This is a genomic window from Pontibacter lucknowensis (genome assembly GCF_900156415.1).
Classification (GTDB): domain Bacteria; phylum Bacteroidota; class Bacteroidia; order Cytophagales; family Hymenobacteraceae; genus Pontibacter; species Pontibacter lucknowensis.
On record NZ_FTNM01000004.1, the window covers coordinates 288,358 to 403,700 of the forward strand.

Sequence of the window (115,343 nt, forward strand, 5' to 3'; positions counted from 1 at the left end):
TAGGTGGTCGTGCTGGTCAGTACGGGTGTGGTGAAGCTGCCGCCGACATGAATCGGATTGCCGCCTTTAGCCTGGTTAAACCACTCCAGTCTGCCGCCCTTGCCGGTGGCTGCCAGCGTAGTTTTGGTGCTGTGACAAATGGTCTGACCACTGGCTACCGGCATGTCCGGCAATGGTGTCACGGTTACTTTTATCACTTCGCTCACCAATCTCTCGCATGACTCGGACGTGACAACCCTTCTGAACCAGGTGGTCTGGGTAAGCACAGCCGACTGGAAGTCTTTGCCATTGTTTGAGCCTGCAGCGGTTGTGTAGCCATTGTCCGGGCCGCTGGTGCTGCTCTCCCAGCTATAGTTATAGTTGCCGCTGCCGCCTGTTGGCAGGGTACCCACCAGCAGAGATGGCGCAGTGCCGTAGCAGATGGTCTGGCTGGTGCTGATGCGGTTGTTGGCCATCGGCGGACGTACGCTGATGAACACAGCCGCACTGGTGTCTGGCGTTGGGCCGGATAATACCACACGACGGAACCAGGTAGACTGGGTAAGCGCAGCTGGGCTGTAATCTTTGCCCGTGCTCTGGCCGGTAGCAGTCATAAAGCCCGTTTTGGCGCCTTTCGTACTGGCCAGCCACAGGTATAGGAAGTCTCCGTCGCCACCTACAGGCACAGAGCCACTGAGTGTAGCCGGTTTGTTGCCCGCACAGATCACCTGGTCACTGTAGATGTTGTTGTTCGTGACGCCTTTGTGCACCTCGATCAGCACCGGATCAGAAGTGGTTTCGCAACCGACTGAGGAAACACGGCGGCGGAACCAGGTGGATTCGTGCAGTGTACCAGGCGTATAGTGACGACCGTTGTTTATACCTGCAGCTGGCTGGTAGCCGCCCTGTTGGCTATGGCTGCTTTCCCACAGGTAGGTATAGGTGCCTGCCCCTGCGCCACCACTCGGGTTAGTGCCCGAAAGTGGGGCCGGTGTCTGGCCACGGAAGATGCTTTGGTTCAGACCAATTGTATTGTTGCTGATGACAGGCGAAACCGTAATCGTCACCACATTCGACACCTGCTGGCACGGGCCAGATTCTACCACACGGCGGAAAGAGGTGGTCGATGTCAGGATGCCTACGGTCAGATCGGCTGATGCGCTGCTGTTCACCTTGCGGAATACCCCGTCAGTGCCTGCGGCTTCCCAGTAGAAGGTATAGCTGCCGGTGCCGCCTGTAGGCTGTGAGCCTGTCAGTTTAGCAGGGGCAGTGCCTGTACAGATCACCTGATCCGCAGAGATGGTGTTGTTTGCAATTACCGCATTCACCAGGATGCGTACCTCTGCTGAGGTGTTGAAGCACTCACCGGCCACTACTTTGCGGCGGAACCACGTGGTTTCCGTCAGCTGACCCGGCTGGTAGTTCATGCCGGTGTTGTTGCCGGCGGCTGGCGCAAACTCAGTGCCTTCCGTGCGGCTTTCCCACAGGTATACCGGCTGCTCGTTACCGCCCGTTGGCCTTGTGCCTTTCAGCTCGCCCGGTGTATCGCCTGCACACACAGCATGGGATTGTGTTGTGATAGTGTTATTGCTGATCACCGGCTGCACCACAATTTCCAGTACCGCACTTACCGACTGCTGGCAAGGAGCCGAGTAGACCACTCTTCTGTACCACATGCGCTCAGTCAGTGGGGCGGGGGCCTGGTAGTTTGGCTGGTTGTTGGTACCAGCTGCGGCGGCAAAGTACTGGCCATCGCGGCTGCTTTCCCACAGGTAGGTATAGCTGCCGTTGCCACCAGTCGGTACTGTGCCTTTTAGCTGCTGCAGTACATCGCCAGCGCAGATGGTGCGCTTCTCCACTGTAATAATGTTGTTGCTGATTGCCGGCAGTACGTCCACTTTCACTGCTGAGCTGGTATGTGCCTCGCACGGGCCTGACAGTACTACTCTTCTGAACCAGGTCGTCTTCTCCAGTGCCTCTGGCTGGAAGGAAGCGCCCGTGGCACCCGCTATCGGGCTGAAGCCTGCTTCAGCACCAGTCACGCTGGCTTCCCACTGGTAGGTATAGTTGCCGTTGCCGCCAGTCGGTGTCGTGCCTGTCAGTGTATTCGGACGCTGGCCGGCGCAGATAGGAGCGCTCGAAGCCGTCAGGCTGTTATTGTCAATCCGCTTGTTAACCGTCACCGTTACAGGGCGACGCTCGCTGCTGCCGCAGCCGTTCACGTTCACGGCCTCCACAAAGAAGGTGGTGGTCTCCTGCAGTACTCCCGTCTCAAAGCTGTAGCCTTCGGACAGGTGGTTTTGTGCAGAAGCGCTGGCATACCAACGGAAAGTGTTGGTGGTGTGGCTGTTCACGGTGAGTGTGGCGGTGCTGCCCTCGCAAACCGTAACAGGAGCCACTGCCGGCGCTGCAGGCAGGCCTACAACGGTCACTTCGACCACATCCGAATTGCTGATACACTCGCCTGACACCACTTCGCGGATGTACCAGGTAGTTTGGGTAAGAGTCGCTGGGCTTGTATAGTGCTGGCCGGTGTTGTTGCCGGGAGCCGGACTGAAGGTCGTGTTCGGACCAGTTGTGTTCTGTAACCACCGATAGGTATAGCTGCCGTTGCCGCCGGTAGGCTGCGCACCTGTGAGGGTGGCTGCGGAAGTACCCTCGCAAATAACTGGCTGACCAGCAATCTGGATGGTGTTCTTCTCAATGGCCGGCTGCACCAGTATTTGAATCTCGTTACTCACGCTCTCGCCGCAAGGGCCACCCGCTACCACACGGCGGTACCACATGGTTTTGTCTTTGATCTGCGGGGTATAGTTCAGACCCGTGTTGGTGCCAAGTGCCGGCTCAAAGCTGCCGTTCTCGCTGCGCATCTCCCAGCGATAGGTTTTCTGGTCGGTGCCACCCTGCGGCATGCTGCCGATGATAACAGATGGTGTGCTGCCGCTGCAGATGGTGCTTTGCTGCACCGACACAAAGTTCATCGTGATCGGTTTCACCACCGTCACTTTCACTGCTGCACTCACATGCACCTGGCAGGTGCCGGAGCTTACTTTGCGGCGGAACCAGGTGGTGGTGTTGAGTGCACCCGGGTTGTATTGCTGCTCACGGTTATTGCCGCTGGCTGCTTTAAAGCTGTTGCTGGCACCAGTCGTGCTGAACTCCCAGGTATAGGTATAGCTGCCCGTACCACCAGTCGGCTCGCTGCCCATCAGGACTGGAGCTTCCGTGTCTTCGCAGATCGGGGCAATGGCGGTAACCGAATTTTGGTCGATGACTGGAGTTACCGTAACAGCAACAGGAGCGGAGGTATGGGAGCAACCAGCCGATAACACCGTTCTTCTGAACCAGGTCGTGCGGTTGAGCGTGCCTGCCTGGTAAGTAGCAGCAGTCGCACCGTTAATGATTTCAAATCCTGTATCAGCGCCTGTCACGCTGGCCTCCCAGCGGTAGGTATAGATGCCGTTGCCGCCGATAGGAGCAGAGCCGGTTAGCAGGGCAGGGGACTGGCCTGCGCAAATTACCGCCACTTCGGTGAGGGTGTTACGGTCGAGTGCTGGCAGAATGGTAACAGTCGCAGCTACTACAGGGCTGTAGCAGCCGTTGGTCACGCCGCGTACATAAAACGTAGTGGTGCCCTCCGGCAGGTTCTGTGCCGTAAAGCTTCTACTTGCCTCCAAAGGCTGCGTAGCTGCTGCATCAGCAAACCACTCATAGGCGCCGGCATTGCCTTCTGCCACCAGTGTCGCGCTGCTGCCAGCGCCACAAAGGGTAACAGGGGCTACCACAGGAACTGGTGTGGCCGGGTATACATCTACTTTAATAGGAGTGCGCACACTGGAACAGCCGCCTTCCACTGTGGTCTGGGCATAAAATGTCGTTGTCTTGTCGAGGGCAGTTGTCTGGTACGTGTTTCCTTCATGCAGCAGGTTACCGCCAGTTGGTTGGTCGTACCACTGCACGCTGCCTTCGGCCTGCAGCACTTGCAGCAGTGCCGGGCTGCCCGGGCAAAGTGTTGCCACCGATTGTATACTCGGCGCAGCTGGCAGATCATTTACAGTTACTGTGATGTTCTCCGCTACCTCACACACACCGGCGCGGTAGGTATAGATCAGGGTGTAGGCGCCAACCGCGGCTGGATTGAACTGTCCGTCAGCCGACACATAGTCGGAGCCACTCCATTTGCCACCTTGGTGCGAGGCCTGCAACTGCATGATGCCGCTGTTAAGGCAGACAAACTCTTTCGGTGCGCTCAGCTCAAGCACAGGTATAGCGTCGATGGTAATTTGCTGTTTGGCTGTTTCTGAGTCGCCGCATTCGTTCGAGGCCGTTACTTTTACTTCGTAAGTACCCGGCTCAGTGAAACGCATGGTTGGGTAGGCTGACCCGGCGTGGGTGTCACCTTCATAAGCCACTTGGCCCGGACCGCTCACCTCCCAACGGTAGGCGCTGATGGTGCCGGACTGGGCATCGTAAACTGGTTGGTGGGCAGCATTGTTTTCTGTGAAGGCGATGGTCTGCGGACCACAGTAGGTTTGTGCCTCCGGTAAGGAGACTAGCGGTTTGTGAATAACGGTGATATTTGTCTCCTGTGTGCTTACAGCAGAGCAAAAGCTACTGGCCAGCAGGGATACGGTATAGGTACCAGACTTGTCGAAGCTGAAAACCGGATTTACAGAGTTGGCATTGGTGCCTTCAGCAAAGCTCCAGCCTTCCTGAGCCGACACGGTCCAGGTATATTTCAGATCTGCACCGGTAGAGTTGTTCTGTGCTCTGAAAATAGAAGGAGCGCACACGCCTCCATCCGGTTTCAGATCAAAAGCTGCTTTTGGAACATCGTTCACCACGATCATCTGCTCCATCACGGTTGGCAAGCAGGTCGAGTTCGGATCAAGCGGATAGGCGGTCAGGCGGACCATGTACTCGCCCAGTTCGTTGAAAACCACATTCGGAGATAGCGTTGTGCCATTGCCTGATGAGAATTTCCAGCCGGTTTCCGGGAAGATCTCCCATTTAACACGGTAGCGATCGTTTCTGGCCGAAGCATCGTAACCGTTTTTGGTCTTATCCTGAAAGCGGACAGGCTCGTTCAAACACACATTGCCAATGGCAAAATCAGCGATAGGCCCCTTGGAAATACGGATACCGGTAAAGGTGGCGATTGATTTGTTACACTGATTGATGGCAGTACCTGTCAGTGTGAAGCCATTCGGCTTGTCCTTGGATGACTCCAGGAACTCGTGACGTAAAATGCGGTCGGCGGGCAGCTCGTTGTGTTTGAACACATAAGGTGCCGTGCCATCGTCGAACTGGAAGGTATAGACGGTGTGCGGTGAGTTGCCTTCCACTCCTGTGATCCTGAAACCATAGGATACAGGAGCACAGTCGATGTTATTGCCATCACTGGTGATGCCCAGGCCTGGATTGCTTCCAATGAAAAGCTTTTCGGTAAAGGTGCCCTCGCAGCCGCTGGCGTCGGTGGCAGTTACGGTAATGGTGTACAGGCCAGGAGCTGTGTAGGTATGGCTGGTTCTCTCAAAGTCAGCGCCAAGGGTACTGCTCTTGCCATCGCCCCAACTGATGGTATAGCCCGTGTTAGATGCAGCCGTGGTAGAGGCATTCTCCACCTCCAGCTTGAATGAGTTCGCGCTGCCGGTGTAGCTGCAATAAGTGAAGTCATAAAGCGGGTCTTTGATTGTGGCATCCGGACGGTCGCTTACCCGGGTAGGGGCAGAGGTGGCTGTGCAGCCCTCCTCGTTGGTGGTGGTAACGGTATAGGTGCCTGCCGTTGTAACGGTAATGCTCTGAGTGGTAGCGCCGTTTGACCATTTGTAACTAGCTGCCTGTGTGGCAGTAAGAGTCGTTTCGCCTTCAGCACATAGTGAGGGAGAGCCCGAAATAGTTATAATAGGAGTGCAACTTTGTGCTACGGTTTTTGTACCAAAACACAGCACATAAAGCAGGGTGAGCACAACAAACGTGAGGCTCTTTTGTACCGGTTGCATAAAGGGTTCAGTATAAGTTTGCTATAGATAAATGCTTTTTTATAAAAATGGCTATGGCCGGAAAATTCAATTCAGCTACGCATTGTGTTTTGAGAGAAAAAGAGAGGTATTGTTAACCCTTCCCTATGTCTGTCAACTAGTTAATGAGGTATCAGAAAAATGAATTCTGAGCTCAATAAATATTTATCACCTTAGGCTGAACATTTTCATGGTCTGTCCGTATTGTGCAAAATGTTTTTTGAAGAGACTTGGTTCAAATAATTGTAAATTTTTTATGAATCAAGATTTAAGGCACATCCAGATAAATAGCATTCTATAAAATGCTCCTATCCTGAATTAACGCAAGCTTTAGTTGTTTTCCCATTTCAAGGCATCTGGCGTGAGTGTTGGCGAGATGGTAATGCGTGGTGTTGTATTATTCTTATATGGTATTAAACAGCGAGTGAGGGTGGATAAATAATATAATCTAGTAAGCGCTTGAGTAAAAGTTTTTGTTTTTGGTAGAGAAGTTTAAAAAATGATCCTTTTTAGAGTAAGCGAATAAATGTTAATTATTTTTTTAATAAAAAATTCAAGCTCCTAAGTGAAACCTTTTAAGGAATAGCAGTCTTAAAACGGGTGATTTATTGAAATAATTATATAATAAAGATTAAAGGTATAATTTTAACTTATGCTTATTCAATAATATAAATATGCTAATATTAGCGATTTAAATTTTGTTGATGTTTTAGCGATAAATTAATAAACCTTAATATAAATGCAGTCGTATTTCAGTCTAAATTCTGGTTGTTAATTGTGAGCCTTTAAAAAGTGGGCAAGCAAGTATCTCATAAGCAGAATATAAATTATAAGCTAAAGTGAATACAGGCATTAAGGTTGTCATGGGTCCCGGAGCAACGAGGGGATTGACAAAGTGATTGAAGACGAGAGGCGTGGGAAAGTCAATTAAGGTAAAAAGGGAATTATGATTCAATAAGTACAATTTCAGGTTATGCACAAATACAGACACTATAATAGTTTTAATAGAATACTCTTATTAATACTAGACATTACATTGATAGCTTTCGCGTTTAAGCTGTCAAACCTTTTCAGATACGGTGATTTAGAACTCACACACCAGTACAGTATCTTCTTTGTACTGTTTGCGCTCGTGTGGTGGATCGTTTCCGGGTTCAAGAATTTTGTTTTCCGGGTCGATGGTTTCATTCCGGTAGGCAGAAGGACTGGTGACATGCTGAATGCATTTGCGATACACGCCGTCATATTGGCCAGCTGTATCGTAATATTCAACCTAGAGCATCTGTCCCGCCTGTTGCTCTTGTATACTTACCTGTTCACTGCGTTGCTGATCGGTCTGAGCCGTGTGGTGCTTTTCCTGGCACAGCGCTATTTCTCTAAATCGGATATGGCCTATAGCCGCTACGTGATTGTAGGTATGGGGCCAGCGGCGATCAACCTGCACCAGACTTTCAGCAGTGACGAGGCACCGGGTCGTAAGTTCATGGGCTTCTTCACTGATAAGGCCGACGAACTGAGCAAGCATAGCAGCATGGTGAAGGGCAATGTGTCTGACCTTCAGGAATTTTGCCTTCAGAACAACATTGACGAGGTGTACTATACCTTGCCAGTAAACGATAAGGAACACATCGACGAGCTGACTGAGTTTGCTGACGAGAACTTCATCTACTTCCGCATCGTGCCTGATTTCAGCGCCATTGTGCAGCGTGAAGTGAATATGTACTTCTACCAGAACATCCCGATGATCAGTGTGCGCAAAGAGCCGCTCGAGCAGGTAACTAACCGAGTGATCAAGCGTGCTTTTGATATCGCCTTCTCTCTGGGTGTGATCCTGTTCCTGTTCCCGATCGTGATGCCGATCATCGCATTGGCCATCAAGATCAGTTCTCCTGGTCCGATCTTCTTTAAGCAGCTGCGTCCGGGTAAAAAGAACCGCCTGTTTGTGTGCTACAAGTTCAGAACGATGCGTGTAAACAACAGCACGGAGCTACAGGCTACTAAGAATGACCCACGTATCACAAGAGTAGGTGCCTTCCTGCGCAAAACTAACCTGGACGAACTGCCACAGTTTTTCAATGTGCTGCTCGGCGACATGTCGGTAGTAGGACCACGCCCGAACCTGGTGTCGCAGCTGGACCACTACTCTAAAGTGATCAACAAGTACAAAATGCGCCACTTCGTAACACCAGGCATTACAGGCTATGCTCAGGTGAGTGGTTACAGAGGCGAGACCAAGGAAGTGCACCTGATGGAGAAGCGTGTGGAGTACGATGTGAAGTACATGGAAAACTGGAGCTTCATGATGGACATGAAAATCATCTTCCTGACTGTGTGGAATATGGTGAAAGGCGAGAAAAATGCATACTAACGAAATGACTGAGACAAACACCCTGCACAAAGCAGCTGCACCCTTACAGCAAAAGCGCCGCCTCCTGAACTCCTATATCACCACGGGTCGCTTCGACGAGTTTGTGGAGCAGGTTTTCTGGATGACCGAGAACAGAGAGTCGTCTTATGTATGCTTCGCCAATGTGCACATGCTCGTTGAAGCATACCAGGACCCGAACTTCAATAAAATACTAAATGAAGCAGACGTTGCCTCACCTGATGGCGGCCCGCTCTCAAAACTGATGAAACTGAAGTACGGCTACAAGCAGGACCGCGTGCCAGGCATGGACCTGATGCCGCGCCTGATCGAGGAAGCCGCTGCCAGAGGCAAGTCGGTCTTCTTCTACGGCTCCACTGACGATGTACTCGAAGCTGTGGTGGCTACTGCAAAATCAAAACATCCGAACGTCAGGATAGTAGGCTATTACTCACCACCCTTCCGTCAGCTTACTAAAGAGGAAGATCAGTCGATTGTGGACATGATCAACGACTCTGGTGCTGACCTGGTGTTTGTAGCACTGGGTTGCCCGAAGCAGGAGCGTTGGATGGCCGAGCACAAGGGCCGCGTGAAGGCCTGTATGCTGGGTGTTGGACAAGCTTATATGACGTACGCGGGACTGGAGAAGCGCCTGCCAAAATGGGCGCGAGACCTGTCCCTGGAGTGGACGTACCGGCTGTACCAGGAGCCCAAGCGGCTTTGGAAACGCTACCTAGTTACCAACAGCACCTTCGTATACCTGACGCTAAAAGACATGCTCTGGCCCAGGGATAGACATAATAAAGCTACTGCCGTAACGGTGGGTTAGCAAGACCAAAAATGCGCTGCGTAGGTATAGCACCACCTCAGCGCATTTTTTTCATCAGTTCCCTAAAAGCTTTTTGCAAGCGTTTCTAAAAAGCTACTTAATAGGCTCAACTTATCAGCCAAATGCAGGTATAAGGACTAGTAATTGCAGTGCCGTTATGTTATAACACGCGAAGTTCTGATACTTAAGAACATAGCTGCCTGCGATCATAAATTCCGCAATATCATAATCAAAATATAGTAATTGTCGTATAGAAGACAGATTTGAAAAGAAGTTCACCCCAAACCCTTAGAAATTAATGAAAGCTGTAATACTGGCAGGCGGATATGGAACCCGCATCAGTGAGGAGAGTGGTATCAGGCCGAAACCAATGGTGGAAATCGGCGGAAAACCTATCCTCTGGCATATCATGAAAATATACTCTGCCCATGGAATCAATGATTTTGTGATTTGCTGCGGCTACAAAGGTCACATGATCAAAGAGTATTTCGCCAACTACTTTTTACATAACTCAGACGTAACCTTCGATATGAGCACCAACAGCATGAAGGTGCACCAGAACAACACGGAATCATGGAAAGTGACGTTGGTTGACACAGGCGAAGGTACGCTGACAGGCGGACGATTGAAGCGTGTGCGCGACTACATCGGTGATGAAACGTTCTGCCTGACCTATGGCGACGGTGTGAGCGATATCGACATTAGCGCTGCGATTGAGTTTCATAAGCAGCAGGGCACCAAGGCCACGCTTACCGCTGTGCAGCAGCCAGGCCGATTTGGCGTTTTCACGCTTTCCGGAGAGGATACCCATGTGCGTCATTTCCAGGAAAAACCGGAAGGGGGCGAACAGCCCTGGATCAATGGAGGTTTCTTTGTGCTGGAACCATCCGTGATTGACTACATTGACGGTGACCACACCACCTGGGAGCGCGAACCAATGGAACGACTGGCCCGAGAAGGGGAGATGGCTGCTTTTAAACACACAGGCTTCTGGCAGCCAATGGATACGCTTCGTGACAAGAACTATCTGGAAGAGCTGATCCAGCAAGGCAAAGCTCCCTGGTACAAAGTGATTCAAAACCAACCTGTAAATGCCTAAAGGGCGAAGGGTATAGCATATTGTTTGGCAACTGCGTATAACATATCCTATACCTGACCTTTTAGCGAAATATAAGCTGATGAAGAGAGAATTTCTGCAGCAGACCTATCAAAACAAAAAAGTATTTCTGACTGGCCATACCGGCTTCAAAGGTTCCTGGATGTTGCAAATGCTGCACTCCCTGGGAGCTGAGGTAATGGGCTACGCCCTTGCACCCGAAACTGAAGAGGACCTGTATCACCTCATCGACGGCGACAGTCTGTGTGAATCCATTATCGATGATATTCGCAACAAGGAAGCCGTGGAGGAAGCAGTACTGCGTTTCCAGCCTGACTTTATCTTCCACCTGGCAGCGCAGCCTTTGGTGCGTTTATCGTACGAGTTACCGTCCGAGACCTTCGCTGTGAATGCCGTGGGTACAGCCCATGTGCTGGATGCGGTACGCAGGCTCGAGAAGCCTTGCTCGGTGGTGCTGATCACGACGGATAAGGTATACGAGAACAAGGAATGGGTATACCCATACCGTGAAACGGACCAACTGGGCGGCTACGATCCTTACAGTGCCAGCAAGGCCTGTGCGGAGCTGGTGATCTCGTCCTATACCCGTTCGTTCTTTCATCCGGAGGCTCTTGACCAACATCAGAAAGCAATCGCCAGCACCCGTGCCGGTAACGTGATCGGGGGCGGTGACTGGGCCAAGGACCGTATTATACCGGACATTGTGCGTGCTCTGCGAGTAGGGGAACCGGTAACGGTGCGCAACCCGAATGCGGTGCGTCCGTGGCAGCACGTGCTGGAGCCACTGGGTGGTTACCTCTTGCTGGGCGCAAAAATGGCGCAAGACCCTAAAGCCTTTGGCGGTGCCTGGAACTTTGGTCCGCAGGCCGGCGACAACAGCCCGGTGGAGGACCTGGTGCAGAAAGCCCTGCAGGTATGGGGTTCGGGCAGCTACGACAAGCCGGAACTCAAGAACCAGCCGCACGAAGCCGGTTTGCTCAAGCTCGACATCAGCAAGGCGTTGGTAGAACTGGGTTGGACGCCAAAGTACAACTCGGCGCAGGCCATTGAGCGTACCATCGGCTGGTATAAGACGTATCACGAAGGTATAAGCAACATTAGAGAATTTACGATGGGGCAGATCGCGGAATATCTGGGAGAAGAACAGCCTGCATACCTGCCATCTTAATCTGAACGAAAAGCACCTGCAAGGCAACCCTTGCAGGTGTTTTCCAATACATCAAACACATGATCTTTACAGAGACCAAACTAAAAGGCGCTTACATCATCGATATCAAGAAGCTGGAAGACGAGCGTGGCTTCTTTGGCCGGGCTTACTGCCAGAAGGAGTTTGAGCAGTACGGGCTGAACACCAACCTGGTGCAGGCCAATGTGAGTTACAACTACAAAAAAGGCACCCTGCGCGGCATGCACATGCAACTGGCCCCGCACGCCGAAACCAAGCTCGTGCGCTGCACCCGTGGTGCCATTTATGATGTGATCGTGGACCTGCGTCCTGACTCTGAGACGTATAAGCAATGGATCGGCGTGGAACTGACTGCGGATAACTACCGCATGCTCTACGTACCGGAAGGCTTCGCACATGGCTACCTGACACTCGAGGACAACTCCGACGTAATGTACCAGGTGACGGCCTTTTATGCGGCCGGCGCAGAGCGTGGCCACCGCTGGAACGACTCGGCTTTCAGCATTCAGTGGCCGATGGAGCCCCGGATCATCTCGGAGAAGGACCAGAATCATCCTCTGCTGGAAGCCATACCGGAGCAGTCTGCTTTGTAAGTGAATTTGACAACAGGTAAAGGGTAGTGGACATTAGATTTCAGAATTATACCTGTAGCTTGTCTGAAACCGAATAAAGTCGTTTTGCAAAAGCGCATTTCAAAAGAAGAATTATGATCATTATAGATACCGCATTAGCCAAACGAGAAGCCGAAGGCCGACCTGTCCGTGTAGGGATGGTGGGAGCCGGATTTATGGCCAAAGGTGTGGCCCTGCAAATTAAGAACCACGTGCCGGGAATGGAACTGGTGGCGATCTCAAACCGAACCATCGAGCGTGCCCGTGAGACCTACAACGAGGCAGGTATAACCGATGTGGAGGAAATTAGCTCAGTTGAAGCCCTGCAGGAAAACATCCGCAACGGCAGGTATAGCATCACCAACGACCCGATGCTGTTATGCCGTGCAGAAGGTATTGATGCTATTCTGGAGGTAACCGGTGCCGTGGAATTCGGGGCGCAGGTGGCACTGGAGGCGATCCAAAACGGCAAGCATACCATCATGATGGATGCGGAGGTCGACGGCACGGTTGGCCCGATCCTGAAGGTATACGCTGACAAGGCGGGCGTCGTATTCACCAACGTAGACGGCGACCAGCCGGGCGTGATCATGAACCTTTACCGCTACGTGAAGTCCATCGGTATGAAGCCAGTGCTCTGCGGCAACATCAAAGGCCTGCACGACCCCTACCGCAACCCGACCACGCAGGAAGGCTTCGCCAAGCGCTGGGGCCAGAACCCTGCCATGGTGACTTCTTTTGCTGATGGCACCAAAATCTCCTTCGAACAGGCTATTGTGGCAAATGGAACAGGTATGCGCGTAGCTAAAAGAGGTATGCTGGGCCCCTATGCGCCACAGGGAGCCAACATTAGAGAGTCTGTCAATCTGTTTCCGCTGGAAGAACTTACCAACGGACCGGGCATTGTAGACTATGTGGTAGGTATAGCCGAGCCGGCGGGCGGCGTGTTTGTGCTGGCCACACAGGATAACCCAAGGCAGCAGCATTATCTCAACTACTATAAAATGGGAGAGGGGCCGCTGTATTGTTTCTATACCCCGTACCATCTTTGCCACCTCGAAGTGCCGCTCACCATTGCCAGAGCCGTCCTTTTCAACGATGCCGCACTTACGCCGCTGGACCGTCCTTACGTAGAAGTAGTAACTGCCGCTAAAAAGGATTTGAAAGCCGGGGAGACTATCGACGGCATAGGTCATTACATGACCTATGGTCTGTGCGAAAACGCTGATGTGACCGAGCGCGAGAACCTGCTGCCAATTGGTGTGGCCGAAGGCTGCGTGCTGAAGCGTGACATCCCGAAAGACCAGGTGCTGACTTACGATGACGTAATCTTGCCGGAAGGCCGGACAATCGATAAGTTGCGGGAGGAACAACGGAAATACTTTGCCTCCGCTCTCTCTGAAACAAAGGAGCAGGAACCGAATAAAACCGCAATGGCCTAATCTGGCGCCGTGGCGATATAGAATAAACTCAAAGGCAAAATCCCGTCTCGGCCAGGTATGGCCCGGGCGGGATTTCGTATGCCTGACAACTTACTTGCACAATGCGCATTCTGATCATCCATAATTACTACAAACAGGCAGGTGGGGAAGACACCGTCTTTCATGCGGAAGCGGCTCTGTTGGAGCAGCACGGACATCAGGTAGAGAAGCTGACCTTTTCAAATAAAGAGGTTAACAGTCTGTCTGAGAAGCTGAAAGCAGCTTTGGGCGTTGTGTATAATCCGGGTAGCGCGAAGCTGGTAGAAGAGCGGATAAAGGCATTTCAGCCGGATGTGATCCATGTGCACAATTTCTTTCCACTGCTTTCGCCAGCCGTATTTTATGTGGCGCAGCGCATGCAGGTGCCGATCGTGATGACACTGCACAATTACCGCTTGGTTTGCCCGAGCGCCCTGCTTTACTATAATGGGAAGGTGCAGCTGGAGAATCTGCGCAAAACATTCCCCATGGGTGCCATCCGCCAGAAGGTATACCGCGATTCGGCTGTGCAAACGGCATCGGTGGTGCTTACCACCGGCATGCATAAACTGCTCGGCACCTGGCAGCAGAAGGTGGATAAATTCATCGCCCTGACGCCCGCCGCCGCTGAGCTGTTCCGAAACTCCTCCCTCAAACTCAAGACAAAGCAGCTGGCCGTGAAACCCAACTTCACCCAGGACTTGGGCAGGGGCTACCCTGAGCGGGAAAATTTTTTCCTGTATGTCGGTCGCCTGACGCCTGAGAAAGGTATAGAAACGCTGCTTAGAGCCCACAGGCTGCAAAACTTTCCGCTCAAAATCGTGGGCGACGGTCCGCTCCGGGGCCGTGTGGAACAGTATGCGGCCGCAAACCAGGGTATAGAGTACCTGGGTTTTCAAAACCGGGACCAGGTGCTGGAGCTGCTGAAAAGTGCGCGTGGGCTGATATTTTCTTCTGAGTGGCTGGAAACCTTCGGGATGACCATCATAGAAGCTTTTTCGACGGGAACACCGGTTATTGCCGCCAAAATGGGTGGGGCTGCGCAACTCGTTGAAGATGGTGTGAACGGTCTGCACTATAGTCCTGGGAAGGCAGAGGAGCTAGCCGAGCGCGTGCATCATCTGCAGCAGTACCCTCGCCTGATCCGCCAACTAGGCACTGCCGCCCGCCAGAGTTACGAGGTCAAGTACACCCCCGAAGTCAACTACCGCCTGCTGCTTTCCATTTACGAAGACGTCATCCGGTCTAAAAAGAAAAATGCCCCTGCAACCCAGGTCGCAGAGGCAAATCTTTCATAGCAGGCAGACTTTACACCGTCTGCACATTACTTTTCTTCCCAGAGCTTTTTCGCATTTTTTCCAGTATCCCCACCACCTTGTCGGTGTCTACATGGAGGTGCTGGCGCTGCCCTTCGGCGGCATCGTGTACCTTTTTGTCGCCTTTGCAGATGATGTAGTCATAGTCCAGGTCGATCTTGGTGGCTATGTCGTAGAATGGCTCTATCACAAAACCCTCATGGAAGATCTCAATGATTTTGGTGCCTGGCTTGCAGAAGAACATGCTGATCAGGCCGGCACCTGTGGCCGATATTACCACTTTAGCCTGTGAGAACATCCTGATCTTTTCCAGGATGCTATACTTACTCGAGACGATTGATTTGAACTTGTAAGCTTCCAGGGCTTCCAGCAGCTCTTTTTCGTTCAACACATTGCGTATGGCTGAGTCACTTCGGCTGATGTACAGGTATGGTACCCGCTCCGATGCAGGCAATTCTTCATCTTGCACCAATGGAAGGAAAGAGTCCCGGATATACTGGCCCAGCCAGCGTGGTACCAGAGTGTGATTGCCTCGCGGCGCCGTGGAAGCGATGATGCGGTCGGCGGTAAGGTGGTGGTATTCTATACCTGTGATGATCTTCTCAGCAGGTATGCCCAGCAGTTCCAGCGTTTCGGTCTGGTAGCTGTAGCGTGTGTTAGGCACCAGGAACCAGTCCACTTCGTCGTAGAGGCCGCTTTCGCGGAGCAGGTGCAGCCGTGGCAGCACGTCCAGAAACCAGTGCCCAATATTGTTGAGGCCGGCACCACCGGTCAGCATACTGAACACAGTACCTTTGAAACGGGTAGGTGCCTGAAAATAGCTTTGAGTAAAGATGTTGTTCGTCTCTGCACCCTTTGCCTTGCCTTCTACCAGGCTTAGCGACACGTTCTCGATAATGCGGTTCTGCTGCGAAACGATCGCCACACTGCTCTCATTGTCTGTATAAATGCGGCCGTCGGGTACTTCCACCACTACGTAGTCAGTGATGACACTGCGTTTAGGTTTCCAATAATCAGAACAAGCCTCGTAGAGATCCTCAGAAATCTCAAGAGGGGTGGTGAGGTTGGGGTATATACGATGCACCTTCACTTCGGAATTGGTGCATGTGGTTTCACTTTCTGTATTGATCTGGCATACGCCATTAGGTCTGAAACGGGTGTTGTGGGGAATGATACGGCCAAGTATCTTCTTCAGACGATTGGTGGATTTATCGTAAAATACCTTTGGTTTCATATATATAAGGTGAGTAATAATTGCTATACGTTTGTTATCTAACTTTGGCTGTGTTACACCATCAATCTAATTGTTTTACCAGGTGTCGGGTGTTATTTTCCGTGCTGTCATCGGTTTGCTGCAAATGTCGCGCCAGTAAGTCAGCGGCAGCGGCCACCGCCGTGTTGTTCCAGTGTCCGTCATCTGCAGGATATAGCTTCTTTTTTTCGTTTTTGTACAAGTGCTCGAAAGTGCTTTGCGTGTCTACCACCTGTACGTCTCTACTCCTGAGCTCAGCCATCAGGCGGGGCAGAAAGTCCGGCCTTCGGGCTGATGGCAGCATCTGGTGGTAGATGTTCTCTTTATTCGGGATGGGCATGAACACGAATGGGATGCCTCTTTCTGCCAGCGCATGCTTATAACCTTCCAGCACGTCGGCTATGCGGTTTATTTCATCATTGGTGAAGGTTCGGTTGGCATATTCACCTTCCATAAAGAACTCATTCTGATAATTGATGTACTCTTTTTTACCAAATGTCCGCTCGATGTTAGCCAATGTGCGGTGGTAAAGCGCCAGCTTTGAGATGCGGTCCGCTGTCACCGCCATCCAGGTCAATACTTTAGATGAATTGATGACGGCGCCCGTGCGGTCGCGCAGCTTGTTGCCAATGCCGGTGGCGCCCACGGCGGGCAACTCCGGTATGCGGCGCTCAATGCTCGAGACCACCACGATCTCCGGCGGATTTTCCTCGAAGCGTTTGGTGCCCAGAAAGCGGTTAACAGTGGCAGGAGCGAAAGAGTAAACTTCTTTGCCCAATTGCTTTTCCAGTACCTCAGCCAGAATTTCTTCCTGTGAGAGCTTGGCGCCTGTGATGTTGGAGTCTCCGATCAGCAAGATCTCTGCTTTGGTATCACGGTTGCGGTAGCCGTAGGGGTCTGTGTACCATTCCACCTGTTTCTTCTCAGCATAGGGGGTGCGGGGTGCCAGTTCGCCCTCTTCCTCCATGCGCAGGTGCATGTTCGGGTAAAAAGGCCCTGACATCAGGCGCACACTGTTTACAGAGATGGTCTCCCAAATCCTGAACGTAAAGAAGTTCATGGGAAGTACGACAGCCTCCACAAAAGGCCACAGCACGAAAGGCAGCACAAGCAGCGTCAGTTTCTTTAATAGCCTTTTCACTTCTTTATTTTTCATCTCTTGTGCTGGTTAGAACTGAAAATAAATGAATTCCTGATGCCCGAACTGCCCGAAGAGCAGCACTGCGATGATGGCCACATAGTAAAACGCCCAGCGTACAACGGTAGGTCGGCGGCCAATCAACTGCGACACGCTGCCATGGCGCTGGATCAGGTGCACCGTTTCCATGATCATGATCGAAATAACAGACACCGTAAATACCTTGAAGCCCTGGTCCATGAACAGGATGTGCTGCAGGTCTATACCTGCGATCAATTGTCGGATGTTGCCTATACCTGCCACACTGCTTTGTAGTATGTAGAAAGCCTCCCCAATAGAGTTGGCCCGGAAGAATACCCAGGAAAAGAGTACCAGCGCGAATACGCTCAACACCTGCACCCATTTGTAAAGCAGCGGGCGGCTTCGCAGGCCCATGCTATCTGCCAAGGCGTTACGCTGCTTCGCCGTCACGATAGCAAACACCAGGTAAAAGCCGTGCAAGGCACCCCACACTACAAAAGTCCAGTTAGCGCCATGCCACAGCCCACTCACCAAAAACGTGATGAACAGGTTGTAGTACCAGCGCCACTTCACCACCCGGTTGCCCCCCAACGGAATGTACAGGTAGTCCCGGAACCAGGAGGAGAGGGAGATGTGCCATCGGCTCCAGAACTCTGAAATACTCTTAGAGTAGTAGGGTCTGCGGAAGTTTTCCATCAGTCGGAAGCCCATAACCTGCGCCGCCCCGATGGCAATGTCGGAGTAGCCGGAGAAATCGCAGTAGATCTGAAAGGCGAAAAAGACGGTGGCGATGATCAGGGTAACGCCCTCGTAGTCAGTAGGATTGTTGTATACCTGGTTTACCATCAGGGCCAGGTTATCAGCGATCATGATTTTCTTGAAGAAGCCCCAGCCCATGCGCCGCAGGCCGCCCACTATGCGCTCGTAGCTGAACGCATGATTGGCCTTGAGTTGTCCGAGCAGGTTACCTGCCCGCTCAATGGGGCCTGCCACCAGCTGCGGGAAAAACGTCACAAACAGTGCAAATACGCCCAGGTGCAGCTCCGGTTTGATGCGCCCATGGTATACATCAATGGAGTAGCTCATGGTCTGGAAGGTATAGAATGAGATACCCATGGGCAGCAGCAGCTCAAAAGCCGGCATGGCATAGTCCATGTTCAGGGCTGAGGCTGCATCACGTGCGCTTTCATTAAAAAAATTGTAATACTTGAATAAGCCGAGTATGCTCAGGTTAGAGAGCAGCGAGATCCAGAGGTAGGGTTTGCGTTTGTGTTTTTCCTCGTCGCTATACCTGCCCATGGCGCGTCCGCAGCCGTAGTCCACCAAAGTAGAGAAGATCAGAATCAGGGTATAGGCCGGCTTCCAGGAAGCATAGAAATAGTAACTGGCCAGCAGCAGGATCAGCCATCTGCGATTTGGGGGCGTTAGAAAGTAGAGCGTAACTACTACCGGGAAGAATATGAAAAATTCAGTAGAGTTAAATAACATATATAGACGCTGTTATGGATAAAGAGAAGCGTGTGATCCCATGTCTTCTGGTAGCTGTTAGTCAGGCCGTATCCTGCGGCAGGGTAAAAAAAACAGAACCTGTTTTCTTTATTATATTAGGAGTCAGACCAAAAGGTTTAGGATTTCAGTATATATTTTTATGACTGTATAAATGCACCGGATTTATTGTGCAGCTTTCTATACGCATCTGATCCGAAATGGCTGTTCATACAATAAAAAAATTGTATCTACTTATTTAACTGCCATCTTAACGCACGGGCCCACTGCAGGTATGTTGTGTTACCAAGCCAGCCTTAGCTACAAATAAAGCATCATATTCTTCTCTTCAGCCATCTTTTCGGATAGGCTATTTTATGGACAATTTTAGTATGCCACAAAGCCGAACATCTGGGCGGTTACGGCGTAATATTATTGTACTCTAATACAACAGTAACTCTATACTCCTCGTACAGGACATGCAATGTTGCAAGCTAGCATTTTGCTTAGAACAACAGCTGTTCAGCTCTGATTGATACCACGAAGCAACCCGATATAAACTGGCGAAGATTAATCAAACGCCGTAATAAAATACTTAGTGAGCTTATATGATAGCATCCACCTCAAGGTACATTTTCCTATACCTATCTTCCTTTCAGTTAGCTTGCAGGGGCACAATGGCCTCCGTCGCTGCACTTAGCCTGCTATTAAGCTTTGCAGCTCAGGATATGGCGCTGGCTCAGGCCTCCTGTCCTCCCGGCCTGGCGCATCACTTTGGACTGGACGAGAAAGTGGCTGGCAGCTATTCTGATTACGTGACGAATGCAAGCGCAAACTGTGCTGTTTGCCCGGAACCTGCCAGCAGCCGCTTTGCCGGTGGTCAGCGATTTAACGGATCAGGCACTGGCCTGGAGTTCACCCCCATCCAAAACTTCCAATGGGGACCCCACACTAGTTTTACCATAGAGGTATGGGTACAGGTAAATAGTAAGTCATCCAATCAGGTTATCATCGGCCGTAAATCGGGCGATGGGTTAACAGCCTGGTGGTTGGGTGTCAGTCCTGAAGGGTATGCCGTATTTGATATGCAGGATAATTATGGTGAGCCACATACCATAAGAGATTATCTCAAAGCTGTGAACTTGTTTGATGGCAAGTGGCATCATGTGGCGGTTGTTCGGGATGGACCCAACGAAATCAGCAAGTTATATGTAGATGGGTTCAGAGTTGATGACAGGGTCAGTGAAAAAAAGACTTATAGGGGAAGCATGGAGTCTTCCAGCCCAACCACAATCGGATACATCGACATTGACAGCAAGTACTATTTTGATGGTGTAATGGATGAACTGCTGGTTTATAACCGCAATCTGTCAGAGCAGGAAATGCGTGACCGATACAATCAGGGTGCTGGCAGTTACTGTGGCCCCGAAGTGACCAGACCCGAGATCGTGTCAACCCCAATTACCTACGGCACGGTTAGCCAGCAATACAGGTATGATGTAAATGCATCGGGCAAACCTGCCCCTCGCTATATTCTGATTTCAGGCCCTGCCGGAATGGCGATTGATGCAGGCACGGGCTTGATTACCTGGGTGCCACAAACAGCCGGAAACTTTGCAGTAGAGGTAAAAGCAAATAACAGTCAGGGAGAGAGCGCTCCGCAACGCTTTCAAGTTGAGGTGAAGGCTGCCACCGAAGAGGGGATAGGGATGCTGCACCACTGGATGCTGAATGAATCTTCAGGGGCTAACTACCGGGATGTGTATACACCCATCGATGCCATTGCACAGGCAAGAAGCCGTCCTGCCCCGGTAAAAGGTGTAGTAGGTGGAGGACAGCGGTTTAATGGACGTGACACCGGGCTTGATGTAATCGGTAGTCCGAACTTTGACTGGAAAGCAAACGAAACTTTTACGATCGAACTGTGGATTCGCACCGAAACCAAGGAAGGAAGCAGCGAAGCCCAGAACCAGGTGCTGATGGGGCGCCATGCCACGGACTCTCCGTCGCAGTGGTGGCTGGGGCTCGACAAAGACCGACGAGCCGGCTTTTACTTACCCGACATTGAGTTTAAAGGTGCTTATGTGGGGAACAGTGGCCCGAAGCTTAACGATGGATCCTGGCATCAGCTTGTAGTGGTACGGGAGGGTAGTTCAGGAGCTATCAGACTGTATGTGGATGGTGAGCAAATAGCCACCAGCAACTTTGCACACGATCATGGATTTAGTAGCCGCTCGCCTGTTACCATTGGCTACTTTAACGCCAGTATGCTCAACAGTTATCACTACGAAGGCGAGCTGGATGAGGTGAAGCTTTTCGGCAGAGCACTTTCGCCGGAGGAAATCAGGGAGCGTTTCGTTGATGTATACAACAACCTGACTGAGTTCCTAAGCTTTGAAGGACGCTATACAGATGGAGAAAGCCTTAATCAGAAAATTGTAAGCCTAGACTGGAGAACACTTTATGAGCTTGGGACAGATTTCTTTGAGGTAGAGCGATCCGAAGACGGTGAGAATTTCACAGCCATCGGTCAGGTGAAAGCTTCCGGCACTACTACGGCTGCCATAGACTATACCTTTAACGACGACATGCCGCTCAAAGAGCAAGGGTATTACAGGCTTCGACTAGTTCGGCTGGATGGTACTTTTTCCTACTCCAACACCATACTGTTACAAGACCGTTCACCAGCTGCATCTTCCTTCAGGGTATACCCGAACCCCGCTGCAGTAGGGGACGAGGTGACTATTGAGATCGCCAACCTGAAAGAAAGCGAAGATGTGACCTTTATGATAACTGATGCCTCCGGCAAGCAAGTGCTCAGCCAGCAGGTCCGAACCGATGAGTTTGGTGAGCTACGCCTGACACTGCCAGTTGGTATGTATCTAAAGCCGGGTATCTACAATCTGACGGTGGCCGGCAGTAACAAAACCCTTAATCGCAAGCTGGTGGTAGCCCGCTAGTGCAGTCTAACCATAGCAGCAGAAGTATAACCTGCATGATGGGAACGGGTCTTTTTATCAACCTGGTAGTGAGAGAGCATGCGGGTATAGGTTCTTAACGCTGCTCAGGGCTAGAAACTGTCGTTCAAAAAATGGATAAAAATTCCGGTTAAAACTTTTAAATTTTCCATAACGTAATGAATAGCAGTCACTTCTGAATCTAATATTGCATTTATGAAATTTTTAATAAACCCTGCAAAGCGCGGTTCGTACTATGGGTGAAAAAACATTACATGTGCTCCGTTTTACCAATGAATTATCATCAAGTTTAAAATGCCTTTACTTATCTAAATTTTAATTTTTTATGAAAAAGTTATTTCTATTACCAATATTATTTGCTCTTGTCTTCACTTCATGTAGTGACGACGACGACAATGGAACGGTCGAACCAGCAGTTTCGGAAATTGATGCGCAGATGCGTGGCGACTGGACAAACACGATGATCAAAAGAGTGTACTATTCAATTGATGATGAAATCATGTTCACTGACTCAGTTCAATACCAGACAAACTTCAGTTTTGACGGAAAACGCCTGACTGTTACTGTACCAGGAGGCACTCCAGAGGTAATGAATTACAGTTTCCCAGACCCAGCCGATACCACCCTCATCGAATTACAGCGGGGCAATGATAAAGGACAGTATAAAGTAACAGCTATTTCAGATACGGAAATGACTTGGGTAGAAGAAAAGCCATGGGCTGGCTTTCCAGAGGAGGCGCCGGAATCAGAAAAAACAACATCCAGACTTGGTTTGTATACCTGGAAGTTTGTTCGCAAAAACTAATGCATGAAATACCCTGTGCTTTAAGCATGGTGTGAACAAAGAAAAACTCCCGCTTTAGTCAATACAACGACTAAGGCGGGAGTTTTCTTATTTCCAGTAGGCACACGGCCAACTTGGGGATCTGGGTTTCTACCCTCTATAAGAGTTCGGAAAGATCCATTTTTTATTATGAGCCAGGCTTACTCTTTGATAAGCTTGATTGTTGCGCTCTTACCGGCGTTGTCAGTATACTTCAGGAAGTACAGACCTGCTCTGAGACCGCTGGCAGCAAGGTTCATCACCAGCTTGTTGTTCTCTACCTTCAGGTTAGCTTCTTTGTATACTACTGTGCCAGCCTGATCCAGGATTACTACTTCCTGCAGCTTAATCTCCTCTTTGCCCAGGTCGAGTGTTACCACATCGTTGAATGGGTTAGGATAAGCGCTTACTTTCTCAAAGCTGATGTTAGTATCAGTTGTCTCAGCAGAAAGTGATGACGAAGCAGAAGCAGTCAGAGTCTCGATTGGTGACAGTCTGTTGCCAGCGATCGGTCGCTCCATAGAGCCGTCCGGCAGCTGCCAGCCCACGGCCAGGTTGTCGCCGCCGCCGCCCTGCAGCATGATCGCCTCGATGTAGTAGCGCTTGCCGGCCTCCAGGGTGATCTTGGCAGACTGCTGGCTTGCGTTCTTGGTCCACTCACGCGGGTTGGTCCAGGTGCTTGACAGGGCGATGCGCGTCTTCTTAGCCGGGTCTTCGCTTGTGCTCAGGTACAGCTCAGCCACGTCGTCGGCCGCGATCCAGAAAGTGTACTGGCCTGAGGCAGGAGCCGTCACGTAGCCGCGGATGCGCTGGCCGTAGTTGTTGCCCTGACCTGTTGGCGCCTCGAAAGAGCTTATTGCGCTCGTAGAAGTTGGGTTCGTGTTCACTGGTACCACGCTGATTGTGGAGCCATGCACATTTGACCAGAAGTCACGTGTGATCTTGCCCACAGGAGTTGTAGTAGCTGCTGGAGCCGTTGCTACAGGAGTCGTTGTTGCAGGAGCAGTGCTTCCCATTTCAGACAGTCTGTTGCCAGCGATCGGTCGCTCCATAGAGCCGTCCGGCAGCTGCCAGCCCACGGCCAGGTTGTCGCCGCCGCCGCCCTGCAGCATGATCGCCTCGATGTAGTAGCGCTTGCCGGCCTCCAGAGTGATCTTGGCAGACTGCTGGCTTGCGTTCTTGGTCCACTCACGCGGGTTGGTCCAGGTGCTTGACAGGGCGATGCGCGTCTTCTTGGCCGGGTCTTCGCTTGTGCTCAGGTACAGCTCAGCCACGTCGTCGGCCGCGATCCAGAAAGTGTACTGGCCTGAGGCAGGAGCCGTCACGTAGCCGCGGATGCGCTGGCCGTAGTTGTTACCCTGACCTGTTGGCGCCTCGAAAGAGCTTATTGCGCTCGTAGAAGTTGGGTTCGTGTTCACTGGTACCACGCTGATTGTAGAACCGTGTACGTTTGACCAGAAGTCACGCGTGATCTTGCCAGTACCAGCAGTACCAGTTGTAGTTCCAGTTGACGGTGAAGTTGATGCAGGTGGTGTCTGCTCAGCAGGTGCAGTTGCTACCGGCGCATCCTGTGTTGGCTGCGACGGAGAAGTAGCCGGAGCTGATCCGTTAGGGCCAAGTGCGATACCATTGCGGCTCAGCTTTGACAACCAGGCGCTGTATTCATTCTGCTCGTGCTGCTTTGTGATGTTACCGCCAACGTATGGGTTGTTCTCGTTTTTAACCAGACCATCCGGGAAGTAGTTCTTGTCGAAAAGGTTGCCCTGGCTCATAACACCGGTAACATTGTTACGCATTACGGCATTGAAGGTAGCACCCTTCTTGTAGTAGTCGTAGCCATACAGGCCCACGTTGTGTGTGTTCATGCGGGTGCCATCGTCAAACAAACCAGAGTTTACTCCACGGTTGTTGTATACCTCGATGTTGTTGCCACCAGCAATGGCGTAGTTATAGTTACCGACGTTCACCGTCTGGTTGTCAAATACCTTCACGTGAGCTGTGGCTACTGAAGCCGGATCGCCCATGCCATCCTGGTACCAGGAGTCAGCAATGATACCACCACCTGAGAATTTAGTTTCTGTAGCAGGGATTGGGTAAGCACCCTTGATGAAGTTGTTGTGGATGCGGATAGGAGAAGCAGAAGTACCACGAGCGTTAGACAAGTTGATGTTGTCTTCTACAAGCGACTTGTTTGGCTCGTTGATTATCTCGTTCCAGGCGATCTCAGCGTGTGGCAGGTTACCGCGGTAGTTGAACTGCGCAAACTGCGAGTGCTCAGCACCTCCGTGAACGCGACCGTCGATGTTCTTGGCTTTGTTGTAGCGGATCTTTACAGTTTCGTTTGTAGAGCCATTGCCCTCGTAACGCGTACCCACATAGATACCAGCTGTACCTTCAAGGTAGCAGTTCTCTACTACAATGTTCTTAAAGTTGTTAACTGTCAAGAAGCGGCGTGGCTTCTTGTAATCACGCCAAGGGGTAGGAGTTAGGCCGTAACCTTTGGTGTGTCTGACAGTAATATTAGCGGCATGGCCCCAGCTTTTGATCAGGTAACCGGCCCCTCTGATGTTCGAATTGACAATGACAACAGGTTCAGAAGTACGCACGTCTACAGCAGCTACCTCAGAGTCTTTCGACTCCCAGTTACCTGTGTAAGTACCTCCTTTTGTGATTACTAATGGCCCGCTGTAAGTCTGGGCGTTTACGAAGCCTGTCGAGAGTAGAAAGGCTACGAGTGTGAGCATGAAAGCAGACAGAGTTGTCCCCGTCCACTTAGTCACCTTAGTGGAAATTGTATTCATCTTTTTGGCTAAAAGTTGAAAAATTAAAAAATGTACTCCTTATAAGGCCCCAGGTAAACTACCGTTTTCTATAAAAGTAGCAGGTAACCTGCCTGGTGCTTTTTATGAAAATATTGAGCTTGGCTAATCCTTGTCCTTATCTTCATATATAAGTTGTTGCAAATATAAGTATGAATTTTTTAGAAAAACCAGTCTTTTATGATAAATTCTTACTTAAATCATAGACACTTTGTATATTTCAATTTGAAAAAGATGAAAAATGTTTGTTTTTGACCTGTTTTGGCGGTTTTGCTACTGAAGTGTTGATCGAAAAAAGTTACATAAATTTTAAAAGTCCAAACTTTTCAATATGGTTATAGTTGTAAATCGTATAATTATACCCATAATTATTAATCTAAAATATAAGATACATGATCGGTTTTGGACCATATATTTAGTGAAAATGCGTAATATATAAAATATAATATATTTAATAATGTGGGTTTTGCTGTTAGGTTTTTTATAGATGTTATAACTTTGGATCGGGCGCCTGAGGACAAAACTTGGAGTCTTAAATTAGAGGAGCCAGTGCAAAACGTCAGACGAAGGATTTATAGTTAAGCCAGGTTAGTAACTCAGTTACTGAGAACTTACAGATTTGCCCGATACTGAGGTAGGCATTGTTATACGAGGGCCAAGGAAGATGTCGTTCCTCTCTAGCTTCGTTTTCCAGAGCTGATACTCTGCGCGTTCGCTTTCTTTTGTTATCTCACCTTCAATGAATGTATTGTTGCGCTCCTGGACTGTCCCATCCGGAAAATAATGGTTGTCGTTTCTACCATCCTGTCCCATGATTCCGATCACGTTGTTGCGGAAAGTGTTGTTGAAGGTCGAATTCTTTTTGTAAAAGTCGTACCCATAGAGCCCTTGGGTCCACATCCTGAATTTTTCGCCGTTCTCGAATCGGGCGGCGTTAACAGCACGGTTGTCATAGATCTCTATGTTATTGCCGCCGGCGATAGCGTAGTTATAGTTGCCCAGGTTTACCGTTTGGTTGTCGTGTATTTTCACATAGGCGGTAGCTACCTCCTTGGGATCGCCCATGCCGTCTTCGTACCAGGAATCAGCAATGATGCCACCACCTGAATAGTCTTTGCTGTTAGCTGGGTAAGGATAGGCTCCCTGGATGTAGTTGTTGTGGATGCGGATAGGTGATGCCGGCGTGCCTCGTGAATTCGAAAGATTGATGTTGTCTTCCACAAGCGACTTGTCCGGCTCGTTGATCACCTCGTTCCAGGCGATTTCGGCATACTGTATTGAGTTGCGGAAATTGAACTGCACAAATTGTGACCGGTACCAGCCATCATAAATACGTCCATCGATGTTCCTGGCTTTGTTAAAGCGAATCTTAATGGTGTTTTTTGGGCTGCTGTCGCCCTTGTAGGCGTCGCCTATGTAAATGCCGGCTGTATTCTCCATGTAGCAGTTCTCTACCACCACATGTTTGAAATCGTTGACGATCAGAAAACGCCGTGGCTTCTCATATATAATCCACGGGGTGGGGGTGAGGCCATAGCCTTTGGTATGTCTGACAGTAATATTGGCTGCGTGCCCCCAGCTTTTAATCAGGTAGCCGGCACCTCTTATACTTGAATTCTCAATGATGACTGGCTCGGATGTCCTGATTTCCACAGCAGCCACCTCAGAGTTTCTTGATTCCCAATTGCCGGAGTAGGTGCCTCCTTTACTGATCACGATCGGGTTGTCATAGCCAACCGTTGTAGCTTTGGCGCTCCTTTTGGCTCCGGGAAGGTGCCCCTGGGTATAATAGTAAGTAAAAAGCATTGCTACTACCAACAGGGGAATAGCAATGCTTAGTATTTTAATGTATGGTGAATCTAGCTTCAAATCAATAGTTTAGAAATCAAGAGGTGTTACTTTAAAAAATAACCAAAGAGTCTGCGCGTGTAGCCATTCGCCAGGTGAAATGGGATATAAGGCGTAGGGCAATTCTTGAGTGTGAACCTGGTAAAGTCACGCAGGTTACCGCCACCCTTCAAGTCAAACAGGTGCTTGTAGTAATTTTTAAAGCTCTTCTCGCTTCTGATCTGTCGCTCCCCGCTTTCTTCCGGATACGTGAGCAGTCTTGCATCATAGTTTACATACAGTTCAAATCCGGCTCTTCTGGCAGTATGGGTATAGTCGTAATCGGCTATATAATGCGGGAAGCGGTCCTGGTCGAAGAGCCCTATCTTCTCAAATACTGCCCGAGGGATAAGCAGGCCTCTGCCAGGCAGGTGCGTAACTGGGTGCAGGCCTTTCTGCTCTTCCGCTGATAGCCTTGGGAGCACTTCGTCGATGGTGTTCAGTAGCCAGTTAAGCCGTTCCCCTCCGAAAATGGGCTGTTTAGTATTGGCGTCCAGTTCGAGTGCCCCCAGTAGCGCGGCAGGTTTTTGCTCGTGCCAGTAATACATTTTTTCCAGCAGGCGCTCATCCGTAATCACATCATTGTTCATGGTCATGATGAGTTGGGCATCTTGCTTCAGCGCATGCCGGATGCCCATGTTCACGCCAGCCGTCCAGAACAAGTTGCCGCTACCTTTAAGCACTTCCACTTCGGGAAACTCTTCCCGAAGCATATCTTCAGTGCCGTCTGTTGAGCCATCGTCTACAATTATGACTTTAAAACGCTGATCAGTTTGCTTTCTCAATGACTGGAGACAGTCCCTTGTGTATTCTTTTCTGTTAAAAACAGGTATAACAATGCTTATCATATTATTCAGGTATAAAGCTTAGGTATGGGTACGGCTGCTGTTGCCAAATTTGCAACGAAACCTTGCAGACAGTACCGTCTACGAAAATATCAGCTTATGGAATAGTAGTTTTTTTACAAATTAAAGCTTAGCAGGCTCTTTAGCTTGGAGCTTACCTTGCCCTTGATCAAATGGTTAAAGTTTTTGGTGTCTGACTCGATATCGCGCACGACAAAGCGAGGGTGGCGCAGCGGGAAAGAGATCTCATTCTCTTTGATCTGTGCCTTGTTATCGTGCGTATTAAACGTGTGCGTAGCATCTTCACCGAATCCAATATTGCGGACCAGATTGACTTCTGGCACAATACAGAGTCCTGAGTTGCTGTAAACGGTAAACTCCCACTGATAGTCCCAGATGTCTCCGTTCGGAATGCTGGCAAATGCCTCCTCCAGTTTGCTCAGGCGGTAGGTCTCCTCAAATTTATTCAGGAAAAGCCCTTTCAGATAGCCTTTCTCTTTGAGCTCCGGGTATGCTTTCAGGTTAAAATCGAATAGCTGCCATGCTCTGCGCCAGGTAGCCCAGCCCCAGGCATTCACTTTGTTTGAGAAGTAATAGGAGTAGTCATTGTCCTTGCGCCAGCCATTCAGGTAGTTGTTGCCGCTGATGTGCATGATGCGCGTGTCGTGCTTGTACTTTTCGAGAAGCTCCTGGCAGAACCAGAAAAAGCTTTTAGAAGGCACACAATCATCTTCGAGAATTATGCCCGATTCTTCGTGCTCGAAGAACCAGCTTATTGCCGTAGCCGGAGCTACACCACACTTCAGGTTTTTCTCCTGAAACAGCGTTTTCACTTCGCAGTCCCAGTCTACCTGCTCTACAATGCGTCGGGTTTCGGCGCACTTCTCTATATCTGTCTCCACGCCAGGTCGCGGGCCGTCAGCGGCTACATACAGTCGCGCGGGTTTTACCTGTCGGATACGGTCGAATACTTGTTGTGTGGTATGAGCTCTATTAAATATAATCAACAGCACAGGTGTGTGCAAGGGGGTGTTCGGAATAGAATTACTCATAATATTAAGGTATAACAATATGTTTGGAACTGTATACTGAAATTGCTCTCAGAAGTTGTTATGCTCAGGCAGCTGTTAGTTTGCGGTACTGTCCGATTGCTTTTGCCTTCCAGCGGGAGCCGAAGTCGCGCAGGTAGGTCGTTCGCTCAACGCCGTCTTCTTCCATGTACACAATCGTCCAGCCTAGTATGGCATAGTAGAACACGGGCAGCACGTAAGAGAAACCATATACGAAACCTGTACTGATAAAAGCTACCAGTATGATCTGGTGCACGGTCATCGCTTTGGAACGCAAGCCTTTCACAATAGCGTAAATGGGCATGATCGAGTAGATCGCCAATCCCACAAAACCTGTGTAGAACAGTACATCTACATAAAAGCTATGGAAGTGGTGTCCCTGACCGTCGTCAAACACGGGCTCGTTGGTGTCGTCACGCCAGAACTGGATGGGCAGCTCAAAACCCTCGAAGCGCATGCCTATCAGCCAGTTATCCTGGATAAAGGGCAGGTATGACATCCATTGTATATAACGCCAGCCACCCGTACCCTGCGAGTCGAAATTTTCGATGTCGGAGAAACTCTCCTCTATTTTGGTGATGATCTCGGGGTTGGTGGAGAATAGAAAGGCGCTGCTCGCTATACCTGCGATGAGCATCACAATGCCTATGGGCATGAACTTGGCCACGAAGTTGATAGAAAGACCTGACTTGAACCGGATAAGCAAATAGTAAACGATCAATATGATAGCTGTCGAGATCCAGACGGTACGGTGCTGGAAGAACACGATAGACACCAGGATAAAGAAAGCCATGAACAAGCTGAAAAGCTTGCCCTCGAAAATGTACTTGCTCAGGAAATACATAAACGGAATGACAAGCATGTAAACCGAGGAGGCGTATACTCCGCGCTCATGCGAAGTAAAGGCACCAAGACTCAGTTTATCGGGGTGCACCACAATCACACTGAGCCAAAAACCACCCAGGATGAACCAAACCAGGTGCGAAAACTTGAGGTAAAAATTGCCTTTGTAAAAGGTATAGACAAAGAAAATAAAGTAAAACAGGAACAGCTTTTGGAATACGTGCGGGTAAACCATCGGTGTGCCATAGAAGTAGTACGACTCAAACACCATCGCGAACACATACAGGGTGGTAAGTCCAAAGGCTACCCGCATTACAGGCGACATGCGCATGAAGTACACAGCGCTGTAGCCAAACGATAAGGCCGCCATACCTTTCATCAGCATGTTCAGCATGTTTCCCTGTGCCTCCAGGTTGTTCGGAAAGGCCAGCTCCGTGAACATATTGTCCATGAGCAGGATCAGGGCTATGGGGATAATAAAGAGAAAGCTGTAGTTAATTTTCATTGTAGCGGGCAATCCAACATCTACTGCAGCTATTTGGCAGTGTGTATGGTGTTACGGTGTAAACTGTCTTCAGGTTCGTACTGTGTGTTGTCAGGCTGAATGGGTCTGCCCACTATGTCGCTGTAGTAAGCCAGGTGCTTGTCTATGATCACGTCCTCAGAAAAGCTGGCACGGGCAAAGGCACGGCCTTTCTCCGTCATTTCCGCAGTCAGTTGCTCGTCCTCCAGCAGTCGCAGCAGCGCAGCAGCTATGTCGTCGGGCGACTCCACATTGCAGAGCAGGCCAGCCTTACCGTGGTCGAGCAGATCAGGTATAAAACCGCTTTTGCTGCCGCCTATTACAGGCGTGCCCCCCACCATGGCCTCCAGAGGCACCATCCCAAACGACTCTTCCCGGGCGGGGTGAAGCAGCACACGCGCATGCACTATTTGCTGGTACACTTCATCGAAAGGCAGCGGGCCTAAAAAGCGCACGCCTTCAGTCAGTCCATTGGCTTGGGCATACTGCTGCGCCAGGCCGCCTTCCTCCATGTCTACTCCTATTAAATGATACGCCAGTTCGGGATGTCTGGCCCGCACCTGAGCAAAGGCATGGAGGGCATTCTGCACATTTTTGCGGTGTGTAAAGCCCTGCACAGCTGTAGTGATGTAGTTACCCTTGATCAGCGGCTCAGGGATGCTCTCCTCCAGTTCGCTTGTGTAGAAGTTGTCGATAATGCGCGTTTTTTTCTGTGTGCGCCTTGCCAATTGGTTATAGGTATAGGATGAGTTGGCAATAAGATGCTTCGCCTTCGAGACTACAATGGAGTTGATTAACCAGCGCACCACGCGGAACATATCCGGAATGTTAAGCAGAATCTGAAACGCAACGTCGTGAAAACTGATGGCAGTTGGCTTTCCTGTTTTTAAGGCTGCCCAGGCATATTCATAGCTCCAGAATGCACTGATAAATTCAGCCGGATGAGCTACCATCATCTTACGAAGATCCTCTACCTCAAAAAGAAAGAGGCGACGGCCAGGCTGCGGTTTCTGGCGGCTAATGCAAACCTTGAGGTTGCCGCTCTCCAACACCATTGGCTCCGCAATCTCGGTTGAGTTGGTATAGGCAATTACTTTAAAGCCTCTTTTCAGCAATGCATTGATGAAATGCGAAGTTAGAGGAAACGCATTGGTCTGAGGTAAGTTTTTAATTTTAAGGTCCCAGTTAAGTATTTGCAAATTAACGGGTCCGGCTACTCCTATAGTCATTTGGTTTTGTCCTAAGGTTATTTAGTGTGCATTAGGTCTGACAAGGCTGGCTAACCGTCGACACATCTTTCATTTATACCTTGTTTATACATGCTCAGTTTCTTTTACCAAACTCTTTCTATATCGCATCAGCATTCTTCCATAGTAGGAGGTTGGATTGTCCTGTACGCCCAGCTTGGAAAAGATCATATGCAGCTGTTCCTTGAGTGCACTGTGCGGGAAGAGCAGTATCATAGCAAGAAATACAAAGGCACCCGTGATCATCTGTGCCAGCAGGATCACCAGGTGCGGCAGCTCCATGCCACGCAGCAAGGTGCTCATCAGGTATACAACTACAGCTACGACAGCGCCATTCAGTAAGCCTGGCAGGTATACCCGCAGCTGCTTCCAGTATGAGAGGTACAGTATTTTCTTCATCAGGGTTTGGTACATGCCGATCCGGATGAGCTCGCTGATCAGCAGCGCAAAGCCGAAGCCTACCAGGCCATAATCTTTCAGTAGAAAGAATAAGCCGCTGATCACAATGATCAGGGTTATCGTGATCACAATCTTCCAGTTAAGCACAGCCTTGGCATCGCACACAATGCCGGCAAACATGGTGATGAAGCTAAGCGGAATAGCCAGACTCAGCACCTGCAGTACAGGAATAGCTTCGCCCCACTGGTCGCCCAGCACCACGTACACGATCTCAGGTGCCGCAATCATTATACCCAGACAAACCGGTATGATCAGGGTCGCCAGCAGGGTGGTGCTGGAGAGGTATACCTTGGCCAGTTTGTCGGTTTCGGATTGCAGCTTGCTGAACGAGGGAAAGACAACACGGGATACAGTGCGTGTCAGGTTGTACATGGGCAGGTTGACGAGCATAAAAGCCCGGTTGTAGATACCCAGTCGGTAGGCACCAAATACGCGGCCTATCAGAAGTGTGGCCAGTTCAGTGTAGATAAACTCAAAAAAACTGATGACAGACATTTTGCTGCCGTAGGCGAGCAGGGCTCTGTAAGCCTCCCACCGTACGACCGGCAGTACATTGTGACGCGCCATGACGTACGCCCCCAGTGCCACCAGTGCCTGCTGTACCAACGAGGCATACACAAGGCTCCATACCCCAAAATCCAGCCACGCCAGCAGGATGCCCACTCCCAGGTACGACACCACGTAAGAACCCGTTTCCACGATGCTCAGTGCCTTGAATCGCATGTTGCGCTGCAGTAAGCTGGTCGCTGTGGCCGACACGCCCCCGACAACAAAAGCCAGCGCCATGACACGCACAATGGGCACCACTTCCGGCATGTCGAAGATCAGGGTGGCATAAGGCGCAAGCGCCCAGGCCAGCACCGTAAATACAGCACCCAGCAGGGCGGAGGAGGTGAACGCTGCCCGGATGTTCTCAGTGGTCAGTTCTTCTTTCTGGATGATGGCCTGGTTCAGGCCCAGATTGGCAAAATAGTAGCCAAAGCGCAGGATAACAGCTGAAAGGGCGACCAGACCAAAGGCCTCGGGAGCGAGTAAGCGAGCCATAGCCGAGGTATAGCCAATCTGCATCACGGCATTGGCAATGGTGCCAGCCGAGCTCCACTTCAACCCACTAACCGCCTTCGAAGCTAAATTTTTACTCATGTATAGGTTCAGGTAATCGTGTCCTTCTCAAAAAAGGTGCTGCAGGAATCTGCATCCCACAGCACCTCTAAGATCAAGCGCACATGTAAGTATTGCTTAGGCGCTATACGTAATAGTAGCTGCCTTTTTTCTTGTATCCGTACTCGTAGGTGTTGTTGTAGTCCAGGTCATTGATCACCATGTAGATGTTCTTCAGCTTTCGGGCTGCGTACAGCTCGTTCACCTGTGTGAGCATGTCCTTGCTGGTGTACTTGTGCTTCACTACATACAGGTTTACGTCCATGTGCTTCATCAGGATAAAGTACTCAGCCACAAATCCGATTGGTGGCGTATCGATCACCACATATTCGTACTGTTCCTTCAGCTTGGCGATCAGCTCGGCCATACGCTTGTGCTCCAGCAGCTTGATGGCATTGTCAGGTATAGGACCGCAGGAGATAATATCCAGGTTCTCAATATCGGTTTTCTGAATCACTTCTTCCAGCGGCAGTCCCTGGCTCAGGTATGAGGAAAGACCAGCTGCGTTGTGCGTGTTGAAGTACTTGCTAAAAGTAGGCTTGCGCATATCCGATTCGATCAGGATGGTGCGTTTGCCTGCCATGGCCATTTCACTGCTCAGGTTGACAGAGGTAAAGGTCTTGCCCTCGCCTGACACCGATGATGTCACGCCTACTATCTTGAAGTCGGTTTCGGACATCAGGTACTGCAGGTTTATACGGATGGACCTGAATGACTCGGCAATGGCAGAGCGAGGATTGTTTTTCACGGCCAGCTTGTCAGCCTTGGTGCCATGCGCGATCACACCCAGGAACGGAATATTGGTCACATTATTCAGGTCGTTCTTACCCTGTATAGTATTGTCTACGTTGTCGAGCAGCACGATGAGGGCGGCAGGGATGATCAGGCCCAGTATGAAGGCCAGCATAAAGATCATCTTCGGCTTCACGTTCACCGGCCCGGCTCCCCACATGGCGGCCTTGTCGACTACTTTTTTGTCGGTGGTGTTTGTAGCCAGTGCAATAGCCGCTTCAGCGCGTTTTTCGAGCAGGAAGTCATACTTCTTGTTCACAAAGTCAGCCTGGCTCTGCAGTTCCATCAGGCGACGCTCGTTCTCAGGTACCTTTGCAATGCTGGACTCCAGCTGGTTGATGCGCTTGTCTACGTTTGCAATGGAGATGTCTGTAGAGCGCACCAGGTTGCGGATGTTCGCAATGATGGCATTGCGTGTACTTTTAATCTCGCTTTCGATCACCCGGATGCGTGGGTTTTCGGCAGTGGCACTCACACTATAGGAGGCTTTCTGCTGGTTCAGACGCGAGAGCTCGTTGAACAGGTTGGCCAGGTTAGGGTTCTGTATACCTGCCACGGCCGGCGACACAGCCTGTGTAAAGCTTTCGTCGTCTTCTATCTGATCAAGCACCGTCACGTAGTACTGTTTCTCAGTGGTCAGCTTGGACCTTTCCATCTCCAGCTGCGCCATTTTTTCATAGCTGATGTTCGACTGCATGTCGATGTTGGCGATGCGGTTGGTAGAGCGGAAAGTAGAAAGCGCCTGCTTGCTCTGACGCAGCGAGTCAGTCAGGGTTGCGATCTGGCTATCAATGAATTCCAGTGTTTTCTGGCCATTCATGTTTTTCTCGTCCAGGTCACGCTTCACGTAGGTTTCCATCAGCGTATTGAGGAAGAGAAGCTCCTTTTGTGGGATAGTGCCCTTGGTGCTCAATTCCAGAACACGTGCCTCACGCTCAATTGGCTTGACATGCAATGTGCTGGCATACTGGGCCACCTGGCTTTCCATGCTGTTGAGCACGAAATAGTGCTTTTTAGCGTCAATCTTGTCATCAGGATTGGCTCGCTCAATCGTAAAGCTCAGGTATTTGTCTTTGTAAGGCTTGCCGAACTCCAGCACTTTAGTATAATCTACCTCAGTAATGATCTGCTCAACGGTATGCTTTCTGAAATCATACAGAGGAGGAGTTTCAGCCTTTACAGTCAGTTCGTACTCTTTGTCATTCAGCACACGCACCTCCAGCGGAATGTCCACGAGTTGGAGCGAGCTGGTATCAAGGCGTACCACGAATGGAGCGTTTTCGTACTGCTCCTCTTTAATAAGGTCTAGCCCCGTATTGAGCCAGTGGCCAGGCACTTTATAGTACGACACCGAGAAGTCGAGCTGCTTGAGGGTACTACGAATCATGTCGGCTGAGGTCAGAATGCCGATTTCATCTTCTACTTTGATTCCTTTGTTCTGTACATCCAGCAGGTTCAGCAGTTCCTGTGCTTTCTTAGAACCGGTATGCTGATCTCCCAGCAGGAGTGTTGACTTAAAAGCATAGATGCGGGTAGAGCTTTTAACATAAACATAAGCCCCTGCCATCGCCACCAGTACAAAAGCCAGAAACAGATACCATCTGGTTCGGAACTTGAAAAGCCAGCTACGCAGATCTATTTCGTGCTCTTTATTTTTTCGTTTCATGGAGGATTCTTACTTAAAATAATTCAGGATAACTGCCGCCGTAGAAATAACCCCCAGGGCAATGGTGACCACGTTAAGCGACACCAGGTTGTCGCGTTTAACCTGCGCAACGGACGGCTCTACATACAGCACATCATTGGGCTGCATAAAGTAGTATCTAGATTGTACGATATTCGGGTCTTTAAGGTCAAGCAGTACTACTTCAGATCCACCAGGGGTCTGGCGCACCAGCTTCACGTTCTCGCGGGCAGCACCGCGTGTCAGGTCACCCGCCATGCCGAGCGCGTCGAAGAGGGTTGCCCGCTCGTTGTACACGAAGTATTGGCCCGGACGGTTTACTTCGCCCAGCACACTTACTCTGAAGTTGATGAGCTTCACTACTACGGTAGCGTTGGTGATATAGCGGTCTACGTTGCGTTGAATCAGCTCCTGGGTTTGCTGCAGGGTAAGCCCTGACACTTTCACTTTGCCCACATTAGGAAGATTCACGTTACCTTCATCGTCCACGGAGTAGCCGCTCAGAAACATAGTACCCGGATCAGCAAAACCGAAGGCGCTTGAGGGGGGCACGATGTTGTATATATTGGATATTTCAGGTTCTAAACTCTGCACCTTAATAGAAAGCACATCGGCAGGCTGCAGCTGGTAAGGCTTGTAGCTGGTTTGCATAGAGGTTGCCGCTGTTTCTTTCAGGTTCTCATTTTGCATGTATACGAGCTCCTTTTTGCTCAGGCACGAAGAGGCGCTTATCAGTAGGAGTAGAAAGTATACGACTCGTCTCATTTGTTTTGGTTAGGGTGTTGTATATGGTGAAGATTGTGTAGAGGCTGCTCATTTACAGCACTCCGGGACTACATACTGCTTAAGAATGGCAGTATGCATACCCAAAAAATTGTATCAGCCATATATACTATAGGAGCCGCAAAAAGATTCTGATTTTAGAAAATATTATGTGATTTTAATGTAGTTATTACTTGTGTTGTGTTTTAAGTAGCTGACAATTAATATTTTGTGTAATGCAAAAAGTTTGTGAATTAAAATTGGAGAAAAGCAGTGATGAAATTGGAGCGTTAAATTAATATAACTATATTATAAGTAAAGTGCAATTAATGTATAGGAAGGGGTGAATTAGAGAGAGTAAATGAACGGGGAGACAAGGTAGTAGGTAACCGGTGTTACTTGCAGACAGAGGGGGGCACAAAACAAAACCACCTATCCTATACACAAGGTATAGAAAAGGTGGTTTCGATACATATATAAAGGGTATATAGTATGCTTGACTATTCAATCCATTTGGTACGGCGCTGTTTAGCGCGGGGCTCAGGCATCTGGCGATGTTTCAGCTTATCAGATGTTTTGCGTATCAGCTGCTGCGAAAATCCTTCGGCATGCTCAATGATTCCACCTTTCAGCTTCCAGCCTTGCGGAAATAATACGGCAACCTCTGTTGCCAGTGTTTCGAGGTTAGGGGCTACTACTATATTGTATTCCATCTTTTGAGTAAATAAACAAACTATAGAACTAATATAGTGGATTATAACATAGGTTGTATGCTGGTGGCTACGGAAATTTAGTGAATGGGGTTACATTCAGAATAAAATTTAGATGATTATTAAAATGATTCAAAATAAACATAGTGTTTCGACGCTTTTTGCTGGATTAGTTCTATTTGGCTCCTTCCGTGGCGAAACGTATCCTGAAAGAGGTGAGCTTATCTTCATTTGATTCGAGCGAAAACTGGAAGCCGTGGCTCAGCAAAATCTCCCGAATCATGGTCAGGCCGATGCCCTGCCCGGTTTCTTTCGTGCTGAAGAAAGGCGTGAACAGCATGGGGCGGACGTGATCAGGTATACCTTCGCCATCGTCGGTGATTATCAGGCAGGGCGGTTCCTGCTGCAGCTCCACCCAGATGTTTCCTTCTGACTTCACGGCCTCCATGGCATTTTTGAGGATGTTGAGCAGGGCCTGTTCTATTTGCTGCTCGTCCATAGATATGCAAAGGGGGGCAGCGGGAAGCTGTAAAGACAGGGCGATCCGTCGCTGCTCCAGTTGGGGAAGCATCAGCCGTTCGAGCCGCTTGAGTAGCACCTGTACCTGCACTGGCTTTTTAGAAGGAGCGGGGAGGCGTACGACGTCTGCAAAGTTGGCCATGAACCTGCTTAGGTTGGTATTACGGTCGATGGCAACCTGCAGGGCGTAAGTAAAATCTTCGCGGTGTTCCTCGTCTATCTGTGGGGTATAGTACTGCACCGAGTCCAGGATCGAGTTGATAGCGCCGGTAGAGTTGTTTACTTCATGCGACATCATCCGGATCACTTTTTCATAAGCCTGTCGTTCATTTTTGATAATAGCTTCAGTTAGTTCCTCCAACATAATAAAGGCACGCTGAAAGCCGCGGTCGATAAAGTAGGCCCGGTGCGCCCTGAACGTGCGAATGCCATTGAGGCGGAAAGTATAGGGCTGGCCGGCCTGTACCTGTGTCAGCTCACGTGCCCAGGTATTGGGCAGTGCCTCCAGTGCGATGCCCTGCAATGTGTGGCCAGCCAGACTCAGGTAACGCTCGGCGGCGGGGTTGATGCTTTCGATGCGGTCATCAAAGTCAAGGAGGATGATGCCGGCAGGAGAGGCTCTGATGATTTTCTCGAGCAGGAAGCTTTTTTCGGCCTGCGCCACCCGTTCCTGCCGCAGCTGCTCGATCATGCGGTTGTACACGTCTACCAGTTCATCCAACTCCGGCTGCCCTACCCGCACAAATTTGGTAGAAAAGTCCTTGTCACGGATGGACTCTATACCTGCCCGGATCAGGTTGAGCGGTTTAAAGAAGGCAAAGTACAGGTTCACCGTTATCACCACGGAGATCAACACTAGCACTTCCATACCTATAAACAGCAGCTTGTTCTCCTGCAGCAGGAAATAAGCCATAGCAGCTAGAAGGCAGTGTACTGCAACCGCAAAAAGGATGAACTTAGTCCTGAGATTCATAGGGGATGCCAAACTTTTCGAGGCGACGGTAGAGGGCGGCCCTGCTCAGGCCCAGTGCACGCGCTACTTTGCTCACATTGTTGTGGTAATAGGCCATCGACTTCCGGATCATCGAGGCTTCGATCTCGTCCAGCGTCATGGTACCCACAGCCGGTAGGGCTTTGTCACCAGCCTTCACAGGGCCCTGCTGCACCTGCGCCTGGAAGTCATCGGCGCTCAATACGTCGTCTTCGGCTACCAGCACAGTGCGCTCCACCAGGTTTTTCAATTCCCGAATGTTGCCCGGGAAAGAGAGCTCCTTTAACCAATGCAGCGCTTTGGGGCTTATCTCCAGTTCAGGCCGGTGATAGGTCTTTTTCATGTTCTCCACGAAAAACTGTACCAGCAGCGGGATATCATCCGGGCGCTCGCGCAAAGCAGGTATACGCACCTTGATCAGGTTGATGCGGTAGAAGAGGTCCTCCCGGAATTTGCCTTCCTCCACCATTTGCTCCAGGTTGCGGTTGGTGGCGCACACTACCCGAATGTCGAGTTTGCGGGAGCGGCTGTCGCCGAGCACTTCGTAGGTGCGGTCCTGGAGCACGCGCAGCAGCTTTACCTGGCTGTTCATGTCCAGCTCACCGATCTCGTCGAGGAAGATGGTGCCCTTGTTGGCCATCTCGAAACGACCTACCCGGTCGGCTTTGGCATCGGTGAAGGCACCGCGCTTATGGCCGAACATCTCACTCTCAAACAGACTGGCTGAAATGCCACCCAGGTTTACCTTCACGAAGGGTTGGGACTTGCGGAGGCTGTTGCGATGCACGGCCTCCGCTATTAGTTCCTTGCCCGTACCGCTCTCGCCCTCGATCAGCACGGAGGCATCGGTTGGCGCGATCTGCCCGATCCGCTTCAGGATCTGCAGAAGCTGCGGGTCCTGGCCTACGATGTTTTTGAAGTCATATCGCTGGTCCAGTTTTTTGCGGGTTAGGGCTTCGTCTTTTACGGGTGCCTGCTGCGACAGACTCAGGGCTGTGCGCACCGCCTGCACCAGGTAATCGTTACTCCAGGGCTTGGTAATGAAATCGGCCGCACCCAGACGCATACCCTCCACCGCCAGACTAATGGAGCCCCAGCCCGTGATCAGTATAACAGGTAGCTGCGGCATTCGTTGCTTGAATGTTCCCAGCAACTGTAGCCCATCATGACCTGTGGTTTCGATGGAGAAGTTCATGTCCATGATCACGAGCTGCAAGGGATGCTGCTGCGCTATTGCGAGCGCCTCGCTCGGGGAAGCGGCCTCTTGTGTTTTAAAGCCGTGCTGCTTGAGCAATATGCTCAAAGAGGCACGAACCGCTACATCGTCATCTATTATCAGGATCATGGAACTGGAGCTGCTAAATCAGGTATAAAGATAATTTTTTCAGGTATAAATTGCTATTACTCTTCGTGTAGGGCGATGGCAGGGTGGATGGTTGCTGCTTGTCGGCTAGGGTAGAGGGCACAACCAACTACCAGTATATAGATAACAACCACGCTAATACCCAAGGCTAAGAAGTAGACTACTGATTCAACCTCAAATACCTGTAGCAGCGGAAACTGTACGGCAAAGGCCACACCTAGCAGCAGACCGAAAGTAGCCAGCACCAGTACCTCGCCGATAAACTGCCGGTATACCTGATTGGCCGAGGCGCCCAGCGCCCTGCGAAGTCCGATCTCGCCGTTGCGGCGGCTGATATTATACCACAGTACCCCAAATAGCCCCAGGGCCACATTAAGGATCAGAAAGCCGCAGACAAGGCCCAATGCAATCATGGGTACCATCGTGAGCTTTGATTTATTCTGACGCATTTTTTCCAGGGTCGCCACTTCCAGGGTCCAGTCTTTGCCTATACCTGAGATCTCTTGCACCATCTTTTCTTCAAACGCCACTCCGGTTCCAGGCTTCACCCGGATCAGGAGCTCACCCCAAAAGGACTTGTCACTTTGCTGCAGGCTGATCCGGGTGAAAAAGGCCGGACGCTCGGCGGAGTACTCGCTGTAGCCCCGGAAGTGGTCCACAATGCCCACCACCTGGTAGTTCACCGAGTCATTTTGGGGTATGAGTTTACCCAGTGGCTCTTCTTCACCGAACAGCTGCCTTTGCATTTCGCGGTTTATCACAATGGGCTTGTGGTGGGCGGCATTGTCCTCGGGACCAAACCAGCGGCCCTGGCTGAGCTGTACCTGCAGCACATCCTCGTAGTCATCGTCTACTTCGTAGTGGTCTGCCTGCGAGCTTCTCTTGTTGCCGTACGACAGGTTATCCGTCATTTGGCTAAAGGCAAAAGGGGCATTACTGTTTGTGAGAGCGGCATGCGAAACCTCAGGGTAGGCACGCACCTGCTGCACCACCTGCTCCAGTTTCTGGTGGTTGAGGGCGGCGGAGTCGGCGCTGGGACGCATGGTCAGCAACCACACATTGTCGTGCTCGAAGCCAAGGGGCTTGGTATAGTTGCGCACATTGTACACGACCAGGCTCATCACCCCGAAGAGTACCAGGAAGCAAAAGAAGATTTCGGTCATGAGCAGGAAATTGCTCTTTTTGCGGTTCCAGATCAGTTTAAATAAGTGGCGTATCATTTTGAACCTCCTTTCAGTGCCTCTACGGCATTTAAGCGTGACATTTTATAGGCCGGATACACTCCGGAAATAAGACCGAAAACCAGGCAGAGCAGCAGACCAAAGGCAAACACACGGATGTTGAGCCCCAGGTTTGCATAGACGATAACGCCGCTGTCGTTGATCAGCCAGAGCACGCCCGCCGACAGCACAAAGCCCAGCAAGCCCCCAAGCAGTGTCAGGAAAATGTTCTCGATGATAAACTGCCCGATAATGGTGGAAGAAGTGGCACCGAAGGCCTTACGCACGCCAATCTCCGAAGAGCGCTCCATGATGCGACTGATGTTGATGTTGACCAGATTGATAGTAGGCAGCAGCATGAACAACAGCGCCAGGACTGTCATGATCACATATAATATACCTATGCCGGAGTCTTTGCCATTGCTCAGGAAGGTGCGGGCAATGCTTTCCAGAAACGTATCGGGGTGGGAGGAGAGCGTCGTGCCTTTCTCTGTTTGCTGGCGTTCCACCTCCTGCATGATGCCCGCATACTCCTCTTTTATTTTTGGTACGTCGGCAGCCGACCTGGCTTTAATAGTGGCAAAGTAGGTGCCCCGGAGGCCAGGCCTGCTGAACTCCTGACTCTTCATGGTGATGGGCACCCATACATCGGCGTAGGAGTGCAGGCGCAGAGCCGGTACATCTTCTACCACGCCTACTACCTTGTACCGTACCTGGTCCACCACAATGTGCTGTCCCACAGCTTTATCTGTGCCGAAGTACTGCTTGCGGGTGTTTTCGTTGATCACGGCCACACGGTTTGCACCCCGCACATCCTGCTCGCTAAAGCCATTTCCTTCCAGGAAATTGAACTCAAGAATATCCCAGAACGCACGGTCTGTGTACTTGATATCCAGCGCAAGCTTACGGTTGTTGATGTAACTGTTTACCTGGAAGAACATGGAGTTGATAGACACCATTTCCGGTGTTTGCATGGTGCGAACATGCTGGTCGAGAAAGCGGTAGCTTGGCGGACCGCTGCTCGAAAAGCCTCCGTCGCGTTGCTCACGCATGATGTTTACAAAAAGCAGCTTGTCAGTTTCACGCTCCGGCATCTGCGGTCCGAAGGTATGGTCGAAAAGTGAAGAGGCCACCATGAGCACCAGCAATGTAAAGCTGATGCCGAAGAGGCTAATGAAGGTAAAGAACTTGCGTCGCAAGAGCACCTTCCAGGCTATTTTGATGTAATTCTTCAGCATGGCTATACCTTTTGATAATCGTAAGCATTGGTTTTCGCATCAGACACCTGCTGGCCATCGAAGAATCGGATAAGGCGCTCGGTCTTCTGGGCCATGTTCTCGTCGTGCGTTACCATCACGATGGTGGTGCCATCCTGGCGGTTCAGGTCGAGCAGGATGTTCATGATCTCTTCACCCATCACAGAGTCGAGGTTACCGGTCGGTTCGTCGGCCAGGATGATCTCAGGTTGACCAATCAGGGCGCGGGCTATGGCTACCCGCTGGCGCTGTCCGCCCGAAAGCTGCGTAGGGTAGTGCTTGGTGCGGGCACTGAGGCCTACTTTTTCAAGGGCTGTGAGGGCCAGTCTTCTGGTTTCAGCTGCCGATGTGCCGCTGCGGTAGAGCAGCGGAAGCTCCACATTGTCGAGCACGCTCAGGTCATTGATCAGGTGGTAGCTTTGGAACACGAAGCCGATTTTCTGATTGCGGATGTGTGCCAGTTCTTTGTCCCTATACCTGCTGATGGGGTTTCCATCTATCTCCACTATACCATTGGTCGGCTCGTCGAGCAGGCCCATGATGTTTAGCAGTGTGGACTTGCCGCAACCCGATGGCCCCATCACCGACACAAACTCCCCCTTGGGTATGTGCAGGTTGACGTTGTGCAGCGCTACCGTCTCAATCGTCTTGGTCTGGTAGACTTTTTCGATGTTCTTTAACGTGATCATAGTTTTATACCTTGGTTCTAATATCGATTAAATTGTTGAATTGCTGATTGTTAATTGCTGATTGTTGGGTGCACGATTAACCCACCCCTGGCCCCTCCTTTTGTCGAGGGCCCCTATCCCCAGAGGGGAATCTCGTGCACGATCCGAGCACGTCGCCACATGGCCCTACAGCTATACCTCTCACATTTTCAAATCTTCAAATTCTCAAATCTCCAAAACACTCATTCACTCATTTCAATCACCTGCTGTTGCTCAAAGTCAAATAGCGTGAGCTGTCGCAGGGTATAGTGGGCTGTCCAGAACGCACTGAGGGAGGCGATGTGGGCACGGCGGGCCTGGTCTTTTTCGGCCAGGGCGATGTTGAGGTCGGTGATGCTGATGCGGCCGATCAGGAAAGTGTTGCGGGCGATCTCGTACCGTTCCTGTGCGATAGCATCGGCTTCGGCAGTGGTGGCGATGCGGGCTTTCAGGGTGTTGTATTGGTTCACCTGCGTAAGCACGGCTTGTTCGAAATTAGCGTCTTCCTGGTCCACGGTATACTGCACCAGTTGCTTGTTCAGCTCCGCCACTTTATAAATAGAGCGTTGCCGCCCCCAGTCCATGATCGGCATGCTGAAGCCGATGCGGGCCCGCTGCTGGTTTTCGGGGCGGGTGTAGATGTCGGTGAAGGAGGCGCCGCGGTTGGTGAGGCCGAAGGTGGCAAAGAGACTGGCATTGAAGCCATTGTCGCCGTGTGCTTTGGCCATCAGTGCTTCTGCCTCCAGCAGTCTTCTGCTGAAGTTGATGCTCTCTTTGCGGTTTTTGCGGGCCTCGGCCAGCGCTACCTCGGCCAGCACGGTGGAGGCAGGTATGCCCTCTGGCGTGAGCAGCTCCAACTGGTCTGTCTCTTTCATGCCGATATAGGTTTTAAGGGCAAGCGCCGCAGTCTGCTGGTCGAGGGCGGCCTGTGCCATGGCCAGCTCAGCGTTCAGCACGGCCAGGCGCAGCTGCAGCAGGTCGTTTTTGGAAAAGCGGCCGAGCTTATACTTCTCCTGCGCAATCTGGTACAGCGTGTCGTTGCTCGACTGATTCTGGCTGGCGATACGCTGGTTTGTCTGGGCGAGCAGCAGGTCAAAGTAAAGCCTGGTAGCGTTCACGGCTATCTTTTCGCGCTCCTCCAGGTATTCCCGCTGCGACTCCTGGTAGCGGAGCGGCTCAATCTTTTTGGCCCATGACAATTGGTTGTAAGCAAACAGCGGCTGCTCTATACCTATGATGGCTGGGTTGCCGTTGTAGCGGGTCTGCTGACGGTCAAAATCGTCGAAGCGCTGCATCAGCGACGTGACAAACACCCGTCCACCAGTTGGACTCACCACCTGACTCAGACTCAGTCCAAGTTCGGAGTTGTTGATCGACACAGGCTTGAAGTCGGTGGTGCCGTCGGGCTGTGTTACGGGCATGATGGTGCGGCTGAAATCGGGCAGAGTACCGGTGAGGCTGAGCTGCGGCTTATAGTCGGACTTGAAGCTGCGCCACTGCCAGTAGCTGTTTTCGCGGCTGGTCTCGGCCTGACGTGCCGCTGCCGACTGCTCCTGCGCCAGGGCGATCACCTCCTGCAAACGCAAGGTGCGCGTCGCAGGCTGTGCTATACCTGGCAGACAGGGCAGCAGCGTCACAAACAGCAAACAGATTTTGTATAGTTCTTTCATGGTTTTATTTGCATTGCACGGTTCTGTATCACCACACACGTCTCACAAATTCTCTCTAGGCAAAGGGCTGACAAACAAAAGGCTATAACTCCCAAAATCTCAAACTCCTAAACTCCCAAACTCACTTCACTTTCACGTTGTCGAGGTGCTGGTAGTCAGCCAGGTCAGAGATCACCACTTGCTCGCCAGCTTGCACGCCGCTTTCCAACTCCACATAGTCCACATTGCTCACTCCGATTTTAGCATCTCTTCTTATCAGTTCGCCGTCGCGCAGCACGTATACCTGAGGCTTGCTGGCGGTTCTGAAGTAGGGGCCATTCTTCACGCGCAGTGTGTTCGGTTTGGAGACTGTGTGCACATATACATCCACTCTCAGACTCGGGCGCAGCAACTGGTGCGCTTTCTCTTCGAGGACTACAAAAAAAGTGACGATACCATTTTCGACCGTGGGTTTGATGGAGGCAATGCTGCCCTTTAAGTTGGTGTCGTTGATGCGCACCACCACGGTACTACCGACACTGATCTGGCTGGCGAAGGCATCTGAGATAGTAGCCTGCACGCGGTAGCTGCTCAAGTCAGCGAGTCGGGCAATAATGTCGCCTGCATTCACGTTGCTACCGATCTCGTTTTTCACCCAGGTAATGACACCTGGCTGTGTAGCACGTACCTCGGCCTGTTCCATTTTGCGCTGCAACTCCTCAATTGAGCGGCTCTGCATGGCCAGGGTATAGCGCAATTCCTGTTCATCAGCTTTGAGGAGCTGTCGCTCTGTTACGATTTCATGCTCTATTTGCTCCAGTTCCTGCTGTGCGATGCGGAGGTTGAGTTCGGCCTGCTTCACACTTTCCTGCGTACCGCCTCCGATCTTGAGGAGATATTGCTCATCATCGAGCTGCGCCTGCAGGCTTTTTACCCGCATGCGCTTAATTTCCAGCTGCGAGGCCAGGGCGTTTAGTTTCTTTTCAAGGTTGAGGTTGAGCTGCACCGTTTTGTGACGGCTTTGTTCCTGCTCGTCTTTGAGTTTATCGTAGGCCAGCTGGGTATAGGACCTGTCGAGCAAGAGGATCTGGTCACCAGGCTGCACCTGCTCGCCAGTGCTATGCACCACCTGCTCGATGCGTGCCTGAATGGGGCTGGTGATCACCTGTTCGTGCTCCGGCACCACCGTGCCTGAAGCAGTGATGGTGGCTACTACTGGTCCTTCCTCTACTGGTGCCGTACTAATTTCTGAAAAGTTGATGCTGGGGCTAATCAGGCTTCTGAATCCGAAGATGGCTACTGCTATAAGGGCAGCGGCTATACCTATTTGCCAGATGCGCTTCCGCTTCTGGGCTTGTCTGGTGCTGGCTGATAATTCACGATCCATAGTCTTATGTGGTGTATTGCTCGTGAGGGTATAGCCAATTTAGATGCCAGTAATGTATGTTATTGATTTACAGTTATTTGTGGTTTAAAAATTTGATTTTTAGGAGGCTGCACCTGTTCAATATTGAACAGTTTGTGCGGTTTTGTGAGGGCTATTTCTCATGATTCAAAATAGATATAGTATTTTATCTATTTTAAGTATATTTGAGTTAAGCTAGCCTCAATACACTTGCCTTAAAACCCATAATTTTTAGAAAAGATGAAAGCAAACCAAATGCTATACCTAATAGTGGCGCTGTTGCTGCTGGCTTGTAGTGAGAAAAGGGTGCAGGAACTGACTGCGACAAGCACAGCTGAGCCTGTAAAGCCAACTGAAGTTGCCGGAGCGCTCACAGAAGAGGAAATGGAAGATTTGAGGCAGAAGTGTGAAGAGTATTACGCGTCCCTCACTGTGCATGACTCGGTGCGGATAGCTTACCTTGATAGGTTACTGGCAGATAAAGGAAGGAAGCTCACAGCCAATAACAGACAGTTTCTGATGCAGCTTAGGCAACAGTTTGCAAACAGTGACCCTAAACAGCCCCGCCTGACGATCGAGCAGGCGCTTTTCCCGATCTTTAGGATTCCGGATCAAAGACTAGGGATTATCGGGCAGCCCGTGCCAGATATGGGCTGGCCAATGGAGTACACGGATTTGTCAGCTGAAAAGGCTTTATTGAGTAAATGGGTTGATCTTGAAAAAGGCTATTTGGACTCAACCAGAATGCTGCACTTTCCTGAAGCACTGAATTTACTATACCCGGCAGGTAAGCCACGGTTTTATCTTTACACGACCAAAACTACCGGCCAATCCCGTGTTCAGGACCTAGGGCATTATCAGAATGAATGCGCTGACTACTATCACTATACCTTTGATGAACAGGCACTGCAGACGGGAGATGAAGTACTTTTTGCCAGCAGACTTCCGCTGGACCTGACTTATGAAAACAATCCTGCTTTTGATAGCTGGTACAGGTCCAAGCTAATGCCAGACTGCGCCGACTGCCCCAGCAGCCACGACAAAGCCATATCTTTTGCAAAACTGACCGGCACTGAAAATCTCTATTTTATGTATGCGGATGCTTTTCCAAGTAATCGGGAACTGTACACTCCTTTGCGTGCATTGGTGGCGAAAGGAGAGAATGGGAAATGGATAGAACTATGGTATAGCGATATTGATAATTTCGGCTGCAGCTGTTTGTAAGGGTTTCCTACCCATGTTCAAATAATAGGGCCAATTCCGTATGGGCTATACCTTCCGACTTTCTGCCCCGTAATAACGGAAATGAAAGCGATGCTGCTATACTTTCTTTTCAGCTTATACCTGAGTCAGGGTGTGGCGCAAAACCTGGTGCGAAACCCCAGCCTCGAGGAAATTAAAGGTGGCATCATTGGTTTCAGGGGCGTGAGCGGTACGCCCGATATAGCGTCCGTTGAGGGTAAAGTGATCATGTATCCGCCTTACTTCAATGCGTATCGCTCCGAAACGCCCAGCAGGCAGTTAACGAACATCGCTTTCGGAGAGGTTTGCCTGTGCCAGTGGTTCAGCTATGGTGCCAGCGAACTGACGCAGGCAGAACTGACTCGCCCACTCCAGAAGAATAAGGAATACCTGGTCTCACTCTATACCATTAAAGCCTCTACCATAGAGCCGCCCATAAGTGAGATCACCGTGCACTTCTCCAACAGGCCCATTCGATCAACCCGCCAGGTATACGGCCTCAAAGAGCATCCGCTTACCGGGGTCAGTATACCCTACCTGTCCTTAAAAGCCACTCCGGCTGGCCCACTGGCGTCGCGGCAGGTATGGACAAAAGTTAGCACCGTTTACAAGGCCAAAGGAGGGGAGCGCTTTCTTGTTATCGGCAACTTTATGGAAGCTAATGCAGCGGCACTCCAATCCATGAACCCCGAAGAGGAGCAGGAAGAGAAAGGCAGCAAGACCAAAGGCACCTACTACTGCTACGACAACATTATTGTGGTGCTGCGGTCTGGAGCAGAGCAAGAAGAAGCACCCTCCACAACTGCTGCAACCGCCAGCAGCAGACAGCCTGCCCCTTTTACCATTGGCGAAACCATCACCCTCGAAGACATTAATTTCGCTTCGGGTGATCATCACATACTGTCTGTCGCCTACCCCATGCTCGATTCGCTGGCGGCTTTTATGAGAGAGGAGCAGGAGACAGTGGTGCGTATTACAGGGCATACTGATGATGTTGGCTCAGATGAGGATAACCTGGCGCTTTCGGTGCGCAGAACGGAGGCTGTAAGGGAGTACCTGACAAACAGTGGCATTGCGGAAGACAGGATCTCGACAGAAGGGTTTGGTGAAAACATGCCAAAAGTAACCAACGACACCGATGAGAACCGGGCCCTAAACAGGCGGGTGGAAATTAAGATATCTCAAAAGTAGAGACAGAGGCAGTAGTGCATCACCTTGTGCAACGACGTGCAGCTCTGGGAGTTTCGTAGCTACCGTAGCTACTATCTTTCTCCCATAAACCTATCAAACCCGGTGCGCAACTGCGCATTTCTCCCCATCTTTCCTTAATTTGCCTCTTTCACTAAGCCACATAAACTATGAGTCATAAAGAAAGACTGGCTGCTATACGCCAGCAGATGAAAGAGCAGGGGCTGAGCGCCTACATCATTCCTTCCGCCGATCCGCACATCAGCGAATACCTGCCTGACCGCTACAAGTGCATTTACTTTGCGTCCGGCTTTACAGGCTCGGCAGGCACCCTGGTGATCACCCAGGATTTTGCCGGCCTCTGGACCGATGCACGCTACTTTGTGCAGGCCAAAGACCAACTGGCAGGCAGCGGCTTTGAGCTCGTGAAGCTGCAGGCGCAGCAAGCACCCGAATATATTGGCTGGCTGGCCGACCGTTTGGAGCAGGGTGAAGTAGTGGCTTATGATGCGAAGCTGATCTCAGTTGGTTTGGCAGAGCTGCTGGAGCAGGAGTTGACCCCACTCGGTATAGAGATGGCCACGGACCGCGACCTGCTGGATGCCATTTGGGAGGACCGCCCCGAGCTGCCAACTGCCTCCGCCTACCTGATAGGAGAGGAGACTACCGGTCAGTCAACAACTTCAAAACTGGAAGCACTGCGCAAAGCCCTCAAAAAGCAAAGAGCCGACTTCCACCTGATCTCGTCCCTCGACGATATGGCCTGGCTTTTCAACATACGCGGCTCCGACGTGAAGTGTAACCCGGTCGTGCTGAGCTTTGCACTGATCAGTCAGGACAATGCTGTTTTGTTTATAGACCAGGCAAAACTGAGAGAAACAGATAAGAAACAACTGATGGCCGACGGTGTGGAGCTGCAGCCATACGAGATGGTGGATCGCCTGCTTGCCGAACTGCCAGCCAGCTCTTCCATCCTGCTCGACCCGAAACGCAATTGCTATGCCCTGTACAAGCAACTGCCAGCTGAGGTGCGCGTGATCCAAACCACCAACCCGACTACCTTCTTAAAGGCCATCAAAAATGAAGTGGAGGTAGAGAACACCCGCAAAACGATGGTGAAAGACGGTGTGGCCTTGACCCGCTTTTTCAAATGGCTGGAAGAGAATTTGGGCAAAGAAACCATCACTGAGCTATCAGTTGCCGATAAGGTGCTGGAGTTTAGGGCAGAACAAGAGGGTTTTGTTGGCGAAAGCTTCGATACCATTGCCGGCTACAAAGCGCATGGTGCCCTGCCGCATTATAAAGCCACACCGGAGAGTGATGTAGAGCTGAAGGCCGACGGTCTATTCCTGCTTGACTCCGGCGGACAGTATACGACGGGTACTACCGATATCACCCGTGTAGTTTCATTGGGCAACCTCACCGAAGAAGAAAAGATTGACTATACCCTGGTGCTGAAAGGCATGATCGACGGCGCCACTGCCCGCTTCCCAAAAGGCACGCGCGGCTACCAGATCGATGCCATCACCCGCAAACCCCTCTGGGACTATGCCCGCAACTACGGTCACGGCACCGGCCACGGCGTTGGCTTCTTCCTGAACGTGCACGAAGGCCCGCATGTATTCAATCCGTCGCCTACGCCAGTTGATATCGAGCTGGGCATGATCACCTCGGTAGAGCCGGGGCTTTACCGTCCGAATCAGTACGGCATCCGCATCGAGAACCTTGTACTAACTATACCTGACGAGGCCAATGACTTTGGCGAGTTCTATACCTTCGAGCACCTGACTTTAGCGCTGATCGACACGGCTCCGGTGAAAAAAGAGCTGTTGGATGAGCACCAGATCAAGTGGCTGAACGACTACAACCAACTTGTGGTAGTCAAGCTCGGACCGCAGCTAACAGAGGAAGAGTTGAACTGGCTGCAGGAAAAGGCAAAAGCGATTTAATTGTTGATTGCTAATTTTTAAACCAGCTATACCTGTGCAAGGTATAGCCGGTTTTTTTACGCTTATCACTTTCCTCCATTTTCTAGTATATTTGTAAAACACCTGTACCACCATGAAACAAACCACCAGCACCATCCTCATGATCGAGCCGACGGGCTTTGCTTATAACCCGGAAGCAGCTGAAACCAATAGCTTTCAGAGAGAGCTGCAGGACTTCACACCCGGACAGGTGCAAGACATCGCTCTGCTGGAATTTAAAAATGCTGTAACGGAGCTACGAAATCTAGGCGTGGAGGTAATCACGATTCGTGACCCTGAAAACGCAGGTACACCTGACTCTGTTTTTCCAAACAACTGGTTCTCTACCCACGCAGAAGGGCAGCTGGTAACATACCCAATGGCATCGGCCAGCAGACGAAACGAACGACGCGAGGAGGTCATTGAGCAGATCAAGCATGCCTGCCAGTGTGGGGAGCATGTGATGCTGGAGTTTTTTGAAGAACAGGAAACACCTGTGTTCCTCGAGGGGACGGGTAGCCTGGTGCTCGACCGTGTGAACAAAATAGCCTATGCCGCGGTGTCGCCTCGCACGAGCCTGGTGGCGCTGCAGCATTTCTGCGACAAGCTGGGTTACGAAGCGGTTACTTTTGAAGCCTACGGACCGGCTGGCGAACTGATCTATCATACTAATGTGATGATGTGTGTGGGTGATACTTATGCGGTGGTGGCCCTGGATGTGGTGGACGAGCAGGACCGCGAGAAGCTATATACCAGCCTGAGCGGCAGCGGCAAAGAGATCATCAAGATCAGCAAAGAGCAGACTCACCAGCACTTCGCCGGCAACATGCTGCAGGTGGAGAACCAGCAGGGAGAGCGCATTCTGGTAATGTCGAAAGCAGCTTACGAAAGCCTGACCCAGCAGCAGTTGGAGCGTATGCAAGCCCATAACGAGCACAACCTATACCTGCCCATCCACATGATCGAAAAGGCAGGAGGTGGCAGTATCCGGTGCATGATCGCAGAGCTGTTCCGTAAGCGATAATTTTTCCGCTGCACCATACCCTATACCTGCCACCGTATACCTAGCTTTGCGGTTTCATTTATACCTGAGCCTGCATGAGCAGTATCATCTTACTTTTTCTTTGCCTGATCGTGGGGGTGCTGCTGCGCCGGGTGCCGGCTTTTCCGAGCACGTCGCCGGTGGTGCTCAACCAGTTTATTATTCATATTTCGCTTCCGGCACTGGCGTTGTACGCTATACCTGAGGTGGAACTGGATAGTACGGTTTTGCTACCTGTGGGCGTGGCCTGGATCTGTTTTGGGGCGGCTACGGCCTTCTTTTATACCTTGGGCAGGATCTATGGCTGGTCTAAGAAGCTGATCGGTTGCCTGATTCTTACTGCCGGACTCGGCAATACTTCTTTTGTTGGCTTCCCGATCATCGAGGCGCTGTACGGCAAGCAGGGGTTGCAAATAGCCATCCTCGTCGACTTGCCCGGTACCTTCGTGGTGGTTTCGACGCTAGGGATAGCCTTGGCCGCTTACTTCTCCAAGGGACAGCCGGACTTCAAAGCCATCGGCCTTAAAATACTGACTTTCCCGCCATTTCTGGTATTTGTGATCGCTTTTGCCATGAATGTGGCCAACCTGCATTTTTCGGATGACCTGAAGGATGTTTTCAATCGTCTGGGCAGCACGGTAACGCCGCTGGCACTGGTTAGCGTGGGCATGCAGCTGCGCATCGAGCGGAAAAGCAAACATTGGCGTTTCCTGGCAATTGGCTTAGCGTTTCAGCTAATATTGGCGCCGCTACTGATCTACGTGCTCTACGCATTGGTGCTCGGCATGCGCGGCCCGGTGGTACAGGTGAGTATACTGGAAGCAGGTATGGCACCCATGATCACGGCTTCTATAGTGGCTATTTCTTACGGCCTCAAACCCCGGCTGGCCTCTATGATGGTGGGCTTCGGGATACCACTTTCCTTTATCACGCTGGCCGTCTGGTACCTGCTGGTGCAGGGGCTATAGGGATAAGCGGTTAGCTATTCCTGAAGTTTTCTCGTTATTTTACAAGTATAAACACACGGCCGACAGGTATAGACTACGGCCATTTCAGATTATGACACAACACACATCCGACGGCATCCGCTTAAACAAGTTCATTAGCGACGCAGGCATCTGTTCCCGTCGCGAAGCCGATAAACTGATAGAGCAGGGGAGGGTACTGGTGAATGGCAAGCCGCCCGAAGTCGGAGCCAGAATTAAAGGCAAAGACAAAATTCAGGTAGACGGCAAGACGCTGCAATGGAACCAGGTGGCACCCGTATACCTGGCTCTCAACAAACCGGCAGGTATAGAGACGACCACCGACCTTTCCCAGCGCGACAACATCATCCGCTTTGTCAATTACCCGGAGCGCATCTTCCCGATCGGTCGCCTCGACAAAGACTCTGAAGGCCTGATCTTTTTGACCAATGACGGCGACATCGTGAACAAGATTCTGCGGGCCGGTAACAAACACGAGAAAGAATACATTGTGACGGTGGACAAGCCGATCAACGAGGATTTTGTGCAGAAGATGAGCAGTGGCGTGTCGATACTTGGCGTGAATACGAAGAAATGCTTTGTAGAGCAGTTGGGGCCGAATAAGTTTCGCATCATCCTGACGCAAGGGATGAACCGCCAGATCCGCCGTATGACAGAGGCATTGGGCTACGAAGTGCAGACCCTGCAGCGTGTCCGCATTATGAATATTACCCTGGCAAAGCTCCCGCTAGGCCAGTGGCGAGAGCTCACCGAAAGCGAGATCGACATGTTGCAAAGCATGGTGGCTGATTCCGTGATGACAGAGGAAGGTTCCATTGGAAAGAAAAAGGCAGCATCCAGCCAGTCGCAAACTTCACAGCCAGCTCGCAAGAAAGCATCTTCGGGTAGCAGACCGCCACGAAAAGAAGGCGGCGCGGGCAAGAAAAGCAGTTTCGGAGCAAGCGACTCCAAAAGTGGAAGAGGCCAGCGGGGTGCCTCCAAAGGGCCGGGGGCTAAGAAGTCAGGAGGGAAGAGCAGTGCAGGTTCCAGAGGGGCCAGCAGAAACACCCCGGCTGCCAAGGGCGGCGGACGAAAGAGACGTTAGGCTACTGGCTATCATGACAAGCCGGTGCATCAGGTATAGGTATAAGACCTAACTGATGCACCGGCTTTTTTTATTGAATTGGTATTTACTGATTGTCTTCTTCTTCAGCGTCTTCCTCCTCCGGATAGGCGTTCAGTTTGATCTTTTCGATCTGCAGGTAGGTTTTGAACTGATGAATCAGCTTGTCCATCTCCTTTTCTTTTTGTTGCAGGGCGTCTACCTCTTCGTCTGATGTTTGCAGCACCGGGCGCAGACGGCTTAGACTATCTTTCATCTGTGCCACGGCATCTTCTGTATGGTTGATCACGTCCTGGTTTTGCTCAGCAGCCATAGCCAGTTGCAGCTGACCGATGTACATTTCCAGAAACTCCACCATATCCCAGGGGTTGTTGGGGCGGTTCCAGGTAAAGGCCGTATTGCAGCGGCGGCACTTGTAGGTGTTGCATTTCCAGCCGTGCTCGTTCGTAGTGGAGCCGGTACGCTTTAGCATATCAGCTTTGTTGCACTTCGGGCACTGGGCATTGTCCTCGATGATGTTGAGCAGACGCTCCCGCTTGTCCATGATAGCGGTGCGGTTGGCGGCATGCGTGATCAGCTGCGTCTCAAGATTCTCGCAGGCGGCTGTCATTTGCGTATGCTCCGCGCTGAGTTCGCCCTCCTCCATCAGTCGCGCGGCACGCTTGCTAAAAAAGCGTATCAGTTTGATCAGTTCTCTCTCGTTGGGCTTCAGTGCGGGTTGTTTCATGTATCAGGTGTTTGTTCAAAGTTACAAAATCCATGGCAAAGCACGAATTGTTCAGTAGTTTAACGCGCCTGCTTCGCTTCCCGGGTGCGCTTGTAGATGCGAATGGCCAGCATCAGCAATGCCGAAAACACCAGCAGACCCACAATGCCCCACACCATGCTCAGCGCACTTTTGAGCACTACTAAAAACACAATGGAGATCAGGAATACCGTGGCTACCTCGTTCCAGATGCGCAGTTGTGTGGAGCTATACTTGATGATGCCGCTCTGCTGTTGCTTGAAAATACTGTGACAAAGGAAATGGTACGCATATAATCCTGCCACGAAGGCCAGTTTCCAGATAAGCCAGCCCGGAAAAGGATCGTAGAGGCCGAGCGTGATTACAATACTAGTACCAAATATAAGCGTAAGTACAGCCGATGGCCAGGTAATGCCATACCAAAGTCGCTTCTGCATGATGCTGAACTGGTTCTGTAAGATACTGCGTTCCGGCTCCGGCTTCTCCTGCGCCTCAGCATAATAGATGAACAGGCGCACGATGTAGAACAGGCCGGCAAACCAGGTAACTACAAAAATAATATGCAGGGCTTTGAGGTATAAAAAGGACATAGACCGTTAGGTGCTGTTTCGGCAAAGGTACATAAAAACAAAAGTCCGGCATACCTTGCGGTACCCGGACTTTGCTCTTCGGTCTGAATAATCAAAAAATCAATCCTATCAAATCACCTTAAACAGACTTACTAAAAACCGGCACCGTCATCTTTCCAGCCCATAGTCGGGCATCCAGGCACATGGCAATGTTACGCACAAAAGGCTTGCCCGCTGGCAGCACCTGTATGTCCTGGTTGCTGTACTCTACCAGCCCGTCGTCTGCCAAGGGTTGCAGGCGCATTAGCGCATCCACAAAATAAGGCAGTTCCTCAGGCTCCCAGCTCGTGTAGTCGCGACACATCAGGTTTTGGATGTGGGTGCGCAGCAGCATGTCCTCGCTGGTCAGTTCGTGACCTTTGAAGATCGGTAGATGACCAGTCAGCACGACTTCTTCGTAGGCTTCTACTTCTTTGATGTTCTGCATAAAGGCCGTGCCTGTGTCAGAGATGCTGGAGCAGCCCAAGCCGATCAGGAGTTGCGTATGACGCGGGGTATAGCCCATGAAATTGCGGTGCAGCGTGCCATTGGCTGACGCGATGCACAGCTCGTCTTCCGGCAGGGCGAAGTGGTCCATGCCAGTTTCAATGTAACCCGCCTCTTCCAGCATGGTTCTGCCCAGTTCATATAAACCACGCTTTACCTCTGGTGCAGGCAGGTCAGCCTCTGAGTAGCGGCGCTGGCCTTTGCTCTTCCAAGGCACGTGAGCGTAACTGTAGAAGGCTATACGCTCAGGGCGCAGCTCTTTCACTTTCTCAATAGTATGGCGCACGCTGTTTGCGGTCTGGTGCGGCAGTCCGTAAATAATGTCGCCGTTGATGGAGGTATAGCCGATTTCGCGGGCTATGTCAAATATCTCTTTCGTCTTTTCAAAGGTCTGGATGCGGTTGATGATCAGCTGCACGTAAGGGTCGAAGTCCTGTATACCCACACTCAGCCTGCGGAAGCCCAGGTCGTACAGTACCTGCAGCTGTTCACGGTTTGTCGCGTTCGGGTGCACTTCGATGCTGAAAGCTGCATTTGGCGTAGTCTCGGTTTTTTCGAGCAATCGCTCCAGCAGGTTCTTCAGGTTGGCTGCACTGAAGAAAGTCGGGGTGCCGCCACCCAGGTGCAGTTCCGTGATGCGTGGTTTTTCATCGAACAGTTCCAGATACTGATCCCACTCTTTCAGCAGGGCTTCAAGGTATGGCGACTCTACTGCGTGGTTTTTGGTAATGCGCTTGTTACAGCCGCAATACGTACACAAAGCCTCGCAAAAAGGGAGGTGCAGGTATAGACTGATACCTTCTTTCTTATTGGTGGCCCGGAAAGCCTGCTGCACATGGCTCTTCCAACGGGCTTCGGTCAGAGGCTTTTCGTCCCAGAACGGCACAGTAGGGTAGCTGGTATAGCGTGGCGAAGGCACATCGTACTTGGCCAGTAGTTCAGCAGGAGTGACAGCAGTTTTCATAATCGGTTCTTCTAAAATGGTACATCGAAGCAATAGCTGCTTCATTACGGTTACAAAGGTCGGGCATGCAGGTGGCTGAAGAAATGACATTTGTCAGTCAGGGCACTTTTTCTGAACTTTAGGGCAGGGCAAGGGGGTGACATTTGTCATGAAATTGATTTTAGTACTGAAAATGCTGGTGCCATACTTGCTTCCCGATTTGCCCGCTATACCTCTTAATTCAGAATAACATGCTCAATCATATCACCCAGACCACCCTTTTGCTAGACGAGGAGAAGTGCCGCCGGAACATCGCCATGATGGCCGAGAAGGCTGCCCGCAACAACATCCGGCTTCGTCCGCATTTTAAAACGCACCAGTCGGCGCAGGTGGGGGAGTGGTTTCGGGAGGCTGGAACAGAAGCCATCACTGTCTCTTCACTCAAAATGGCACGCTACTTTGCCATGCACGGCTGGAAAGATATCATGGTGGCTATACCTGTGAACATCCGCGATATGGCATTGGTAAACGAACTGGCGGAGAAGATAAAACTACATTTAGTAGCCGTGAACATCGAAACAGTGCAGGCGCTGGCAAAGCACCTACAGCACCCGGTGAATCTATGGCTCAAAATCGACACAGGTTACCGCCGCACGGGCATTCTGCCGCACAGTCATGAAGAACTCGACGCGATTGTGGCACTATTGGAGGAGAGCGAGAGGCTGCAGTTCACAGGCGTGCTCGCTCACGACGGCCATACCTACAAGCAGACCGATGCAGAAGCCATACGGACAATTCATCATACCACGGTCTTTCTCCTGAACCTGGTACGCGACAGGTATAAGGCGCGCTTCCCGGAGCTGCAGGTGTCGATCGGGGATACACCCTCTTGCAGTATTCTTCAAACTATCACTGGCGTTGATGAGATCCGCCCAGGTAACTTTGTGTTCTATGATCTGACGCAACAGCACATTGGTTCCTGCAGTTTCGAGCAGATAGCGGTATGCATGGCCTGCCCGGTGATCGCAAAGCACCCGGAGCGTAACGAGATCATTGTGCACGGCGGCAGTGTGCATTTTTCCAAAGACAGTTTGGTAGGGGCAGATGGCTCGCTGATCTTCGGACGCGTGGTGGAACTGACGGAAAACAGCTGGTCAGAACCCTTGGAAGGTATAGAACTAGTGTCCCTTTCTCAAGAGCATGGTACCATACGAGCCAGCAAGGAACTCTTCGACAAGTATAAAATAGGCGACCTGATGGGAATTCTCCCAATCCATTCCTGCCTCACTGCTGACGCGATGGGAAACTACACGACCCTCGATGGCAAGCGACTGGAGCATCTGTCAGGTATAGCGAAGTAGTGCTGTCATTTTTAAGAATTCTTGCATCTGCAATTAGCCTGAAAGGTATATCTTTGCTTTCCCTCAGGCAGCTATGAGTACAGTCAAAACTCCTAATCCGATCAAGGCCATCCGGACGCCCAAGGCTACACCAGCCCCAAAGGCTCCCCGTGCTGCGCCCAAACGCAAGAAGCCCAAAAAGAAGCAGTCCAAGCTGCCTTTCTGGATCGGGCTGGGCGTGGTCGCAGCTATCGGTTTACTGGTACTTTATGTGGAGTTCTTCACTGAAAAGAAGCAGCCTGTCTGGCCGGAAGGGCATAGTCCGCTTGGCAATACGATCTTGGGTATAGATGTGTCCAAGTACCAGCGCAAGATCAACTGGGAGAAGGTGCGCGACAATGACGTGACCTTTGCTTTTATCAAGGCCACTGAAGGTGTGAAGCTGAAAGACAGTCACTATGAGCGAAACTGGGAGGGCACGCAGGAGGTGGGCATCATCCGGGGAGCTTACCATTTTTACCGTCCCAGCGTCTCGCCTGAGGAGCAGGCCCGCAACTTCATCCAAACGGTGGTACTGCAGCCTGGTGATCTGCCGCCCGTGCTGGATGTGGAGGTTCGCGGCAAGCAGCCGCTCAACCACTTCCGGGGCGACATCAAAGAGTGGCTGGTACACGTGGAGCGGGCCTATGGCGTGAAGCCGATCATCTACACCGGCTACAGTTTCTACAAAGACTATCTCGAAGGCTATTTTGACGAATACACACTCTGGATCGCGCACTACAACGTGAAAGAGCTGAAGATGCAACGCACGGACCGGGCATTGCTATCGTTCTGGCAGCACACCGACCGTGGCGTGATAGAAGGTATACGGGGGCCGGTAGACTGCAATATCTTCTACGGCACCAGGAAGGACATTCTCAAACTTTGTATTCAGCCAAAAGAAACCACAGAAACAGCAAAGGCGCAACGATAAGCTGCGCCTTTGCTGTTTTTTTATGATTGCTATGCTGGTCTACCAGTCGTGGCTCCAGCGGTTTTGAGCTGTATTAAACTCACGTGGGCGACGGTCATCGCGGTCTCGGTCACGGTCTCTGCGACCTTGGCTACCAGAAGACCGGTTTCCTGGCTGCATGAAGCCGCTCGAGCCATAGTCGCCTTCGCCATATCGGCTGCGGGTTTCGCGGTTGTAGCCGCTGCCCATGTAGTTGCCCTGATCATCGCCATAGTTGGAGCTGTAGTAGTCGTCACGTTCAAAGTCGTAGCGGCCCTGGCCACTGCTGCCTTCAAAGCGGCGCGATACTTCGTTGCCGTACAGGTCTTCGCGGTCGGAGCCATACCTGTTGTGGCGGCTGTAATCACGGCCTTCCTCGCGGTAGCCACGGTTACCCATTGATCCTCTGCCTTCACTGCCATACCTGCGCTGAGATCCCATGCCGCTGTCAAACGGATGGTCAGAATCGTGGCGGCCGCCTCTGCTGTCGCCGAAGCCCTGGGCACCGCCATAGCTGCCCATGTTGCCGTAGTTGCGGGATGAGCTGTAGGTATCGTTGTCGGTGATGTTTCTTCTGGAATAGTTACGCGATCCGCCCCGCTCATTGCCCTGGTTGCCCCAAGTGTCCTGGTAGGTTTCATTGCCATAGCCGCCATGCGCTGCAGAGCCGTAGTCGTCGAAACGGTAGCCGCTGTCCTGCTCAGGATGACGGTAGCGCTCTGAGCGACGGGTATGGAATTCTCTTTCATGACGGTCGTGATCCCGGTCTGATGAATGTCTGTTCATAGTTCTAAGTTTTAGTGTTCTACATCAATACATTATACTTATAAACGAGAGCAACCGTCAACTGTTGGCGAATTTGTGCCTGTACTTATTGGGGGCTGGGCAGCAGACTGGCGGGAAGTATGGTATGAGGGCGAGCACCAGTGTTAACAGGTTTTTGTACCAGCGGCTTGTCCTGTTCCTGAGAGGTATTGTAAGGCTTGTAGCCAAACAGCAAAAAACTGGTAGAAACAGCCACTGAGACCATTGTGATCAAAATGGCAACGTAGCGAATGCCGTCGTAAAAGCTGTGACGCGTGCGCCAGATCGCCAGTCGGAGCGGTTGCAGCACAGGCTGCAGCAGGTGGGCGTGCAGGATGTTGTGTCGCACCCATTGTATGAATTTCTCCTGCCCGATCACCACCACAGAACCCAGTATAAATACATTGACGAGTGAGAACATGGCCATCATCTGTACATACGGATTGGTATACAGATGCCCGTACAGATGCTGACTGTAAGCGATGGCTCCGAGCATCAGCCCGACCATCAGCATGTTGGGCAGACTCAGCAGCCAGTTGTTTTTCGGCTTGTCATCTTTAGGAGTAGGTATATAAGGCACCTTCACCCGGAAAATAGAGTAAACGAGCCCCAGCAGGAAAATCCACCAGGTGCCGGTACGCAGAATACCTCCGAACATGTGGAAGCCCTTTTCATTTTTCTCGTGGTACCACCTCTGCGCATATTGCCGGATAGCAATGGAGATCAGGAAGAAAGGCGTGAACATAATAAGGAATTCGCCCAAAGACACATACCAGGGAAATTCCGCCATAATCAGTGCCAGGGAAGGAATGAGGAAATCGATCAGGTTGAAAACACCAAACAGGTAGTAGAGCGGCAGTGTGCCGTAGTGGATGCGCTGCCGCCAGGTGAAGTGTTTGAACAGTTTCGGGTATGTGGTGAAAAGCAATTCAAATGTACCGCGGCTCCATTTTACCTGCTGCTTGTAGTAGGCGGCCAGCGTGCCGGGTACCAGGCCCCGGTTCAGGATCTTGGGTACGTATACTGATTTCCATCCTTTGGCGTGCAGTTGCATGGCCGTGTGCATGTCTTCGGCCAGACCGGCTGCGTGACCACCAATGCTATCGAGGGCGCTGCGGCGGAAAACGCAGTTGGCCCCGATGGCCTGCGCCGTACCGTGTGCGTTCATGCCCATCATCATCGGGCCATAAAAGTTGTAGGTCTGCTCGGCGGCCCCATAAGCCACCAGGCTTTCCTTCTGGTTGTAATAAGCCTGCACGCACTGCACATAGCCAATCTCCGGATCTTCAAAATAAGGGAGCACCTCGTCCAGAAACTCCGGCACCGGCACATGGTCCGGGTCCAGAATCAGGCAGATGTCACCGGTGGCCTGTTTCAGGGCGTTGTTGATGTTGCCTGCCTTGGCGTTGATCTTTTTGGTACGGGTCACATGGATCACGCCCAGTCGCTCGCATTGCTCCCTCAGGTAAGGATCATCGGCTTCGTCGCACAGGTAAGTGGTATGCGGATAGCGGATGCGCTGAATGGCTTCCAGTGTGTTGATAATCATGTCGTAAGGCTCGCCGGCGCAAAAAGTAGTGAGCACATCTACCTTAAACTTAGTTCGCAGCTTAGGCTTGACTGGTACGCTCACATCAAAATAGTGGTACCATTCGTGCAGGGTGCGCAGCAGTTTAAAGCCGAGTGCAGTGGTCAGAAGTATATAGAGCGGCAGGTAGCCGATATGGTCTGCGTCGATGAACCAGTACAGGAACAGCACCATGGTGATCAGGCCCATCACGATCATGAGCCGGATGGTCAGGACATCCTTCGGCTTAGTGACAACACCGGGAATGGAAGTATGCTGTACTTTAGGGTTACTGGCAGGAATGTTATACATCAGCGAACGGGAACGTGTATTTTTTTAGGATAGCTTAATTTTTATGCACTTGCTGTTTTGCCTGTTTTGTGATTATCTGGTACAATAACATCTGTGGTTTATACTCGTATTATCCTCAAAAGTTCCATTGCTTTACCCTGTACTTTATCACTTACGCCTTACTTTCTTGACTTTATGCTGACCAGCTATATGGTTTATTCTATCCGTTTTAGTACAATTGTTGTCTTTTGCTTGTTTGTTTTAAGTTCTTGTGCTTTTATAACATCTGATGATCAACAGTATAACAAACTGGGGCGCACTGTAGAAGTCGTGAAGGAGGGGGAGAAGTATACTCTGTACCGGAATGGCAAACCCTACTTTATAAAGGGAGCCGCCGGATACGAGCATTTTGACAAGGTAGCTGCTTATGGTGGCAACTCTATCCGGGTGTGGCACACGGAGGATGCGCAGCGTATTCTGGACGAAGCGCATGAACAGGGGCTGACCGTTATGCTGGGGCTCTGGATGGAGCGTGAGCGGGAAGGCTTCAACTACTACGACAAAGAAGATGTAGCTGCCCAGAAGGAGCGTCTGCGCCAGGAAGTGCTTAAGTACAAGGACCATCCGGCCCTGCTGATGTGGGTGGTAGGTAACGAGCTGTATGCCGAGGGCTCCAATGTGAAGGTATGGGATGCGGTGAACGGCGTGGCGGAGATGATCCATGACATAGATCCGAACCACCCGACGACCACTACTGTCATGAACGTGCCAAAGCAGGTTGTCAACCTGATCAAGCGACGCTGCCCGGCCATCGATATTCTCTCTATCAACTCCTTCGGAGCCCTGAACGACCTGCCTGCTGAAATCCGGGAAACCAACTGGAGCGGTCCTTATGTGATAGCCGAGTTCGGAGGCAGAGGTTACTGGGAGACTTACACGACCTGGTGGTATGCACCGATTGAGCAGACCAGTTCCGAGAAAGCCGCCTTTGCCCGCGAAAGGTATGAGAAGACCGTGCTGGCTGACCCTGACCGCTGCCTGGGTGCCTATGCTTTTATATGGGGCTACAAGTATGAAACCACCCCGACCTGGTTCAGCATCATGACCGAGACCGGCGAAGAAACGGAGCTGGCACAGGTAATGCGGGAGATCTGGAGCGGGAAGCGGGATTTTAACCGGGCTCCGCACATCGCCTATCTCTCGCTCAAAGATATCTTTCCAACGGACCAGGTATACCTGCAGCCCGGTGAATTGTCCTCAGCAGCAGTGTTCACTACCGACCCTGACGGCGATAGCCTGCAAGTGCAGTGGGAGCTGCTGCCCGAAACGGTAAGTGAAGACGGCAATGCCATCAAAGAACAAAAGCCTGATGCTATACCTGATGCGATCCAGAAAACAAATGGCAAAAACGTCACGCTCAAAGCCCCGCAGCGTGACGGGGCCTACCGACTCTATGCCTATGTCTATGACGGGCAGGGAAACGTTGCTACGGCTAACTTCCCTTTCTATGTGAAAGCTGGCAATACCTTCAGCTCAGCATTGGATTTCTATTGATGTATTCCAGGTTTTATCCAAATTAAATTTTGCCTTTCAAGGGAAAATTGTGACTATACCTAACCGGATTGTTTATTTAGTCAGTGCTACAACTAATTCAGCGCTTTATCAGTAAACCACTTACCTCAGTTTTAGATTAAGGAGTAGTACAATTTAGACTGTTTCTGACAGAGGCAGTCTTCAGGCAATGCTGTCTCCTGCTGAAGATTACATCGATCACAGAGCCTGAATTTGACACATGAATAAGCAACTGAATCATACAAAAGTAAAAACCGCCCAAGACCCGGTAAAAACTAAAAAAAAGACCGTTAAAGCAAAGCAGACTCCCCCTGATGATGGCGAACTAACCGCAGAGAGCTTTTACAAAGAAGCGCTGAGCCTGCTGGTCAAGAGTGAGGCCAAATTCCTGGTGGGTGGCGGTCTGGCCCTTGACATGTACACGGGAATCAACAGGGCAACAAAAGACATGGATATTTTCTGCAAAGTGGGAGAGTGCCCCCGCATTCTCAAGACCTTTGCCGAAGAGGGTTACTATACCGAAATGACCGATGCCCGCTGGCTGGCCAAAGCCAAAAAAGGGGAGCACCTCATGGACCTGATCTTCAATAACCCCGCCAGCATGTGCCCGGTGAATGACCGTTGGTTTGAGTATGCCACGGAGGGCGAGCTGTACGGTGTAAAAGTGAAATTTATGCCTGCCGAAGAGCTGATCTGGTGCAAACTGTACGTGCAGAACAGGGAGCGCTATGATGGTTCTGACATCAACCACATCATCCTGAGCTGTGGCGAAAAGCTGGACTGGAACCGGCTGTGGTCCTATACCGAACAGCACTGGCAGCTGTTACTGGCCCAGTTCATGAGTTTCCAGTTCGTATACCCATCCGATCGCGACATCATACCCCGCTGGCTAATGGACGAACTGCTGCTGCGGGCCAAAGAGCAGTATGATGTGGAACCACCAAAAGATAAGATATGTCGGGGCCCGTTTATCGACCAGACCCAGTACGGACATGATGTACGTGTGTGGGACTACAAGGCCCTTACCATGCGAACGATATAGCTGCTATACCTGCCGATAAGGTATAGTCAACAAAAAAACGCCACTGCAATGAGCAGTGGCGTTTTTTTATGAATTAAATTTTGGATGCCTGAGTGCTTTGCTCCTGTACCTGCTCTGAGGTGAGGCCAAAAATAGGGGGCGTCGGTATGCCCAGTATGCCCAGGTAGGTATAGATGTGCGCCCGGTGATGAATTTCATGCTCAATCAATGCGCGAAGCCATTTCCAGCACGTAATCTGTCCGCCTCCCGGTGTTTGTATTTTCTGCTGCAGGCCCTGGTCAGACAGGCTGCTGAAAATAGCGAGACTTTCCTGATGCTTTTCCCTGAAAAATGCCAGTACCTGTTCCGGATCATCCGCCAGTGCCTTGCCGCAACCAGTATAAGCAGCAGATCTGCCTTGCACGGTCTCTGCATACAGATAGCGCTCTATGGCTGCAATGTGCCGGATCTGGTCTGCAAAGGTGAATTTACCTTCCCGGTAGGTCCAGTCGAATTGGTCGGCAGGTATACAGGCGATAACACGCTCAGTGCGCTGCCTGATCTTGTCGTAATAATCCAGAAAAGAAGGTATGCTGCTGATTTCCATGGGCTTTTTAGGCTGATTACGAGTTTCAGGTCAAAACAAGTTGCTGCGTCGCTCGAGCAATATGGTGTTGCGCCACACTCCGTGCAACTGGGCAATGCGGTCGCGGTAGCCGATCTGCCGGAAACCGTGCCGCTCCTGCATACGCAGGCTGGTGGTATTGTCAGCAAAAGTCGAGGACTGCAGTGTCCAGATACCGTTGGCTTCGCTCTCCTCAATCATGGCCTGCATGAGCCTATCGGCTATACCTCTGCCACGGTGGCGGGTGGCAATGTAAATGCTGAACTCAGCCACTCCCCGGTAACAGGCCCTGGAGGAGACGGGCAGGAGCGCTACCCAACCCAGCACTTCCTCATTTTCAATAGCGACGATTCGGGTGTGCGGCAGGTGGTTGCGGTCCCATTCCTCCCAGGTGGGAACCTCCGTGTTGAAGGTTGAAAAGCCGGTTTGCAGGCCTTCACCGTAAATGCGGAGCACATCACAGGCGTGCCCCTGCTGCATTGTTGCAAGCTGTATCATCTTTTATTTCCAGATCAGAATCAAAGTTCCACACAAGATCACGCCCATGCCCAGCAGCAGACGCGGCGTGAGCGGCTCATTCAGCAGAAAGTAGGAGAGGCCCACCGTGACCAGTATACCTGCCCGGTCTATAGTAGCCACTACCGATACATCGGCTGTTTTGATGGCTTTGAAATAGAGAATCCAATAAACTGCAGTGCAGGCTCCTGCCAGTATAAACCAGGTGAGCGTTTTGTTATCGATCAGCCGGGCTGACTTGAGGCCACCTGCGTAGAGCGCATGGCCCAGCACCATCATAAACAACACCCCTGTGCGTATCACCAAAGCCAGATGCTCGTTGGCGTTGTTATTCATGCCCATCTTCGCAAACACCATTGCCACGCCCCCTGTGAGCATGGCAACGAGTGCGTATCCTAACCAAGATTCCATTATCCCTAAAATTTCAGGCTGCAATAGTACGACAGGTTTTACACTCTCCAACTACTTCGGCTCGGAATTTTTGCGCGGCTTTCGGCCTTATTTTTTTGTGAGCTGATTAGCAGCCCTTACCTGTACTATTTCCGCTTTCATCGCTTCCAGGTCAGTGCGGAATTTACGGCTCTTCATCAGCTCTTCCACAAACTGGCGGGCAAATTCCTTACCGGCTTCTGAGTCGCTCGGGTAGTGCACGCCGCGGGTCTCTCTGGAGAAGGCCATCTCGCTGGCTACGCCCAGGAAGTGGTCTTTGTACTCCGGGAAAATATGACTTAGAATATAGGCATGCACGTGCGAAGTGGAAGAGTGTCCGCTAGGGTAGGAGGCGTGGCCCGGTGCTTCCAGGTTCTCCAGTCGGGCGTCCAATTGGTAAGGGCGTGGGCGGCTAAAGTCGGCTTTGAGCGAGAAGATGTAGTAAGTGGCATCCTGAATGACATTTTGCAAAACCTGTGTTGTTACAGGCAACTGTTTCGCATTGAACCAGGGACCCAGGTCGCGGCCAATGTAGAACAGGCTGTTGATGTTGCGGGTATAATCTGCATCAGCCGGATTGGTAGTCAGCGGGTCGAAGTATACGGCGGCCATGGTTTCAGTTCGGTTGATGGCTTCGGCGTTTCGGTTCTTTTGCAGGTGCAGCAAAAAGTCGAGTTCAGCTCGGGTTTCGGCAGAACTGTTGGCCGGGAAAGGCTTGAGCCTAAACTTGCTCACCGGCACATCCACGTATACCGTGCGCAACTTCAGGTAAGCCCCACGCTTAAAGTCTGCCTCGGGGAAGGTGATGTCATCCAGGGAGCGGATGGCTACATCAGCTTTATTTTCCTTAGCAGTTTTGTTGTTGGTATGCACGACCATAGCCGTTTGCGCGTTGGCTGCGAAGTTGGCAAACAAGCCGGTCAGTAAAACGAAGGAAAGGGCAAGCAGGGTAGAAGAGGAATTGACTTTTTTGGCCTCTGCCGCTTCGCAGCACTTGCCTGTATTTACTTGCTGCGTAGCAGCTCGTTTCTGCTGTTCGGCTTTTAGGTTTTCGATAGACTGTGGTGTTGCGAATTGATAGATCGGTTCCATATGATGAATTGTTATTAGTGTTTAAGTTTCAAATTCATCAGGATGACGGGGAGGTGGGAGGAAAGACGCAAGGGTTTGAAAAAAAATTAAATTACCTTAGTGCCAACCAATATGTATGCCTGCATATAGGTATACACTAGCATTTCAATCAAAAAAGAAAACCATACATGAGCACCGAAGTAAGAGCACTCGAACCGAAAGCCCTCTGGAATAATTTTGCTGATCTGAACGCCGTCCCGCGTCCTTCTAAAAAGGAAGAGCGTGTGATCGCCTTTATGATGGAATTTGGTCGGAAACTTGGCCTTGAAACCATACAGGACGAGATCGGCAACGTCATCATCAAGAAGCCTGCCACCGCAGGTATGGAAGACCGCAAGACGGTGCTGATCCAGAGCCACGTGGACATGGTGCACCAGAAAAACGCCGACACCGATTTTGACTTCGACACGCAGGGCATCGACATGTATGTAGACGGTGACTGGGTAAAAGCCCGCGGCACGACACTCGGAGCCGACAACGGACTTGGTGTGGCCACGATCATGGCACTCCTGGCCTCTACTGACATCGAGCATCCAGCCATCGAGGCGCTGTTTACGGTAGACGAAGAAACAGGTATGACAGGTGCCCTCGGCCTGAAAGGCGGTATGCTGGAAGCCGAGATCATGCTCAACCTTGACACCGAAGACGATACTGAACTGACCATCGGTTGCGCCGGCGGAGTGGACATCAATGCCAGCGGCACTTATCAGCCTGAAGGTATAAGCGGCAACATGAAAGGCTACAAAGTAAACATCAAAGGCCTGACGGGCGGCCACTCTGGTATGGACATCTACCTCGGTCGCGGCAACGCCAACAAACTGATGAACCGTTTGCTACACCAGGCTACTGAAAAAGTTAGCCTGCGCATCGGCTCTATCGATGGTGGCGGACTGCGCAATGCGATCCCTCGTGAGTCAGTAGCTGTGGTGGCTATACCTGCAGGTGAGGTTGCGGCTTTTGAGAATTTTGTAGGAGAACTGACGGCTATCCTCAAAAACGAACACGCTACAACAGATCCGAATCTGGCCGTGACAGTAGAGCATACAGAAGCTCCTGCTCAGGTTTTACCAGCCGACTATCAGAGCAAGCTGCTGCGTGCGCTCTATGCCTGCCACAACGGAGTATATCGCATGAGCCCGGATATTCAGCACCTGGTGCAGACTTCCAATAACGTGGCCCGTGTGTTGGTGCAGGACGGAAAACTGACCGTGCAGTGCCTTACCCGTAGCTCTGTAGACAGTGAGAAAATGGATCTGGCTGCAGCTATTCAAAGTGCCCTCGAACTGGCTGGTGCATCAGTACAACTGAGCGGAATGTATCCGGGTTGGATGCCTCGACCGGGAGCGGGTATTGTGCAGCTGATGAGCGACCTTTACAAAGAGAAGTATAACGGCGAAGCCCACGTGAACGCCTGCCATGCTGGTTTGGAATGCGGTATCATCGGTGCGAACTACCCGGAGATGGAGATGATCTCATTCGGTCCGAACATCCGTGGTGCTCACTCTCCAGATGAAAAAGTGCAGATCAGCTCGGTGCAGAAGTACTGGGATTTCCTGCTGGATACATTGAAGCGTATACCTGCTAAAGCGTAGAAGAAACCTGAAACAGAAGAGCCGCTCCTGCAAATGCAAAGAGCGGCTCTTCTGTTTTATTGATTTTATTTACTCACCCGCATTACCCAATCCACGGCTTGCAGGGCGATGCCGGTAGTTCCATGCTGCGACTCAAGCATGGGGATGTGGTGAGTATCAAAGAGCCGCTTGCCATGATCAGGTATTGGCACTTACTGCCCCCTCAGATAAACCCTAAACTCAGAGCCTTTGCCTTGCTCGCTGTCACACTCAATTTTGCCGTCGCTGTTTTCCACTATACGCTTCACAATGGCCAAACCTACGCCAGTACCTTCCACGTGTGCATGTAAGCGCTTGAACATGTCAAATACCTTGTCCCGGTCTTCTGGTTTCAAACCAAGTCCATTGTCTTTTACACGGAATACAGTATAGGAGCCCTCGTGATACGTGCTGACTTCAATGATTGGCGGGCGTTCCGGTGAGCTATACTTGATAGCATTTGAAACCAGGTTGTAGACGATGCTGCGAAGGTTTTTGCGGGAGAAAACCATTTCGGGGGCCTCCGAAAAGTCGGTATCAATCGTGGCGTCGTATTTTAAAATCAGATCCTGGATGTTGAGTGTTATATCATCAATCAGCTCCTCGAACCGTACACTTTCGATGTTTGTTTCATCTTGGTGCTGCAGCTTGGCTACTTCTGTCAGGTCCATCAGGGTATGCTTGAAGCGACTGATCGCATCCTGTATCATGGCCATGATGATGTTGAGTTCGCCGTGATCAGGCTCAGGTGTATCCAGAACCTCTTTCAGCGCAACTGCCAGTCCTTCTATATTATTGATTGGAGCTTTGAGATCGTGAGAGGCCGTATACACAAAGTTGTCAAGGTCTTTATTTACGCGGGTAAGTTCAGCAGTGCGTGCTTTCACACGTTCTTCCAGCTCACGGTTGATTTCCTGGGTACGTTTATGCGCAAGCTCCACCTCTTTCTTCTGCAGATAAAAACGTACAAACGCCGCTACTTTTGCCTTGGTGATAGCAGGGTGCAGGGGCTTGAAAAGAAAGTCCACGGCACCGGCCTCAAAACCCTCCATCACATGCACATCCTGCTGGTGAATGGCTGTGACAAAAATGATGGGAATATCACGTGTTTTAGAGATGTCGCGGAGGTAACGGGCTACTTCATAGCCATTCATGCCAGGCATTTGCACATCCAGCAGAATCAGGGCTATTTCTTCCTGCAGCGCCAGTTTCAGGGCTTCTTCCCCTGAGTTGGCAAACAGGTAATCCGTATTATCGCCTTCATCAGAGAGCAGACTCGCCAGGCTGACAAGGTTTTCTTCCTTGTCGTCGACTAGCAATATCTTTACCGGGTGGGTAGCTGTAGGCAAGGTTGTTAGAGGTATGGTATCGTGGTCAGTGTCCATGTAAAGTTAGCAAATAAGCTTGTATGCGCTCAACATTCATGATACTACAGCCGGGTATGCTATTGATGGCTGCCAGCGGCATGGTGGCAATCTCCGCTTCGCCGGGATGCTGCACGATGGCAGTGCCCCGTTTCTCAAATATATACTTTAATCCTGAACTTCCATCCTTACTGGCCCCACTAAGTAGTATTCCAACTGTATTTTTCCCGAAAACATCAGCTGCGCTGGTAAAGGTCACGTCGATGGAAGGGCGGGAGTAGTTCTCCAGTTCGGAGGCATCGAGCGAGAAAGTATGGTCTCTTTCGAGCAGCACGTGGTAGTTAGATGGGGCTATGTATACATGGCCAGCCTCCAGTGGCGTTTTGTCATCGACTTCGACAGCTTTCAGCACCAGCTTCTTGTCAAAGAGCTCCTGCAGACTGCCTTCCTGATTGCGCAGCCGGTGCAGCACCAGCACGATGGGGATACTATAATCCGCGGGCAGCCCTTGCAGTATCTTCAAAGAGGCCTGTATGCCGCCCCATGAGCCACCTAGTACGATCAGTCGGGTATTGTCGCGCATCAGGAGTTCTTGCGATATATGCGGTTGTTTTTGTCTACAAAGTTATACTTGCTGCTGATCTCTGACATGGCCAGTGTTTCCTTTTTGCCCAATGCCAGGTAGCCCAGGCTCACCAGACTCTCATCAAAAAGCTGGTAAACACGTTCCTGCAGCGCACGGTTGAAATAGATGAGTACGTTGCGGCACACGATCAGGTGGAACTCATTGAACGAAGTATCGGTCGCCAGATTATGCGGATAGAATACCACATTTTTGACAAGCGAGGAGTTGAACTTCACGCTGCCGTAGTTGCTCGTATAGTATTCTGCAAAATCGCGCTTGCCACCGGCCGCGTAATAGGCGGCGGTGTAGGCCGTCATATGCGTAGCCGAGAAGATGCCATCTTTCGCCTGCCGTAGCACTTTCTGGTTGATGTCCGTGGCGTAAATCTTGGTTCGACTCAGCAGCCCTTCCTCCTCCAGCAGTATCGCCAGCGAAAACAGTTCCTCGCCGGTAGAACAACCCGCGTCCCATACCTTAATGAAAGGGTAGGTGGACAGAATCGGCAGCACGTTCTCACGCAGCGATTTAAAGAAAGTCGGATCGCGGAACATCTCTGTTACGTTCACGGTGACCTCCTGCAGGAAATTCTCGAAAAAGAAGCTATCTGTGAACAGAAATTTGCGCAGTTCGTCGATGCTCTGCAAATGCTTCTGACCCAGAAAACGCTTGATGCGGCGGTAAACCGAGGCCCGTGCATAGCCGCTGAAATCGTATCCGTACTGTGTGTGTATTTCTTTGATGAGCGCCTCTACCTCCAGCTCAAACAGCTCCTCGTTCTCAAGCTTCATACAACCATACGCGCATCAGGGTAAGCAACTTATCGGTATCCACTGGTTTAGGTATATAATCAGAAGCCCCGGCTTCTATGCATTTTTCTCTGTCTTCTTTCATGGCCTTCGCGGTGAGTGAAATGATCGGCAGTTGCTTAAAACGTAAATCCTTGCGGATTCGTTTTGTCGCTTCTATCCCATCCATTTCCGGCATCATCACGTCCATCAGCACCATGTCTATACCTGACTCTGTGTCAAGTTTTTCGAGTGCTTCCCTGCCATCGTAAGCCGCTATGACCTGCATGCCGTGCATCTCCAGCAGACTGCTCAGTGAGTAGATGTTGCGCACATCGTCGTCTACCACCAGTATCTTCTTGCCGCGCAGCACCTCTTCCGGCACATGCAGCTTCATCTTGAACTCGTTGCCCGGCGGCAGCTTCTGGTTTACCTTGTGCAGGAAGAGCTGCACTTCGTCGAGCAGGCGCAGGTATGAGTACTCGTTTTTGATGATGATCGTGTTGGCGAACTCCTTCAGCTTTGTCTCCTCTTCCTCACTCAGGTCCTTTCCGGAATAGATGATGATCGGGATGTCGCCGAGCTTGGTCTGCGACTTGATCTTCTTCATCCAGTCGTAGCCTTTCATGCCCGGCAGGTTGAGGTCGAGGATGATACAGTCGACCTTTTGCTTGGCCAGCACCTTTTCGGCCTCTTCCGCAGAGTAAGCGGAGGTGGACTTGAGTCCGTGCGCCAGCAGCAGTTCGGCCACGGCTTTATTCTCGATCTCGTTGTCCTCCACGATCAGGATGTTCTCGATGTTTGCCCCGGACTTACTCACGATGGAGCCAAAGGCTTTGTTCAGCATCTCGAGCGTCACGGGCTTCGGCAGGTACTCTTCATTCTCGGCATGTTCGCCGATCACCTCCTTATCGTAAGCCGACATCACGTGCACATTGATGTTTCGCAGGTCTTTGTCTTCACGCACTTTTTTGAGCACATCCCAACCTGTCATATCCGGCAGTTGGATGTCGAGCAGCATGGCATCAGGCTTGTGCTCCAGCGCCATGCGCAGGCCGTCACGCCCTGTAAAGGCCTGGTGTACTTTGAAGTTCTTGGCCTTGGCAAAGTCAGCCAGGATATCGCTGAAGCCTTTGTCGTCTTCCACAATCAGCACGCAGATGTCTTTCTTGTCCTGACGCTCCATGTTGAGAAACACCTGGCCCATGCTCTGGCTCTTTTGCTGTGCCGCAGAGGTGCTTGGTACAGTGACAGGCTGTGCAGCAGGTGGGGTATAAGCAGGAGCCTGACGCTGCTCAGGTACGGCGGAGCCATTTGTTGCACCAAAAGGCACACGCGGCAGGTATAGCGTAAAGGTACTGCCCTTGCCTGGCTCACTTTCCAGCATCAGCTCACCGCCCAGCAGGGTAGCCAGCTCTTTGCTGATCGTCAGTCCCAGACCGGTGCCGCCATACTTGCGGGTAGTGGACGTGTCGGCTTGCTGGAAGGCTTCAAAAACCATACTTTGCTTCTCGGCAGGTATACCGATGCCTGTGTCGCGCACAGCAAAGGCTACCACATCCTGGGCGTCGCGCAGCTGCTCCGACTTAAACTTAGGCCGCTGCGTAACCGGGTATACCTTGAACTCCACTTCACCGCCCTCGTCGGTAAATTTGATTGCATTGCCAATGAAGTTTTTGAGAATCTGCTCCAGCCGGAAACGGTCGGTCACGATGCTGTCGAAGGCACCCGGCACGTGGCGCTCCTTGAAGTTGATCTTCTTCTTGGCAGCCAGTTCTTTAAACATCGGCTCCAGGGACACGTCAGTCAGGCGCAGCTCTTCCGTCTCCAGCTTCACCATACCAGACTCGATTTTAGAGAGGTCCAGTATTTCGTTGATCAGCCTGAGCAGGTCATTACCTGATTTGTGAATGATCTGGGCGTGGTCGATCTGCTTCGTGGAGAGCGTGTTTTCGCTATTGTCGGCCAGTAGGCGCGACAGGATGAGGATACTGTTGAGCGGGGTGCGGAGCTCGTGGCTCATGTTGGCCAGGAAGTCGCTCTTGTACTTGCTCACGGTCTCTACCTGCTGTATCTTCAGTTCGATGGCTTCGCGGGCATCCTCCAGGGCCTTATTCTTAGCGCCCAGTGCCTCGTACTGCTCCTCCAGCAGTTGCGCCTTCTCTTCCAGTTCAGCGTTCTTCTCCTGCAACTCCTCCTGGTTCACGCGCAGTTCTTCTTCTGAAGCCTTAAGCTCGGCATTGAGTTGGCGCAGCTCTTCCTGCTGCGTCTCCAGTTCCTCGGCCTGGTTTTGTGTTTCGTAAAGCAGTTCCTGCGTTTGCAGGTGTGCTTTCAGGGTATGGATGAGCACCGAAATACGCTCGGCTGCGGAGTCGAGCAGACGGCGCTGCACCTCCGTATAAGGTCGGCGGGAGGCCAGCTCCAGTGCGCCTATGATGGTGTTGCCAAAGTATAATGGGATGAGGATGACCGTGGCAGGCTCAATGTCTGAAAGCCCGGTGCGGATGCGCAGGTACTCTTCCTGCACTCCTTCCAGTACCTTCACCTTGCGTTCGGCCACAGCCTGGCCTACCAAACCGGTTCCAATTTCAAACACAGGCAATTGAATCTTATTCTGTTGCAGGCCATGACTGGCGGCAGGTTCCAGTTTGCCGTTGTTGTTGTGCAGGTACAGCACACCGGCCTCAGAGTCGGTATAGTTGCAGAGGTAGGAGAGGGCATGTCTGGAGACTTTGTCCAGCGTGGTTTCGCCCCCGATCAGGTTACTCAGCTCGGCTACGCCTGTCAGCACCCAGTTACGATTTGCATTCTCTGTGGTGAAGTGCTCCAGGTTATTTTTCATGTCCCGGATGGCAAGGCTCAGCATATCCTCCTTGCTTTGCACCTCTATCTCCACGTCATACCGGCCCTCGCCAATAGCCTGCGCCACCTGCGACAGCGACACGGTTTTGTTCACCACCCCTCTGAATGAAGAGGCCACACTACCGATCTCGTCTTCGCTTTCAATATTAACCACCACGTCGGTGGCACCCAGTCGGATGCGGTCGGCTGCATTTTTGAGTGTAGCCAGTGAGGTAGAAATCAGACTGATGATGAAATAGGAAAGGAAGCCTACGAGCGTCAGAATAAACAGCAGCGCTACAAACAGTACCTGCAGATAGCGCTCCTTGCGATTGCTCTCATCCTGTACCTGCTCTCTGATGTTTTGTATGAGGTGCTTTTCGGCCTGGCGAAGCGCCTCGATATTGGAGGTATACAGGCTGTAAACAGAGCCTGCATCAAAGGTGTTCAGATCTGTGTCCGGATTCTGTTCAAGTCGCTGCACAACAGCAACGGCACGTTTATAATCGTCCGACACTAAGATCTCCTGCACTTCGCTCACAGTGCCACGATCGGCGTAGCGGTAAAAGTTGTCCAACGCTGTCGTATGGCTGTTGTACTGCGTCATAAGGAGGGCGTAATCCTGATATGAGAATATGCCTTCCTGCATGGATTTCATCAGCAGACTACGCATGCGACCCAGGTGGATCTTGGCTTCGGAGAGACTTTTGAAACTGATCAGCTGGCGACTGATCTCGACGTTGCTAAGAGCTGTTGCACTGGCGTCCATGCGGTTAAGCATACTAAAAATCAGCTCATTGGAGTAGCGGCGGAAGTCGTCCACATCCAGGCGACCTTTGTCCAGGTCACTGCGGTACTTATTGATATCCTGCATCATGGAAATGGCAGGCAGGGTGCGGCTGGTCTCGCTCAGAAAATCTGTGAGGTCGAGCGTAGCAGCATCGGTCAGACTTCTTTGCGCACGTGCATCGAGCATGAAAATGGAATCGCCGGAAGCTGCCGCCAGTATACGGGCACGCTCGCGCTGAAAGGCGTGCAACAGAGAGGATATTTTTTCTGACTCGGTGAGCTGAGCAATCTCGTCCTGCAGCTTGTCATTCTCTTCGATTTCGCGCTGCACGGTAACAGCCACAAAATAGACAAGCGGAAAAAGGAGCAGGGCCAGCAGGAGGAGGAGTTTATCCCTGATCTTCAGGTTTCGGATGATGTTCATCGAGCGTGCGTAGGGTTAAGCAAGGGTGAATAAGAACCTGTTAAAAATGCAAGTTAGGAAAAACAGATTTGTTTTGCCTTCAATACTTGCCTTGGCTGTTAAAAATCCAGCCTGACAATTCGCAGTTGAAGTAGGTTTTAGGAGAGTGGAGATATTGTATATTTGCAGGACGGTGGCTGCCATACCTTACCATCTATAAGTGCCACCCTGTGTCTCCCTTATTCCTGTTTACGTCAGCAGCTTATGCTTAAAATTTTTACGCTAGTATTATTCATTCTGGGTGTTATCTCTGCTCCCGTATCGGCACAAACAAATAACCCTCCGGAGTGGGAGTGGAACAGCAAAGTTACAGGCATCGCTTCAGGGAGTGGTATTATAGTAGACAGCAAGGGCAATACCTATACAGCTGGCTCTTTCAACAAGAGCGTAACCATCGGGAACACAACCCTTACGAGTGATAAACCTCACGGGGAGGGCTATGTTGCAAAATATGATGCTGCCGGGAAAGAAGTTTGGGTCATCAAGCTTGGAGGTGACGCCAGAAAATTAGTCATGGACTCGCAAGAGAATATTTTCGTCACAGGTGGCTTCGAAGATACGGGCGTATTCGGTTCTACTGTGCTGAAAAGCAATGGGATTCATGACTACTATTTAGTTAAACTGAATAGCGCAGGTCAGGTACTTTGGGCAACAAACACTACGGCGCTGAGCGGCAATGAGGCATCTGCGACCGGTGTGGATGTTGGGATCGATGCAAAAGGTAATATTTATGTAACGGGCATTTTCATCGGAGACATTACATTCGGGAATGTTTCGTTGGCAAGTCAGGGGAGAGATCTTTTTATCTTAAAACTGGATCCATTCGGAAAGGCAATCTGGGCACGTAAAGCTGGTGGGGATGGTTTTGACTCTGTGGGAAGTATTGCTGTTGATGCAACGGGGAATAGCTTTATAACAGGAGATATCAGAGGAACGGCACATTTCGGAGCAATCTCTATTTCATCTGAGTATAGTCTGTCAATTTCTGGTTTTCACCCGGCACTTTTTATTGCTAAATACAACACTGCAGGAGATGTGGTATGGGTAAAAAAAACAGGTAGTAGTGGTACTCACAGTCTCAAAATAACGCTCGATAAGAACGGATTTATATTCCTGACCGGTTGGTTTAGCGGTCCGGCTAACTTTGCCTCCACTATATTGTATGCCTACAACCAAAGTATGTTCCTGGCGAAATACGATGCAGCAGGAGATGTGATCTGGGCCCGGGAAGCTGGTGGGTACTGGTATGATTCAGGGTTGGATGTGGCAATCGACAGAGACGGTAACAGCTATGTGACCGGGTTTTACACGCGGCAAGCAACTTTTGGCAATTTTACAATAGAGAATGAAATTGGCAGCAGCTTCTATGCCGCTAAATACAATTCTGAAGGCAAGGTGTTATGGGTGAAGCAGTTTGGCTCTCCTAAAGCGGGAGGCAGGGGAAACGCAATTGCAGTGGATGCGTTGGGTAATTGCTATATTACTGGTGGAGGCAACGAGACAGCTTTTGAAGGGATAGACCAGTATGAAGATCGCTCAGACAAGTTTGTCGCCAAACTGGCCTCAGATGCCGACCCTGCCATTCTGACCAGTAACCTGCCTGAACTGGAATACTGTGCTGGCGCAATCGTGCCTGTTTCATTTCTCAAATCCGGTTCTTACGCAGCTGGTAATACTTTCACGGCCCAACTCTCCGATGCCTCCGGTTCGTTTGCCAACCCTGTGACGATAGGTACTGGTCAATCGGCTCCCATTATGGCTGAGTTACCGGCAGGTATAGCGCCAGGCGCTGGCTATAGGATCCGTGTGGTGGCCGGAGTGCCGGCTGTAATAGGCATGGAGAGTAGCATACCTGTCAGTATTGTTGCAAGACCTATGGCGCCTGTTGTTATACCTGCTGCAAGTTGTGGCAGCGGTAACGTGACCCTTGCAGTTTCAGGAGCTCGTACCGGTGAAGCCTACCATTGGTATGCCACCGCCACAGGAGGTGAAGTACTGGCCATTGGCCCCACGTTCAATACACCGGCTATCAACAGCACCACACACTACTATGTGTCACTCGTAAACGGTACGGGCTGTGAAAGTAACCGGACGCTTGTAACGGCAACTATTGATCCTGCACTGAATGTGCAGGCAGGCAGCGATGCTGAACTATGCATAGGCGGAGGCGATGTGCAGCTGACAGGATTTAGTCCGGCAGGTGGTACCTGGAGCGGAACTGGTGTAAGTAAAGCGGGAGTTTTTAGTCCCTCCTTGGCAGGTGCAGGAACTCACACTTTGACCTATACCTTTGACAATGGGCATTGCGCGGGTTACAGTACAAAAGTGATGCAGGTTACGCCCATACCTGCTATCCAGGCAGGTTTCGAACCGGTTGAGTGCGGTACTGCCGAAAGCCCGTCGGGACTCGCCCCGCTGCAGGTAAAATTTACCAACAGTACAAGCGGTGCTACTGCCTACTTGTGGGAGTTTGGCGATGGCACTACTTCGCAGGAAGCTGCACCTGGCCATACCTACAATACAATCGGCAACTATGATGTGTACCTGACTACCTTTTATGGCAATAATTGCAGCAACAGGCAGCAGGTGACAACAGTACAAGTAGAGCGCCGGAAGGAGAACGCCAATGTGTTCACTCCGAATGGCGACGGGTTGAATGATTATTTCGTCCTGAATGTATCCTGCCTTCCCCTTGATTTAAAAGTGTTTGACCGGTGGGGGAAACTGGTTTTTGAGCAGGCGGACTATAGACAAAACTGGGATGGCGGAAATCAGCGAAGCGGTATTTATTTCTACCATGCCACCACCAGTAACGGGCAGAATTGGAAAGGCTGGGTTGAGATGATACGCTGACAGGGAAGTGCAGTCTGCAGCTAATGGTAATTCCCCTTCCCATCAGCGCGGGTAATTGCCTGCGTCCTTTAGGGCATTTGGTGAATCTGATTTGATTGTGGGTATAACTGTTATTTCACCGGTTGACTCCAGGATCATCACATCAATTTTGGACAGGTCCTCCTGTCCACCGTTGCGGGCGGCTGAATTGATTTCTTCTATTGTTACGCGTTCTTTTTTAAGGGCTTCATCTATTAGTTCCCCTTTGTAAAGTAATAGGGTAGGCTTGCTGGTAATAAAATGTTTGACAGCCTTATACCTCACTGAAAGCCAGGTGATAACATACTGAAGGAATATCAGTAAGAAGAAGGCCAGAACGCCATCTGCAAGCGCCACATTTTTATTGAGTGACACCGAGGCGAGTGCCGAGCCCAATGCCACCGTCACAATGAAGTCGAAAGCATTCATTTTGGAGAGTGTCCGTTTGCCGGATGATCGCAAGAGCAATACCATGGCAATATAGGCAAGAATAGTGATCGTGAAAGTTCTGAAAATACTGTCCCAGTTGTCGAAAAAGAATTTTTCCATAAGGTGTGAGGTCCGCTTTTTTTAAGTTGCAGGTATACGCCTCTTTTACTCGATTGAACCCGTGCGGTTGCAAAAGAGGAACAAACAGGGAACAGACCGGTCGATGCGTTTAATCATCAGTCCGTTCTCTACCTTTTCAAAAAGAATCGATCAGCGATCAGGCTATCAAAGAAATTGCTACCTCTAACTGTGCGGTACTATTTTTTTGATTTGCTCAAGCTATTTAGCCTTATATAATAATCGTCAAGCAAATCATAGATCGCTTTCTGATCCTTGCCTGATGAATTAGAATCCCAATCTGTATTAACTATAAAATACCTGCCCATTCTTTTATCTTTGAAAAACCAAATTACAGAGGACATTCCTGGGTCACCACCGGTATGCCCAAAATTCCCTGTAGAACCGAACCCCATCGTGATTCCCATGTTATACTCGTCACTGTATTCACTGGTACTCCTGTTTATGAAGTTTTCTGCCGTAAGCTGTGGTGTAAAGTATTCTTTGTAACTCTGCTCTGAAAGTAAGGTTCCGTTACCAAAATACCCTTTCATGAGTTCCAAGATATACTTACCCATGTCTGAGCTTGTGGTCAGCAATCCTCCGTCAGGATACCCAACAAGTGAATAGTAGGGATATGGAGTTTGCTTATCCTGATAAGTTGGGGAATATTTTGAAAAATCAATCGCATCGAAACTCCAGCCCGACGAATTCATCTTCAAAGGGAGTAAAATATACTGGGTAGTAAACGCATCATAAGTAGTGCCTACTGCTTTCTCTAAAACCAGTGCAGCAAGTGAAGCCCCGACATTTGAATACTCAAAAGTACTACCAGGCTCCTTTGTTGAGAAAGCTTCTTTCGTGTACCATGCTCCTCCGGTATCAAGCAAGTTTTTCAAGAAATCCTCTAAGGAGATTTTAGTTGATGGAGGGTTAAAACGTGTCGGCGAAATGTCTATGTTAAGATTCTGAACTAAATTAATTGTGTCTTTAAGGATCACATTTCTGGTAAGGTATTCTTCTGTGTCAACAATAGAAGACGTGTGGGTTACCAAATGCCGGATAGTGATAGGAACTTCCGGGTGTTCTGGATTAAACACGTTGAAGGGTAAATACTTACTGACTGGCTCGTCTAAGTTCAGATGGCCTAATTCCTGTGCTTTAAGAATGGCAATACCAATGACAGTCTTAGATACAGAGGCAATATTCTGAACTGTGCTTTCTGTGTACTTGGTGTTTTCCCTGATATTAGAAATGCCAAAACCGTTTTGGTACAGCACCTCTTTGTCGTTCACTAAAGCTACACCGAAGCCGTTAAAACTTGTCGTTTTACTGATTTGGGTCAATTTCTCTGTCAACTCCTGTTGAGTTCGCAGAAATTCCTTTGAATGTAAATTCCTCGTCGTCTTACAGGAAACAGCTACAATAGAGACAACTACAAGTAAAAATAGATGTTTCATATTTTTAATCGATGTACATTCTCTCTTTTTAGGTTCCATATTGAAGTGTTGCACCCAACTAGTGCATATAGCAGGAGTACATGCTCCTACTATATGAACTTTGTTGTAGAGTTGGATCTGTGGATTTATACCTAGTCTTTTCTTTCCAACACAATCAAATCAGCCGATGCCTTATTCAAAGCAATAGGAATGTTGTTGAGTACCGCCGTGCGGATCAGTGTTTGGATGTCGTGCTCGTGGCCGTGTGGGGTTTCTACGTCAATGAAGAATATCACCTTTTGGATCTGGCCCTGAAGCAGGCGAGCGGCTAGCAGAATATCGCCACCACTTGGGCCGTGGCCGAAGGGTTCGATGTTCATGTCAAGCAGCTCATTGATCAGCTTGGAAGTGTTAGTCGTCCCAATCAGCTTGTATTGGCGCAGGGCCTGTTGGTTCTCTTTTACCCAGTTGAGTAGTTCCGTCTTCTTGTTGTTGTGGGCAATCAGTGCAATGGTTGTCATAAGGTATGATGTATAGCTTGATTCAGTAACGCTTCAGTGCTGTTGCTGTTGAGTTAGTGAAGATAAGCTTTTCACCTTTATAATCTAAATTCTAAACTGAAAGATCATGTCTCTCGTCAAAAGAGCGAGACATCCTACAGCGTCTGATTCAGGAGGAAAGAGAAAGAGTACCCATGACAGTAGACAAAAAGTACAGAAAGATTGCGCAGTGGCTGGCCCGTTACGGTTGTGTATCCATCGGTCTCGTGTATGTGCTGCTAGGGAGCATGGCGATTCTCTCGCTGTTTGGCAGGTCAGAGGACGATGCTGATGAAGAGCGGGCACTGGATTATCTGCTTGAATACACCTTGGGAGAAATACTGGTCTGGGTAGTGCTGATTGGTATGGTCGGTTACATCACCTGGCGGGTATTTGAAGCTATAACCGACCCCTACGAGTTTGGGAAAGACCTGAAAGGTATAGGCAAAAGGGTAGGGGTTGCTCTGAGCGGCGTAGGCTATGGGCTTATTGCCTTCTCAGCTTACGAAGTGCTGAACGGAGGCGGCGGAAACAGTGAAGAGGAACAGCAACTGATGATCGCCAGAATACTGGCCTGGGATGCAGGGCCATGGCTGGTCGGCGCTGCTGGCGTGGTCACTATGCTGACTGGCCTGGTGCAGTTCCAATACGTTATACAGGGAGCCTATAACAAGCGCCTGGATCTGGGCGAACTAGAACAGTATAAAAAGCGCATTATTCACACGCTGGCATGGGCAGGATATTTTGCACGTGGTATCATCCTGCTCGTGCTTGGGTACTTTCTGCTGCGCGGCGCTATCAAGCAAGACGAAAACGCAGTCGGAGACACCGATTCAGCTTTCGATTTTATAGGTGGAGGCACAGTGGGTGACACAGCCTTTTTCCTGGTGGCGCTGGGTACGATCTGCTATGGCTTTTTTATGTTTATCTTCAGTGTGTTTTACAAATTTAGGAGAGACTGATGGGAAGCTTAGTCCTCTGCAAACACACCAGAAAGATTTTCCATGTACTTCTGTCCGGAACCAGTGTTGAGCAGGAGAATCTTTTCATCGGGTGAGATACAGCCCGTGTCGACCAGCTTACGGGTGGCCATCCACACAGCAGCTCCTTCCGGCGCTACAAACAACCCTTCGCTGGCGCCCAGTTCTTTCAATCCTGCTATCATTTCCTGCTCGCTGATGCTGATAGCCGTACCGCCGGACTCCTGCAGTGTCTGCAGCATCAGTTGCTCACCCAATGGGCGAGGAACGGCCAGTCCGTTAGCGATAGTTGGTTTGCCCATGTAGTTATGCGCATTGGCTTGTCTGCCGTAAAAAGTCTCTACCAGTGGACGGCAGTTCTCGGCCTGTACTGCCACCATGCGCGGCAGTTTTATATCCGCCGGCAACCAGCCGATTTTTTTCATCTCCTTGAACGCTTTCCAGATTCCGATCAGTCCGGTACCACCGCCGGCAGGGTATAGGATCACGTCAGGCAGTTCCCAATTGCCCTGTTCGGCAATCTCGTAACCCATGGTTTTTTTTCCTTCGATGCGATAGGGCTCTTTTAAAGTAGACACATCCAGCAGTTCGCCAGCGCTGTTAAGCTCCTTTGCCCTGGCGGCGCAGTCGTTGATCAGACCATCCACCAGCACTACCTCAGCGCCGTACCAGTAACATTCGTCCCGGAAAGCCTTTGGCGTATGGCGCGGCATGACCACCGTGGCACGCATACCTGCCTTGGCGCAATAGGCCGCCATTGCCACACCAGCATTGCCGGCTGTAGGTATAATGCAGCCTTCCACGCCATGCTCTTTTGCTTTGGAGATCGCCATACTGAGTCCGCGGGCTTTAAAAGAGCCGGTCGGGTTCTGGCCTTCATCCTTCAGCTGCAGGGAGCGGAGCTCATACTTTTTAGCCAGGTTGTTTAGCGTCAGGATCGGGGTATAGCCTTCGCCAAGACTCACGATGTTTTCTTTGTGCAGCACAGGCAGCATTTCGAGGTAACGCCACATGGTGCCTTCCCGCTTTTGCAGTACCTCTTTGCTTAGCGACTTGGCAAGGTTATACCCAGCCAGCAAAGGCAGCTGGCAGCAAGCCGAAACTGTCTGTTTTTCGAAGGGAGAATATTGTTTGCCGCAGCCTGAGCAGGATAATGTGCTGAGGTGGCTTACTAAGGATTGAAGCGTCGTTTCCATATCAGTATTTACGGCAATTAACACTCCTGATATGACCAAACAAAATAGCTTTAAGGAATAGGCTATTCCATTTTGGAATAATAGCGTTTCGTAAACTGAATGAAATTTTTGTAAGGGAAATTGTTCTCGGTGCCTTTGCGCTGTATGAAATTGAAACTCCTTTTTATGGTAAGTCCGTTGATTGGTACCTGCACCAACTCACCGGACTGCAGTTCTTTTATCACCGCTTGCCGGGGGAGGAAAGAAAGACAGGTATCTACCCGCACGAAGTTCTTTAGCGCTTCGGTGCCACCAAGTCGTATTTTAATAGGCAGCTCATTTAACTTCACCTGCTTCCGCTCCAGTGCCAATTCCAGCACGGCCAGTGTGCCCGAACCTCGTTCACGCAGCGCCAGCGGAATCTCGTACAGGTCCCGGATCTCCAGTTGCTGCTTTTTGAGCGGATTGCGGGAAGAACAGACGGCGATCACTTCATCGGTCAGGAAAGGCGTATAAGTCACGTTGCTCACTTTATTGATTCCCTCTACAATGCCCAGGTCTATTTCGTGGTCGAGCAGGGCTTTGAGGATGTTCTCGCTGTTCCGGTTTTTCAGGTCGAGGTGCACATTGGGGTTTTGTTGCAGGTAGGCCGAGAGCACCGGTGGCAGAATATAAAGCGAGATAGTGGTACTTGCTCCCAGCACCATGTTGACCTGAGGGGAAAAATTCTCACTCAGTTGCTTGAAATTCTGGTAAAGTTCGTGTTGCAGCTGTTTGGCAGAAAGTAGTTTTTCATAAAGCAGCTTGCCGGCAGGGGTAAGCACGACACTGTTGCCCAGCCGCTCGAAGAGGCCGGTCTTGTAGAACTCCTCCAGCGCCTTGATGTGCTTGCTGATGGCGGACTGGCTGATAAAGAGCGTCTGGCTAGCTTTGGTAAAGCTAAGCAAACGAGCCACTTCCATAAAGATCTCGTGTCGGTGAGAGAGCATGTCGCTGCAATGGGTTTCTGCAAGTATAACGAATATGCTGCTGATTTAGCAGATATGCCCAGCTGCAATTTATACCTGCGCAGTCTCGATCTGCTTCACCAGCTCTTCATCCGATACAGTTTCCATCCAGTCCCTGGTCAGTTGCAGCCGCACCGTCTGGGCACCACCGCTTGGGGTGCAGACCACAGTCACTTCGTCGTTGTCACCCGCTGTGATTTCTGCGGCTCTTTCTGCGTCTTCTTTGGCTAAACTGCTGTAAGTCTGCACGCAGGTCCAGGTGGTGTTGTCTGTGCTTGTTACTTCTCTTTGTGTCATCGTTTGAATTTAAAGGTATAGGCTATACTGGCTGTTTGAAAATAAGGTGCAGCTTATACGAAAAAAGCCCCGCCTGCACATGGCAGACGGGGCTTTAATAAGTGAGGATATTTCGAGCTATTGCACCCGGATCAGGCGCAGGTGGTCGACCATGGCCTGGTTCACTTCACCGTTCATGTTCTCGTTTTGTGGCTCAAAGGTAAGTGACAGCTGGTGGGAGCCTTTCTCGAGCTGCACCCATACCTTGTTGGTATAGCCCCAGTCGCTCCACTCGCCGATGCCTCGCTGCGGCAGCACGATGGTGCCGGCCATTTCTTTGCCTTTACGCAGGGCGCGGATGGCTGCTTTGTTGTCGGTGTTGATCGGGCCATTGCCGTTGGCATAGCGGAAGTCTATGGCGTACAAGCCTGCCTGAGGCGCATTTACTTTGAAGGTGATGGTCGTGTTTGCCTTTTTGCTCACTTCAACAAAGCCCTTGCCTGTAAAGCCTTTGTAAGGTTGTTTGGCTGGCGTAGCTGTTGCCTCGGCTTCGTATACCTGTTCCAGTGCGGCAGGGTATACCGCCACCGGCTCGCTGGCAAAAGAGCCAAAGCCTGCTGCGTCCGTTGCGATCACCTGGTACTCAGCATAGCCATCTGGCTTAACCGCTATACCTGTTTCAGTGGTTTGCTGCAGCGGCTTACCGTTTTTGAGCACGGTGTAATTCACCGCGCCTTCTACAGTCTGCCAGCTATACCTGCCATTGGCAAACGTAGCTGTGGGAGCGACAGGTGTTACATGATGGGCTACTTTGTTCTGGCTACCTTTACCGCTTATTTCATCAGCAAGCACGATCTGCACTTTATGCTGACCGCTTAGGCTTGCAGGTATAGCAGCGCCTTCCAGTGGCTGTCCGTCCAGTGTGATGCTGCGGATGCTGTTGCCGAAGCCCTCCATTTGGATGTCAAGCACGGCATTTCTATACCTGAAATTGGTCAGGCTTCGATTGCCTTTATAACTCTCCGGTACAAAAGGTTTGAATACCAGCTGATCTGCCTGAAAATCCATGCCGAAAAGCAGTTTGTAGGTCATGCCCAGGTAGCCTGCCACACTCCACAATTGGCGGTCGGAATTAACCTGCGTGCCCGCATAGTCGCCGTTGCTGGCTACAAAGTTTTCCTTGTTAGTCAGGAACAGAGCAGCAGGCCGGTAGATGGCATTTAAGCTCTCCACGGTAGCGGTTTCATTGCCGGTTTTGGCAGCGGCCAGGGTCCAGTAGGCCTGCACAAAAGGCCAGATGCCGTTGTTGTGATAAGGCGGAATGTTCGGGATTTGCGGGAAAATGCTTGGTACACCGAAGTCATAAACCGGGGTGTTGGCCACAACTCTTTTTGCTCTGTCCGTATCAGCTATGCCAAACAGAACTGTGAGTGCCTCACCTAATGCCTCGGCTCTTGGCGACAGCGGCAAGTAGTTGCGGCCGTACAGGTACTGTCCATAATAGCCTTTGTCTTCCTGCCATAACTGCTGGTTTATACCTTGCTTGATGCGCTCGGCCAGTTGGCTATACCTGTCAGCGGCCTGCTTGTCTTGAAGCATGGTCGCCATCTGGCTCAGCAGCACATTGGCCTGATAATGCACGGCGTTGGTACCGAGATTTTGCGAAGCGTAGATATCGGCAGGCTGCATCCATTTCGGGTAGGTCTGCTCGCGCCAATCCAGGAAAGAGGATTCGCCGCGCATCAGGTTCGTGTTCTGGTCGAAGGCGTTGAGCAAATCGTCTTCCATCGAATTGCGGATGATCTCATAGGCCTCCCGCAACCAGTTCTGGTCTCCGGTAACAGTGTAGATTTCCCAGGCTGCCGTGGCCCAAACGATGCGGTCGGTCGAAACAGGGTAAGCACCGCCCGTGCCGGTATCCTGGATGATGCGCTGGTTCTTCACTTTACGCATCAGACTTTTGCGGGCTATCTCCGGCTCAATGGCCGCCAAACCCAGTATCAAGCTGTAGCTGATGTCGCGGGTCCACACACCGGCCCATTCTTTACCGGTACGGAAAGTGCCATCCTCTTCAATGTTCTTCACCACTTCCTCCAGCGTCATGTTGTAGAGTGCGTCGGTCAGTACGTAGTCGGATTTGTACTGCGGGTATTTGTCAATCGGCAGACTCAATTTCCAGTGCGAGGCCGTGAACTTCTCTTCGCGGTGGGCATTCATAGTGAGCGTCACTTCATAAATGCCGTCACCGTCCGGATCCTCCAGTTCCATCCCCTCCCGACTTGCCAGATTGTCGAAGTCCCACGAAAGGGGAGAGGAATTACCGGCGATGTAAACGCCCTTGAAATCATCTTTGTATACCTTGCTGCCATTGTAGGCGGTGTAGAATCCCTGCTTCTCAAAGGCCTGCAGCACTTCGCGCATGTCCACCCGCACCGTCAGCGGTGTATTCGGTGGCAGAAATGCCTTGGCAGGTGCCGGCTCAGTAGCCTTGAGCTGCTGCCCGAATTTGATGATCGGCGTTTCACAGCTCCCGCCTTCTTCAGCAAGGCAGATGAACTGGTGGTCCATACCCGGCGGCATCTCATTGTCCTTGCTGTTGATGCTGAACTTAAAGAGCACCTCCGGCGACTGGAACTCGTTTGCAGGGCTCTGGTAGCTTGAGGTGATCTCGGTAGGGGAGAGCGCCTTTGCTACATGATCACCTTGGATCACGCGGTCAGGGTAGATGCTGTATGCTTGGGATTGCCAGATTGCCTTTTCGGTACTGACCGTTTTGGTGGTCGTGCCTGTGTGCGGTTGCGTTTTGCAGGCGCTTGCAGTTAGTAGGACTGCTAAGCCTAAGATATTTATGTAAGTGTAATTGTTCATGGCTAACTTTAATGTGTTATAGCTTCGCCTGTGCGGCGGGCACCTACTTTTTTCCTTGATGAAAAAAGTAGGCAAAAAAATCAAGACGATTTTAAACTCGCTGACCGCTCAGACACAAAATCGTTGGCTGTGCACCTGGCTCAGGTGATCTGTTTCATAGCCTAAGTGTAAGTTACCTTTTCAATGCGTGTCAGTGGGCCGTGTCAGGAGCAACTATGCTTATACCTGAAAAGTGGCAGTTACTGAAACTCCCCTCTTTGGCTTTTATAGAGGGCCCCTACCCCCAGGAGGGGCAGGGGTGGTTTGACCCGGTATAGTAAAATAACTACAGAAACCACAACGCTTATACCTTGAAATGGCAGCAACAGCAAATCCCCTCTTGAGAGGGGCAGAGGGATGACAATCGTGAACACCGACATTATCAATCCTGAAAATCTGTCTTAATCCTGTAAATCCTTGGGGTAGGGGCCCTATATAAAGATTCTGACTACTCCTTCACCCCAAACTTATACACCGTTGTTTCGCTGTATTTCTCACCGGGCCGGATGATACTTGAAGGGAATCTCTCCTGATTCGGGGAATCGGGGAAGTGCTGGGCTTCGAGGCAGAGGCCGGCGTAGCGGTTGTAGGTCGTGTTGTTGTGGCCGGTCAGAGTGCCGTCCAGGTGGAAAGCAGTGTAGAACTGGATGCCGGGCTGGGTAGTATGTACTTCCATTACACGGCCTGTGGTAGGTTCTTCTACCGTTGCGGCATGCACCAGTTTTTCGCCTCCGTTGCGCACCACGTAGTTCAGATCATAGCCGTAGCCTTGCAAATTGTCGATGCGCTCACCAACACGGGTTGGCGTGGTGAAGTCGTAGGGCGTGCCTTTCACCGGAGCCAACTCACCGGTAGGTATAAGCGTCTCGTCAGTCGCTGTGAACTGGTCTGCGTTGATCGTAACGATGTGGTTGAGGATGTCCTTTTCCTTACCCGCACTCAGGTTGAAATAGCTGTGGTTGGTCAGGTTAACCGGCGTGGCTTTGTCGGTCGTAGCTTCGTAGTCGATCTTTAGGGCGTTAAAGCCTGTCAGGGTATAGGTCACCACCACGGTCAGGTTGCCCGGGTAACCTTCTTCACCGTCCTTGCTCACGTAGGTCAGCCGGATCGCGTTTTGCCGTTGCAAAGGCTCAGCCTGCCATACTACCCTGTCGAAACCGGTAATGCCGCCATGCAGGTGGTTGGGCGCATTGTTAGTAGCCAGGGTATATTCCTGCCCGTCCAGCGTAAACTTCCCCTTGGCAATTCGGTTGGCGTAGCGCCCCACAATGCCACCAAAATGCGGATCGTTGGGTACGTAACCATCCACATTGTCAAAACCGAGCGCCACTTCACCCAGGTTGCCTTCGCGATCCGGCGTCTGAATCGAGGTGACGATCGCCCCGTAATTGGTGATCTTTACGATCATGCCACTATCGTTGGTCAGGGTATAGAGCTGCACTTCCTGCCCGTCGGGGGCGGTGCCAAAGGGTTCTGATTTTATTTCCATCGTGCTTGTTTCTGCTGTACTTGTGGTTTGCTCTGTCTGGCTGTCGTTGCCAGAGCAGCCCATCAGGCAGGCGGTACTCAGGCTTCCGAGAAGAGCTAGCATCAGTAAGGTACGGCGGCCGTTATATTTTTGCATATTCTTTTTCCTGTTCGTCTTTTATTTGGTGAGAATGATAGAGCTGTATGCAGGTAGTTGTACTGTGCTGCCATTTAATTTCGCAGCGTTGTGCTGATGTACCAGTTTACTATGCTCCTGCAGGTTGGCAGGTAGGGTAACGCTCGTGGTATTACCAGATAAGTTATGCAACACAAGCACCGACTCATCGGCCATTGTGCGCAGAAAAGCGCTCACTGCCCTGTTTTGCATATCCACGGGTTCGAGTTCGCCACGTGTCAGCGCATTACTGCTGTTACGCAATTGGATGTAGGCTTTGTAGTGGTTCAGGAGTGAGTTCGGATCTTGCGCCTGCTGCGCCATAGGCCTAACGTTCTGCTCGGTACTGTACTCAGGCGTTACCCAGGTAGCGCGGCAATCGTCGTTTGCTTTTGTATCCCACAGGAAAGGCTCCCGTATCTGCTCGTCCGGCTTTTTGCCCTGCATCCCGATCTCCTCACCGTAGTACACATAGGGAGCGCCCGGCAATGTAAATAGCAACGCCGCTGCTACCTTGGCCTTGTTCAAATCGCCGTTTACCTCGCTCATAATGCGGTTCTGGTCGTGATTGCTCAGGATGGTGGCGTCTACAAAATTCGGATTCACTTGCTGATAGGTATTGATGATGCGGTCGTGGTGGATAGCCAGCGAGTCGCCGTTTCCTGTTTTCAGGGCGTCGAGTATTTTCCAGCTCATCTCAAAGTTGAAGAGAGCAGGGAGGCCTTTGGTATAAGGGGCCACAACATCAGCCTCAGCCCATACCTCACCCACCAGGTATACATCCGGCTTTACCTTCTGCATCTCGGCTCTGAATTCCTCCCAAAAAGCATGATTATCCGCTGGTCTGTCATCCGGGAAAATGTGGCGGGCCGCATCAAGTCTAAAGCCGTCCACGCCCACTTCCTCCAGCCAGTAGCGACCGATCTTGTATACCTCCTCACGCACCTTCGGATTGTCGAAGTTAAGGTCGGGCATGCCACCCCAGAAGTAACCGAAGTATTTGTAGTCACTGCCTTTCACCTCGTGCCACTGGTGCACGTTGTGGGAGTCATCACCAGTGGTCTTGCCTTCGCCTTTGGTCTGCGGGTCGTCCTTATGCGCCCACACGTAGTAGTCGCGATAAGGACTTTTCTCGTCTTTGGCAGCTTCTACAAACCAGGGGTGTTGGTTGCTGGAATGGTTCACCACAAAGTCGATTACGACCTTAATATTACGTTTGTGCGCCTCCTCCAGAAAGGTTTTGAAATCTTCCATGGTGCCATAGTCCGGGTGGATGCCGGTATAGTCGGTCACGTCGTATTTGTGGTAGGTAGGAGATGGGCTCATCGGCATCAGCCAAATGCCTTCTATACCTAGCTCTGCCAGGTAATCGAGTTTGGAGGTCATGCCTTTGATGTCGCCGATTCCGTCGTTGTCAGAGTCGCAGAAGGACTGGACAAAGATCTCGTAGCTCACACCGTTTGGCCATTCATTCGCGGTAGCAACGGGCTGACTTTCAGGTTGGTTTGTGGAGCTGCAACCCGTCGCCAGGTATAGCGCAGGTATAAGCAGCAGGTGATGCAGGTTTAGTTTTTTCATGGTTGATTGTTGTTTAAACCTACCCCAGCTCTCCTTTAAGTAAAGGGAAGGGGGTTGGAATGATTAGTTTGGTTATGTTTTTTTTATACCCTCGCTCGCGTCCCGCGAGTGTGAGTTATTTGGTGGCGTCCCGCCACCTGTGCCAGAGGCACACATTACAGCGGCCGGAGTCCGCATGATAGCTCACACTCGCGGGACGCGAGCGAGGGCAGTAGAGTTTGGACTCCCCCTCCTTTTGTTAGGAGGGGGCTGGGAGGAGGTAATCTTCAGGCGAAAATCCTGTTAATCTTTGAATCCTGTAAATCCTGATTCAGACAATTAATAAACCACTGTAAATCTTCCATTATCATTCCGCACGACCATGCTGCGCACCTTATATCCAATCTGCGGATTAGCCGTGCCTTGCGGATCGAAGCGGGAAACAGGGTCGATGAACGAAGCGAAGTCTTCTCTTATATCAGTTCTTTTGTTGTTGAACCTGAAGCGGGTCTTGGCGTCAAAGCCGTGCAGCATCACTTTCACGTGGTTGAACTTCGTTTTAAAGTTACCTTCCACATCGCCGAAAGTGATTGTTTTGCGGCGTGGGTCGTAGGTGATGGTGCGCTTGTAAAATGCGCCTTTCTGGTAGTCGTAGCTCTCGCCGTCGTCTTCGTAGTACACAAAGCTGTTGGCCACATCGCCGTGGTATACGTGTATGGTCAGCGTGTCAGTCGGCATCTCACCGGTGTGCTGCACCAGCGACTGCATCGGTATGATGCTGCTTTCTTTCACGTAGATCGGCAATCTGTTGTACTGCACTCCGATCATCTCCTCGCGATTACCCTGCTTCACTTCGCCGGTCCAGAGGTCGTACCACTTGCCGCGCGGGAAGTATACCTTGCCGTAGTTCTTCGTGCTCTCAAAGGGCATGATCAGGAAGGCCTTACCGAACTGGAACTGCGAGTCAAACTCGCCATTGTATACCTTGTCGTCGTGGGTATAGTCGATGGCCAGTGTGCGCATGAGCGGGTGTCCGGACTGGGTGGACTCGTACATATTAGAGTAGATGTACGGCATCAGGCGGTAGCGCAGGTTAATGAAATTGCGGGCGATCTCAGTCACCTCTTCGCCAAAGGCCCAAGGCTCGGCCGAGCGGGTGTTCACGCCGGTGTGGTTACGGAAATAAGGGGTGAAAGCCCCCAGCTGAATCCAGCGGGCAAAAAGACCTACCGGCGCGTTACCCGTGAAGCCGCCGATGTCCATCGCAGAGAAGGAAACACCTGTTACGCCGAGGCTATTAAGCAAACGGATACCTAAGAGCATGTGACTATCTTCGGCGCGGTTGTCACCGGTCCAGATGGCGGAGTAGCGCTGCGAACCGGAATAGCCGGCACGGGAGAGGATAAACGGACGCTTGTTGGGCATGTGCTGGCGGGCACCTTCGTAGCTGGCGCGGGCCATCTGCAGCCCATACACGTTGCGACCCTCTTTGTGGGTAGTGATGTTGCCCTCGAAATTAAAGAGCACGTTGTTCGGCATTTTCTGACCCCATGTGGCGATCTCGTTCATGTCGTTCCAGAAGCCGTCCACGTTGGTGTCGGCAAAGAACTTGATCTCTTTTTTCCACCACTCACGGCCTTTCTCGCTCGTGAAATCAGGGAAGTGCGTCCAGCCCGGCCATACCTCGCCGGCGTAGTATTTACCATCCGGGTACTTCAGGAACACATCGTCTTTCACACCACGTTCATAGGCGCCGTAGCCTTCTTCGATCTTGATGCCCGGGTCCACGATCACAGTGGTTCTAAAGCCCATATCCTTGAGCTTTTTGTTCATAGTAGCCGGATCCGGGAAGCGCGATTTATCCCAGGTGAAGAGTTTGTAGGCATCCATGTAGTGGATGTCTAGCGTGATGCCGTCGGCAGGTATACGCTTCTCACGCAGGGTTTGCGCAATGCGGAAAACCTCCGTCTCCGGATAGTAGGAATAGCGGTTCTGCTGGTAACCCAGACTCCAGAGCGGCGGCAGTTCCATACGGCCGGTCAGGAAGGTATAGCTCCCGATGATGTCGGCCAGTTTGGTGTGGTAGAAGAAGTAGTAATCCATCTCGCCGCCCTGTGCCCCGAAGGAGGAGAAGCGGTCGTTGCTGGCGCCGAAGTTGAAATCACTCTGGTAGCTGTTATCGAAGAAGATGCCGTAATTGAGACCGTTGTGTATCCCGATGTAAAAAGGAAAAGTGGTATACAGCGGATCCTGATTGGTGGTATAGGCGTAGGCGTCGGTGTTCCAGTTGGTATAGCCGCTGCCACGGCGGTCGAGTCCGCCGGTTTTTTCACCTAAGCCGATGAAGCGCTCACCTTTCTGCATCTTTTTGTAGGTGGTCACTTCCTCGCCGATCCAGGAGGTGGTCAGGCCTTCCTCATCCTGGTTGATCACTTTGCCATCGCGGGTCAGGAAAGCTACCGAGAAGGGGTTCTTGGTGATGCGCGCCTGCAGGGAGTCCGTCAGGATGGTAACCTCTTTATCATTCTGCGTGATGTTCACCTTGGTTTGCTGCGGCTGCGTAACCACGGCGTAGGAAAAGTCTTTGCCAAGCGGCTGCTTGTCCATGCGCACGCGCACCACGGTTGGGGTATAGACCGTCACTTCCACGTGGTTATTCCGGTCGGTGGTCAGGCTTACTTTCTGTCCGGAGATGTTGACATTGTTCACGGAGCCGACTTCTCTGATCGGGCTGTTCTGCGCATACGATGGCAGGTATAGCGCCGTGGTCAGCAGGAGGGCAGCCAGCGCTTTGTAGAAAATCTTCATAGGGAGATTTTTGCTGAAAGGTTGAAAACAAAAGGTCTTTATATAGCAAACCCGGCCAAGCGAGACAGCCTGCCGGGTTTGCTTAATTTAAAAATGCAGTTCGCAGCAGTATGCTTCTATAAAGTTTTTGCGCGATCCTGGCATCTTAAAGTTTGGTCAGGGAGTAGGTGTAGTTACCCGGATTCGCCAGATTGAGCACTACTTCATAATCTCCGGCTTCCTCTATCTTGATGTTGGCCGCGCCATACTCCAGGCTAGCGTCAGCATTGTCGTCACCTAAGTTTATATCCCAGGCATCGTTAGCTCTGAACTTGATCTCGCCAACAGACAGTTTTAAGGTTCCTTTCCATACCTGCTCCGTGGCATTGTATGACAGGTCCTGGTCAGAATCCCAGCCACCTGCAGTCGCATCCCCAATTACACCCCAGGTCGTTCTGATGGCTTCCCAAGTCATCTGGTTGGTATTGGCCTTGAGTAGGTAGTAGCCCGTGCCGTTCACTACTAAATTGTCCCCTTTTTCTGTCAGTGTTCCTTTGTTGCCGCTGCTGGTGCCGCCGAAGTCATTGTCCCAGTTAGGCTCAGGCGTAAACTTAAAGTTTGTCTGAGCCTCCGGGAAGTTCACATAACCTTCATACACACCATTATCATTCACAGATGATACCTTTGGTGCCTCGCCTGGGTTCCAGCCCTGGTGGCTGCCCGGTACCCACAGCGATACATACTCGATGATGTCGAGGAACGGCGTTACGTTGAAAGAAACTACGTTGGAATAAGCTGGTGTTACACTCTCTGCCACAGAAGATCGGACACGTGCCTGTATGGTGCCTTCGTTGTTTGGCGCCAGGCCCAGCTGCGTGGCCAGGGTGTTCAACTCCGCTACGGTCAAGGTTCTGCTCGTTGTGCCAGATGTTGCTTCTATTTCTCTGGCTTCTTCAAAGTCACCACCTTCTGCAATAAACTGCAAGGTATAGGTAACAGCTGCCTGATAGCCGTAATCAGCGGCTGTCCAGTTCATGGTTATCGCATCTTCCCCTTTTGTTTCTGCTGTCAACTCCACACTGTTTTCAGTGGCAGCAAGGGTAGGAGCAGCACCAGGGCGCAGTACCAGCCGCTCTTCGTCTTTCTCGCAAGAGAACAGCACCAGCGACATAAGGCACAGGGTAAATAATTTATTTATCGTGCTTTTCATATTTGATGATTTCAAAATGTGATGTATCTATCCGGAAGCTGACCCCATTAGAGACCAGCTTCCGGTCTGTTCAGATTATCGTGTATAGCCCGGGTTCTGTGTCAGGTTCGGGTTGGCGGTCAGGTCCGTGCTTGGGATTGGGTACAGTCGGCGGAATTCCTCCACACCTCTTCCTTCCGGAACGGCACCTTTCCATGGCCACACATAAGTAGCCGACGTGAATCTGTTGAAGCGGATCAGGTCTGTTCTGCGGTGACCTTCCCATTTCAATTCACGGGCACGCTCGTTGATAATGAAGTCCAGCGTCAACTGTCCCTGGCTGATCGCACCACCGTTGCCTCGCACATTGCCAGTTGCATCTGTATAGGCACGGCGACGCAGTTGGTTTACGTAGTCAAGTGCGTCAGCTGCAGAACCACCGCCGCCACGTAGCACAGCCTCAGCATACATCAGGTATACATCAGCCAGGCGGAACATTGGGAAGTCAGTGTCCGGGTGGTTGCCACTCGGGTCAGAACCTGCCTGACCTGCTCTGTTCACGTTTTTGAATTTCGTGATCGGGTAGCCGTCTGTGAAAGTGAAAATGTCAGCGATCTCCAGGTTCTGTCCGTCGGTATGGAACATGGCGCGCTCATCCGGTGTGGCATTGGTGCTCGGGAAGAGCTCGACAATGTTCTTGGTCGTGCGCAGACCACCCCAGCCACCGTTGATGCCAAAAGCAGCTGCATTCATGTTGCCGCCGACTGGCGCATGTACCAGGTAAGTCATACCGCCCCAGGTTGTGGTGCGCAGACCGTCAAACGTGATCGGGAAAATGATCTCGCTTGAGGTATGGTTGTCAGCAAGGAACAGGTTGCCGTATTCTGCCTCCAGTTGGTAGCGACCAGAGTCGATCACGCGGCGGGAGTAGGTTACAGCATCTGCGTAACGGCCCTGGCCGGTGTAAACCTCCGCATTCAGGTATAGCTTGGCAAGCAGCGTCCAGGCTGCTGCCTTGTCAGCTCTGCCGTATTCAAATCCGGGTTCGCCCAGTTCACTCTCAATGGCCAGCAGCTCGCTCTCCACATAGCTGAACAGGTCGGCGCGTGTCGTCTGCTCCGGGAAGAAAGAACCTACACGGTCCTGCTCAGTCACGAAAGGCACGTTGCCATACAGGTCGAGCGCATGCCAATAGCTCAGAGCGCGCAGGAAGCGGGCTTCAGCACGGTAGCGTCTGGCTTCTTCCAGGTTCGCACCTGTGATGCCACGCTCGCTTAGCTGGGCATCCTGTGTCTCGCGGATAAACTCGTTTGTAAGCGATACCTGGTAGAAAATACGGTTGTAAAGTGCGCGCAGGAATTCGTTGGCCGGTGTCCAGTCCATGTCATGCAGGTCGCGCAGGGTACCGTCGTTCCAGGCAATGATCGCCTCGTCAGTCGACAGCTCCTGGGCCTGCCAGTACTGGCGCAGGTAGTTGGAGAAGCCCTCGTCGATACCGCTGATGTCAGGACGACCAGCAGGGCCCTGCTGACCTGTCACCGCGTAGCCGGCATACATTTTGGCCAGGATGCTCTTGTAGTTGGCGAAGTCACGATACACGTTAGCCGATACTACATCGTACTTCGGCTCTATGTCCAGACTGTGGTCGCAGGAAGCAGCAGACAGGGAAAGGACGCCTGCCAGTGCTATGTTTCTTATGTTTCTGAAATTCAGAGTTTTCATGGTTGGATGAATTAAAGATTAACAGTCAGACCTAAGGTATAAACACGCGGCCTAGGGTAGAAGTTATTGTCTATACCGCTGGCAATCTCAGGATCAAGACCGTTGTATTTGGTGATCACGAACAGGTTCTGGATGTTGGCGTTCAGTCGCAGATTCGCTTTCTCGTTGAAGATGCGGCCCACGTTGTAACCAAAGTTGATGTTCTCCATGCGCAGGAACGAAGCGTTCTCCATGTAGTAGTCGGAGAACAGCTGGTAGTTCATGAAGTTAGTCTCCAGTACGTTTGGCGACACGTTGGTCAGGTAGCCCGGGAACATGAAGGAACGGTAAGCGCCGTTGTTCGAGTACACGTTGTTATACATGTAGTTGCCCACGCTGCCACGCATCACCAGGCCCAGGTCGAAGTTGCCGTAGGTCAGGTTGGTGTTGAAGCCCAGGAAGAAATCCGGCTCCGGCTTTTTGTAGCGGTAGCGGTCCGCTTCGCTGATCACACCGTCTTCGTTCAGGTCGGCATACAGGCCTTCGATCGGGTTACCCTGCTCGTCATATACCTGCTTGTACACATAGAATACATCCGGCGCGTAACCTACCGTTCTGATCTGGATGTTGTTACCCACACCACCGGCAATTCCGCCTACAGGGTAGCCTTCAAAGTTAGGATCTTCGATCTTGCTCAGGTTGGTGATCTCACGCTTCTGATAAGTACCGTTGATGCCGATGCTCCAGTTCACCTTGTCGGTGCTGATCGCCACATAGTTCAGCGCTGCTTCCAGACCTCTAGTCTCCAGATTACCTACGTTTGTTACCAGCTCGTTCACCAGGTTGGTACCTGCAGGTATAGAGATCAGGGCTAGTAGGTCGCGGGTGTCTTTGAAGAAATAGTCGAGGCTACCATTCACTCTGTTGTTGGCAAAGCCAAAGTCAATACCTGCGTTGTAAGTAGTTGTTTCCTCCCATTTTAAGTCTGCATCGTAACCTTCTGGACGGAGCAGGTTGTAAAACTGATTGCCAAACTGGTACTGTGCTGTGTTGTCACTTGGTGAGTAACGAGCCAGGTATGGGAAGTATTCTCTTTGATTTGACCTCCCAATTATATCCTGCTGACCTGTAACACCTACACCTAAACGAAGCTTCAGTTCGGACACAGCCGGAGAGTTTCTCAGGAAAGCTTCCTCGTTTATTCTCCAGGCCAGTGCTAACGCTGGGAAGGTGCCCCAACGAACTTCGTCACCAAAGCGTGATGTACCATCGCGGCGCACTGTTGCTGTCAGGATGTAACGGTCAAGGAGCACATAGTTGAGTCGACCAAAGTAGGAGCGCAGACGGTAGAAATCGTTTCTTGGACGTGGGTCCTCTTCTATTGGTACGCCTTCTGCGTTAGTAGGTGTAAAAGGAGGGATCTCCGTTTCAAACTCCTGGAAAGAGTAACCTGCTGTCGCATCGATGCGGCTGTTGATACCGGTCAGGTCTTTCACATAGTTCAGGTAGAAGTCAACCAGACTGTTTTTCTTCTCCTGCTCGTACTGCGTTCTTCTGCCGTTGTTTGGAGCTTCCGGAGCAAAAGTAGCCGGATAGAAAGTAGAACCACTGCTGTTGGAGCGGTCAAAGCCCAAGTTGAGGTTTGCTCGCAGGTCAGGCAGGAAGTGGAGCTTATAGTCCAGCTGCACGTTACCAATGTGGCGTTTCACTTCGCCGCGGTCGTCACGCTGCTCCAGCATACTCACCGGGTTGCGGGTAGCCAGCGGGTTGTAGCGTCCGTTGGCATCCAGCCACTGGAAGTAGCCGCCAAACTGGTCGCTGCCAGACATAACAGGCTGCGTTGGGTCCATGGCCACGGCCGCCCCGATGGCGCCTTCGTCAGCGAACTTGCTGTTGGTGATGGCTCCTTTGTAATTCAGGTTTACAGTCAGGTGATCGTCCAGGAAACGCGGGTTCAGGTTCACACCGATCGAACCACGCTTAAATTCGCCGGTGCGCAACACGCCGTCCTGGTTCAGGTAGCCCAGTGACACGCGGTAAGGCAGCATGCCTACCGAACCCCCTACGCTCAGGTTATTGTCAGTAGTGTAGGCTGTCTGGTAGATCTGGTCCTGCCAGTCGGTATTGGCATTGCCCAGCAGTGCGATCTGTGAAGGCGTGCCCTGCTCGTTCACTACCCTGCGGAACTCGTCGGCTGAGAGTACATCAACCGTTTTACCCACTTTGGAAAGTGAGTGCTGGGTTGTAAAAGTAACCCCGAGCTTTTGGCCGGCTGTGCCTTTTTTGGTGGTGATGATGATCACACCGTTGGAAGCACGTGAACCGTAAATGGCCGTAGCGGAAGCGTCTTTCAGGATGTTGAAAGTCTCGATATCATTCGGGTTGAGGAAGCTCAGTGGGTTGGCAGCTCCTGATACATCTGAATTTTCGAGCGGCACACCGTCGATCACGATAAGCGGATCGTTGCTGGCGTTAAGCGATGCACCACCACGGATGCGGATACGGCTTCCGGAACCTGGCGCACCGCCGTTTGGTGTGATCTGCACACCGGCCACTTTGCCTTGTATCAATTGCTCAGGCGTCGTGATCTGGCCCTGCACAAAATCCTCAGAAGTTACCTGTGTTACAGCGCCTGAGATATCGGTTTTACGCTGGGTACCATAACCAACCACAACCACTTCCTGCAGCGCCTGCGCGTCGGTGCGCATGGTCACGTTCACCGTGGCCTGATTGCCGATGGCTACTTCCTGTGTTGTATAGCCGATGAAAGAAAACACAAGCGAACCACCAGATGCCGGCACAGGCAGGGTGAATTCGCCGTTTGCGTTGGTAGAAGTGCCGCGGGTGGTGCCTTTAAGCACAACCGTTACGCCTGGCAGTGTTTCGCCGTTCTCGTCTACTACACGGCCGCTTACAGTTACATCCTGTCGCACTTCAGTGCGGGGTTTGGCTACGGCGGTTGTTGCGGTGGCTGCGGCAGGACGTGCTTTCGAAATGATGTACACGCCTTTTACTTTCTTATATGCCAGGTTATTGCTGGCCAGGGTAGTGCCCAGGAACTCGTCCACATTCTGCACGCCGTTCTTTTGCTCCGGCACGATCAGTTGCAGGTCATCGGCCAGGCTTGCCTGGTAAGAGAACTGTATGCCGTGCGAATCTTTCAGCTCGCTGAGCAAATCCTTGAGCGACTTGCCCGTCAGGGCCTGTCCGGCGTTATGGTTCACTGCAAGGTTCGGACCTGGGCCCGGATAACCCTGAGCGGTCCCCGGTACCTGGAAGCAGCACAGCGCTACTGCCAGACCCAAGGATCGTAGTCTCTTGGTAGATTTATTTGACATAGATATGAGGTTAATTTATAGTGAGCTTATGTATATAGTTTTCTCTTTTTGGGTCACCTTCAGGTCAAAGGTCTCTGCCAGTGTGTTGACAATGTCTTCCGGGCCTTTTACATCCAGAAAAGCAGTGACACGCTGCTCCGAGAGGGCCTGGCTGCCAAACTCCACTCTGTAGCCATACTGTTGCTCCACGAGTGTGCCTACTTCACGCAGGGTATAGTTGTCGAAGTATACCTTGTTATGCTGCCAGGCAGTGTACAGTTCCGGATCTACACGCCGATGGCTAAAGCCATGCGCTGCAGATACTGTTATAAGATCGCCGGGTTGCATCTCCAGCTGTTTTGTTTCGCCATGTAGTGTGGTGCTCAAGTTCACTTTGCCGCTGGCCAGTACAACACGGTCTTCCTGATCGCGGTCGTATACGTTAAATTCCGTTCCCAGTACATTTATTTCAGTGCCTTTGCTGGTTGTTACGATAAACTGCTGTTTGTTAGCCTGTTGTGTTACCGAGAAAAAAGCCTCGCCGCGCATCTGTACGGTTCGGGGTTCATCATCATTCCATTTTTCAGGAATAGTTATACTGGAATTAGCGTTAAGTACTATTACGGATTTGTCAGAAAGTTGGATAATTCGCTTCTCGCCATAGGTAGTGGCGTAAGTCACCGGTTCGGACCTCTGGAGAGTGAAAAACAGGGCGGTAACAGCCAGCAAAACGACGATAACAGCCGCTGCAGACAGCCAGGTTGCACGGCTGCGGCCCCAGAGGGAGAACACGTGACCGCTGTCATTTCCGTTTTCCCGGTCCTGCTGCATGGCTTTCTGCAAATGCTCCCACACCAGCGCTGCATCTTCATCACAGCTGTGGTCAGCAGCCTGCTCCTGCGAGAGCAACAGCACTAAACGACGCGCCTCGGCTAGTTCCTGAGCCTTTTCAGGATACTGCTCCGCTATCTGAGTCCAGTGCAAGGTGCTTTTTTGCGTAGGGTATTTTACCCATTGTATAAAGTCATGGTCAGCTGCCAGTTCAGTTGCAGTAGCTGTTGCGTAGTTCATGTCAGGCGTTTATTTGATGCAGTTTCAGCGTTTAGATGCGCTCTACATACAATAGCCTGCTATTCGGGATATTATCCCTTCCTTGTGCGAAAAAAATAAAAATAAATTCTAAATGCTTGTGAACAAGCGAGATAGGTGGTTTAAAAGAAGAGTGCTAGGAGCAGGAGGGCGCTGTTGTGCAACAGTTGCTGCAGGCGGGCTATGGCTTTATAGGTAGTCTTGTACACGGAGTCCTGCCCAATGTCCATGATGGCGGCAATCTCCTCGTACTTGAGGTTGGCGTAGTACTTCAGAAAGATGACTTCCCGCTGCCTGGCCGGGAGCTGTGAAAGCAGCTCTGAAATCCGCTGGCGCGTCAGTTCAGCCGTCTGCAGTTGAATCAGGGTCTGCTCGTGGGAGTCCTCCAGCTCGAAGTGGTAGTTGTCAGGCAAGGACTCGTGCTGTTTGGCGCGATTGCCTCTTTTGATGATCTCGTTGCGGATGGATTTGAGGAGGTAATGCTGCACATTGGCTGGGCTGCCGATGGATTCACGGCTTTTCCAGAGCGAAAAGAACACCTGTTGCAGACAATCGCGTATAAGCTCCTTGTCAGGCGTGATCCGGTTGCCGTAGCGCAGCATGATGGGAGCAAAATGACGGTATAGCAGCGAAAAGTCGTCTTCGCTTCCTGCTTTAAATCTGCCCCAAACTTCCTGCTCGTCCATGCGCGATTGCACCGTTTTTGAAACGGAGTACAACAATTATATTAGAATTTAATCGAAAATCATACCTTTAAGCTCTGAAAAATATACAAACTTATCTAGTGTTATAACACTAAAACCAAGGCAAAGGCATATTTTCAGGGAAATGTGAGAACTGTCTTTTGTGTCTCGTGCCTGCTGCTATACTTCTGAATTTCTTTTATCTATAATATCCCCTTTATGGCAAACCAATACCTCTACCGCTTTGTGGTGCTTTTTGTTTTCCTGTCCGGTATAGCCTGGCGGGTGCAGGCGCAGGCTGTGCAAACGATACCTGAGTTTCCCAACGGCGACCAGGAGATCACCCTCATTTTTGACGTGAAGCAGGCCAAAGATGGCCGTGCCACCGGGCTGCTGAAAAAGACGGACGATGTATACCTGTGGTCAGGCGCGGGCACTGTGGGTTCGACCGATGCTTTTCAGTACCAGCCAGCCGGGCAAACGAATTTTAACCAGCCTTTCAATCCGGGCAAGATGACCTCGCTCGGTGACGACCGCTGGCAAATCAAACTTACGCCCCGAACCTACTTTGGAGTGCCTGCTGGTCAGACCATCGATAAGCTGGGACTACTGCTTAAGAACGGCAACGGCACCGCTCAAACCGAAGACTTTATCATCCAGATCTACGACGGAAGCCTGCAGATAGCCTTGCGCGAACCTGAGCAGCGAAACTTCTTCGTAGATGCCAACAGTGCTATACCTGTGCGGGCTGTCATATCGTCGAAAGCCAGTGTAACGGTAAAGCTCGACAATACGATTGTATACAGCGCCAGCGATGCCGACGAAGTGCAGACCAGCATCAGTGCGGGCAATCAGGCGGGTGTGCAGCGCACTGTAACCGTAGAAGCAAATCTGGGTGACGCCACAGCCACAGAAAGCTTTACCTTCCGTGTGAAGCCACAACCAACGGTCGCAGCGCTACCGGCAGGTATGCGGGATGGGGTGAACTATACCAGCGCCACCAGCGCCACCCTGGTGTTGTATGCGCCGCACAAGAGCTTTGTGTATGCCATCGGAGAGTTTAATAATTGGGAGAGCTCGCCGGAATACCTGATGAAGCGCACGCCTGATGGCAACCGCTACTGGATCGAGCTGAATAATTTGCCGGCAGGAGCGGAGGTGGCTTACCAGTACCTGGTGGATGGCACCCTGGCCGTGGCTGACCCTTACACTGAAAAGATACTGGACCCGGCCATGGACCAGTACATACCTGCCAGCACTTACCCTAACCTAAAAGCCTATCCGGAGGGAGCGGAAGGAATCGTATCGATCCTGCAGACAAACCAGCAAAGCTATACCTGGAAAGTGACAGACTTCCAGCGACCTGACCCTGAGAACCTGGTGATCTATGAACTGCACGTGCGCGACTTCATCGCGGCACGCAACTACCAGACCCTGGCCGACACCCTCTCTTACCTCAAAAGACTCGGCATAAACGCTATTGAGCTGATGCCGGTGATGGAGTTCTCCGGCAACGATTCCTGGGGCTACAATCCGATCTTCTTTTTTGCGCCTGACAAAGCCTATGGTACTAAGAACGACCTGAAAGCTTTCATTGACAAGGCGCATGAAATGGGCATTGCTGTGATACTGGACATTGTGCTCAACCAGGCCGATTACGAGTACCCCTATGTGAAAATGTACTGGGACGGCAATCAGCCGGCTGCCAACAGTCCCTTCTTCAACCAGCGGGCCACGCATCCTTTCAGTGTGTTCTTCGACTTCAACCACGAGAGCGAAGCCACCAAAGCCCTGGTGCAGCGCGTGAACCGCCATTGGATAGAAGAGTACAACATCGACGGCTACCGCTTTGACCTTTCGAAAGGCTTTACGCAGACCAATACCGGCGAGAATGTAAATGCCTGGAGTGCCTATGATGCCAGCCGCGTAGCCACCTGGAAGCGCATTTATGACGAGATCAGGAGCTATGATGAAACGGCTTACGTCATACTGGAGCACTTTGCCGATAACCAGGAAGAGAAGGAGCTTTCCAATTACGGCATGATGTTCTGGGGCAATCACAACCACGATTACCGCAATATGGCCAAAGGGGTGCAGGCCAATCCACAGGGCATTTCTTATAAAAACCGCACCTGGGAAAACCCATACCTGATCGGGTATATGGAAAGTCATGATGAGGAGCGGATCATGCATGACGTGCTCACCAATGGCAACCAAAATGGCAATTACAACACACGCACCCTGAGCACTGCCCTTGACCGGGCCAAACTCGCTGCAGCTTTCTTTCTACCCATACCTGGGCCGAAGATGATCTGGCAGTTTGGAGAGCTGGGCTATGAGGTACCGATTGACCAGAACGGGCGTACTGGTCAAAAGCCTATCCGCTGGGAGTATCAGCAGCAGCCGGAGCGCCAGAAGCTCTACCAGGTATACGCCGAACTGATCAAGCTGAAACTGAATGAACCCGCCTTCAGCACCGACGATTTTGACCTCCAGTTGAATGGCCATGTGAAGCGCATCTCACTTTTTCATGAGGACATGCGTGTATTCATAGTTGGTAATTTTGATGTGAAGGTACAGCCGATCAATGCTAACTTTCCGATCGCCGGGGTATGGTATGACTACTTTACAGGCAGAGAAAATAACATAACGGACCCGGGGCAGGTGATGGAACTGCAGCCGGGCGAATTTCACATTTACACCACCAAAAAGCTCGAAACACCACAGCCCGGTTTGGTGCCATGGCAGGGGCTGGTGTTGTCAGCAGAAGAGGAACTGGCTGAAAGAGGTGTCACTGTGTACCCGAACCCCATGCAGGAAGCCACCCTGCTGCAGCTGGAAGGCGACTACCGCGGAACCGTACAAGTGCAGCTAGTGGATATGACCGGTCGCCAATTGCAGCAGGTTCGTTTCCTGAAGCATCAGCATAGCCACCAAGAGCAGCTAAGGTTACAGCGTCTGCCTGCCGGTATATACTACATGCAGGTAGAGCAGGGCGGTAAGAAATCGGTGCACAAACTGCTGAAAGTACAGAACTAAGCTAGACTGGCTATACCTGACAGCTATACCTTTGACAAAAGTAAAACGCCCTGCTTCATGTTCAGAAGCAGGGCGTTTTTTATACCTGAGCTTTAAATCTTATTTCCTCACTACCTTGATCATAGTGCCGGCGGGTACCTGGTCATTCAGTTGCATGCCGTTTAGCACAGCCAACTCATTGTGGCGGGCATCGGGCATGTTGTTGCTGCGCAAGGCCTGGGCCAGTGTAGTGGCTTTCGACACTGTTACAATGCTGATGCGCTCTGGCTGTCTGTTCAGCTTGTCGGGGTCTGACAATTCACGGAAACTCTGCATGCTGCTGCTGAACTGCTGAAAATAGGTATTAAAGTTCTGTGCAGTGGTGATACCCATCAGGCTGTAAATATTCCCCCCGTACTGTATAAAGTAGGTGAGCGTGCGCAACGGCTGCTGTTGCTGTTGTTGCTGTTGCTGCGGAGCAGGATCGGCTACTACCGCAATGGCAGGCAGTCCGTTTACAGTCACCTCCTTGCTTTCGACAGGCTGCAAATTATAGCGCTGCAGTGTTTGTTGGGCTGCCTCCGTTGGGTTGGCACCAGGAGCCAGGGTGAGCACCAACACGGCGCTCCCGTCCTTCGGGCCCATCTGCACCTGCTGCGGGGAATTCTGGTAGCCCCAGTTGGCTGGCATGTTGTACTGGAACTTCAGCACAGGATGATAGAATACGTTGTTCTCCACAAAGCCCTGTTTGGGGTCTTCTCCATAGATAAGCCCGTCAATCATTTTGAGGTAGTTGTTGCGGTTAACCTGGGCATTGGTCAGGTTCTGCTTCTTTTTTTCCTCAGCTGCCAGTTGGTGCACCGTATTGTAACGGTCGCCCGGGTCAGGGTGGGAGGAAAGGAAGGATGGCAGCGCCTGACCGCTTTCCTCCTGCTTGCGCTGCAGTGTGGTGAAGAAGTCGGCCATCTCGGAGGCGTCGTAGCCGATCTTAGTCGAGTATTCCACTCCCAGTCGGTCTGACTCGCGCTCGGCATCGCGCCCGTACTTGAGCATCAACAGCCCGAGTCCCTGCGACACCTCCTGGCCGTACTGCGCTACCGTAGGCGACAGGATCATACCAAGCAGCAGGCCACCCTGTGCGAGGATAGACTTGCTTTGCTGCTGGGCAGAATGGCGTGCGGTGATGTGCCCGATCTCGTGACCGAGTACACCTGCAAACTGCGCCTCATTGTTAAAGTGCGCCATGATGCCGCGTGTGAAATACACGTAGCCACCGGGCACGGCAAAGGCGTTGATCACGGGAGAATCTACAATCTTGAACTCGTAGTTGAGGTTGCTACGGTGTGAGATCTTGGCCATTTGCTGGCCTTTCTCACTGATGAAGCGCTGCAGGGCCGGGTCTTCGTATAGTCCAAACTCTGCTACTATTTGTGGGTCGGCTTCCTTCCCAAGGGCGATCTCCTGGCTCTCTGACATGAACATCACGTCTTTTTTACCCGTCACCGGGTTAGTCTGGCAGGAACTGCTTATCAGGAACACGGATGCCAATAATCCGGAAATTATGTTCTTTCTCATTGTTTTAGTTCTTTAGGCCGCTGTGCACCCTTCCAAAATGTAGGTATATCGCAGAGGCTGAATATGTAACAAGCAACGATAATACAATTTTTAAGTTGCGGGAAAGGCACTTTAGGTGCTGTCAGGCGGTTTTTAACGGGGAGTGTAATCAGGTATGTGAAGCCCCAGGGTGATATTCCGGTTTAAAACAAAGGTGTTGCCCTGCCGCTGCATGGCCACGATGCAGGAGCCTCCACGTTCAGGTCTTTCCTGGCGGACTTTTGGGGTCAGGAGCGGATCGCCTTCAAACAGAAAATCATCCAGGTAGTATTCGTTTTTGTCCGGCTCTTTCACGGTGATGTGTATATGAGCCGGTTCTGATCGGGAAGGGTAGGTGCCGGGCTTGGTGGTGTAGAACGTATACCTGCCATCAGCCCCTGTCTTGATCCAGCCGCGGAGATAACCGTGCCGCCTGGCCCAGCCTTTCTCGTCGCCTCTGGTGGGGTATATGCCTGTTTCGTCGGTATGGTAAATATACAGGACGACATCCTGCGCCGGTGTTTTGCCATCGGGCAGGTATACGATACCGGTTATTTTGAGCTTGTCTTGTGCTTCAGGATGAAAGCCAGGGAGCGTATCGGTAGGAGTAAGCTGCTTGTCACCATACTCGTGCAATGCCTCACAGCCTTCGCAGGGGCCTCCTACCTGCCGTGCAGGCTGCTGGGTCTCCCGGTTGTCCTGCGCCTGGCAACTGGTACTCAGCACAAGTGCTAACAATATGATACCTGACTTTCCCATAGGGTCTATACCTTGTTACGCTCCATGTATAAAATTGGATAAGGTTTGCCCAGACTATCCAGCTCTGAGCGTCCAATGATGCGAAACCCATGCGCTGGTAAAATGCGACAGCTTGGGTGTTCTGTTCATTTACATCTACCTGACTTGCATGGCGCTCTTCCTCAGCATACTGCACCAGCGTTTTACCGATGCCTTCACCCCTGAATTCCGGAAAAACCTGATATCCTCTTCCTGAAGAAAATGACGCGTTGTCCGCACTGAAGCCTTCCACAGGTCAGCGAGCTCCAGGTAATCCGATTCGGTAACAGCCCTGTCAACCTGATAACTCATACGGCTTAGCGTTCTTGCTTTGGGGGCAGGGCTTTTACTGTGCTGTCGCCATTTTCATAGTATTGGATCATGATCATCTGCTGAGCCTTGTCTATCTGCCCGTCAGGGTAAAATTCGGTTGATTCGATAAGCGATTCAAACAATATTTTATATGTTAATCTAATATGAAATATAAATTTTACGTTTAATGTATAATCGGTATATTTAATTGTAAATCAAGCCTGTGTCTGTAACTGCTTCGCTATGAAATCAAACCTTTACCTCCTTTTGCTATCATGCCTTTTCTTAGGTGCCTGCGAAAAAGACCCAATTGTTGAAGAAGAACCATTAGCAACAGATTGTTTGGTGCAGCAGGTGATTAGTTATTATACTTCTGAGTATAACAAGCAGCCACAAAGCCGGATGAAACATGTGTTTTCTTATGATAACCAGAACAGAATTACGCAGATAGTGCGTACTGGTCTGGAAAGCAGCACTGCAGACTATGAGGCTGTTACGATCTATCATTATGATGATAAAGGAAGAATTGCGGAGGTAATACTGACCAGTACTTATGATGGCCCTGGTAATGAAACAATCTATACTTATGAGTATAATGAGCAGGGGCAATTACTGGTAAGGAGGCATTTCAGTGTAATTGTGAATTGCCCTACTGTTGAACTTGCGAAAGTAGAGTATACCTATGGGGCTACTAATGAGCCAGACTCATCAGCATTTCACTCGATGAGACCTTGGCAAGGCTCTGACTTATTCCATAATTTATCATTCAAATCTACGTATGCCAATGGTGTAATGACACGTGTAAAGACGTATCCTATCGATCCTGAATTTCAATTTCTGCCTTATGAAGATGATATCAGGTATGACACAAGGAAGGCGCCTTTCTCAGCATCCCCGGCACAGCCTGCCCTCATGCTGCAGTATGAAACTGACGGCTTCGTGTTGAATCTGCCTCAGCTTCATAATGTAACAAGCGTAACTAGGTGGAGTGAAGATGGCCGGATAAATTTTGCATACGATATACAGTATACCTACTCTGATAAAGGCTACCCACTAACAGCACGACAGAAATATTCGCAAGGCAACTTTGTAGAATATAACTTTGAGTATAGCTATACCTGTTCAAAGTAGGCACATGGTTGATAAAGAAGGTATCTTAAGCTAATCCGTAGCCTTCGCCAGCTGTTCATTTTATCCAGACTATCCTGTGGTTATACAATGCAGAAACAGTAGCATCTGTACTACTGCTTAGCAGTATACCTTGCTAATCTACCGGGCAATTGCCAATTTTGTGATTATGTATACACGGGAACAAGCTTCTAAACTCAAACAGGCATTCTGGACAGCATTTGGGCAGTATATGGCGCCGGTGCTGTCGGCGGAGGGGATGCGTACCAACTGGATCAATTATAAGACAGGTCTGAAGAACGTGTACTTCCGCATGCAGGCTGATAAGAAAGAGGCCTCTGTTGCAATCGAGATGACGCAGCCTGACCCTGAGATCCAGCAAATGTTCTTCGAGCAGTTTGAAGCGTTGAAAGAGTTGTTGCACGACACGGCAGGAGAGGAGTGGACTTGGGACCTGCACACAGCTGACGAGTATGGAAAAGTAGTGAGCCGCATTTATGTAGAGCTAAAAGGCGTGAGTGTTTTCAATCAGAACGATTGGCCGACGCTGATTTCTTTTTTCAAACCCCGCATTATTGCCCTGGACGCCTTCTGGAACGACGCCAAGTACAGCTTTGACGAGTTGCGTTAGGTATAGCTTACCTGTTGCGCATCTGCCTTTTCAGTGGCTCCAGCAAATACTCCAGTCCGTTGATTTTGATCTCGTAAAGGGTAGCGAGTAACATGCCCAGCTTGCCGGGAGGAAAGCCTTCACGGGCAAACCACTCCAGGTAGGAAACGGGTAGGTAGCACAACACGGTGTCCTTGTACTTGCCAAAGGGCATTTTCATACGGACCAGCTCTGTGAGCATGGATGAGTCAGGTTGCATGGGCATGGTAGTTTCCCCAAAGATAAGGTATAGCTGACAAGCACAAAAAAAGCCTCCCGAAACAGGAGGCTTTTTATTTCATCATGGCAGGGTGATGTTACATTTTACTCTAACTACAGGTGTTTTCAACTTCAGTAAAATTGTAATTTCTTCATTCTGAACAAATTCGAAATGTGTTGATCCAGCCTGAAATAGCAAAATGTTATTAGCCGTTTGGCTGCTGTGAATACGGGCGAATGTTTTAAAGGATACAGATAAACCTATATTTTTGGGAGGAAATATAGGAGGAGTTTTGTAAAGGACTGGGAAAGAGTGAAATAATTTAATGTGTCAGAATATAATTATTTCATTGTCGCAAGCAGAGCCTAACGGGGACGGGAGTTTTAATCCAGCACTTCGCTCACATGCTTGCGGATGTTGTGGCAGATCTGGTCAACAGGCAAATCGTTCGGGTCAGTGCCGAACGGGTTCTCGATCTCTTCGGCAATCAGCTCCAGACTGGCCAGGGCATACAGAATCAGGATAACGACCGGTATCACGTAATAGCTCAGGCTGAATACCCAGCCAAAGGGCAGCGTCATAACATAGAAGAAAATAAACTTCTTGATGAAGACGCTGTAGGTAAAAGGTATAGGCGTGTTCTTGATGCGCTCGCAGGCACCGCAGTGATCAGTCAGAGCTCTGATGTCTTCGTTGAGCACGAGCATCTGTGCCGTGTCAATTTTCCCCTGTTTATACATGGTATTCAGACGTACATACATGCCGGCGGCTACCTGGTTGGGCAGGTGTTTTTCTTTCTTCAGGTCGAGCACGGGATCCAGCTCACGGAAATCCTCGTTTTCGCGCAGCAGGCATTTAAGAGCAAAGGCGTAGTTCGGGATCATCAACCTGAAAAAGCGACGGTCGTCTTTGTCAGTTGCGATGGCCTGCAGTTTGATGGCCAGGTTACGGGAACTGTTGGTGATACCGCCCCATATCTTGCGGCCTTCCCACCAGCGGTCGTAGGCGGTGTTGGTGCGGAACACCAGCAAAAGCGAGATGACAAAACCCAGCACGCTATGCATCATGCCTACGTTGCGGATGTACTGCGTCTCAGAAAGGTTCAGGAAGTTCAACTCTACGTAGGCAACCAGACCGGCATAGACGCCCACACCCAGCATAAGGGGCAGGAGTTTCCTGAAGGTGTCGGCCTTCGAGAAACGGAATATGAAAACGAACCAGTCTTTGGGGTTGTAGTTGATCATAAAAAAGAATCCGCTTAGCCCGTCCCTAAGTGAGCGGGCAGGCTAAGCGGGGTTCAGCTCGGCTAAAAGTTGAGCCTAAAGATAAGTACAAATTTTTTTAATGCGCAAGCCTCTGCTCCAAAAATAAATATGGTATTTTATTTATGTGTTTGATTATCAGTTGTATATACCAACATAGGGCTCTCCAGACTGCAGGGGACTAAAAATGAGCCCCTTTCAGCACATTTTAGCCTATACCTTTGTTCTAACGATATGGAATACTTTGTAAAGCAGGGCAGTGTGGTGCGTGAGATCTGGGGAAAGGGCGATACCATCCTCTTCATTTTCGCGGGCGCCTCAGCCGAATTTGCACTCAACAAAGCGGTGGACTGGCTCTACTTCACCGGCCGGCTTCCCGCTGACCCGCTGGGCCGCTTGTTCTCGACAGTAGGCTATGCCCGCCAGATTGTGTTCTCCAGTCTTGATGGGGCCCACAAAGCGATCGATACGATGGCCAAGATTCACGCCGGGGTAGAGTCTAAACGCGGGATGTCTATACCTGACTGGGCATATCGTGACGTGCTGTTTATGCTGATCGACTATTCCATCCGCTCCTTTGAGTTACTGGAGCGGAAGCTTTCTGATGCCGAGAAGGAAAGTGTGTTTGAAGTGTTCTGGCGGGTAGGTACACGCATGGGGCTTCAGGGGCTGCCGGATAGTTACCAGTCCTGGCTCCACATGCGGCAGCGCCACTTAGAGGAAAACCTGGCAGCAAGCCACTTTACCACCGATCTGTACAAACAGTATCGCAAGCACCTGGGTCCGGTCCGGTATAAGCTGTTGCTAGAGGGGCAGAAACTGATCGTGCCACCGATTGTGCGCGAGCAGCTTGCATTGGGTAAGTGGTCCGTCCTGAAACCAGTGCTGTCTGTCTACAAACTCAGCCGCAGGTTGCGTGCCGACTGGTTGATCAAGTCCCTGATCCTGCCACCGGCTTATAAGAGCGAAATAAAGGAACTGGATGTACACCCAGCCTAAAGAACTGCTGGTAATTCTTTGGTCGGTTTTTTATGTTAAATAAATGTGTCTAAACCTGCTCCAGGTGTTTTTGAATTTCCGCAACAGTTTGCCGGGCGCTTCTGCCCACTCCAATGAGGGTGGCGGAGGCGAAGCCGGTCCAGTTGCCATAGCCTACCAGCCAAAGCCCCGGCTGCTGTGTTGACCTGGAGCCCTCGACAGCTACTCTTCCTTTTTCGTCGCGCTCCAACTGCAGGCAGGCGAGGTGGTCCAGTGCATAGCGGTAGCCCGTGCACCAGATCACGGCATCAATCTTCTCTTGTTTACCATTTTGCCAGACAACACCCTGCTCATAGAAGCGCAAGAAGGGACGCACCGTGTGTAATGCTCCCCGATCACGGGCTTTCTTCACCGGCGGCACCATCACAATATTGCCGACATGAAACTGTGAGCTGTTCACCTCCCGCCCATGCTGCATGGCATAGTAACGCGCCGACGCCTGGTCAAAAAGCACACGCCCGTCCACATCGTCCGGCAGAAAGGTTACTTCCTCCAGTGTTACCCAGCTTGTATCCGCCACTTCCGATACTTCAGCCAGAATCTGCGCCCCGGAGTTACCGCCGCCTACGATCAGCACCCGCTTTCCGGAGAACGGCTCCGGTTTTTTGTAGGCAGCCGAGTGCAACTGCTTTCCTTTGAATTTATCAGCGTCTGGGATGTCAGGTATGAAAGGCTTTCGGAAGGAGCCGGTGGCACTAATGACGGTGCGGGTATAGTAAGTCTTCTCCTTGGTTTTAATCACGTAGAGGCCATCTTCAAAACAGACATCCTGTACATGTACAGGCCTTTCTACCGGTACTTTATACCTGTTCTCGTACTGCGTCAGGTAGTCGATCACCTCGTCACGGGAAGGGTACTCGTCCTTGCTCTCCGGCATCAACCAGCCAGGCAGACTGCTGAAGGCAGCAGGGGAGAAGAGGGTGAGGGAATCCCAGTAGTGTCGCCAGGAAGCGCCGGGAGCCTGCTGGTCATCCAGTAACAGGTAATTGAGATTTGCCCGGTTCAGGTAATAGCCACAGGCCAGCGCACTTTGTCCACCGCCAATCACGATGGTGTCGTAGATCTTTTGCATGTCAGGTAAGCTGTTGATGTGGGAAGATACGGGATTTAAGCTTTTCTGTCATTTCGGACAGAGCGATAAATCCGGAGTATTGCTTCGATCTTGAAATAATTCAGATCTCTCCTTTCGTCGAGATGACAGATTAGGTAAGCTACCTGCTTTAGGGTAAGGAAGGAGACGAATTGAGGTATGCTGCGTCAGGTATAACTAATTAAAACCCAGGTATAGCCGAGGCAAAAACAAAACGCCCCGACCAGAGCCGGGGCGTTTCCTATACCTGCGGGTAGCTTATTTCTGAGCGCTTCCCTGAGTTTCTATATCTTTCAGCAGTTCGCGAACGGCTGCCTCCAGTTGCTGGTCTTTGCCTTTACTTACCAGTTCGTATTCGTTCGCCACTTTCACGTCTGGCTCAGTCTGCAGGTTCTCCAGGTACTGTCCCTGCACATCCTTTACGCCCAGTGGTGGCACGCCCCATCGCACTGATCCGTTCTGCAGCATTTCCCAGCCGGCGAAGGTACAGGTGCCCGGTACCGGCATACCTACCAACTTGCCCAGCTTCAGGTCAGCATAGCTGAAAGCGAAGCAGTGTCCGTCGCTGTAGTTGGCTTCGTTGGCAAGCGCAATACTCGGCTTGGTCCATCGGAACGAAGGCTCAATACCCATGGAGCGGGTATCGTTGGTGTAGTCGAGGAACTTCTTGCCACTCAGGAACATGGCGAGGTCTGCTACCAGGTCACCGCCGCCGTTGTTGCGGGTGTCTACCACCATACCTTTGCGGTTGGCGTATTTGCCCATTACCTCTTCATACACTGTGCGGTAGCTTGGGTCGTTCATGCCCGGTATGTGCACGTAACCCAGTTGCCCGTTGCTCAGGCGATCTACCTCCTCGGCGTTGCGGCGTACCCAGCGCTTGTACAGCAAGGCATTTTCCTCGCTTTGCGAGATAGGCTTCACGGTGATATCTCTTCTGTTTTTGCCATTGGCATCCATCACAGTGAGCAGGGTATTCTTGCCTGCTTTGCGGTTCAGGAACTGCGCCAGGTCCTTGTCCGGTGTAATGGTTTCGCCATCGATCTTCTCGATGATCATGCCTGCCTGCAGGTTCATACCCGCCTTAGTCAGCGGTCCCCCCACGATCACCTCGTCCAGTTTAATGCCGTTGCCGGTATAGGTCTGGTCGTAGAAGATGCCCAATGAGGCAGTAGCGTCACCGTTCGGATCGTTTTTGCTGTAGCTGGCGCCGGAGTGCGATACGTTCAGCTCGCCCAGCAGTTCGCTCAGCATTTCAGTGAATTCATGGTCGTTGCTGATGTGAGGTAAATAAGCCTCGTAGTCAGCCTTCAGCTCATCCCACTTAGCGCCGTGATAGCCGGCGGTGTAGAAGGTCTGCTTTGTGCGGCGCCACACGTGCTCGAACATAAAGGCACGCTCGGCGGCGGCATCCAGGTTCATCTCGCCGTCGATCTTCACAGTTTCCTGCTTCGTGCTGTTACTAGGATCCAGCTTCACGATCTTACCATCCGACTCCAGGAAAATGTTCTTCTGCTCTTTGTCCCATACCATGCTGGCGCGGTTGGCGTTGAGGGTCACCAGCATTTTGGTTTCCTTGCTGCGCAGGCTCGTGGACCATAGGTTGTAGCCTTTCTCAAACTTAGCCAGGTAGTACAGTGTTTCTCCGTCTTTCGACACCAGTGCGTCCGACAGGTTGGAAGAGTGCAGCGTCAGTTTCGCTTTGCGGTAGTTCAGGCCCTCCCAATCGATCTGCAGCTCTTCTTTTTTAGGAGCGTCGTCTTTCCTGGCTTTTTTCTTCTTGTCCTGCTCTTTTTCCTTCTCCTTTTCTTTGGCCGCTTTTTCTTCCTGTTCCTTCAGCAGGGCATAATCCTCTTTGCTGAGTCTGAACTTGTCGAAGGCGTCCTGCGTGAAGAACATGGCGTATACGTCGGCCTGTGCGCCACCGCTGTTGGCCTGGCTGCGCATACCGTCACGGGTACTGTTCCAGATCATCATCTTGCCGCCCTGCATCCATTTCGGAGCAAAGTCATTGTAGCCGCTTTCGGTCAGGTTGATCTTCTTGCCTTTGCCGTCTGCCGAAATAATGCCCACCTCGCCATTGGCGAAGCCTGGCTCAGAGTACTCGAACAGCAGCCATTTGCCATCCGGGCTCCAGGTATAATATTGGTCGTTGTCGCGCATGGAGAAGAGCTCCTGCGTCGTCAGCAGCGTGCGTACCTGCTTGCTGGCCAGGTTGAGCACCTTCAGGGTCATGCGGTCTTCCAGGAAAGCCACTTCTTTTCCGTCCGGAGAATAAAGCGGGGAGTAGTTCTCCTTGTCGTTTTCGATCAGTGGCGTTTCCTTCAGCAGGGTAGAGGCATAGAAGTAAGGCTCCTCCTCGCGTACGATGTCCGTCTTGTAGATCTTCCAGCTCTTGCCGCGCTCGCTGGCATAGAGCAGCGACTTACCGTCAGGGGAGAAGCTCACGCTGCGCTCCTGCTCCGGCGTGTTGGTGATGCGCTTGGTCACAGAACCCTCTACGGCGCTCACAAACACCTCTCCGCGGTAAATGAAGGCAACCTCCTTGCCGTTAGGTGACACGGCCAGATCACGTATGCCATTGCCCACTGATAGGATGCTCTCATTATTACTCTTGGCATCTGTCGCGATGCGAATGTTCACTTTCTGCGCCTGACCGTTCGGTTTGCGGGTATAGAGCTCGCCGTTCTGGCTAAAGGAAAGCGTCCCGTCCTTGGCAGCGGTCAGGAAGCGCACCGGGTGCTTCTCAAACCTGGTCACCTGCTCTGGTTTGGCAGGGCCCTTGGCGGCCATGCTGTACACGTTGAAGGTACCGCTGGCCTCGCTCAGGAAGTAGATGGTTTTCTCGTTATCAGCAAAAACCGGGTTGCGATCCTCACCTTCGTAGGTTGTCAGCTTGGTGTGCTTGCCGGATTTGGTATCGTAAGACCAGATGTCACGTGCTACGGAGGACACGTGGTGTTTG

At 51.1% G+C, this 115,343-nt stretch carries 82 protein-coding genes (2 of these 82 only partly in view); 26 read left to right on the forward strand and 56 right to left on the reverse strand.

The annotated features are described in order from the left end of the window. Positions 1-5,981, reverse strand: the 5' portion of a protein-coding gene (locus BW972_RS14395; RefSeq protein ID WP_076422633.1) for an Ig-like domain-containing protein. 556 nt of this gene lie to the left of the window's left edge; 5,981 of the gene's 6,537 nt are visible here — the first part of the coding sequence; it begins with the start codon at positions 5,979-5,981; its stop codon lies off the left edge, out of view. A gap of 1,054 nt (positions 5,982-7,035) precedes the next feature. Here BW972_RS14395 and BW972_RS14400 point away from each other — a divergent pair. The 7 genes from BW972_RS14400 to BW972_RS14430 all read left to right on the forward strand — a co-directional run bounded on the left by BW972_RS14400 (position 7,036) and on the right by BW972_RS14430 (position 14,865). Continuing rightward, the gene (locus BW972_RS14400; RefSeq protein ID WP_076422634.1) at positions 7,036-8,367 is read left to right on the forward strand and encodes an undecaprenyl-phosphate glucose phosphotransferase; all 1,332 of its coding nucleotides are present in this window, start codon (positions 7,036-7,038) and stop codon (positions 8,365-8,367) included. Beyond that, complete coding sequence (locus BW972_RS14405; protein ID WP_076422635.1) at positions 8,357-9,193, forward strand: WecB/TagA/CpsF family glycosyltransferase; 837 nt, start codon at positions 8,357-8,359, stop codon at positions 9,191-9,193. The genes BW972_RS14400 and BW972_RS14405 overlap by 11 nt, the downstream gene beginning before the upstream one ends. A gap of 298 nt (positions 9,194-9,491) precedes the next feature. Then, on the forward strand, positions 9,492-10,292 hold the full coding sequence (gene rfbF / locus BW972_RS14410) for a glucose-1-phosphate cytidylyltransferase (RefSeq protein ID WP_007658941.1): 801 nt from the start codon (positions 9,492-9,494) through the stop codon (positions 10,290-10,292). 79 nt (positions 10,293-10,371) lie between these two features. Beyond that, positions 10,372-11,478: a CDP-glucose 4,6-dehydratase gene (gene rfbG, locus BW972_RS14415; protein ID WP_076422636.1), complete on the forward strand. Its 1,107-nt coding sequence runs from the start codon at positions 10,372-10,374 to the stop codon at positions 11,476-11,478. 59 nt (positions 11,479-11,537) lie between these two features. Then, on the forward strand, positions 11,538-12,089 hold the full coding sequence (gene rfbC, locus BW972_RS14420; RefSeq protein WP_007658936.1) for a dTDP-4-dehydrorhamnose 3,5-epimerase: 552 nt from the start codon (positions 11,538-11,540) through the stop codon (positions 12,087-12,089). Between the two features lie 113 nt (positions 12,090-12,202). Then, complete coding sequence (locus BW972_RS14425) at positions 12,203-13,549, forward strand: NAD(P)H-dependent oxidoreductase (RefSeq protein WP_076422637.1); 1,347 nt, start codon at positions 12,203-12,205, stop codon at positions 13,547-13,549. A 101-nt stretch (positions 13,550-13,650) separates the two neighbouring features. Beyond that, positions 13,651-14,865 (forward strand): glycosyltransferase, encoded by a 1,215-nt coding sequence (locus tag BW972_RS14430; protein ID WP_076422638.1) that lies wholly within the window; start codon positions 13,651-13,653, stop codon positions 14,863-14,865. Between the two features lie 10 nt (positions 14,866-14,875). Here BW972_RS14430 and BW972_RS14435 read toward each other — a convergent pair whose 3' ends face one another. From BW972_RS14435 to BW972_RS14445, 3 genes are all read right to left on the reverse strand, one after another. Next, positions 14,876-16,117: a glycosyltransferase family 61 protein gene (locus tag BW972_RS14435; protein WP_076422639.1), complete on the reverse strand. Its 1,242-nt coding sequence runs from the start codon at positions 16,115-16,117 to the stop codon at positions 14,876-14,878. Between the two features lie 61 nt (positions 16,118-16,178). Then, positions 16,179-17,291: an alginate O-acetyltransferase AlgX-related protein gene (locus BW972_RS14440; RefSeq protein WP_076422640.1), complete on the reverse strand. Its 1,113-nt coding sequence runs from the start codon at positions 17,289-17,291 to the stop codon at positions 16,179-16,181. A 12-nt stretch (positions 17,292-17,303) separates the two neighbouring features. Continuing rightward, positions 17,304-18,782: an MBOAT family O-acyltransferase gene (locus BW972_RS14445; RefSeq protein ID WP_076422641.1), complete on the reverse strand. Its 1,479-nt coding sequence runs from the start codon at positions 18,780-18,782 to the stop codon at positions 17,304-17,306. Positions 18,783-19,507: 725 nt separating this feature from the next. Between BW972_RS14445 and BW972_RS14450 the strand changes: the two genes are divergently transcribed. Both BW972_RS14450 and BW972_RS14455 read left to right on the forward strand, forming a co-directional pair. Next, entirely contained in the window at positions 19,508-21,739 is a 2,232-nt protein-coding gene (locus tag BW972_RS14450; RefSeq protein WP_076422721.1) for a LamG-like jellyroll fold domain-containing protein, read from the forward strand. 343 nt (positions 21,740-22,082) lie between these two features. Continuing rightward, positions 22,083-22,562 carry a hypothetical protein gene (locus BW972_RS14455; RefSeq protein WP_040574984.1) on the forward strand — a complete coding sequence of 160 codons (480 nt, stop codon included), beginning with the start codon at positions 22,083-22,085 and terminating at the stop codon, positions 22,560-22,562. A gap of 179 nt (positions 22,563-22,741) precedes the next feature. Here the strand turns inward: BW972_RS14455 and BW972_RS14460 are convergent, their stop codons facing one another. The 17 genes from BW972_RS14460 to BW972_RS14540 form a co-directional block, all read right to left on the reverse strand. After that, positions 22,742-25,381, reverse strand: a complete 2,640-nt coding sequence (locus BW972_RS14460) for a PA14 domain-containing protein (RefSeq protein WP_076422642.1) — start codon at positions 25,379-25,381, stop codon at positions 22,742-22,744. A gap of 618 nt (positions 25,382-25,999) precedes the next feature. Next, the gene (locus BW972_RS14465) at positions 26,000-27,268 is read right to left on the reverse strand and encodes a glycosyl hydrolase (protein ID WP_234986396.1); all 1,269 of its coding nucleotides are present in this window, start codon (positions 27,266-27,268) and stop codon (positions 26,000-26,002) included. A 26-nt stretch (positions 27,269-27,294) separates the two neighbouring features. Further along, positions 27,295-28,134 carry a glycosyltransferase family 2 protein gene (locus tag BW972_RS14470; RefSeq protein ID WP_076422643.1) on the reverse strand — a complete coding sequence of 280 codons (840 nt, stop codon included), beginning with the start codon at positions 28,132-28,134 and terminating at the stop codon, positions 27,295-27,297. A 113-nt stretch (positions 28,135-28,247) separates the two neighbouring features. After that, on the reverse strand, positions 28,248-29,183 hold the full coding sequence (locus tag BW972_RS14475) for a hypothetical protein (protein WP_007657628.1): 936 nt from the start codon (positions 29,181-29,183) through the stop codon (positions 28,248-28,250). A gap of 64 nt (positions 29,184-29,247) precedes the next feature. Beyond that, positions 29,248-30,549 carry an O-antigen ligase family protein gene (locus BW972_RS14480; RefSeq protein ID WP_076422644.1) on the reverse strand — a complete coding sequence of 434 codons (1,302 nt, stop codon included), beginning with the start codon at positions 30,547-30,549 and terminating at the stop codon, positions 29,248-29,250. A 29-nt stretch (positions 30,550-30,578) separates the two neighbouring features. Next, positions 30,579-31,796 (reverse strand): glycosyltransferase family 4 protein, encoded by a 1,218-nt coding sequence (locus BW972_RS14485; protein WP_076422645.1) that lies wholly within the window; start codon positions 31,794-31,796, stop codon positions 30,579-30,581. Positions 31,797-31,880: 84 nt separating this feature from the next. After that, a complete protein-coding gene (locus BW972_RS14490) occupies positions 31,881-33,416 on the reverse strand; it encodes a lipopolysaccharide biosynthesis protein (protein ID WP_083674187.1) in 1,536 nt (511 codons plus the stop codon). Positions 33,417-33,519: 103 nt separating this feature from the next. Beyond that, a complete protein-coding gene (locus tag BW972_RS14495) occupies positions 33,520-35,892 on the reverse strand; it encodes a GumC family protein (protein WP_076422647.1) in 2,373 nt (790 codons plus the stop codon). A gap of 9 nt (positions 35,893-35,901) precedes the next feature. Continuing rightward, entirely contained in the window at positions 35,902-36,675 is a 774-nt protein-coding gene (locus BW972_RS14500; protein WP_007657643.1) for a polysaccharide biosynthesis/export family protein, read from the reverse strand. A 497-nt stretch (positions 36,676-37,172) separates the two neighbouring features. Then, positions 37,173-37,385, reverse strand: coding sequence for a hypothetical protein (locus BW972_RS14505; protein WP_007657645.1), 213 nt, complete (start codon positions 37,383-37,385; stop codon positions 37,173-37,175). 172 nt (positions 37,386-37,557) lie between these two features. Beyond that, positions 37,558-38,814 carry a sensor histidine kinase gene (locus BW972_RS14510; protein ID WP_083674188.1) on the reverse strand — a complete coding sequence of 419 codons (1,257 nt, stop codon included), beginning with the start codon at positions 38,812-38,814 and terminating at the stop codon, positions 37,558-37,560. A 43-nt stretch (positions 38,815-38,857) separates the two neighbouring features. Further along, positions 38,858-40,237: a sigma-54-dependent transcriptional regulator gene (locus BW972_RS14515; RefSeq protein ID WP_076422649.1), complete on the reverse strand. Its 1,380-nt coding sequence runs from the start codon at positions 40,235-40,237 to the stop codon at positions 38,858-38,860. Positions 40,238-40,293: 56 nt separating this feature from the next. Further along, the gene (locus tag BW972_RS14520) at positions 40,294-41,475 is read right to left on the reverse strand and encodes an ABC transporter permease (RefSeq protein ID WP_007657648.1); all 1,182 of its coding nucleotides are present in this window, start codon (positions 41,473-41,475) and stop codon (positions 40,294-40,296) included. After that, the gene (locus BW972_RS14525) at positions 41,472-42,713 is read right to left on the reverse strand and encodes an ABC transporter permease (RefSeq protein ID WP_007657649.1); all 1,242 of its coding nucleotides are present in this window, start codon (positions 42,711-42,713) and stop codon (positions 41,472-41,474) included. The genes BW972_RS14520 and BW972_RS14525 overlap by 4 nt, the downstream gene beginning before the upstream one ends. Before the next feature lie 2 nt (positions 42,714-42,715). Further along, positions 42,716-43,420, reverse strand: coding sequence for an ABC transporter ATP-binding protein (locus tag BW972_RS14530; RefSeq protein WP_007657650.1), 705 nt, complete (start codon positions 43,418-43,420; stop codon positions 42,716-42,718). A gap of 221 nt (positions 43,421-43,641) precedes the next feature. Beyond that, positions 43,642-45,108: a TolC family protein gene (locus tag BW972_RS14535; protein ID WP_076422650.1), complete on the reverse strand. Its 1,467-nt coding sequence runs from the start codon at positions 45,106-45,108 to the stop codon at positions 43,642-43,644. A 121-nt stretch (positions 45,109-45,229) separates the two neighbouring features. After that, on the reverse strand, positions 45,230-46,474 hold the full coding sequence (locus tag BW972_RS14540) for an efflux RND transporter periplasmic adaptor subunit (RefSeq protein WP_076422651.1): 1,245 nt from the start codon (positions 46,472-46,474) through the stop codon (positions 45,230-45,232). A 288-nt stretch (positions 46,475-46,762) separates the two neighbouring features. Here BW972_RS14540 and BW972_RS14545 point away from each other — a divergent pair, with 288 nt between their 5' ends. From BW972_RS14545 to rluF, 6 genes are all read left to right on the forward strand, one after another. Beyond that, positions 46,763-47,716: a hypothetical protein gene (locus tag BW972_RS14545; protein ID WP_143732096.1), complete on the forward strand. Its 954-nt coding sequence runs from the start codon at positions 46,763-46,765 to the stop codon at positions 47,714-47,716. Between the two features lie 81 nt (positions 47,717-47,797). After that, positions 47,798-48,925, forward strand: a complete 1,128-nt coding sequence (locus BW972_RS14550; protein ID WP_076422653.1) for an OmpA family protein — start codon at positions 47,798-47,800, stop codon at positions 48,923-48,925. A gap of 167 nt (positions 48,926-49,092) precedes the next feature. Continuing rightward, the gene (locus BW972_RS14555) at positions 49,093-50,871 is read left to right on the forward strand and encodes an aminopeptidase P family protein (protein ID WP_076422654.1); all 1,779 of its coding nucleotides are present in this window, start codon (positions 49,093-49,095) and stop codon (positions 50,869-50,871) included. Positions 50,872-50,983: 112 nt separating this feature from the next. Then, positions 50,984-51,913: a citrulline utilization hydrolase CtlX gene (ctlX, locus tag BW972_RS14560; protein WP_007657659.1), complete on the forward strand. Its 930-nt coding sequence runs from the start codon at positions 50,984-50,986 to the stop codon at positions 51,911-51,913. 74 nt (positions 51,914-51,987) lie between these two features. Continuing rightward, positions 51,988-52,899, forward strand: coding sequence for an AEC family transporter (locus BW972_RS14565; RefSeq protein ID WP_076422655.1), 912 nt, complete (start codon positions 51,988-51,990; stop codon positions 52,897-52,899). Between the two features lie 91 nt (positions 52,900-52,990). Beyond that, the gene (rluF, locus tag BW972_RS14570) at positions 52,991-54,001 is read left to right on the forward strand and encodes a 23S rRNA pseudouridine(2604) synthase RluF (RefSeq protein ID WP_076422656.1); all 1,011 of its coding nucleotides are present in this window, start codon (positions 52,991-52,993) and stop codon (positions 53,999-54,001) included. 85 nt (positions 54,002-54,086) lie between these two features. On the opposite strand, the gene BW972_RS14575 is transcribed toward rluF, so the two are convergent. The 3 genes from BW972_RS14575 to hemN form a co-directional block, all read right to left on the reverse strand. Beyond that, positions 54,087-54,746, reverse strand: coding sequence for a hypothetical protein (locus BW972_RS14575; RefSeq protein WP_007657665.1), 660 nt, complete (start codon positions 54,744-54,746; stop codon positions 54,087-54,089). A 59-nt stretch (positions 54,747-54,805) separates the two neighbouring features. Continuing rightward, positions 54,806-55,354 carry a CopD family protein gene (locus BW972_RS14580; protein ID WP_007657666.1) on the reverse strand — a complete coding sequence of 183 codons (549 nt, stop codon included), beginning with the start codon at positions 55,352-55,354 and terminating at the stop codon, positions 54,806-54,808. A gap of 118 nt (positions 55,355-55,472) precedes the next feature. Then, a complete protein-coding gene (gene hemN / locus BW972_RS14585; protein ID WP_007657669.1) occupies positions 55,473-56,843 on the reverse strand; it encodes an oxygen-independent coproporphyrinogen III oxidase in 1,371 nt (456 codons plus the stop codon). A 230-nt stretch (positions 56,844-57,073) separates the two neighbouring features. Between hemN and BW972_RS14590 the strand changes: the two genes are divergently transcribed. After that, complete coding sequence (locus tag BW972_RS14590; protein WP_007657670.1) at positions 57,074-58,183, forward strand: alanine racemase; 1,110 nt, start codon at positions 57,074-57,076, stop codon at positions 58,181-58,183. A 73-nt stretch (positions 58,184-58,256) separates the two neighbouring features. Then, positions 58,257-59,135 carry a glycoside hydrolase family 25 protein gene (locus BW972_RS14595; RefSeq protein ID WP_076422657.1) on the forward strand — a complete coding sequence of 293 codons (879 nt, stop codon included), beginning with the start codon at positions 58,257-58,259 and terminating at the stop codon, positions 59,133-59,135. A gap of 39 nt (positions 59,136-59,174) precedes the next feature. On the opposite strand, the gene BW972_RS14600 is transcribed toward BW972_RS14595, so the two are convergent. Together BW972_RS14600 and BW972_RS14605 are read right to left on the reverse strand one after the other, a co-directional pair. Then, positions 59,175-59,939: a hypothetical protein gene (locus BW972_RS14600; protein ID WP_007657677.1), complete on the reverse strand. Its 765-nt coding sequence runs from the start codon at positions 59,937-59,939 to the stop codon at positions 59,175-59,177. Positions 59,940-60,024: 85 nt separating this feature from the next. Then, positions 60,025-61,836: a glycosyltransferase family 2 protein gene (locus BW972_RS14605; protein ID WP_076422658.1), complete on the reverse strand. Its 1,812-nt coding sequence runs from the start codon at positions 61,834-61,836 to the stop codon at positions 60,025-60,027. 231 nt (positions 61,837-62,067) lie between these two features. Here BW972_RS14605 and BW972_RS14610 point away from each other — a divergent pair, with 231 nt between their 5' ends. Together BW972_RS14610 and BW972_RS14615 are read left to right on the forward strand one after the other, a co-directional pair. After that, a complete protein-coding gene (locus BW972_RS14610) occupies positions 62,068-63,369 on the forward strand; it encodes a glycoside hydrolase family 2 TIM barrel-domain containing protein (protein ID WP_234986397.1) in 1,302 nt (433 codons plus the stop codon). Between the two features lie 238 nt (positions 63,370-63,607). After that, positions 63,608-64,429 carry a nucleotidyltransferase gene (locus BW972_RS14615; protein ID WP_083674190.1) on the forward strand — a complete coding sequence of 274 codons (822 nt, stop codon included), beginning with the start codon at positions 63,608-63,610 and terminating at the stop codon, positions 64,427-64,429. Positions 64,430-64,502: 73 nt separating this feature from the next. On the opposite strand, the gene BW972_RS14620 is transcribed toward BW972_RS14615, so the two are convergent. From BW972_RS14620 to BW972_RS14635, 4 genes are all read right to left on the reverse strand, one after another. Next, a complete protein-coding gene (locus BW972_RS14620; protein ID WP_076422660.1) occupies positions 64,503-65,015 on the reverse strand; it encodes a DinB family protein in 513 nt (170 codons plus the stop codon). 30 nt (positions 65,016-65,045) lie between these two features. Next, positions 65,046-65,531, reverse strand: a complete 486-nt coding sequence (locus BW972_RS14625) for a GNAT family N-acetyltransferase (protein ID WP_051017802.1) — start codon at positions 65,529-65,531, stop codon at positions 65,046-65,048. 3 nt (positions 65,532-65,534) lie between these two features. After that, entirely contained in the window at positions 65,535-65,960 is a 426-nt protein-coding gene (locus BW972_RS14630) for an EamA family transporter (protein WP_007659376.1), read from the reverse strand. Between the two features lie 87 nt (positions 65,961-66,047). After that, on the reverse strand, positions 66,048-67,070 hold the full coding sequence (locus BW972_RS14635; protein ID WP_076422661.1) for a phosphatase PAP2 family protein: 1,023 nt from the start codon (positions 67,068-67,070) through the stop codon (positions 66,048-66,050). 167 nt (positions 67,071-67,237) lie between these two features. Between BW972_RS14635 and BW972_RS14640 the strand changes: the two genes are divergently transcribed. After that, on the forward strand, positions 67,238-68,701 hold the full coding sequence (locus tag BW972_RS14640; protein ID WP_076422662.1) for an aminoacyl-histidine dipeptidase: 1,464 nt from the start codon (positions 67,238-67,240) through the stop codon (positions 68,699-68,701). Between the two features lie 191 nt (positions 68,702-68,892). Here BW972_RS14640 and BW972_RS14645 read toward each other — a convergent pair whose 3' ends face one another. Genes BW972_RS14645 through BW972_RS14660 form a run of 4 tightly spaced genes read right to left on the reverse strand, consistent with a single transcriptional unit; the run spans position 68,893 to position 75,547 of the window. Beyond that, on the reverse strand, positions 68,893-70,068 hold the full coding sequence (locus tag BW972_RS14645) for a sensor histidine kinase (RefSeq protein ID WP_234986398.1): 1,176 nt from the start codon (positions 70,066-70,068) through the stop codon (positions 68,893-68,895). A gap of 25 nt (positions 70,069-70,093) precedes the next feature. After that, the gene (locus BW972_RS14650; protein ID WP_007659359.1) at positions 70,094-70,666 is read right to left on the reverse strand and encodes a chemotaxis protein CheB; all 573 of its coding nucleotides are present in this window, start codon (positions 70,664-70,666) and stop codon (positions 70,094-70,096) included. Further along, a complete protein-coding gene (locus BW972_RS14655) occupies positions 70,666-71,496 on the reverse strand; it encodes a CheR family methyltransferase (protein WP_076422664.1) in 831 nt (276 codons plus the stop codon). Before BW972_RS14655 ends, BW972_RS14650 begins: the two co-directional genes overlap by 1 nt. Continuing rightward, entirely contained in the window at positions 71,486-75,547 is a 4,062-nt protein-coding gene (locus BW972_RS14660; protein ID WP_076422665.1) for a response regulator, read from the reverse strand. Before BW972_RS14660 ends, BW972_RS14655 begins: the two co-directional genes overlap by 11 nt. 243 nt (positions 75,548-75,790) lie before the next feature. Between BW972_RS14660 and BW972_RS14665 the strand changes: the two genes are divergently transcribed. Further along, on the forward strand, positions 75,791-78,439 hold the full coding sequence (locus BW972_RS14665) for an SBBP repeat-containing protein (protein ID WP_076422666.1): 2,649 nt from the start codon (positions 75,791-75,793) through the stop codon (positions 78,437-78,439). A 42-nt stretch (positions 78,440-78,481) separates the two neighbouring features. Here the strand turns inward: BW972_RS14665 and BW972_RS14670 are convergent, their stop codons facing one another. From BW972_RS14670 to BW972_RS14680, 3 genes are all read right to left on the reverse strand, one after another. After that, positions 78,482-79,006: a DUF421 domain-containing protein gene (locus tag BW972_RS14670; RefSeq protein WP_076422667.1), complete on the reverse strand. Its 525-nt coding sequence runs from the start codon at positions 79,004-79,006 to the stop codon at positions 78,482-78,484. A 197-nt stretch (positions 79,007-79,203) separates the two neighbouring features. Beyond that, complete coding sequence (locus tag BW972_RS14675) at positions 79,204-80,463, reverse strand: serine hydrolase domain-containing protein (RefSeq protein ID WP_076422668.1); 1,260 nt, start codon at positions 80,461-80,463, stop codon at positions 79,204-79,206. A gap of 131 nt (positions 80,464-80,594) precedes the next feature. After that, positions 80,595-80,963 (reverse strand): methylglyoxal synthase, encoded by a 369-nt coding sequence (locus BW972_RS14680; protein ID WP_076422669.1) that lies wholly within the window; start codon positions 80,961-80,963, stop codon positions 80,595-80,597. Positions 80,964-81,136: 173 nt separating this feature from the next. Between BW972_RS14680 and BW972_RS14685 the strand changes: the two genes are divergently transcribed. Next, a complete protein-coding gene (locus tag BW972_RS14685; protein ID WP_076422670.1) occupies positions 81,137-81,943 on the forward strand; it encodes a DUF1206 domain-containing protein in 807 nt (268 codons plus the stop codon). Positions 81,944-81,951: 8 nt separating this feature from the next. Here the strand turns inward: BW972_RS14685 and BW972_RS14690 are convergent, their stop codons facing one another. The 12 genes from BW972_RS14690 to BW972_RS14745 form a co-directional block, all read right to left on the reverse strand. Then, a complete protein-coding gene (locus BW972_RS14690; RefSeq protein ID WP_076422723.1) occupies positions 81,952-83,157 on the reverse strand; it encodes a threonine synthase in 1,206 nt (401 codons plus the stop codon). A 62-nt stretch (positions 83,158-83,219) separates the two neighbouring features. After that, the gene (locus tag BW972_RS14695; protein WP_007659329.1) at positions 83,220-84,125 is read right to left on the reverse strand and encodes a LysR family transcriptional regulator; all 906 of its coding nucleotides are present in this window, start codon (positions 84,123-84,125) and stop codon (positions 83,220-83,222) included. A gap of 69 nt (positions 84,126-84,194) precedes the next feature. After that, positions 84,195-84,440, reverse strand: coding sequence for a hypothetical protein (locus BW972_RS14700; RefSeq protein ID WP_007659325.1), 246 nt, complete (start codon positions 84,438-84,440; stop codon positions 84,195-84,197). A 117-nt stretch (positions 84,441-84,557) separates the two neighbouring features. After that, positions 84,558-87,287, reverse strand: coding sequence for an alpha-L-rhamnosidase-related protein (locus tag BW972_RS14705; protein WP_076422671.1), 2,730 nt, complete (start codon positions 87,285-87,287; stop codon positions 84,558-84,560). A 487-nt stretch (positions 87,288-87,774) separates the two neighbouring features. Further along, on the reverse strand, positions 87,775-88,950 hold the full coding sequence (locus tag BW972_RS14710; protein WP_083674192.1) for an aldose epimerase family protein: 1,176 nt from the start codon (positions 88,948-88,950) through the stop codon (positions 87,775-87,777). 21 nt (positions 88,951-88,971) lie between these two features. Next, positions 88,972-90,546 carry an alpha-amylase family glycosyl hydrolase gene (locus BW972_RS14715; RefSeq protein ID WP_076422672.1) on the reverse strand — a complete coding sequence of 525 codons (1,575 nt, stop codon included), beginning with the start codon at positions 90,544-90,546 and terminating at the stop codon, positions 88,972-88,974. A 318-nt stretch (positions 90,547-90,864) separates the two neighbouring features. Next, entirely contained in the window at positions 90,865-93,333 is a 2,469-nt protein-coding gene (locus BW972_RS14720) for a glycoside hydrolase family 31 protein (protein WP_076422673.1), read from the reverse strand. A 145-nt stretch (positions 93,334-93,478) separates the two neighbouring features. Beyond that, entirely contained in the window at positions 93,479-94,483 is a 1,005-nt protein-coding gene (locus tag BW972_RS14725) for a SusE domain-containing protein (protein WP_159439862.1), read from the reverse strand. A gap of 114 nt (positions 94,484-94,597) precedes the next feature. Then, positions 94,598-96,223 carry a RagB/SusD family nutrient uptake outer membrane protein gene (locus tag BW972_RS14730; RefSeq protein WP_007658301.1) on the reverse strand — a complete coding sequence of 542 codons (1,626 nt, stop codon included), beginning with the start codon at positions 96,221-96,223 and terminating at the stop codon, positions 94,598-94,600. 11 nt (positions 96,224-96,234) lie between these two features. Further along, positions 96,235-99,540 (reverse strand): SusC/RagA family TonB-linked outer membrane protein, encoded by a 3,306-nt coding sequence (locus tag BW972_RS14735; protein WP_083674193.1) that lies wholly within the window; start codon positions 99,538-99,540, stop codon positions 96,235-96,237. Positions 99,541-99,555: 15 nt separating this feature from the next. Next, a complete protein-coding gene (locus BW972_RS14740; RefSeq protein WP_076422676.1) occupies positions 99,556-100,590 on the reverse strand; it encodes a FecR domain-containing protein in 1,035 nt (344 codons plus the stop codon). A gap of 140 nt (positions 100,591-100,730) precedes the next feature. Next, the gene (locus BW972_RS14745) at positions 100,731-101,294 is read right to left on the reverse strand and encodes an RNA polymerase sigma factor (protein WP_076422677.1); all 564 of its coding nucleotides are present in this window, start codon (positions 101,292-101,294) and stop codon (positions 100,731-100,733) included. A 216-nt stretch (positions 101,295-101,510) separates the two neighbouring features. On the opposite strand from BW972_RS14745, the gene BW972_RS14750 reads away from it, so the two are divergent. Then, positions 101,511-104,330 carry a DUF4961 domain-containing protein gene (locus tag BW972_RS14750; protein WP_200805486.1) on the forward strand — a complete coding sequence of 940 codons (2,820 nt, stop codon included), beginning with the start codon at positions 101,511-101,513 and terminating at the stop codon, positions 104,328-104,330. Between the two features lie 99 nt (positions 104,331-104,429). Here the strand turns inward: BW972_RS14750 and BW972_RS14755 are convergent, their stop codons facing one another. From BW972_RS14755 to BW972_RS20070, 3 genes are all read right to left on the reverse strand, one after another. Next, complete coding sequence (locus tag BW972_RS14755; protein ID WP_076422678.1) at positions 104,430-105,884, reverse strand: M48 family metalloprotease; 1,455 nt, start codon at positions 105,882-105,884, stop codon at positions 104,430-104,432. Positions 105,885-106,016: 132 nt separating this feature from the next. Further along, positions 106,017-106,661: a dioxygenase family protein gene (locus tag BW972_RS14760; RefSeq protein WP_076422679.1), complete on the reverse strand. Its 645-nt coding sequence runs from the start codon at positions 106,659-106,661 to the stop codon at positions 106,017-106,019. Next, positions 106,543-106,932, reverse strand: coding sequence for a GNAT family N-acetyltransferase (locus tag BW972_RS20070; RefSeq protein WP_317042639.1), 390 nt, complete (start codon positions 106,930-106,932; stop codon positions 106,543-106,545). Before BW972_RS20070 ends, BW972_RS14760 begins: the two co-directional genes overlap by 119 nt. A gap of 302 nt (positions 106,933-107,234) precedes the next feature. On the opposite strand from BW972_RS20070, the gene BW972_RS14770 reads away from it, so the two are divergent. After that, positions 107,235-108,122, forward strand: a complete 888-nt coding sequence (locus tag BW972_RS14770; protein WP_143732100.1) for a hypothetical protein — start codon at positions 107,235-107,237, stop codon at positions 108,120-108,122. Between the two features lie 166 nt (positions 108,123-108,288). Next, the gene (locus tag BW972_RS14775; RefSeq protein WP_051017754.1) at positions 108,289-108,750 is read left to right on the forward strand and encodes a DUF4268 domain-containing protein; all 462 of its coding nucleotides are present in this window, start codon (positions 108,289-108,291) and stop codon (positions 108,748-108,750) included. A 7-nt stretch (positions 108,751-108,757) separates the two neighbouring features. Here BW972_RS14775 and BW972_RS14780 read toward each other — a convergent pair whose 3' ends face one another. Together BW972_RS14780 and BW972_RS14785 are read right to left on the reverse strand one after the other, a co-directional pair. Beyond that, positions 108,758-108,994 (reverse strand): DUF3820 family protein, encoded by a 237-nt coding sequence (locus tag BW972_RS14780; RefSeq protein ID WP_394333665.1) that lies wholly within the window; start codon positions 108,992-108,994, stop codon positions 108,758-108,760. Positions 108,995-109,371: 377 nt separating this feature from the next. Continuing rightward, positions 109,372-110,232 (reverse strand): bestrophin family protein, encoded by an 861-nt coding sequence (locus BW972_RS14785; RefSeq protein ID WP_007655208.1) that lies wholly within the window; start codon positions 110,230-110,232, stop codon positions 109,372-109,374. 252 nt (positions 110,233-110,484) lie between these two features. Between BW972_RS14785 and BW972_RS14790 the strand changes: the two genes are divergently transcribed. Beyond that, on the forward strand, positions 110,485-111,249 hold the full coding sequence (locus tag BW972_RS14790; RefSeq protein ID WP_076422681.1) for an oxygenase MpaB family protein: 765 nt from the start codon (positions 110,485-110,487) through the stop codon (positions 111,247-111,249). Positions 111,250-111,298: 49 nt separating this feature from the next. Here the strand turns inward: BW972_RS14790 and BW972_RS14795 are convergent, their stop codons facing one another. Then, positions 111,299-112,360 (reverse strand): ArsO family NAD(P)H-dependent flavin-containing monooxygenase, encoded by a 1,062-nt coding sequence (locus BW972_RS14795; protein ID WP_007655207.1) that lies wholly within the window; start codon positions 112,358-112,360, stop codon positions 111,299-111,301. Between the two features lie 276 nt (positions 112,361-112,636). Then, positions 112,637-115,343, reverse strand: the 3' portion of a protein-coding gene (locus BW972_RS14800; RefSeq protein WP_076422682.1) for a S41 family peptidase. The gene runs 569 nt beyond the window's last position; only the last 2,707 of its 3,276 coding nucleotides appear in the window; its start codon lies beyond the right edge, outside the window — the gene reads right to left on this strand; it ends in the stop codon at positions 112,637-112,639.

Coding starts and splice junctions, on each gene's coding strand:
- BW972_RS14405 (WP_076422635.1), top strand. CDS start 8,357: ATGCATACTAACGAAATGACTGAGACAAACACCCTGCACAAAGCAGCT.
- rfbF (WP_007658941.1), top strand. CDS start 9,492: ATGAAAGCTGTAATACTGGCAGGCGGATATGGAACCCGCATCAGTGAG.
- rfbG (WP_076422636.1), top strand. CDS start 10,372: ATGAAGAGAGAATTTCTGCAGCAGACCTATCAAAACAAAAAAGTATTT.
- rfbC (WP_007658936.1), top strand. CDS start 11,538: ATGATCTTTACAGAGACCAAACTAAAAGGCGCTTACATCATCGATATC.
- BW972_RS14425 (WP_076422637.1), top strand. CDS start 12,203: ATGATCATTATAGATACCGCATTAGCCAAACGAGAAGCCGAAGGCCGA.
- BW972_RS14430 (WP_076422638.1), top strand. CDS start 13,651: ATGCGCATTCTGATCATCCATAATTACTACAAACAGGCAGGTGGGGAA.
- BW972_RS14435 (WP_076422639.1), bottom strand. CDS start 16,117: ATGAAACCAAAGGTATTTTACGATAAATCCACCAATCGTCTGAAGAAG.
- BW972_RS14440 (WP_076422640.1), bottom strand. CDS start 17,291: ATGAAAAATAAAGAAGTGAAAAGGCTATTAAAGAAACTGACGCTGCTT.
- BW972_RS14445 (WP_076422641.1), bottom strand. CDS start 18,782: ATGTTATTTAACTCTACTGAATTTTTCATATTCTTCCCGGTAGTAGTT.
- BW972_RS14450 (WP_076422721.1), top strand. CDS start 19,508: ATGGCGCTGGCTCAGGCCTCCTGTCCTCCCGGCCTGGCGCATCACTTT.
- BW972_RS14455 (WP_040574984.1), top strand. CDS start 22,083: ATGAAAAAGTTATTTCTATTACCAATATTATTTGCTCTTGTCTTCACT.
- BW972_RS14460 (WP_076422642.1), bottom strand. CDS start 25,381: ATGAATACAATTTCCACTAAGGTGACTAAGTGGACGGGGACAACTCTG.
- BW972_RS14470 (WP_076422643.1), bottom strand. CDS start 28,134: ATGATAAGCATTGTTATACCTGTTTTTAACAGAAAAGAATACACAAGG.
- BW972_RS14475 (WP_007657628.1), bottom strand. CDS start 29,183: ATGAGTAATTCTATTCCGAACACCCCCTTGCACACACCTGTGCTGTTG.
- BW972_RS14480 (WP_076422644.1), bottom strand. CDS start 30,549: ATGAAAATTAACTACAGCTTTCTCTTTATTATCCCCATAGCCCTGATC.
- BW972_RS14485 (WP_076422645.1), bottom strand. CDS start 31,796: ATGACTATAGGAGTAGCCGGACCCGTTAATTTGCAAATACTTAACTGG.
- BW972_RS14490 (WP_083674187.1), bottom strand. CDS start 33,416: ATGAGTAAAAATTTAGCTTCGAAGGCGGTTAGTGGGTTGAAGTGGAGC.
- BW972_RS14495 (WP_076422647.1), bottom strand. CDS start 35,892: ATGAAACGAAAAAATAAAGAGCACGAAATAGATCTGCGTAGCTGGCTT.
- BW972_RS14500 (WP_007657643.1), bottom strand. CDS start 36,675: ATGAGACGAGTCGTATACTTTCTACTCCTACTGATAAGCGCCTCTTCG.
- BW972_RS14505 (WP_007657645.1), bottom strand. CDS start 37,385: ATGGAATACAATATAGTAGTAGCCCCTAACCTCGAAACACTGGCAACA.
- BW972_RS14510 (WP_083674188.1), bottom strand. CDS start 38,814: ATGGCTTATTTCCTGCTGCAGGAGAACAAGCTGCTGTTTATAGGTATG.
- BW972_RS14515 (WP_076422649.1), bottom strand. CDS start 40,237: ATGATCCTGATAATAGATGACGATGTAGCGGTTCGTGCCTCTTTGAGC.
- BW972_RS14520 (WP_007657648.1), bottom strand. CDS start 41,475: ATGATACGCCACTTATTTAAACTGATCTGGAACCGCAAAAAGAGCAAT.
- BW972_RS14525 (WP_007657649.1), bottom strand. CDS start 42,713: ATGCTGAAGAATTACATCAAAATAGCCTGGAAGGTGCTCTTGCGACGC.
- BW972_RS14530 (WP_007657650.1), bottom strand. CDS start 43,420: ATGATCACGTTAAAGAACATCGAAAAAGTCTACCAGACCAAGACGATT.
- BW972_RS14535 (WP_076422650.1), bottom strand. CDS start 45,108: ATGAAAGAACTATACAAAATCTGTTTGCTGTTTGTGACGCTGCTGCCC.
- BW972_RS14540 (WP_076422651.1), bottom strand. CDS start 46,474: ATGGATCGTGAATTATCAGCCAGCACCAGACAAGCCCAGAAGCGGAAG.
- BW972_RS14550 (WP_076422653.1), top strand. CDS start 47,798: ATGAAAGCGATGCTGCTATACTTTCTTTTCAGCTTATACCTGAGTCAG.
- BW972_RS14555 (WP_076422654.1), top strand. CDS start 49,093: ATGAGTCATAAAGAAAGACTGGCTGCTATACGCCAGCAGATGAAAGAG.
- ctlX (WP_007657659.1), top strand. CDS start 50,984: ATGAAACAAACCACCAGCACCATCCTCATGATCGAGCCGACGGGCTTT.
- BW972_RS14565 (WP_076422655.1), top strand. CDS start 51,988: ATGAGCAGTATCATCTTACTTTTTCTTTGCCTGATCGTGGGGGTGCTG.
- rluF (WP_076422656.1), top strand. CDS start 52,991: ATGACACAACACACATCCGACGGCATCCGCTTAAACAAGTTCATTAGC.
- BW972_RS14575 (WP_007657665.1), bottom strand. CDS start 54,746: ATGAAACAACCCGCACTGAAGCCCAACGAGAGAGAACTGATCAAACTG.
- BW972_RS14580 (WP_007657666.1), bottom strand. CDS start 55,354: ATGTCCTTTTTATACCTCAAAGCCCTGCATATTATTTTTGTAGTTACC.
- hemN (WP_007657669.1), bottom strand. CDS start 56,843: ATGAAAACTGCTGTCACTCCTGCTGAACTACTGGCCAAGTACGATGTG.
- BW972_RS14590 (WP_007657670.1), top strand. CDS start 57,074: ATGCTCAATCATATCACCCAGACCACCCTTTTGCTAGACGAGGAGAAG.
- BW972_RS14595 (WP_076422657.1), top strand. CDS start 58,257: ATGAGTACAGTCAAAACTCCTAATCCGATCAAGGCCATCCGGACGCCC.
- BW972_RS14600 (WP_007657677.1), bottom strand. CDS start 59,939: ATGAACAGACATTCATCAGACCGGGATCACGACCGTCATGAAAGAGAA.
- BW972_RS14605 (WP_076422658.1), bottom strand. CDS start 61,836: ATGTATAACATTCCTGCCAGTAACCCTAAAGTACAGCATACTTCCATT.
- BW972_RS14615 (WP_083674190.1), top strand. CDS start 63,608: ATGAATAAGCAACTGAATCATACAAAAGTAAAAACCGCCCAAGACCCG.
- BW972_RS14620 (WP_076422660.1), bottom strand. CDS start 65,015: ATGGAAATCAGCAGCATACCTTCTTTTCTGGATTATTACGACAAGATC.
- BW972_RS14625 (WP_051017802.1), bottom strand. CDS start 65,531: ATGATACAGCTTGCAACAATGCAGCAGGGGCACGCCTGTGATGTGCTC.
- BW972_RS14630 (WP_007659376.1), bottom strand. CDS start 65,960: ATGGAATCTTGGTTAGGATACGCACTCGTTGCCATGCTCACAGGGGGC.
- BW972_RS14635 (WP_076422661.1), bottom strand. CDS start 67,070: ATGGAACCGATCTATCAATTCGCAACACCACAGTCTATCGAAAACCTA.
- BW972_RS14640 (WP_076422662.1), top strand. CDS start 67,238: ATGAGCACCGAAGTAAGAGCACTCGAACCGAAAGCCCTCTGGAATAAT.
- BW972_RS14650 (WP_007659359.1), bottom strand. CDS start 70,666: ATGCGCGACAATACCCGACTGATCGTACTAGGTGGCTCATGGGGCGGC.
- BW972_RS14655 (WP_076422664.1), bottom strand. CDS start 71,496: ATGAAGCTTGAGAACGAGGAGCTGTTTGAGCTGGAGGTAGAGGCGCTC.
- BW972_RS14660 (WP_076422665.1), bottom strand. CDS start 75,547: ATGAACATCATCCGAAACCTGAAGATCAGGGATAAACTCCTCCTCCTG.
- BW972_RS14665 (WP_076422666.1), top strand. CDS start 75,791: ATGCTTAAAATTTTTACGCTAGTATTATTCATTCTGGGTGTTATCTCT.
- BW972_RS14670 (WP_076422667.1), bottom strand. CDS start 79,006: ATGGAAAAATTCTTTTTCGACAACTGGGACAGTATTTTCAGAACTTTC.
- BW972_RS14675 (WP_076422668.1), bottom strand. CDS start 80,463: ATGAAACATCTATTTTTACTTGTAGTTGTCTCTATTGTAGCTGTTTCC.
- BW972_RS14680 (WP_076422669.1), bottom strand. CDS start 80,963: ATGACAACCATTGCACTGATTGCCCACAACAACAAGAAGACGGAACTA.
- BW972_RS14685 (WP_076422670.1), top strand. CDS start 81,137: ATGACAGTAGACAAAAAGTACAGAAAGATTGCGCAGTGGCTGGCCCGT.
- BW972_RS14690 (WP_076422723.1), bottom strand. CDS start 83,157: ATGGAAACGACGCTTCAATCCTTAGTAAGCCACCTCAGCACATTATCC.
- BW972_RS14695 (WP_007659329.1), bottom strand. CDS start 84,125: ATGCTCTCTCACCGACACGAGATCTTTATGGAAGTGGCTCGTTTGCTT.
- BW972_RS14700 (WP_007659325.1), bottom strand. CDS start 84,440: ATGACACAAAGAGAAGTAACAAGCACAGACAACACCACCTGGACCTGC.
- BW972_RS14705 (WP_076422671.1), bottom strand. CDS start 87,287: ATGAACAATTACACTTACATAAATATCTTAGGCTTAGCAGTCCTACTA.
- BW972_RS14710 (WP_083674192.1), bottom strand. CDS start 88,950: ATGCAAAAATATAACGGCCGCCGTACCTTACTGATGCTAGCTCTTCTC.
- BW972_RS14715 (WP_076422672.1), bottom strand. CDS start 90,546: ATGAAAAAACTAAACCTGCATCACCTGCTGCTTATACCTGCGCTATAC.
- BW972_RS14720 (WP_076422673.1), bottom strand. CDS start 93,333: ATGAAGATTTTCTACAAAGCGCTGGCTGCCCTCCTGCTGACCACGGCG.
- BW972_RS14725 (WP_159439862.1), bottom strand. CDS start 94,483: ATGTCGCTGGTGCTGTTCTCTTGCGAGAAAGACGAAGAGCGGCTGGTA.
- BW972_RS14730 (WP_007658301.1), bottom strand. CDS start 96,223: ATGAAAACTCTGAATTTCAGAAACATAAGAAACATAGCACTGGCAGGC.
- BW972_RS14735 (WP_083674193.1), bottom strand. CDS start 99,540: ATGTCAAATAAATCTACCAAGAGACTACGATCCTTGGGTCTGGCAGTA.
- BW972_RS14740 (WP_076422676.1), bottom strand. CDS start 100,590: ATGAACTACGCAACAGCTACTGCAACTGAACTGGCAGCTGACCATGAC.
- BW972_RS14745 (WP_076422677.1), bottom strand. CDS start 101,294: ATGGACGAGCAGGAAGTTTGGGGCAGATTTAAAGCAGGAAGCGAAGAC.
- BW972_RS14750 (WP_200805486.1), top strand. CDS start 101,511: ATGGCAAACCAATACCTCTACCGCTTTGTGGTGCTTTTTGTTTTCCTG.
- BW972_RS14755 (WP_076422678.1), bottom strand. CDS start 105,884: ATGAGAAAGAACATAATTTCCGGATTATTGGCATCCGTGTTCCTGATA.
- BW972_RS14760 (WP_076422679.1), bottom strand. CDS start 106,661: ATGGGAAAGTCAGGTATCATATTGTTAGCACTTGTGCTGAGTACCAGT.
- BW972_RS14770 (WP_143732100.1), top strand. CDS start 107,235: ATGAAATCAAACCTTTACCTCCTTTTGCTATCATGCCTTTTCTTAGGT.
- BW972_RS14775 (WP_051017754.1), top strand. CDS start 108,289: ATGTATACACGGGAACAAGCTTCTAAACTCAAACAGGCATTCTGGACA.
- BW972_RS14780 (WP_394333665.1), bottom strand. CDS start 108,994: ATGCCCATGCAACCTGACTCATCCATGCTCACAGAGCTGGTCCGTATG.
- BW972_RS14785 (WP_007655208.1), bottom strand. CDS start 110,232: ATGATCAACTACAACCCCAAAGACTGGTTCGTTTTCATATTCCGTTTC.
- BW972_RS14790 (WP_076422681.1), top strand. CDS start 110,485: ATGGAATACTTTGTAAAGCAGGGCAGTGTGGTGCGTGAGATCTGGGGA.
- BW972_RS14795 (WP_007655207.1), bottom strand. CDS start 112,360: ATGCAAAAGATCTACGACACCATCGTGATTGGCGGTGGACAAAGTGCG.